At 38.2% G+C, this 115,343-nt stretch carries 96 protein-coding genes and 1 other RNA gene (1 of these 97 cut by a window edge); 45 read left to right on the top strand and 52 right to left on the bottom strand.

The genetic code is table 11. The features are described from left to right. Positions 1-127, top strand: the 3' portion of a protein-coding gene (locus AC0QT1_RS02575) for a DUF167 domain-containing protein (RefSeq protein ID WP_473201586.1). Its footprint begins 194 nt before the window's first position; the window shows 127 of its 321 coding nt (coding positions 195-321); the start codon falls outside the window, past its left edge; its stop codon occupies positions 125-127. 50 nt (positions 128-177) lie between these two features. Here the strand turns inward: AC0QT1_RS02575 and ppa are convergent, their stop codons facing one another. The 3 genes from ppa to mgtE all read right to left on the bottom strand — a co-directional run bounded on the left by ppa (position 178) and on the right by mgtE (position 4,488). Further along, positions 178-705 (bottom strand): inorganic diphosphatase, encoded by a 528-nt coding sequence (gene ppa / locus AC0QT1_RS02570; protein ID WP_473200050.1) that lies wholly within the window; start codon positions 703-705, stop codon positions 178-180. 65 nt (positions 706-770) lie between these two features. Continuing rightward, positions 771-2,597, bottom strand: coding sequence for a translational GTPase TypA (gene typA, locus AC0QT1_RS02565; RefSeq protein WP_473201576.1), 1,827 nt, complete (start codon positions 2,595-2,597; stop codon positions 771-773). Between the two features lie 514 nt (positions 2,598-3,111). Next, positions 3,112-4,488: a magnesium transporter gene (gene mgtE / locus AC0QT1_RS02560; RefSeq protein WP_473200052.1), complete on the bottom strand. Its 1,377-nt coding sequence runs from the start codon at positions 4,486-4,488 to the stop codon at positions 3,112-3,114. A gap of 349 nt (positions 4,489-4,837) precedes the next feature. Between mgtE and AC0QT1_RS02555 the strand changes: the two genes are divergently transcribed. Continuing rightward, positions 4,838-6,862 (top strand): M3 family metallopeptidase, encoded by a 2,025-nt coding sequence (locus AC0QT1_RS02555; RefSeq protein ID WP_473200053.1) that lies wholly within the window; start codon positions 4,838-4,840, stop codon positions 6,860-6,862. 144 nt (positions 6,863-7,006) lie between these two features. Here AC0QT1_RS02555 and AC0QT1_RS02550 read toward each other — a convergent pair whose 3' ends face one another. Both AC0QT1_RS02550 and AC0QT1_RS02545 read right to left on the bottom strand, forming a co-directional pair. Beyond that, on the bottom strand, positions 7,007-8,074 hold the full coding sequence (locus AC0QT1_RS02550; RefSeq protein ID WP_473201575.1) for an SGNH/GDSL hydrolase family protein: 1,068 nt from the start codon (positions 8,072-8,074) through the stop codon (positions 7,007-7,009). Positions 8,075-8,089: 15 nt separating this feature from the next. Further along, positions 8,090-9,346 (bottom strand): lytic murein transglycosylase, encoded by a 1,257-nt coding sequence (locus AC0QT1_RS02545; protein ID WP_473200055.1) that lies wholly within the window; start codon positions 9,344-9,346, stop codon positions 8,090-8,092. 273 nt (positions 9,347-9,619) lie between these two features. Here AC0QT1_RS02545 and galU point away from each other — a divergent pair, with 273 nt between their 5' ends. Together galU and AC0QT1_RS02535 are read left to right on the top strand one after the other, a co-directional pair. Next, positions 9,620-10,510: a UTP--glucose-1-phosphate uridylyltransferase GalU gene (gene galU / locus AC0QT1_RS02540; protein ID WP_473200056.1), complete on the top strand. Its 891-nt coding sequence runs from the start codon at positions 9,620-9,622 to the stop codon at positions 10,508-10,510. 40 nt (positions 10,511-10,550) lie between these two features. Next, entirely contained in the window at positions 10,551-11,543 is a 993-nt protein-coding gene (locus AC0QT1_RS02535) for a KpsF/GutQ family sugar-phosphate isomerase (RefSeq protein ID WP_473200057.1), read from the top strand. 265 nt (positions 11,544-11,808) lie between these two features. Here the strand turns inward: AC0QT1_RS02535 and omp10 are convergent, their stop codons facing one another. After that, entirely contained in the window at positions 11,809-12,168 is a 360-nt protein-coding gene (omp10, locus tag AC0QT1_RS02530) for an outer membrane lipoprotein Omp10 (protein WP_473200058.1), read from the bottom strand. Positions 12,169-12,421: 253 nt separating this feature from the next. Between omp10 and AC0QT1_RS02525 the strand changes: the two genes are divergently transcribed. The 3 genes from AC0QT1_RS02525 (at position 12,422) to guaB (ending at position 17,452) form a co-directional block, all read left to right on the top strand. After that, complete coding sequence (locus AC0QT1_RS02525; RefSeq protein WP_473200059.1) at positions 12,422-13,819, top strand: sigma-54-dependent transcriptional regulator; 1,398 nt, start codon at positions 12,422-12,424, stop codon at positions 13,817-13,819. A gap of 414 nt (positions 13,820-14,233) precedes the next feature. Continuing rightward, positions 14,234-15,805 (top strand): phospholipase D-like domain-containing protein, encoded by a 1,572-nt coding sequence (locus AC0QT1_RS02520; RefSeq protein ID WP_473201574.1) that lies wholly within the window; start codon positions 14,234-14,236, stop codon positions 15,803-15,805. Positions 15,806-15,952: 147 nt separating this feature from the next. Further along, positions 15,953-17,452: an IMP dehydrogenase gene (guaB, locus tag AC0QT1_RS02515; RefSeq protein WP_473200061.1), complete on the top strand. Its 1,500-nt coding sequence runs from the start codon at positions 15,953-15,955 to the stop codon at positions 17,450-17,452. Positions 17,453-17,614: 162 nt separating this feature from the next. On the opposite strand, the gene AC0QT1_RS02510 is transcribed toward guaB, so the two are convergent. Beyond that, positions 17,615-17,764 carry a hypothetical protein gene (locus tag AC0QT1_RS02510; protein WP_473200062.1) on the bottom strand — a complete coding sequence of 50 codons (150 nt, stop codon included), beginning with the start codon at positions 17,762-17,764 and terminating at the stop codon, positions 17,615-17,617. Positions 17,765-18,272: 508 nt separating this feature from the next. On the opposite strand from AC0QT1_RS02510, the gene AC0QT1_RS02505 reads away from it, so the two are divergent. From AC0QT1_RS02505 to AC0QT1_RS02495, 3 genes are all read left to right on the top strand, one after another. After that, complete coding sequence (locus AC0QT1_RS02505) at positions 18,273-19,559, top strand: RsmB/NOP family class I SAM-dependent RNA methyltransferase (RefSeq protein WP_473200063.1); 1,287 nt, start codon at positions 18,273-18,275, stop codon at positions 19,557-19,559. A gap of 126 nt (positions 19,560-19,685) precedes the next feature. Continuing rightward, positions 19,686-21,242 carry a glutamine-hydrolyzing GMP synthase gene (gene guaA / locus AC0QT1_RS02500; RefSeq protein ID WP_473201573.1) on the top strand — a complete coding sequence of 519 codons (1,557 nt, stop codon included), beginning with the start codon at positions 19,686-19,688 and terminating at the stop codon, positions 21,240-21,242. A gap of 132 nt (positions 21,243-21,374) precedes the next feature. After that, a complete protein-coding gene (locus tag AC0QT1_RS02495; protein WP_473200065.1) occupies positions 21,375-22,097 on the top strand; it encodes a glycerophosphodiester phosphodiesterase in 723 nt (240 codons plus the stop codon). A 99-nt stretch (positions 22,098-22,196) separates the two neighbouring features. On the opposite strand, the gene AC0QT1_RS02490 is transcribed toward AC0QT1_RS02495, so the two are convergent. The 7 genes from AC0QT1_RS02490 to AC0QT1_RS02460 all read right to left on the bottom strand — a co-directional run bounded on the left by AC0QT1_RS02490 (position 22,197) and on the right by AC0QT1_RS02460 (position 29,702). Beyond that, a complete protein-coding gene (locus AC0QT1_RS02490; RefSeq protein ID WP_473200066.1) occupies positions 22,197-23,243 on the bottom strand; it encodes a sn-glycerol-3-phosphate import ATP-binding protein UgpC in 1,047 nt (348 codons plus the stop codon). A 2-nt stretch (positions 23,244-23,245) separates the two neighbouring features. Further along, positions 23,246-24,097, bottom strand: a complete 852-nt coding sequence (gene ugpE / locus AC0QT1_RS02485; protein WP_473200067.1) for a sn-glycerol-3-phosphate ABC transporter permease UgpE — start codon at positions 24,095-24,097, stop codon at positions 23,246-23,248. A gap of 10 nt (positions 24,098-24,107) precedes the next feature. Then, positions 24,108-24,992 carry a sn-glycerol-3-phosphate ABC transporter permease UgpA gene (gene ugpA / locus AC0QT1_RS02480; RefSeq protein WP_473200068.1) on the bottom strand — a complete coding sequence of 295 codons (885 nt, stop codon included), beginning with the start codon at positions 24,990-24,992 and terminating at the stop codon, positions 24,108-24,110. A 107-nt stretch (positions 24,993-25,099) separates the two neighbouring features. Further along, positions 25,100-26,425 (bottom strand): sn-glycerol-3-phosphate ABC transporter substrate-binding protein UgpB, encoded by a 1,326-nt coding sequence (gene ugpB, locus AC0QT1_RS02475; RefSeq protein WP_473200069.1) that lies wholly within the window; start codon positions 26,423-26,425, stop codon positions 25,100-25,102. A gap of 720 nt (positions 26,426-27,145) precedes the next feature. Further along, positions 27,146-28,063 (bottom strand): metal ABC transporter substrate-binding protein, encoded by a 918-nt coding sequence (locus AC0QT1_RS02470; protein ID WP_473201572.1) that lies wholly within the window; start codon positions 28,061-28,063, stop codon positions 27,146-27,148. 1 nt (position 28,064) lies between these two features. Then, positions 28,065-28,946 (bottom strand): metal ABC transporter permease, encoded by an 882-nt coding sequence (locus tag AC0QT1_RS02465; protein ID WP_473200071.1) that lies wholly within the window; start codon positions 28,944-28,946, stop codon positions 28,065-28,067. A gap of 3 nt (positions 28,947-28,949) precedes the next feature. Continuing rightward, on the bottom strand, positions 28,950-29,702 hold the full coding sequence (locus AC0QT1_RS02460; RefSeq protein ID WP_473200072.1) for an ABC transporter ATP-binding protein: 753 nt from the start codon (positions 29,700-29,702) through the stop codon (positions 28,950-28,952). A gap of 684 nt (positions 29,703-30,386) precedes the next feature. Between AC0QT1_RS02460 and nrdH the strand changes: the two genes are divergently transcribed. Genes nrdH through nrdF form a run of 4 tightly spaced genes read left to right on the top strand, consistent with a single transcriptional unit; the run spans position 30,387 to position 34,127 of the window. Then, the gene (gene nrdH / locus AC0QT1_RS02455; RefSeq protein WP_208441613.1) at positions 30,387-30,611 is read left to right on the top strand and encodes a glutaredoxin-like protein NrdH; all 225 of its coding nucleotides are present in this window, start codon (positions 30,387-30,389) and stop codon (positions 30,609-30,611) included. After that, the gene (gene nrdI / locus AC0QT1_RS02450) at positions 30,611-31,009 is read left to right on the top strand and encodes a class Ib ribonucleoside-diphosphate reductase assembly flavoprotein NrdI (protein ID WP_473200073.1); all 399 of its coding nucleotides are present in this window, start codon (positions 30,611-30,613) and stop codon (positions 31,007-31,009) included. The genes nrdH and nrdI overlap by 1 nt, the downstream gene beginning before the upstream one ends. After that, positions 30,991-33,141 carry a class 1b ribonucleoside-diphosphate reductase subunit alpha gene (gene nrdE, locus AC0QT1_RS02445; RefSeq protein ID WP_473201571.1) on the top strand — a complete coding sequence of 717 codons (2,151 nt, stop codon included), beginning with the start codon at positions 30,991-30,993 and terminating at the stop codon, positions 33,139-33,141. The genes nrdI and nrdE overlap by 19 nt, the downstream gene beginning before the upstream one ends. An 11-nt stretch (positions 33,142-33,152) precedes the next feature. Further along, on the top strand, positions 33,153-34,127 hold the full coding sequence (gene nrdF / locus AC0QT1_RS02440; protein WP_473200075.1) for a class 1b ribonucleoside-diphosphate reductase subunit beta: 975 nt from the start codon (positions 33,153-33,155) through the stop codon (positions 34,125-34,127). Here the strand turns inward: nrdF and prmC are convergent. The 4 genes from prmC to secA all read right to left on the bottom strand — a co-directional run bounded on the left by prmC (position 34,124) and on the right by secA (position 39,406). Continuing rightward, positions 34,124-34,990, bottom strand: a complete 867-nt coding sequence (gene prmC / locus AC0QT1_RS02435; RefSeq protein ID WP_473201570.1) for a peptide chain release factor N(5)-glutamine methyltransferase — start codon at positions 34,988-34,990, stop codon at positions 34,124-34,126. The two genes, nrdF and prmC, sit on opposite strands and share 4 nt — an antisense overlap. Beyond that, positions 34,987-36,066 carry a peptide chain release factor 1 gene (prfA, locus tag AC0QT1_RS02430; RefSeq protein ID WP_473200077.1) on the bottom strand — a complete coding sequence of 360 codons (1,080 nt, stop codon included), beginning with the start codon at positions 36,064-36,066 and terminating at the stop codon, positions 34,987-34,989. Before prfA ends, prmC begins: the two co-directional genes overlap by 4 nt. A 178-nt stretch (positions 36,067-36,244) precedes the next feature. Next, on the bottom strand, positions 36,245-36,661 hold the full coding sequence (locus AC0QT1_RS02425) for a Fur family transcriptional regulator (RefSeq protein WP_473200078.1): 417 nt from the start codon (positions 36,659-36,661) through the stop codon (positions 36,245-36,247). A gap of 27 nt (positions 36,662-36,688) precedes the next feature. Then, positions 36,689-39,406 carry a preprotein translocase subunit SecA gene (secA, locus tag AC0QT1_RS02420; RefSeq protein WP_473200228.1) on the bottom strand — a complete coding sequence of 906 codons (2,718 nt, stop codon included), beginning with the start codon at positions 39,404-39,406 and terminating at the stop codon, positions 36,689-36,691. 418 nt (positions 39,407-39,824) lie between these two features. Here secA and AC0QT1_RS02415 point away from each other — a divergent pair, with 418 nt between their 5' ends. From AC0QT1_RS02415 to AC0QT1_RS02405, 3 genes are all read left to right on the top strand, one after another. After that, the gene (locus tag AC0QT1_RS02415) at positions 39,825-40,778 is read left to right on the top strand and encodes a peptidylprolyl isomerase (protein WP_473200079.1); all 954 of its coding nucleotides are present in this window, start codon (positions 39,825-39,827) and stop codon (positions 40,776-40,778) included. Positions 40,779-40,909: 131 nt separating this feature from the next. Continuing rightward, positions 40,910-42,142, top strand: a complete 1,233-nt coding sequence (gene argJ / locus AC0QT1_RS02410; RefSeq protein WP_473200080.1) for a bifunctional glutamate N-acetyltransferase/amino-acid acetyltransferase ArgJ — start codon at positions 40,910-40,912, stop codon at positions 42,140-42,142. Between the two features lie 130 nt (positions 42,143-42,272). Next, a complete protein-coding gene (locus AC0QT1_RS02405) occupies positions 42,273-42,686 on the top strand; it encodes a (deoxy)nucleoside triphosphate pyrophosphohydrolase (protein WP_473201569.1) in 414 nt (137 codons plus the stop codon). Between the two features lie 801 nt (positions 42,687-43,487). Here the strand turns inward: AC0QT1_RS02405 and AC0QT1_RS02400 are convergent. From AC0QT1_RS02400 to AC0QT1_RS02385, 4 genes are all read right to left on the bottom strand, one after another. Beyond that, entirely contained in the window at positions 43,488-44,369 is an 882-nt protein-coding gene (locus AC0QT1_RS02400; RefSeq protein ID WP_473201568.1) for a C40 family peptidase, read from the bottom strand. Positions 44,370-44,493: 124 nt separating this feature from the next. Beyond that, positions 44,494-45,867, bottom strand: coding sequence for a leucyl aminopeptidase family protein (locus tag AC0QT1_RS02395; protein ID WP_473200229.1), 1,374 nt, complete (start codon positions 45,865-45,867; stop codon positions 44,494-44,496). 13 nt (positions 45,868-45,880) lie between these two features. Further along, positions 45,881-46,879: a type I pantothenate kinase gene (gene coaA, locus AC0QT1_RS02390; protein WP_473200083.1), complete on the bottom strand. Its 999-nt coding sequence runs from the start codon at positions 46,877-46,879 to the stop codon at positions 45,881-45,883. Positions 46,880-46,997: 118 nt separating this feature from the next. Next, positions 46,998-47,987 carry an asparaginase gene (locus AC0QT1_RS02385; protein ID WP_473201567.1) on the bottom strand — a complete coding sequence of 330 codons (990 nt, stop codon included), beginning with the start codon at positions 47,985-47,987 and terminating at the stop codon, positions 46,998-47,000. Positions 47,988-48,207: 220 nt separating this feature from the next. On the opposite strand from AC0QT1_RS02385, the gene hslV reads away from it, so the two are divergent. Both hslV and hslU read left to right on the top strand, forming a co-directional pair. Beyond that, on the top strand, positions 48,208-48,789 hold the full coding sequence (gene hslV / locus AC0QT1_RS02380) for an ATP-dependent protease subunit HslV (RefSeq protein ID WP_473200085.1): 582 nt from the start codon (positions 48,208-48,210) through the stop codon (positions 48,787-48,789). Further along, positions 48,790-50,100, top strand: coding sequence for an ATP-dependent protease ATPase subunit HslU (gene hslU / locus AC0QT1_RS02375; RefSeq protein WP_473200086.1), 1,311 nt, complete (start codon positions 48,790-48,792; stop codon positions 50,098-50,100). 19 nt (positions 50,101-50,119) lie between these two features. Here the strand turns inward: hslU and AC0QT1_RS02370 are convergent, their stop codons facing one another. The 3 genes from AC0QT1_RS02370 to rpsO form a co-directional block, all read right to left on the bottom strand. Further along, positions 50,120-51,118 carry a class I SAM-dependent methyltransferase gene (locus AC0QT1_RS02370; protein WP_473200087.1) on the bottom strand — a complete coding sequence of 333 codons (999 nt, stop codon included), beginning with the start codon at positions 51,116-51,118 and terminating at the stop codon, positions 50,120-50,122. Between the two features lie 73 nt (positions 51,119-51,191). Beyond that, entirely contained in the window at positions 51,192-53,327 is a 2,136-nt protein-coding gene (pnp, locus tag AC0QT1_RS02365) for a polyribonucleotide nucleotidyltransferase (RefSeq protein ID WP_473200088.1), read from the bottom strand. 241 nt (positions 53,328-53,568) lie between these two features. Further along, entirely contained in the window at positions 53,569-53,838 is a 270-nt protein-coding gene (gene rpsO / locus AC0QT1_RS02360) for a 30S ribosomal protein S15 (RefSeq protein ID WP_473200089.1), read from the bottom strand. Positions 53,839-54,154: 316 nt separating this feature from the next. On the opposite strand from rpsO, the gene AC0QT1_RS02355 reads away from it, so the two are divergent. Further along, entirely contained in the window at positions 54,155-55,783 is a 1,629-nt protein-coding gene (locus tag AC0QT1_RS02355; RefSeq protein ID WP_473201566.1) for an MFS transporter, read from the top strand. Positions 55,784-56,236: 453 nt separating this feature from the next. On the opposite strand, the gene truB is transcribed toward AC0QT1_RS02355, so the two are convergent. From truB to AC0QT1_RS02235, 24 genes are all read right to left on the bottom strand, one after another. Further along, a complete protein-coding gene (gene truB, locus AC0QT1_RS02350; RefSeq protein ID WP_473201565.1) occupies positions 56,237-57,196 on the bottom strand; it encodes a tRNA pseudouridine(55) synthase TruB in 960 nt (319 codons plus the stop codon). 4 nt (positions 57,197-57,200) lie between these two features. Then, entirely contained in the window at positions 57,201-57,608 is a 408-nt protein-coding gene (rbfA, locus tag AC0QT1_RS02345) for a 30S ribosome-binding factor RbfA (protein ID WP_473200092.1), read from the bottom strand. Between the two features lie 125 nt (positions 57,609-57,733). Beyond that, entirely contained in the window at positions 57,734-60,256 is a 2,523-nt protein-coding gene (gene infB, locus AC0QT1_RS02340; protein WP_473201564.1) for a translation initiation factor IF-2, read from the bottom strand. Next, positions 60,253-60,888, bottom strand: coding sequence for an RNA-binding protein (locus tag AC0QT1_RS02335; RefSeq protein ID WP_473200094.1), 636 nt, complete (start codon positions 60,886-60,888; stop codon positions 60,253-60,255). Before AC0QT1_RS02335 ends, infB begins: the two co-directional genes overlap by 4 nt. A gap of 21 nt (positions 60,889-60,909) precedes the next feature. Next, positions 60,910-62,517, bottom strand: coding sequence for a transcription termination factor NusA (gene nusA, locus AC0QT1_RS02330; RefSeq protein WP_473200095.1), 1,608 nt, complete (start codon positions 62,515-62,517; stop codon positions 60,910-60,912). 47 nt (positions 62,518-62,564) lie between these two features. Continuing rightward, entirely contained in the window at positions 62,565-63,191 is a 627-nt protein-coding gene (rimP, locus tag AC0QT1_RS02325; protein ID WP_473200096.1) for a ribosome maturation factor RimP, read from the bottom strand. Between the two features lie 151 nt (positions 63,192-63,342). Continuing rightward, entirely contained in the window at positions 63,343-64,044 is a 702-nt protein-coding gene (locus AC0QT1_RS02320; protein ID WP_473200097.1) for a tRNA (guanine(46)-N(7))-methyltransferase TrmB, read from the bottom strand. Then, the gene (gene metK / locus AC0QT1_RS02315) at positions 64,041-65,306 is read right to left on the bottom strand and encodes a methionine adenosyltransferase (RefSeq protein ID WP_473200098.1); all 1,266 of its coding nucleotides are present in this window, start codon (positions 65,304-65,306) and stop codon (positions 64,041-64,043) included. The genes AC0QT1_RS02320 and metK overlap by 4 nt, the downstream gene beginning before the upstream one ends. 117 nt (positions 65,307-65,423) lie before the next feature. Continuing rightward, entirely contained in the window at positions 65,424-65,837 is a 414-nt protein-coding gene (locus AC0QT1_RS02310; RefSeq protein ID WP_473200099.1) for a helix-turn-helix domain-containing protein, read from the bottom strand. Between the two features lie 146 nt (positions 65,838-65,983). Continuing rightward, positions 65,984-67,600: an apolipoprotein N-acyltransferase gene (gene lnt / locus AC0QT1_RS02305; protein ID WP_473200100.1), complete on the bottom strand. Its 1,617-nt coding sequence runs from the start codon at positions 67,598-67,600 to the stop codon at positions 65,984-65,986. Then, the gene (locus tag AC0QT1_RS02300) at positions 67,581-68,600 is read right to left on the bottom strand and encodes a hemolysin family protein (protein WP_473200101.1); all 1,020 of its coding nucleotides are present in this window, start codon (positions 68,598-68,600) and stop codon (positions 67,581-67,583) included. The genes lnt and AC0QT1_RS02300 overlap by 20 nt, the downstream gene beginning before the upstream one ends. A 91-nt stretch (positions 68,601-68,691) precedes the next feature. Next, on the bottom strand, positions 68,692-69,168 hold the full coding sequence (gene ybeY / locus AC0QT1_RS02295; protein ID WP_473200102.1) for an rRNA maturation RNase YbeY: 477 nt from the start codon (positions 69,166-69,168) through the stop codon (positions 68,692-68,694). A gap of 18 nt (positions 69,169-69,186) precedes the next feature. Continuing rightward, the gene (locus AC0QT1_RS02290; RefSeq protein ID WP_473200103.1) at positions 69,187-70,290 is read right to left on the bottom strand and encodes a PhoH family protein; all 1,104 of its coding nucleotides are present in this window, start codon (positions 70,288-70,290) and stop codon (positions 69,187-69,189) included. A gap of 163 nt (positions 70,291-70,453) precedes the next feature. After that, complete coding sequence (gene miaB / locus AC0QT1_RS02285) at positions 70,454-71,830, bottom strand: tRNA (N6-isopentenyl adenosine(37)-C2)-methylthiotransferase MiaB (RefSeq protein WP_473200104.1); 1,377 nt, start codon at positions 71,828-71,830, stop codon at positions 70,454-70,456. Positions 71,831-71,861: 31 nt separating this feature from the next. Next, entirely contained in the window at positions 71,862-72,353 is a 492-nt protein-coding gene (gene rimI, locus AC0QT1_RS02280; RefSeq protein ID WP_473200105.1) for a ribosomal protein S18-alanine N-acetyltransferase, read from the bottom strand. Beyond that, positions 72,353-73,036: a tRNA (adenosine(37)-N6)-threonylcarbamoyltransferase complex dimerization subunit type 1 TsaB gene (gene tsaB / locus AC0QT1_RS02275; protein WP_473200106.1), complete on the bottom strand. Its 684-nt coding sequence runs from the start codon at positions 73,034-73,036 to the stop codon at positions 72,353-72,355. The genes rimI and tsaB overlap by 1 nt, the downstream gene beginning before the upstream one ends. Positions 73,037-73,146: 110 nt before the next feature. Beyond that, positions 73,147-74,175 (bottom strand): YeiH family protein, encoded by a 1,029-nt coding sequence (locus tag AC0QT1_RS02270; protein WP_473200107.1) that lies wholly within the window; start codon positions 74,173-74,175, stop codon positions 73,147-73,149. 57 nt (positions 74,176-74,232) lie between these two features. Next, positions 74,233-74,838, bottom strand: coding sequence for a recombination mediator RecR (gene recR / locus AC0QT1_RS02265; RefSeq protein WP_473200108.1), 606 nt, complete (start codon positions 74,836-74,838; stop codon positions 74,233-74,235). 36 nt (positions 74,839-74,874) lie between these two features. After that, positions 74,875-75,198, bottom strand: coding sequence for a YbaB/EbfC family nucleoid-associated protein (locus AC0QT1_RS02260; RefSeq protein ID WP_473200109.1), 324 nt, complete (start codon positions 75,196-75,198; stop codon positions 74,875-74,877). Between the two features lie 14 nt (positions 75,199-75,212). After that, entirely contained in the window at positions 75,213-77,135 is a 1,923-nt protein-coding gene (locus tag AC0QT1_RS02255) for a DNA polymerase III subunit gamma/tau (protein WP_473200230.1), read from the bottom strand. Between the two features lie 228 nt (positions 77,136-77,363). Further along, positions 77,364-77,461, bottom strand: an RNA gene (ffs, locus tag AC0QT1_RS02250) — signal recognition particle sRNA small type. Between the two features lie 667 nt (positions 77,462-78,128). Continuing rightward, on the bottom strand, positions 78,129-78,536 hold the full coding sequence (locus tag AC0QT1_RS02245; RefSeq protein ID WP_473200110.1) for a hypothetical protein: 408 nt from the start codon (positions 78,534-78,536) through the stop codon (positions 78,129-78,131). A gap of 405 nt (positions 78,537-78,941) precedes the next feature. Next, the gene (locus tag AC0QT1_RS02240; RefSeq protein WP_473200111.1) at positions 78,942-79,805 is read right to left on the bottom strand and encodes a prephenate dehydratase; all 864 of its coding nucleotides are present in this window, start codon (positions 79,803-79,805) and stop codon (positions 78,942-78,944) included. Beyond that, complete coding sequence (locus tag AC0QT1_RS02235) at positions 79,802-80,533, bottom strand: 3-deoxy-manno-octulosonate cytidylyltransferase (protein ID WP_473200112.1); 732 nt, start codon at positions 80,531-80,533, stop codon at positions 79,802-79,804. The genes AC0QT1_RS02240 and AC0QT1_RS02235 overlap by 4 nt, the downstream gene beginning before the upstream one ends. 105 nt (positions 80,534-80,638) lie before the next feature. Between AC0QT1_RS02235 and AC0QT1_RS02230 the strand changes: the two genes are divergently transcribed. The 3 genes from AC0QT1_RS02230 (at position 80,639) to AC0QT1_RS02220 (ending at position 84,200) form a co-directional block, all read left to right on the top strand. Beyond that, positions 80,639-81,226 carry a c-type cytochrome gene (locus tag AC0QT1_RS02230; RefSeq protein WP_473201563.1) on the top strand — a complete coding sequence of 196 codons (588 nt, stop codon included), beginning with the start codon at positions 80,639-80,641 and terminating at the stop codon, positions 81,224-81,226. Between the two features lie 677 nt (positions 81,227-81,903). Further along, positions 81,904-82,965: a ThiF family adenylyltransferase gene (locus AC0QT1_RS02225; RefSeq protein WP_473201585.1), complete on the top strand. Its 1,062-nt coding sequence runs from the start codon at positions 81,904-81,906 to the stop codon at positions 82,963-82,965. Beyond that, positions 82,965-84,200 (top strand): MFS transporter, encoded by a 1,236-nt coding sequence (locus tag AC0QT1_RS02220; protein WP_473201562.1) that lies wholly within the window; start codon positions 82,965-82,967, stop codon positions 84,198-84,200. The genes AC0QT1_RS02225 and AC0QT1_RS02220 overlap by 1 nt, the downstream gene beginning before the upstream one ends. A gap of 627 nt (positions 84,201-84,827) precedes the next feature. Here AC0QT1_RS02220 and AC0QT1_RS02215 read toward each other — a convergent pair. Further along, positions 84,828-85,616: a molybdopterin-synthase adenylyltransferase MoeB gene (locus AC0QT1_RS02215; protein WP_473201561.1), complete on the bottom strand. Its 789-nt coding sequence runs from the start codon at positions 85,614-85,616 to the stop codon at positions 84,828-84,830. A gap of 87 nt (positions 85,617-85,703) precedes the next feature. Between AC0QT1_RS02215 and gshB the strand changes: the two genes are divergently transcribed. The 18 genes from gshB (at position 85,704) to AC0QT1_RS02125 (ending at position 108,560) form a co-directional block, all read left to right on the top strand. Then, positions 85,704-86,642: a glutathione synthase gene (gene gshB / locus AC0QT1_RS02210; protein WP_473200115.1), complete on the top strand. Its 939-nt coding sequence runs from the start codon at positions 85,704-85,706 to the stop codon at positions 86,640-86,642. A 95-nt stretch (positions 86,643-86,737) separates the two neighbouring features. Further along, on the top strand, positions 86,738-87,784 hold the full coding sequence (locus AC0QT1_RS02205) for a substrate-binding domain-containing protein (protein ID WP_473201560.1): 1,047 nt from the start codon (positions 86,738-86,740) through the stop codon (positions 87,782-87,784). A 62-nt stretch (positions 87,785-87,846) separates the two neighbouring features. Then, the gene (pstC, locus tag AC0QT1_RS02200) at positions 87,847-89,307 is read left to right on the top strand and encodes a phosphate ABC transporter permease subunit PstC (protein ID WP_473201559.1); all 1,461 of its coding nucleotides are present in this window, start codon (positions 87,847-87,849) and stop codon (positions 89,305-89,307) included. Further along, positions 89,304-90,596, top strand: a complete 1,293-nt coding sequence (gene pstA / locus AC0QT1_RS02195) for a phosphate ABC transporter permease PstA (protein ID WP_473201558.1) — start codon at positions 89,304-89,306, stop codon at positions 90,594-90,596. The genes pstC and pstA overlap by 4 nt, the downstream gene beginning before the upstream one ends. A 59-nt stretch (positions 90,597-90,655) precedes the next feature. After that, positions 90,656-91,414, top strand: a complete 759-nt coding sequence (pstB, locus tag AC0QT1_RS02190; RefSeq protein ID WP_473200119.1) for a phosphate ABC transporter ATP-binding protein PstB — start codon at positions 90,656-90,658, stop codon at positions 91,412-91,414. A gap of 21 nt (positions 91,415-91,435) precedes the next feature. After that, positions 91,436-92,158 (top strand): phosphate signaling complex protein PhoU, encoded by a 723-nt coding sequence (phoU, locus tag AC0QT1_RS02185; protein WP_473201557.1) that lies wholly within the window; start codon positions 91,436-91,438, stop codon positions 92,156-92,158. A gap of 581 nt (positions 92,159-92,739) precedes the next feature. Then, positions 92,740-93,591: a cell wall hydrolase gene (locus tag AC0QT1_RS02180; RefSeq protein WP_473201556.1), complete on the top strand. Its 852-nt coding sequence runs from the start codon at positions 92,740-92,742 to the stop codon at positions 93,589-93,591. Between the two features lie 31 nt (positions 93,592-93,622). Continuing rightward, a complete protein-coding gene (locus AC0QT1_RS02175; protein WP_473201555.1) occupies positions 93,623-94,870 on the top strand; it encodes an aminopeptidase in 1,248 nt (415 codons plus the stop codon). A gap of 57 nt (positions 94,871-94,927) precedes the next feature. After that, entirely contained in the window at positions 94,928-95,803 is an 876-nt protein-coding gene (mutM, locus tag AC0QT1_RS02170) for a bifunctional DNA-formamidopyrimidine glycosylase/DNA-(apurinic or apyrimidinic site) lyase (protein WP_473200123.1), read from the top strand. A gap of 75 nt (positions 95,804-95,878) precedes the next feature. Then, positions 95,879-97,273 (top strand): dipeptidase, encoded by a 1,395-nt coding sequence (locus AC0QT1_RS02165; protein WP_473200124.1) that lies wholly within the window; start codon positions 95,879-95,881, stop codon positions 97,271-97,273. Beyond that, a complete protein-coding gene (locus tag AC0QT1_RS02160) occupies positions 97,266-97,892 on the top strand; it encodes a ribonuclease D (protein WP_473200125.1) in 627 nt (208 codons plus the stop codon). Before AC0QT1_RS02165 ends, AC0QT1_RS02160 begins: the two co-directional genes overlap by 8 nt. 560 nt (positions 97,893-98,452) lie before the next feature. Then, positions 98,453-98,758: a hypothetical protein gene (locus tag AC0QT1_RS02155; protein WP_473201554.1), complete on the top strand. Its 306-nt coding sequence runs from the start codon at positions 98,453-98,455 to the stop codon at positions 98,756-98,758. Positions 98,759-99,641: 883 nt separating this feature from the next. Further along, positions 99,642-100,475, top strand: a complete 834-nt coding sequence (locus AC0QT1_RS02150) for an outer membrane protein (RefSeq protein ID WP_473200127.1) — start codon at positions 99,642-99,644, stop codon at positions 100,473-100,475. Between the two features lie 320 nt (positions 100,476-100,795). Next, on the top strand, positions 100,796-101,647 hold the full coding sequence (locus AC0QT1_RS02145) for an outer membrane protein (RefSeq protein WP_473201553.1): 852 nt from the start codon (positions 100,796-100,798) through the stop codon (positions 101,645-101,647). A gap of 335 nt (positions 101,648-101,982) precedes the next feature. Beyond that, positions 101,983-102,873, top strand: a complete 891-nt coding sequence (locus AC0QT1_RS02140; protein WP_473201552.1) for an outer membrane protein — start codon at positions 101,983-101,985, stop codon at positions 102,871-102,873. Positions 102,874-103,029: 156 nt separating this feature from the next. Then, the gene (locus tag AC0QT1_RS02135; RefSeq protein WP_473201551.1) at positions 103,030-104,658 is read left to right on the top strand and encodes an outer membrane protein; all 1,629 of its coding nucleotides are present in this window, start codon (positions 103,030-103,032) and stop codon (positions 104,656-104,658) included. A 252-nt stretch (positions 104,659-104,910) separates the two neighbouring features. Beyond that, positions 104,911-107,826, top strand: coding sequence for an isoleucine--tRNA ligase (ileS, locus tag AC0QT1_RS02130; RefSeq protein WP_473201550.1), 2,916 nt, complete (start codon positions 104,911-104,913; stop codon positions 107,824-107,826). 200 nt (positions 107,827-108,026) lie between these two features. After that, positions 108,027-108,560 (top strand): hypothetical protein, encoded by a 534-nt coding sequence (locus AC0QT1_RS02125; protein ID WP_473201549.1) that lies wholly within the window; start codon positions 108,027-108,029, stop codon positions 108,558-108,560. Positions 108,561-108,674: 114 nt separating this feature from the next. On the opposite strand, the gene AC0QT1_RS02120 is transcribed toward AC0QT1_RS02125, so the two are convergent. Beyond that, positions 108,675-109,121 carry a nucleoside deaminase gene (locus tag AC0QT1_RS02120; RefSeq protein WP_473201548.1) on the bottom strand — a complete coding sequence of 149 codons (447 nt, stop codon included), beginning with the start codon at positions 109,119-109,121 and terminating at the stop codon, positions 108,675-108,677. 245 nt (positions 109,122-109,366) lie between these two features. Here AC0QT1_RS02120 and AC0QT1_RS02115 point away from each other — a divergent pair, with 245 nt between their 5' ends. From AC0QT1_RS02115 to AC0QT1_RS02100, 4 genes are all read left to right on the top strand, one after another. Continuing rightward, a complete protein-coding gene (locus AC0QT1_RS02115) occupies positions 109,367-110,767 on the top strand; it encodes a pseudouridine synthase (protein WP_473201547.1) in 1,401 nt (466 codons plus the stop codon). Then, a complete protein-coding gene (rsmD, locus tag AC0QT1_RS02110) occupies positions 110,748-111,305 on the top strand; it encodes a 16S rRNA (guanine(966)-N(2))-methyltransferase RsmD (RefSeq protein ID WP_473201546.1) in 558 nt (185 codons plus the stop codon). The genes AC0QT1_RS02115 and rsmD overlap by 20 nt, the downstream gene beginning before the upstream one ends. Positions 111,306-111,876: 571 nt before the next feature. Next, the gene (locus AC0QT1_RS02105) at positions 111,877-112,725 is read left to right on the top strand and encodes a transketolase (RefSeq protein WP_473201545.1); all 849 of its coding nucleotides are present in this window, start codon (positions 111,877-111,879) and stop codon (positions 112,723-112,725) included. Next, positions 112,722-113,687: a transketolase family protein gene (locus tag AC0QT1_RS02100; RefSeq protein WP_473200137.1), complete on the top strand. Its 966-nt coding sequence runs from the start codon at positions 112,722-112,724 to the stop codon at positions 113,685-113,687. The genes AC0QT1_RS02105 and AC0QT1_RS02100 overlap by 4 nt, the downstream gene beginning before the upstream one ends. A gap of 159 nt (positions 113,688-113,846) precedes the next feature. Here AC0QT1_RS02100 and lldD read toward each other — a convergent pair whose 3' ends face one another. Then, positions 113,847-114,998 carry an FMN-dependent L-lactate dehydrogenase LldD gene (gene lldD / locus AC0QT1_RS02095; protein ID WP_473201544.1) on the bottom strand — a complete coding sequence of 384 codons (1,152 nt, stop codon included), beginning with the start codon at positions 114,996-114,998 and terminating at the stop codon, positions 113,847-113,849. Between the last annotated feature and the right edge of the window lie 345 nt (positions 114,999-115,343).

Genomic DNA, 115,343 nt, shown 5'->3' with positions numbered 1-115,343 from the left:
AGTACCATCTTCCTGTATTTCTTTGAAAAGTGGTGCAGCATCTCGCTACAAGCAGCTTTACTTTTCAACACATTTAGAAAAGCTAAAGCAGATATGGCAATCTTTAGAAGATGATATCTCAAAGTAATAAAGCCTATTCAAAAAACAGGCTTTATTTTTTGCGATGATTATATTTTTTTATTGCTTATTGCGCTCAATGGCTTGTTTAATCAGTTCATGTGCAAAATTTTTATCCCGCCAACCTTCAATTTTAGCCCATTTCCCAGGCTCAAGATCTTTGTAATGCTCAAAGAAGTGTTCAATTTGTTTTAGGGTAATTTCAGGAAGATCTGTATAATTATGAATATTGATATAACGTTTTGTTAATTCTGGAGTAGGAATAGCAATAATTTTTTCATCTTTACCACCATCATCTTCCATCATGAGAGCACCGATAGGGCGAACATTAATAACACAACCAGGAATTAGTGGACGGGTATTACAGATAAGAACATCAATAGGATCACCATCATCTGAAAGTGTATGTGGGACAAAGCCGTAATTTCCTGGATAAACCATTGATGTATGGAGAAAACGATCAACAAATAAGGCTTCCGATTTTTTGTCCATCTCATATTTTATTGGTTGACCACCAAGAGAGACTTCTACAATAACATTGATATCTTCAGGTGGATTTTTACCCACGGGGATTTCTTTAATATTCATGGAAACATCCTTTCTGGAATGATGAAGCTAAATACAATAAATATTTGATTGAAAAAGCCATAAAGTTAGCTTGAAATTGATGCGCGTGTTTTTTCAAAACGTTTGCGTTCATTGGGATCTAAATAGAGTTTGCGTAGACGAATATTTTTAGGAGTTACTTCTACCAATTCATCATCTTGTATCCAAGCTAGAGCACGTTCTAATGTCATTTTAATTGGAGGGGTTAATTTTACGGCTTCATCTTTTCCAGAAGCACGCATATTGGTTAACTTTTTTCCTTTTAAAACATTCACTTCTAAATCGTTATCACGTGAGTGTATACCAATAATCATACCTTGATAGACTTTAACACCGGCATCGATCACCATAGGTCCACGATCTTCAAGATTAAAAAGAGCATAAGCGACAGATTCACCGTTATCATTTGAAATCATAACACCATTAACGCGACCACCAATGTCTCCTTTATAAGGCTCATAGGTATGGAAAAGGCGATTCATAATGGCTGTACCACGTGTATCAGTTAAAAGCTCTGATTGGTAACCAATGAGGCCTCGCGTTGGTGCATAAAAGACAAGACGGACACGATTTCCTCCAGAAGGGCGCAATTCAACCATTTCACCTTTACGTTCGGACATTTTTTGAACAACAGTTCCGGAATATTCTTCATCAACATCGATAACAACTTCTTCGATTGGCTCAAGAGTTGCTCCGTTTTCATCTTTTTGCATAACAACGCGTGGTCGTGAAACACTAAGCTCAAACCCTTCACGGCGCATATTTTCAATGAGAACTGCAAGTTGCAATTCCCCTCGTCCTGAGACATAGAAAGAATCTTTATCAGCTGATTCTTCAATTTTCAGGGCTACATTCCCTTCTGCTTCTTTTAACAAACGATCACGGATGACACGGCTTGTTACTTTATCGCCTTCAGTTCCCGCTAGGGGACTATCATTGACGAGAAAGCTCATCGTAACAGTAGGAGGATCAATGGGTTGGGCGGTGAGAGGTTCATTGATCGTGGGATCACAGAAAGTATCGGCAACAGTCCCTTTTTGTAGACCAGCAATTGCTACAATATCACCAGCAACACTTTCTTCAATAGGTTGTCGTTCTAGTCCACGAAATGCCAAAATTTTTGAAATACGTCCAGTTTCTAAAAGTTTTCCATCTTGCCCAAGAACTTTGACACTTTGATTGGGTTTTATCGAGCCCGAATGAATGCGTCCTGTAATAATTCGCCCAAGAAATGGATCTGCTTCAAGAATAGTTCCGATCATACGGAATGGTCCCTCCGCTACATTAGGAGAAGGAACATGGCGAGTTACAAGATCAAATAAAGGGCTCAATCCTTGATCTTTCGGTCCTTCAGGAGATTCAGCCATCCATCCATCACGACCTGATCCATAAAGAATAGGGAAATCAAGTTGTTCATCGGTTGCATCAAGAGCAGCAAAAAGATCAAAAACCTCATTGATAACTTCATCGGCTCGTGCATCAGCTCGATCAATTTTATTGATAGCAACAATTGGACGTAAACCTACTTTTAATGCTTTTCCAACGACAAATTTTGTTTGTGGCATTGGGCCTTCAGCAGCATCAACAAGCACGATTGCTCCGTCGACCATGTTCAAAATACGTTCAACTTCTCCACCAAAGTCAGCGTGACCTGGTGTATCAACAATGTTAATTCTGGTATCTTTCCAAACGACGGACGTTACTTTTGCTAGAATTGTAATTCCACGTTCTTTTTCAATATCGTTTGAATCCATCATACGTTCGCTGGTACGCTGGTTATCACGAAAGTTTCCTGATTGTTTGAGAAGCTCGTCTACAAGTGTTGTTTTGCCATGGTCAACATGGGCAATGATGGCGATATTACGCAATTGCATAAATTTTCTTCTTTTCGTTTAATGAGATTTCATTTGAAGCAACGCCTTTGCGCTCCTTACCTTACTATTACAGAGCCTTTTACATGTTTTTTTATAATTTTGGAAGAGGGATAAGAAAAACAATTCAATCACTTACTGTTTCTTAGCAGCAAGAAATTTATTTGTTATTGATTTTATTATATTTTTTGCAGTAACATTCCTGCTTTTGGAACCTTTTTAATCGATTCAAGTGTAGGTTTTTACGATTTTCACTTTTGTATAAAAGGTTTTTTACGTCCTTTTATTAAAACATTACGTTAATATATATTCGATTTTTTCTAAAATTTCTCTCTTGAAGGGTCGTTGAATATTTTGTGTTTATTCATAATAAAAGCATTTTGAACAGTGAATTATGGCAATCTTAAAAGAGCTTATTTAAAATATATAGTGCTATTTTATATTTAAAAAAAATCAACATTTTGCTTACAAAACAAAGATTTTAAGTTGTATGAGGGGAGCATTTTTGCTTTTCCTCTTAGAGGAGAGTTCCAGACAAGATAAAGGAGGCAACAGAAAAATAGATCACGATTCCCATAACATCCACTAAAGTTGCAACAAGAGGAGCGGAAGCGCTTGCTGGATCAAATCCAAAACGTTTAAGGATAAAGGGAAGCATGGAGCCGGATAAAGAACCAAAGGTGACAATTCCAACTAAAGCAGCACCTACCGTTATGGCAATAAAAATCCAATGTTCACCATAGTTGTAAATACCAAGCTCTTGCCAAAGAGCAATACGCATCATTCCAATAACGCCAAGTAAAAGACCAAGGGATATTCCTGCTGGAATTTCACGGAGTATGATTTTCCACCAATCTTTAAGTGTCAATTCACGTAGAGCTAAAGCGCGAATAATAAGGGATGTTGCTTGAGAACCAGAGTTTCCTCCCGAACTCATGATGAGGGGGATAAAGAGTGTGAGAGTGATGGCTTTTTCAAGTTCTGTTTCGAAATATTGCATAGCACTGGCTGTTAGCATTTCGCCAAGAAAAAGTAATGCAAGCCAACCACCACGTTTTTTCATCATCCCTAGAAAGTTGATTTGCATATAGGGCTTATCAAGAGCTTCCATACCTCCAAATTTATAGGCATCTTCACTCATTTCATCAACCATTGTATCAAGGACGTCATCGACGGTTACAATACCAATGACATGATTACTCTCATCAATAACTGGTACAGAGAGAAGGTCATGACGCTGAAAAAGACGGGCAATATCTTCGTGATGTGTGAAGGGAGAGATTGCAATAGGTGTGTCATGGTTAGAAACATTGAGAATTTGATCATCAGGTGAGGCAAGGATAAGGTTACGCAGCGAAACAGCCTTGAGAAGAGTGCCTGTTTTGGGATCGATGACATAGCTTGTATAAACTGTTTCACGTGTTCGTTCAACATCACGAATATGATCCAACGTTTTTTTTACGGTCCAGTTTGCGGGGACAGCTATGAACTCAGTTGTCATAAGTGCACCCGCTGTATGATCAGGATAGCTTGTAAGTTTTTTGAGTTCAGCACGCGTTAAGGGTTTAAGCAATACATAAAGCTTTTTGCGGGTTTCCTTATCCATTTCCTGAAAGACATCGGCAGCAGCGTCAGCCGACATGCCATCAAGAATTTCAACTGAACGATTAACAGGAAGAAGTTCAAGAATCGCTGCTGATTGTTCAAGTTCTGGTTTGTCAAAAAGCTCAATTGTATAATCAAGGGGTAAAAGGCTAAGAATAGCTACGCGTTCCATGATATCGAGATCATTGATGATATCAATCGAATCAGCAAAATGATAATTTTTTAATTCCTCGGCGAGGACTTCAGGTGAAGAATTTTTAAAGTCGAAGGTCGTTTTAATTTCAGTCATAATAAAGTACCTTCCGAAGGATGGGAGAATATAATTATTCTAGGATAGGATAAAAAAAGTTATGGAAGTTTTAAAAAAGCCCTCCCCAATTATATTCCTCCAATTGTTAATATTTAAAATAAAGTCAAGGATAGATTACAGGTTATAAACAATTTCATGAATTCAGACATAGAGAAATTTTCATTTTTGTTTACCTCTTAAATAAGAGTGATATTCCTGATTTCTGCCTTTAAGAGAGAAAGATCTGAAAGGCATTTTTGAAGTTCACACAATAGTTTTAGTATATTATCAATTTGTGTCGTAAAGGTAATCGTTATACATTAAATTCATAATGGAGAGAGAGAATATTATGACAAAAGCAGCAGTGCTGGACTGGAAGGGATTTTCAGGGCTTCCTGATTTTTCTTTAATAAGTGACGAAGATTTTAAACCCGCTTTTGAACAGGCTCTTCAAGAAGCAGAACAAGAACTAGAGACTATTGCTACGGTGCAAGAACCAACGACTCTTGAGAATTTTTTGCAACCTTTTGAGCTTTCTGGCAAAGCACTTGATCGTGTTTGTTCAATATTTTTCTTGCGTTCAAGTGCACATAGTAATGCGTTGATTCAGAAATTAGAACAAGAGTTTGTTGTAAAACTTTCTCGTTATTCTTCCAAAATTATGATGGATGCACGAATATTTGCGAAAATAGATGTGCTTTATAAGCAGTCACAGCAAGGCATGTATGATAGTGAAACAAAACGTGTACTTGAATTATGGTGGAAAAAGTTTGTTTGCAATGGTGCAAAACTTGATGAAGAGGATAAAAAACGGCTTGCAGAAATTAATGAGAAACTTGCTTTTTTAAATGCTACTTTTGGCCAGAATGTTTTAAAAGATGAAGCTGAATGGGTTTTATTTTTAGAACAAACAGATTTATGTGGTTTGCCTGATGATCTTATTGCTTCAATGAAGGAAATTGCGCGCGAAAGGGGGCATGAGGGGAGACATGCATTAACATTAGCACGCTCAATTATTGATCCTTTTTTGAAATTTTCTCAGCGCCGTGATTTGCGTGAAGTCGCATTTCAAGCTTGGGCCAAACGTGGTGAAAATGATAACGAGAACGATAATCGGTCAATTATTTTAGAAATTATTGCGCTTCGTGATGAGAAGGCTAAATTGTTAGGATATAAGTCCTTTGCAGATTTAAAACTTGATAATACAATGGCTAAAAGTGTTGATGCGGTTATGGATTTGCTTACATCTGTATGGGAACGGGCAAGAGCGAAAGCTTCTAGCGAACAAATTGAATTGCAAAATTTTGCACACAATCAAGGAAGCAACGAGACTTTAGAAGCTTGGGATTGGCGTTATTATGCTGAAAAACTGCGCGCTGAAAAATTTTCTTTCGATGGATCTGAAATTAAATATTATTTTCAACTTGATCGCATGATTAAAGCAGCTTTTGGGGTAGCAGAAAAACTCTTTGGCATTACATTTGAAGAAAAAAGCGCTCTTACACTTTGGCATCCTGATGCGCGTTTGTGGGAAGTGAAAAAATCTGATGGAAGCCTGCTTGGGCATTTCATTGGGGATTATTTTGCGCGTCCTTCAAAACGTTCTGGTGCGTGGATGAGTAGTTTACAATCGCAACATAAATTGAATGGCGGACAAAAGCCTATTATCTACAATGTTTGTAATTTTGCTAAGCCACCTAAAGAAGATATTGCACTTTTATCACTTGATGATGCACGTACGCTTTTCCATGAATTTGGCCATGCATTACATGGTTTGCTTTCTGATGTAACATGGCCATCTGTAGCAGGAACATCCGTTTCGCGTGATTTTGTTGAACTTCCTTCTCAGCTTTACGAACATTGGTTAACTGTACCAGAGACTTTAAAATCTTATGCTACGCATGTAAAAACAGGGCTTCCTATGCCACAAACATTAATGGATAAAGTTCTATCCGCACAGAGATTTAATGCTGGTTTTGCTGCGGTTGAATTTACCGCATCCGCTCTCGTGGATATGGCTTTTCATAAAGGAAAAACAATAACTGATTCAACACTATTTGAGCGCCAAGAATTAGAAAAGTTGCAAATGCTCAATACCATTATCATGCGTCATCGTCCTCCGCATTTTACCCATATATTTTCAGGAGATGGTTATGCTGCTGGGTACTATTCTTATATGTGGTCGGAAGTACTCGATGCCGATGCGTTTCAAGCTTTTGAAGAAACCGGTGATGTTTTTGATTCAGAACTTGCTGATCGCTTAAAGCGTTTTATCTATTCTGCTGGGGGAAGCCATGATCCAGAGGAACTCTATAAAGCTTTTCGGGGACGATTGCCATCACCAGAAGCTATGATAAAAAAACGAGGGCTGTAAAAGATAATGGTATGGTGCAAGAGCCATACCGTTGTTATATTCTTTTCTGCAATTGAGATTGATGCAAATTATTACTTCATTATGATTATATGAACAGAATCTTGTCATGTGCTCTGCAAATGACAAGATTCTGTTTTAAAAGTATCAAGGGAAAGAAAAATTATCAGCGCGGTCTTTCTGATGACCATTTGCTGGAAGCCATGATCTTTTTATAAAGCTTTGATCTATTTTATTGAGCAATCCAGTATTTTGTTGTGCAATATCATGGAGGGTTATTGGAGATTGACGCTCAATATTCTGTGTTTCTTGCATAATTTTGGGCGTGTTAACATTGATAAAAAGTGAATTTTCATGGGAAAGTGTATGAAAATTTAAAATATTTTCCAATTTTTTTTCTAAATAAGAAATAAGTTTCCTCTTTCCTTCAGAAGTAAAATGAATACCATCACGAGAGCGTAATCTAACAACTTTTCCATTTATATCATAGCCTGAAAAAGAAAATTGCCCTTGTTCATCAATGAAACCATCCCAAACATCGACAAAATATCCTTCTGCTTCTTCTGTTTCTTGCTTGTAGAGCTCATTGAAGATTTTCATTTTTTGTGTCAAATCATCATTTCCAAAAGTAGGTTGTCCCATCCATATCCACGGTTTTCCTGAAGTGTGAAGGTCTTCAGCAATTTCGGAAATTCTTTGTTTGTAGATATTGAGCCATTCTGGCTGAATTGGACTGAATATGCCATAAGATGTTGTTATTGTTTGATTATCATTGGCACCAATCACTATAACAGTCGCATCGGGTTTATTTTTCTCAATAAGTTTAGAAATATTATTTTTCCAAGAAGTTTGATCAGTACGGATTAAACCAGAATTTGGTATTGTATGATTTATGACGATGATATCACTCTTATCGATAAACAGCTTCTTAAGAGCGTCGGCAACAGCAGAAGCTACAAAGTCCCCTATGACAAGAATACGTTTTGCATTTTCTTCTTTTAGCTTTTTTACAGATTTTTGTATTATAGTTTTTTTGGGTGGTTTGTATCTCTTCTGTTCTATAATTTTTGGGTATTGTTGTAGTTGCTCTTGTTTGTTATGTTCTAACAACCACTTAAAAAAATTTGTCGCTTTACTTGGAGACGGTTGCATAACACTCACAGTGAAGAGAGAGAAAAGCAAGAAGATTAAGTATATTGATCGGAAATAAGACAAACACTTTACTCCAAATTATTGTTTTCGAAGAAGAAAGAGAACTTCAGGGGTTGGATATCCATTTGTCGTTAAGCCGTGGCGCAGTTGAAAATCTTTAAGTGCTTTTCGAGAGACGGTGCCAATTTTGCCATCAATTTCTCCTTTATAATAGCCAAGCGCCATTAAACGTGATTGCAATTCTTTGCGTTCATGGAAAGTAAGAGGTTTGAATGGTCGTTGCCAATCCTGAATCAGTCCAGGGTGTCCAGCAATACGGTTAGCAAGAAGGGCGACCGCTAAAGCATAGCGATCTGCATTATTATAATGTTTAAGCACAAAGTAATTTTTTGTTACTAAGAACACAGGTCCTTTTAGCCCATCTGGATACTTCAATATTGCTTGTTCAGATAATGAAGGTAAGGGCTCTCCATTTGCGTGTTTTACGCCTAATTTTGCCCACTGTTCAAAGGAATGCCAATCCCCAGGAAGATTTTTTCCTTGCGGCAATTTAACTTCTACTCCCCAAAGGAAGTTAGGTTGCCAACCATTCATGTGGAGCAGGTTAGCAGCGGTTGCAAGGGCATCTGGAACAGAATTCCAGATATCTCGTCGTCCATCCCCATCCATATCAATGGCATAAGCGAGATAACTGCTTGGAATAAATTGCGTATGCCCCATTGCGCCGGCCCAAGATCCAGTAAGTTGTGCACGTGTAATTTCACCACGTTGGAGAATTTTCATGGCAGCTATGAGTTGTGTGTGTGCGTATTTTGCACGTTTTTTGTCAGCATAGGCTAGGGTTGCAAGTGAACGAATGGTATCACGCATGACACTTTTATTTGCTAAAATTTTTCCATAATTACTTTCCATTGACCAAATGGCTAGGAGAATATTACGGTCAACACCAAAACGTTTCTCAATTTGAGGAAGCCAGTTTTTCCATTTTTGAGCTTGGCGTTGCCCTTCTGAAATAGCAAAATCATGAACACGATTATCAAAATAATTCCATGGATGATCAACAAATTCTGGCTGGTATGCAGCTCGTTCTAAAACTTCTGGATCAATTGCGTTAACATTTTTAAAAGCCATGTCAAATGTAGAAGATGAGATATTATTGGCGAGAGCTATTTTTTTAAACTCTTTAATCCAGTGTTTAAAACCATTACCGGCATATAAAAATGATGTAACAAACATTAAAAAAGCAGAAAGAAAAACAGCCAAACCTATAATAAGAGTTTTCCACCTTATCGATTTCTCTAAAGAAGAGAAAGTTTTAGATTCTGTTTTTTTCATTTTTTAATTCCCCTCAATATTTCAGTATTTTTATGTGCAAGAATTCATTTGTATATGTGGTTTTATTAATGATAGATTCAAATGAATAAGAAAGGTTGAAATAGGTTATTTGTTTTGAAGGAATATCTTTAATACATTATCACATCCTTGCATCTTTTTCCTGTCCATTATAATGGTAAAATAACAATAAGATATCTCTTTTACCATTTAGTAAAAATATATATTAAATGAAATCAATGAGTTATGTGATCAATGAGGAGCAGGAAGGTGAGAGTGCATAAAATCCGGAAAGCAGTATTCCCTGTGGCTGGTCTTGGCACACGTTTTCTCCCTGCAACAAAAACAATTCCTAAAGAAATGCTAACAGTTGTTGATAAGCCAGTTATTCAATATGTTGTAGATGAGGCGCGTGAGGCTGGTATTGAGCATTTTATTTTTGTTACTGGACGCAATAAAGCAGTTATTGAAGATTATTTTGATGCCCAAGTTGAGTTATATACAACTCTTGCTGAACGTGGTAAAAAAGAAGAACTTGAGCGTTTACACGGTTTACAGCCTCCACCAGGGACAACTTCTTTTACGCGGCAACAGCAGCCTTTGGGGCTAGGACATGCTCTTTGGTGCGCGCGTGAATTAGTTGGGAATGAGCCTTTTGCTTTATTGTTACCAGATATGCTTATACAAGCTAAAAAGGGCTGCCTTTCTGAGATGATCAATCTTTATGAGAAAACCGGAGGGGGAAATATTATTGCCGTTCAAGAGTGCGATCCTAGTGAAGCACATAAATATGGTATTGTTGGACAAGGTAAACAGATTGCAAACGGTTTTGAAATCACAAAAATGATAGAAAAACCAACAAAAGGGAGTGCACCATCCAATTTATATATTAATGGACGTTATATCTTGCAACCAGAAATTTTTGATATTCTCTCCAATCAAGAACGAGGGGCAGGAAATGAAATTCAATTAACAGATGCGATGGTAAGGCTTTCAAATGAGCAGGACTTTTTTGGTTTCCAGTTAGAAGGACTCACCTTTGATTGCGGTTCTAAAGCTGGTTTTATTGAAGCTAATGTTGCATTTTCTTTAGCATGTGCTGACATGCGTAGCCAAGTTTCTGCTTCGTTAAAAAAATTACTAGAAATCATTAAGGTTGAAAAATGATTGTAGATCTCTCTTTTAATTTCATTTATCAAATTTAATTATGACAATACCAGTTCCTCATATAGCTTTGCAGGGTGCTATTACATCAGCACTAAAAACGCTTGCGAGTGAAAAGCGAGGGCTTGAAGCTCTTGAAACCGCTCTTTTGGGAAGTCTTTCTTCTTCCTTTAAAACTGCTGTTCAAACTATTAGAAATGCTAATGGTCATGTGGTGATTACTGGTCTTGGAAAGAGTGGTCATATAGGAACAAAAATTGCTGCAACCTTAGCTTCAACAGGGACACCTGCCTTTTTTGTTCATGCCGCAGAAGCTAATCACGGTGATCTTGGTATGATTGGACCCGATGATGTTATTCTTGCCTTGTCGTGGTCTGGTGAAACTTTGGAATTAAGTGGCATTATTAATCATGCTGCACGCTTTCGCACACCACTTATTGCGATGACATCGGGTGAGCACTCTGTGTTAGGGCGACAAGCTGATATCGTACTCTTATTGCCAAAGATAGAGGAAGCTTGTCCTCACGGACTTGCTCCTACAACTTCAACAATTATGCAATTAGCAATGGGTGATGCATTAGCTGTTGCTCTTCTAGAAATGCGTGGTTTTACGGCAACGGATTTCAAAATTTATCATCCTGGTGGTTCTCTTGGTGCAAGCTTAAAATATGTGCGTGATATTATGCATGAAGGTGATCGCATCCCTTTGGTTGTGCAGGGAGCAACTATGATTGAAGCGATGAATATTTTGGTTGAAAAGCATTTTGGTTGTGTTGGTGTTGTGAATCAAAAAGGTGAATTAATTGGGATTGTGACCGATGGTGATCTTGCACGCAACATTCACTTCAACTTATCAAAATTTAATGTTGATGAGATAATGACAAAAAATCCTAAAATTGTAGAGCCCAATACACTGGTCGGTGCGGCAACAGCTTTTATTAATGATCATCACATCGGTGCTTTTTTTGTGGTTGAGAACAAAAAACCAGTAGGAATTGTTCATTTCCATGATCTTTTACGTATTGGTGCGGCATAAGTTGGTGTACACACATCAGATAAAGTTTTATTTTGGAATAAAACAGATTCAAAAACAAAAAGATAAAATTTTATTGTATGGCAACGATGGGTGTTTCTCGAAAAAACAGGTGCTTTTGTATTCCATAATATTTGCAGATTTTATTGTCAGAATGCGGTATCAGTAGGTTGCGTATCTTAACGAAGACTTGTGTCAAAAGGAAAAAGGGCCCTCTCTTGATACATACGTCACTCTATTGAATAGCATTTTTAGCTTTATATTTTATCTAAAATTTTCTCTTGAGAGAAAATTGTGATCCTATATGTGATGTGCAGAAAAGATGTGTTGCATCGCGTGAGATCATACAATTGGCTTTCGATATTGTTCCACGGAGAATGGAGCGTATTTCAATTTCTATATGTTGAGGACTAACATAATTATATGTCCCTTCTGATAGTTTTTCTTCTGTATCTGCTGCACGTGTTTCAAAAACACCATTGCGAAAAGAAGAAATAATACCATTTTCATCAATCCATTTACCGTCAATTCCATCTGGTACATTTTGCCTGTAATATTGTGAAGAACCACAGGCACCTAATGTTAAAGCGATGATTGTAAGACATAAAATACGGCAGGTCTGTTTCATTTATTATCTCTATTTATGTTACTTTGCTTTTTAGCTTCTATAACATTGTTAAATTATTCCATGAGTCAATATAAAAAATTTTATGAAAATCAATGAAACAGCAAAACAATGGAAAAAAATGCCTTAATGTTGTATTTAATTAACAGCTTGATGAAATACCGTAGATAAAACACAAGAGGTGAAATATTTCTTATGGTTTACAACAATTTTTACATTAAGCCGTTTAGTAGTCTCAAAGGAGATTATTAAAATTATGGTTGGTCCTATTCTTGTTGCGAGTGAAGATTATGGAAAACGTATAGAGCTTTCTGCAATGCTCCGAGGTTTTGGCCACCGTGTCATTGAAGCAGAAAATGGTTTACGTACGATTGATCTTTTACACAGACGTAGAAATATTATGCTTGCACTTCTTGATGTCGCCATGAGTGATTTGAGTGTGGGTGATTTGATTAAAATGATTAGAGTTGCTGGTGTTTCTGTTCCTATTGTTGTGATAGCACAACAAGAGAATCAAAGCTTACTCCAGAAAGCTTTAACAGCTGGAGCTGTTGATTATTGGATTTATCCAGTTACGTCATTACGGTTGAGAGTCACTTTGGATATTCTTGCTCTTATTTCTGCATTAGAGCGTGAAGTTTGTTATATTCGGCGAAAAAATGAGAATCATTTGCGGTTTTCTGATCTCTGTGTAAAAAGCAGGCCAATGCAGAGAGTTTTGGAACAATCGAGGAAGGCAGCAGATTCCTTACAAAATCTTTTGATAGAAGGTGAAAATGGAACTGATCGCGAAACATTAGCGCGCATTATTCACCATGAAGGTTTGTCATCGGAGGGCGCTTTTATTCGCTTTCAATGTTCAGCTATTGTTGATCCAGAAGAAGAAAATCGCCAGTGGTTTAAAGAGTTTTTACCATTGGTCTCTTCTCTTGAGAAAGGAACACTTTGCCTTTGCGATGTTGATCGACTTGAGCCCATACAGCAAAAGCGCTTGGCGAATTATCTTCAAGAGAGGGAAAAAGCAACCAAGGATAATCCTCCTCCTTTTCGTCTTATAACGATTTCAACATCGCGGCTTTCAGATTTGGTGAAAGAGGGTTATTTTTCGCGCAGTTTATGTGAACAATTTTCTCAGTTATCGATCAGCGTTCCTGCTTTACGGGAATTAAGAGATGATTTTCCAGAACTTACGCAAAATTTGATTGATCGCATTATTATGGAAACAGGGCGATCACATGTCCATGGTTTAGCTGGATCAGCTCTTTCATTGCTTATGCAGTATGATTGGCCTGGTAATCGGGATGAGCTTGAGAAATTTTTGTTTCGCGCGGTTTTACTCAGTGAGGGGCCATTGTTAACAGTTAGGGACTTTCCTCAATTAATGGGGAGTCCGCTAATGAGTGTTCCAAATATCATTGAGAACGATGTTCAAAGAGGACATAAACAAGAATCAATACAACTTTTAAATTCTGATGGGCATGTTCGCACTTTTGCAGAGATGGAACATGATATTATTGAGAAGGCGGTTAAACATTATAAGGGACATATGAGCGAGATTGCTCGGCGTCTTCATATCGGTCGCTCTACACTTTATCGAAAAATGGAGGAATTGAAAGCAATAAAAAACCGAGAACAGAAAGAGAATCCACAATGAATTTTTATTGATGAAAAGTGTGCTTTTTAGAAAAAATGCAGTATTTTTTGGTAAAAGCAGTGGCGGGGAGGGGGATCTTTTGAAGAGATGTTTTTTATTATAGAGAATTAAAACATTGGCGATAATTTTAAAAAGTCAATAAATATTGATTTTATTTGTGCTGTTCTTTTCAAGTCTTTTTTCTTGTTTCAATTTTTACCATTTTAGCTCATTTTACATTTAATGAGAAGAGATAACTTTCACACTTTTTTAGTCCTGAAACTAAAATTCTATAATCATTGATATTGAGTTTATATTCTCTTAAGCAAGAGATGGCATTCTATTGGATCTAATTAAGATAGGATTATTGATTTTAATGCTGTGGCTGGTATCGATGATGGTGCAATGGCTTTAAAAATAGAAAGTTGATTTTCTTTGACACTGTTACAGATTGTTATCGGTTTTATCGCATTTTTTTTTGTTGCGTCTATGTTGGCGATTTACACATATGGGCGTTTTGTTAAAAGTGCGAGGGGGGTGTGTTCTTATGCCTTATCTGTTAAGAAAGATGAAACCAAGTTTGATCGGATAGTAAGTAAATTAGCAAAAGAAAAAGATGGATTAGGAGTTGATAAAGATGCCCTTTCACTCATCACCAGCAATTTGGATGCCTTTTGTATTCGTGCGATAGGAGCTGCACAGGCGGGGCGTAGCCTTGATCTGATGTATTATATTTGGGACGATGATTTAACAGGGCGCTTATTATTAAGTGAAATAGTAGAAGCAGCTGATCGTGGTGTTCGGGTACGCCTTCTTTTAGATGATATTAATGCTCAGGCTCGTGATCCAGCTTATATTGCCCTAGATAAACATCCTCAGATTGAGGTGAGAATGTTTAATCCAGGGCGATCACGTAAAGGTGGTTTACGTCGTGGTTTAGAGATTATATTGCGAGCAATTACTGTCACACGCAGAATGCATAATAAAGCTTTTATTGTCGATGGTCGAGTGGCTTTTGTAGGAGGACGCAACCTTGCAGATTCTTATTTTGACGCTGGTGAAGAATCGCATTTTCGAGATTTGGATTTGATGTTAATCGGTCCCTCAGTTAAAAAGGTGGAAAATATCTTTGATGATTTTTGGAATAGTGCTGTTGTTTTACCAATTCATACTCTGGTTGTTCCTAAAAGTACCAGTGACTTTAGCTATTGGAAGAATAAATTACAAGAATTTCGCGATTCCAAGGTTGCAAAAGTTTATTTAGATTATATCAAGGAGCATATTAATTTTGACTGTTTTATTCAAACAGGAAAGCGGTTATTTTTAGCAGATAAAGTTGTAGTTCTTTCTGATCCTCCGGAAAAAGCATTGCGCAAAAAGGCAGGAAATTGGCTCATGAAGGCGCTTTCACAAGTTATAGGGGAGGCTAAAAGAACAGTTCAGATTACGTCACCTTATTTTATACCAGGTAAGGTAGGGACGCAGAATTTTAGCAAATTGGTTTCAAAGGGTGTTGATGTCAAAATTCTTACAAATTCCTTAGCTGCAACGGATGTAGCATTGGTACATGGTGGTTATGTGCCGTATCGTAAAGCGTTATTGAGAAATGGTGTTAAGCTTTATGAATTAAAACCGGATGGAAATACTCGAGGATTGCGACTCTTTCGATCAAGTAAGGCAAGTTTACACACCAAAGCTTTTTTAGTTGATCGTAAAACTGCTTTTATTGGATCTTTAAATTTTGATCCTAGATCAGCGGCACTGAATACGGAAATGGGCATTCTTTTTGAATGTGCACCGATTACAGCGAGGTTAGATTTGCTTTTTTCTGAAGAAACAACAGGCGAAATGAGTTATCATCTGCGTCTTGGTGATAATAATCGTATTTATTGGGATTTTATTGAAAATGAAAAACAGTATAGTGTTGATTGTGAGCCAGAAAGCAATTTTTGGCGCCGTGCGTTTGCTAAAATAATAAGTTGGTTACCGATTGAATCACAATTGTAGATTTTATAAACTATAATGAGAGAATTATTTTAATTTTTCTTTTCATTTTTTTTGTAACATGGCATAATTGTTTGCCAATCCGCAACGTATGAAAACCGCAGTTGTTTAAAACACCTTGCGGTGTTTTGTTATAAAAGGAATTTGGCTATGGCAAAAATTGTTGAAACAGGAACGGGTGCATTGGCACTGACTTTTGATGATGTGCTTTTACAGCCGGGTCATTCTCTTGTTATGCCTAGCCAAGTAGATCTTAGAACACGTATTGCAGCTGATATTACGCTAAATTTGCCTTTGCTTTCTGCTGCAATGGATACTGTAACAGAATCGCGTTTGGCAATTGCTATGGCTCAAGCTGGGGGTCTTGGTGTTATTCATCGTAATATGTCTGCTGCAGAGCAAGCTGAAGAAGTGCGTCAGGTAAAAAAGTTTGAATCGGGTATGGTTGTTAATCCAGTAACAATTGGTCCAGATGCAACCCTTGAAAAAGCGAAAGCTTTGATGCGCTCTCATGGTATTTCAGGTATTCCAGTTGTTAAAAATGACGTTAAAGGTGAGACTGCTGGACAGCTTGTTGGCATTTTGACGAACAGAGACGTGCGTTTTGCATCGGATCCAAAACAGAAAATCTATGAATTGATGACGCATGAGAATTTGATTACGGTCCGTGAAAATGTTCGACTCAGTGAAGCGAAGTATCTTTTACATCACCACCGTATTGAAAAATTATTGGTTGTAGATGAACAAAATCGTTGTGTTGGTTTGATAACCGTTAAGGATATTGAAAAAGCACAATTAAATCCAAATGCAGCGAAAGATTCTCAAGGCCGTTTGCGTGTTGGAGCTGCCAGTAGTGTGGGGAATGATGGGATTGAGCGTGCTGAACGGCTCATTGACGCAGGTGTAGATGTGCTGGTGATTGATACAGCGCACGGCCATTCTCAACGTGTGCTAGACACGGTTGAGCGCATTAAAAAGATGGCGTGTTCTACAGCTATTATTGCTGGGAATGTAGCAACTTCTCAAGCAACACAGGCATTAATTGATAGTGGTGCAGATGCGGTAAAGGTTGGTATTGGTCCTGGCTCTATTTGCACAACACGAATTGTTGCAGGTGTTGGTGTGCCTCAACTTGCAGCTATTATTAATGCTGTAGAAGTTGCTGAAAAAGCTGGTATTCCTATTATTGCTGATGGTGGGATTAAAGCTTCAGGTGATTTTGCTAAAGCTTTAGCAGGTGGAGCTTGTGCTGCTATGATTGGTTCCCTTTTAGCAGGTACAGATGAAAGCCCTGGTGAAGTTTATCTTTATAAAGGGCGGTCTTTTAAAGCCTATCGGGGTATGGGATCAGTAGGTGCTATGGCGAGAGGATCGGCAGATCGCTATTTTCAGGATGAAGTGCGCGATGAGCTTAAATTGGTTCCTGAAGGTGTAGAGGGGCAAGTGGCTTATAAAGGTCCTATAGCATCGGTTTTACATCAGCTTGCTGGTGGATTACGTGCTTCAATGGGGTATGTTGGTGCAAAGGATTTAACAGAGTTTCATGAAAAAGCAACGTTTGTTCGTATCACCAATGCTGGGCTCCACGAAAGCCATACACATGATGTTGCTATCACACGGGAGAGTCCAAATTATCGGGGTCCTGTTTGATGTGTAAGAGTTTATAGTTCTGTTGTATGGTGTAAATCTTTTGAGAAAATACACAAAGGCTGCTATTTTTCTCTTTGTGATTTGGTGCAAGAATCCTAAAGAGGGAAAGAATTGGAGATTTATATCCCAATTCTTTCTAAAGGTTATATGAAATTAAGGGAATTAGCTTTTTGTAGTCTTCCGCCCTGTCTTTGACGCACGTTGGCGAGTGTTAGTCTGATCACTTTGGATGGATTTCTTTCCATTGTTTGAGGGTGTTGTATTGTTACGACTTTTAGATGAAGTTGTTTTCCCATTATTGTAAGTATTCATTATTTTCTCCTTTTAAATTATCTGGCTTAAGGCCATTACAATAAAAACGGTCATGCTAAGTAGTGGTTCCAGGTGTTTTCTAAAAAGTTAATATTTTTTCAGGAGAGAAATGGATGTATGAGTCTTGATAGAAGTGTTTTTCCATTTTTTACGAAAGAAAGCATTTTAAAATGATAGCTATTTGATTTTATGTGCTGTTTATAGAGCACTATGAAAAATTAATTTCTTAAATCATAAAGATTTTATGACTTTTGTACACGCACATTGGAAAAAGGATTTTAAAGTTCTAAGCTACTTTTTTGTATCAAAGGAATGCACATACATTTTAAATGATAAAAATACGAATGATTAGTATATGAAATAAAGAATTTGAAATTCTATAAAAAACGATGATTAGAATCATTGATCGTACAATGTGAACTTTACATGGTAAAAAAATCATTGAAGTTAAGAAAAATAATTTTTTACATTCTTTAAAGACTTATAAAAATTCAAATCGGAGAAATAAATGCGCTTAGGTGGGCGTTTGCGCGCGGCAATAGATATTCTACGCGAGATAGAAACACGGCATTGTTCTGCAAGTGAAGTTTTAAAATCTTGGGGGCTTTCACATCGTTTTGCTGGAGTAAGTGATCGTGCAGCTATTGGTACAATTGTTTATGATGTTTTAAGACGGCGTTATTCTTTACAATGGCGTCTGGCCAGTGATGATGTGAGGGATATGGTTTTCGGGACCTTATTAGATACGGGAGAAATGACAATTGAACAAATTGATAGTGAATTAGAAGGAGATCGATTTGCCCCGCGGCTCTTAGGAGTTAGGCAACGTCAATCATGGAAAAAACAGCGGTTAGTTGATGCACCAGATTATATTCGTGGTGATATTCCTCAGTGGTGTCAAGCACATCTTCTTCCTGTATGTGCAGATAATTGGGTCATTGAAGCTGCTGCGTTAGCAACACGTCCTCCTGTAGATTTACGTGTGAATAGCTTGAAGGCAACGCCGGAGAAGGTGCTGAAAGATCTTATGAAAACCAAAGCTCAGTCGTTGTCGTGGTTTCCGCAAGCTTTAAGAATTGCACCGATTGAAAAATTTGAGCGTCATCCCAATGTTCAAAAGGAATTTGCCTTTCAACAAGGGCACTTTGAAATACAGGATCTTGGATCTCAGATTGTTGCTTATCTTGTCGAAGCAAAAGCAAATATGCGGATCTTAGATTATTGTGCTGGGGCTGGTGGAAAAACGTTGGCTTTAGCAGCCTGTATGAAAAATCACGGGCAAATTTATGCTTATGATTCAGACAAAGCTCGCTTAGCTCCTATTTTTGATCGTCTACGACGTGCTGGTGTTTGTAATGTACAACCACGAAGTCATGCAGCAGAATTAAAGCCGTTAAGAGGGCAGATGGATATAGTTTTACTAGATGCACCGTGCAGTGGTACAGGAACATGGCGGCGGCGACCAGATACAAAGTGGCGTTTGACATTAGAACAGGTAAGGCAACGCCAAACGCAACAGAAGACTATCTTGAATGAGGCTATAGATTATCTTAAACCAAATGGGCGTTTAGTCTATATTACGTGCTCTCTTTTTGTGGATGAAAATGAGGAACAAATTTCACATTTTCTTCAACAGCACTCCAATTTTTATCCCATAAATATGCATGCACTTTGGCAGCAACATTTTAGTTCTTCATCGATACAGCCAATCTTTTCAAATTACGGACTTAACTTATCGCCAGCAACAACAAAAACAGATGGTTTCTTTTTGTCTGTGTTACAAAAAAAACATTGATATCTGTTTTTTGCATTTTTTATCTTAACTTTTTACGAGAAAAGTATTTTTCTCAAGTAAAGAGGCTTGTGAAAAGGGAAAGATTGAATAATAAATTGCATTGGTACAATTATTGATTGGTTTTCTATGAGCATCTCACATTCAGACACTGTTCTTATTATTGATTTTGGTTCACAAGTGACACAACTTATCGCGCGGCGGGTACGAGCAATGGGTATCTATTGTGAAATTGTTCCTTTTCAATTGGCTTTAAAAGGTATTAAGCGGATAAGACCTAAAGCGGTTATTTTATCAGGGAGTCCTTATTCCGTTCTCGATGAGGGATCGCCACGTGCTCCAATGGAAGTTTTTGAACTTGGAGTTCCTATTCTTGGGGTTTGTTATGGTGAACAAGTCATGTGTGTTCAACTTGGAGGAAAAGTTGAAGCTGGGGCTGAGCGTGAATTTGGACGCGCTTTTTTGGAAGTACAAGAAGAGAGTGCACTTTTTGACGGTATATGGAAAAAAGGCTCTTGTTATCAAGTATGGATGAGTCATGGTGACCGTGTCACGACACTACCAGAAGGTTTTCGTGTCATAGGAACCTCAAAAGGTGCTCCCTATGCTGCTATTGCCGATGAAAAAAGACACCTTTACGCAGTGCAGTTTCATCCTGAAGTTGTTCATACACCGGATGGTACAAAGCTTTTGCAAAATTTTGTTTATAAAATCTCTGGTCTTAAAGGTAATTGGTCAATGGCCTCTTATCGTGAGCAAGCAATTGCAAAAATACGGAAAAAAGTTGGGAAAAATCGCGTGATCTGTGGTCTTTCAGGTGGAGTGGATTCATCCGTTGTGGCGGTACTTCTTCATGAAGCAATAGAAGATCAACTGACGTGTATTTTTGTGGACCATGGGTTGATGCGCAAGAATGAGGCTGAAGAAGTTCTTACATTATTTCGAGATCATTATAATATAGAGCTTATTCACGTTAATGCCGCTAATATGTTTATCAATGCTCTGGAGGGTGAGACAGATCCAGAGAAAAAGCGCAAAACGATTGGCCGCCTTTTTATTGAAGTTTTTGAAGAGGAGACTAAAAAAATCGGCGGCGCAGAATTTTTAGCGCAAGGCACGCTTTATCCAGATGTCATTGAAAGTGTTTCAGCAATTGGTCAGTCAGTAACAATTAAAAGTCACCATAATGTAGGGGGATTGCCGGAACGGATGAAGATGAAACTTGTAGAGCCGTTGCGTGAGCTCTTTAAGGATGAGGTTCGTTCGCTAGGGCGAGAATTAGGATTACCTGAGCAATTTATTGGTCGCCATCCTTTTCCAGGTCCCGGTCTTGCAATTCGGTGTCCAGGGGCAGTGACACGGGAAAAATTAGAAATTTTACGTGAGGCGGATGCAATTTACCTTGATGAAATTCGTAAAGCAGGTCTTTATAATGAAATTTGGCAGGCTTTTGCTGTTCTTCTTCCTGTTCAGACTGTTGGTGTGATGGGTGATGGACGCACATATGAATTTGTTTGTGCTCTTCGTGCTGTAACATCTGTGGACGGAATGACGGCAGACTTTTATCCCTATAATATGGAGTTTTTAAGCAAAACAGCGGCACGTATTATTAACGAAGTTAGAGGTATTAATCGTGTCGTGTATGATGTAACTTCAAAGCCTCCTGGTACTATTGAATGGGAGTAATTGGAATAAAGTTTAAATCTTTTAAAAAAGAGCTTTTTTAAATTGTTATTTATCTTGTATAGGTTTTAAAAAACGGTTATCTGCTTGTGCCTCAGCAAATATCATTTAAACTTGAAAAGTATGAAGTTTTGCATGTCTAAGAAAAAAATTGTTGCACACCGTGGTGGAGCGCATCTTTATGCCGAAAATACTCTTTCAGCATTTCGTCATGCAATTGCATTGGGAGTGGATGAGGTTGAATGCGACGTTCATCTGCTTAAAAGTGGTGAAGTGGTTGTATTTCACGATTTTCGTTTAGAACAATTGGTTGGCAAAGCCGGATATATTCACGATATTGATAATGAAACACGCAAACAACTTTGTATAAAAGGGAGTAGTGAATCTCCTCCTTTATTAGAGGAACTTCTTGATCTTTTAGCACCAACCAATGTTGCACTGCATCTTGAAATTAAAACATGTGGTGAAGTTGAGCGTGAAATGATTTTATCGCAAAAAGCGCTTGCGTTGATAAGAAACCGAAATTTAGAAGATCGGGTTTCTGCAATTAGTTTTGATCCTGTAAGCCTTCGTCCCTTCATTGAAGCAGGTATAACATCTGGTCCCTGCATTGATAGCTTTGAAGGTGATATGTATCATCATTTTTCTGAGTGGAAAAAATTGGGGTATTCTGATCTAAGTTTAGATGGCTCCATAGTCTCACGACACTTTATTGAATCTGCGCTTGATGCTGGTTTTACTGTAGGGGTATGGACCATTAATGGAAGAGCTCGATTATCGCATTGGCTTGATATGCCTGTACATTATATCACAACAGATCAACCTGATTTAGCTTTACAGTTGCGTACAAAGAAATAACACACATCTATAATACAAAAGATGTCTTGCTTTAAAAATGATCTTGAACGTAAGAAGCGTTTACTGAGATTGCTTATAAGAGCAAAGCCTTTACTCTATTTATTTAATATTTGTGCGTTTTTCAGTGGTTTTATTGAAAGTATGAAAATTTTGATGAGCAACAGTAAAACTTAATTTTTCGCCATAGTCGCTTGTAATCCGCTCTTTTATTTCAATAGTGAAAATATTGCCATTCCAACGTGTTAAAACATGGCATCCTGTTCCGACAGGTTTGATAAGTTCAATTTGTGTGTGAAAGACAGGTCCTTGATCTGGGTATTCTCCCAACAAGATTACTTCTGGTCTAAAGGCTAAAAGATCAGTTTCTTCACTATAAGACAATGAATGATTTAAGTGTTTTTCTAGGATTTGGCGATCAAGAAAGTTCATAGGAGGAGAACCAATAAAATCAGCCACAAATGTTGTTGCTGGATAATCATAAATTTCCATTGGCGTTCCGATTTGCTCTATAGCGCCATTGTTCATGACAACGATTCTATCGGCTAATGTCATAGCCTCCAGTTGATCATGGGTAACATACAGGCTCGTTGTACCCAATGAGCGCTGCAGAGTTTTAATCTCAATACACATTTGCGCCCGCAATTTTGCATCGAGGTTTGAAAGCGGTTCATCAAAGAGAAAGACCCGTGGTTGGCGAACAATCACACGCCCCATTGCAACGCGTTGTCGTTGTCCTCCTGATAATTGTCGTGGTTTACGATCAAGGAATGGCTCTATTTGTAAAAGTTTTGCCGCGTATGTGATACGTCTATTTATTTCATCTTTAGGTGTTTTACGATTCTTAAGACCATATTCTAGATTTCCACGAACTGTCATATGGGGATAAAGGGCATAATTTTGAAAAACCATAGCAATATCACGATCAGCTGGTTCACGGTCATTGATACGCTCGTTATCAATATAAAGCTCACCTGAAGTGACTTGTTCAAGCCCTGCAATAATGCGTAACAAAGTTGATTTACCACATCCTGAAGGACCGACAAGAACAAGAAGCTCTTTATCAGCAACAGTTAAGTTTAAATCATCTATGACCAGAATGCCGTTTTCATACTGTTTTTTTATATTTGATAACTGGATTATGGCCACAGTTATTTCTCCGTTTCAATAAGGCCTTTGATAAAAAGCCGTTGCATGCAGATGACAACAAGAACAGGTGGTACCATAGCAACAACCGATACTGCCATGAGTATATTCCATTGAGGATCATGTTGAAGTGACTCTACGACAAGCTGTTTTAAAATAATAAGAATAGTCTGATGATTTTGATCAGTTGTCACGATAAGAGGCCACAGATACTGTATCCACCCATAAATGAACATAATAATAAATAAAGCGGCGATATTGCTTTTACTAAGAGGAAGGAGAATATCTTTAAAAAATCTAAACGGTCCTGCACCATCAACACGAGCCGCTTCTAAGAGTTCATCAGGAACAGTTAAAAAAAACTGGCGAAATAAAAATGTAGCAGTTGCAGAGGCAATGAGTGGAATAATCATACCACCATAGGTATTGATCATCCCTAATTGTGCAACAACTGCGTATGTTGGAATAATACGAACTTCAACCGGGAGCATCAAAGTGATAAAGATGAGGACAAAAGCAGTTTTTCGGAAAGGGAAGCGCATATAAACAATTGCATAAGCAGAAAAGAGCGAAATAATAATTTTTCCGATGCTAATACCAAGCGCCATGATGAGTGAGTTCATTAAAAGTGGCCACAGCTTTGGCAGACCAAGTTGCGCAAGGCCATCACCAAAGATTGTTTTATAGTTCTCCAGAGTGTAATTTCCTGGTAAAAGAGGAAGTGTTCCTGAGCTAAATGCTGCTGAACTATGGGTTGATGCGATAACGGCAACATAAACTGGAAAGCAAATAATAAGAATACCAATAATGAGAATGAGATGAGTTAGAAATTTCAAAATAGGGCGATTTTCAACCATAATTCGCTTCCTAATATTGCACACGACGTTCAATCCAGCGAAACTGAATAAACGTTAAAACAATAACCATCAACATTAATATTGTTGATTGTGCTGCTGATGCTCCTATTATTTGATTTCTAAAACCATCATCATAGACTTTGTAGACGAGGGTACTTGTGGCACGTGCAGGACCTCCAGAGGTTATGTTATCAATAATACCAAATGTATCAAACATAACATAATGAATATTAACGATAAGAAGGAAAAAAGTTGTCGGTGAAATTTGAGGAAAAACCACAGTCCAAAAGCGTTTAAAAGGGCTAGCACCATCAATTGCTGCTGCCTCTATTTGGGAACGTGGAACAGACTGGAGTCCCGCAAGAAAAAAAAGAAAATTGTAGGAAATTTGTTTCCAACTAGCTGCAATCACAATAAGGATCATGGCTTGCATACCATTGATACGATAATTCCATATGATTCCTATTTTCGCCAAAAGAAACGGGATAACTCCAATCGTTGGATGAAAGATAAACAACCATAAAATACCTGCCAATACTGGAGCAACAGCATAAGGCCAAAGTAAAAGTGTGGTGTAAGCTTTTTTTGCGCGGATAACGCGATCAACACAGACGGCTAAAAGAAGTGATAGCGACATGGAAACAACAGTAACAGAAATAGAAAAGACCGCCGTTGTAAGAAGTGATTTTATATAAGCAGAATCAGAGAGGATTGTCACATAATTTTCAAAACCAATAAAGGTTGTCGTAAATCCAAAAGGGTCCTCACGCTCGAAAGATGATTTTATTGCTTGAGCAGCAGGCCAAAAGAAAAACAAAAAAGTCACAATGAGCTGAGGTAAGAGCAGCCAATAGGGAAGCAGACTATTTTTGAAATATACTTGTTTTTCTTGCATTCTTATGGGTTCTTTAAATACAGAGACTTTAGAAGGGCGAACAAAAAACAACTAAAAAGGCTTAACTGTTTGGCTGATCTTTTGATATTTACGATAATAATTAAACCTTAATGATTAGCTTTTTCAAATTCACGTAAGAGTTTATTCCCACGTTCAACGGCTTCATCTAATCCATTTTTTGGTGTCTTAGAACCACTAAGGACGGCTTCTAATTCTTGATCAAGAATAGAACGAATTTGTGGTAAATTACCAAATCTTATGCCCTTTGAGTTAACAGTTGGTGGGTTGAGAGTGATCTGTTTAATGGCAATATCTGCACCGGCATTATTATCGTAGTAATGCTGTTTTTGGCTCAATTCGTAAGCAGCCTTTGTTGTTGGAAGGTAACCTGTTGTCTGGTGCCACTTAGCTTGATTATCTGCTCTTGAGAGATACTTAAGAAAAGCAGCGGCACCTGCGTATTCTTCGAAGGTATGTCCTTTTAAAACCCAAATAGAGGCCCCTCCAATAATTGAATTTTGAGGTGCACCTTTTATATCATCATAGTAAGGCAGTTGACCAAATCCAACATTGAACTGCGCTTCTGAAAGAATTCCTGTACGAGACCCTGAAGATTGCATAAAGATTGCGCAATTTTGCGTCATAAACATTGGTGTTGAATCTAGGGCTCCAGCTGGACCGCCATAACGAAAGAGACCTTGATCAGACCATTTTTTAAGGTCAGTCCACATGCGCACTTGTAAAGGACCATTTAAAGTAAGCTCTGAATCAAGACCACCAAAACCATTTTCTTTTGTTCCAAAAGGGACATTATGCAATGCTGAAAAATTTTCTATACCAATCCACTGAGCTGCATAAGACATTGTAAAACCACAGCTTGCCGCTTTAGTTTCAAGAATTTTTTTGGAGAAATTTTCTACATCTTGCCATGTTTTAGGCGGTTGTTCTGGATCAAGTCCTGCTTTTTTGAAGATATCTTTATTATAGTAAAGGATTGGTGTTGAAGCATTGAATGGCATAGAAAGCATTCGTCCCTGAACATCAGAATAGTACCCACTGATAGCAGGCAAATAATTAGTAGGATCAAACTCTTGTTTTGTATCTGCCATAAGTTGATAAATAGGATAAATAGCACCTTTTGCAGCCATCATTGTTCCGGTACCAACTTCATAAATTTGAGCAAGAACTGGTTGTTGCTTTCCGCGAAATGCTGCTATGAGTGCAACCATGCCTTCTTCATATTCACCACGAAATGAAGGAATAACTTTGTAATCCGATTGACTGGCATTAAAATCGTTAATGAGACGTTCAGTTTGTTCTCCTAATTCACCACTCATTGAATGCCAAAAGCTAATTTTTGTTTGCGCAAAGCTTGCTGTTGCCATGCTGATAGCAACTGTAAATGCTGCTATAGAAAGATAAAAACGATTCATAGCTCCCCCTTTTTGAAGTGGTGAAATGCAAGTTTCCCTTAAATTCATAGTATTACACATGAACACGCCATGCCAATTTTATTCCAGAAATATGTTAGCTCATTTAAACAGGAACCATCAAAAGGTCAAACGAATTTGTTTAAACTTATCAGTTTTTCTTTTATGAGTGCTAACGTAGAGTGATGGAGTCACTATGAACATTTGATAGAATATGTCAAAAAAAAGAAATTTAAGCATTATGGTGCTTTAATTTGCGAGGGATTTATTGGTAATCTTGAAAAGAGTATTTTTTAAAAATGATGAAAAAATGTTTTGTAACTTAATCATGAGTGTTCTTGATTTTTTCTCATAATTTCTATGAGACTTTTAAAAAGCCTTATAAGAGTTTTTAAGCTTTCCTCAGTATATTTTTATTTACAGCGCTATTGTATTTATTTAGGATAACTAAGGAAGAACTTTTCTCATAAACATGATTCGAGAGTCGCATAAAAGGGATAGAACAAAATATTTTTATTGAGTAAGCATACTGTAGAGAGCTCCAAAGAGCTCTCTTTATTTTAAGTTCAAGGTTTTATTAGTGCCTTTGTTAAATACGCTCACATAATCATGCTTTTTATAAGCATAAGAGAGATTTTGAGTGTGGACATCTTTTCAAATATCTTGAATACTGGTAATTTAGTTGTTTTTAATGCTGATTATCTTTTCTCTGTACACAAACTTTTAGTGTTTCATTATTGCATCGATAAGAGTGTTAATATTATGTTCCATCATATCGAGATATGTTGCAGCAGGACCATTTTCGTCCGACAATGCATCAGAATAGAGTGTTCCACCAATTTTTAAATCTGTTTCTTTTGAAATCTGTTTTATGAGGCGGGGATTAGAGATGTTTTCAACGAAGAGGGCGGTTGCTTTATTGGTTTTAATTTGCTTGATAAGTTCGGCTACATCGGCTGCAGTCGCTTCAGCTTCCGTTGATACACCTTGGGGTGCAAGTATGGTAAAACCATATTCTTGAGCAAAATAGCCAAAGGCATCATGGGATGTAATAATAATACGCTTATCTTTTGGGATAGAGGCAATCTTTGTTTTAAGTTTTTCTTGTGCTTCTTTAAGTTTTTGGATGTAGAGTTGAGAGTTTTTTCTGTAGCTTGCACAGGATTTTTTATCAATTTTGCACAAAGCAATAGCGATATTTTTGATATAAATTTCAACATTAGGGATAGCTTGCCAAGCATGGGGATCCATATCACTGTGGTGGTGGGCGCTATGTCCTTGATTTTTAATTTCAAGGAAAGGAATATTGGCACTTACTTCGACAAGCAGTGCTTTTGTACCACTTGCCGTGATAAGACGGTCCATAAAACCTTCTAAATGTAGTCCATTGATGAAAATAATATGAGCATTTCTAAGAGCTTTGGCATCACGGGGTGTTGGTTCATAAGTATGGGTATTCGCATTGGGACCGACCAGAGTAATCATAGAAATGTGGTTGCCTCCCACATTTTTTACTAAATCTGCAAGAATAGAAAAGCTTGCGACAACTTTAATCTTGTTTTGCGCAAAAGTAGAAAATGGAAAAAGGACAAACAATAAAAGAGTTCCAAGCAGAACAAATTGTTGGATAAATTTAGGCATATTATTTCCTTAAAGTGGGGGAGGATGTATAAAAGAGGTGAGGAAACCGTGCTACAATAATGCCGCGTGGACTTATGAAGCAGGAAAGAAGATAAAGAACCCCTGCGGCAAGGATGATAGCTGGACCGGAGGGAAGTGAAAGATGAAAAGAAAGCAGTAGTCCACAAAAGCTTGCAATGATTCCTAAGAGAATAGAGAGTGCACAAATAGGGCCAAGACGCGAAAGCCAAAAACGGGCTGTAATGGCTGGAACCATCATAATGCCGACAGAAAGGAGTGTTCCTAGTGATTGGAAACCGCCAACTAAATTCAGAACGACAAGTATGAGCAGTGATATATGAACATATTTACTCAAAGGAGAGAGCGATTTAAAAAAGAGGGGATCAAAACTTTCGAGTACGAGTGCACGCCAGAAAACACAAAGACTACACACTGTGATAAGCATTATAGTGGTGATCATAAAAAGGGCTTGTGTATCAAGAGCAAGTACTGAGCCAAATAAAAGGTGGAGCAGATCAATGGTAGAGTTTTTAAGTGAAACAATAATGACGCCTGCTGCGAGTGCAATCAGATAAAAAACAGTCATTGATGCATCTTCTTTCTGAAAGCTATTTCGTGAAATTAAGGCGGTTGCTAAAGCAACAATGATACCGGCTAAAATGCCGCCAAGCGTCATAGATAAAAGTGAGAATCCACAAAGGAGAAAAGCAGCCGCAACACCAGGAAGAATGGCGTGGGATATTGCATCTCCTGTTAAACTCATTCCGCGTAACATCAAAAATACACCAACAGGACAGGCGCTGATGGACAGCAGAATTGAACCAATAAGGGCGCTTTGCATAAAATGGAAATCAATAAAAGGAGCAAGAAAAAATGCGTACACGTCTTATAACCTAATAGGGCGAGAATCATTGAGGGGAAAATGTTGTTTTAGTGCACTGATACGGAAAGAATGGGATGTAAGAGGTGGCATAACATGATCAAGGGTGTCATGGAAAAACTGTTCTGTTTCCCCATAAAAAGCGCTTTTTTCATTAATTTGAATCATATGAGGGAAATGATTTTGCACAATGAGGGGATCATGAAGTGCTGTAAGAACTGTTCGTCCTTGTTTTTGCCAGTTTGATATCAACGCAAGGAGGTCTTTTTGAGTCCTACGATCGACACCATTGAAAGGTTCATCAAGCAAGATGATATCGGCATTTTGTACAATAATACGTGCAAAAAGGGCGCGTTGTAATTGTCCACTTGAAAGCGTATCAAGGGAATGTGTAGCGAGGGCTGTAAGGCCAACCATTTCAAGTGCATTTTGGATTTTAGGATAATAAGGGCGATGATTTTTCCATAATCCACAAAAAGACCACAACCCTGTTTTTATAAGCGCTTCTACATTAATGGGAAATGTTTGATCTATATCACATTGCTGTGCAAGATAAGCCACCCGACTTTTTTTCGGTTTTATAATCTTACCTTTGAGAGGCTTAATCAATCCGGCAGCAGCTTTTAGCAGTGTAGATTTTCCAGCGCCATTATTTCCTATTATTGCTACCAACGAGCCGGCTTTTAATTTTGCTGAGAAACTCTTTATAGCTATTCTATTCACATAACCTAATGTTGCACTGTCGAAATGCAGACTCATACTTTCACCTTAATTATTTATCTTAAAAAGTTATGTTATAATATAACATTTGTCAACAAAATGTTATATTATTACGTATGTTTTATGAATTGAAAATGTCAGTACGAAAGATCGTGGAAAATTCAAAATAATGATTGAATTTGCCTTGACGAAAGAGAGAGCGTGTATACTATATATAGTATCAAAATGATTATTGATTCTAAATAAGCACAAGTGAGGGTATAGAGTGTTTCGTTTGGCGTCTAAGTTATTTCCATAATATGATCGTAAAGAGTTTGTTGACCAACAGGAGAGTAATATTTCTTTTGAAATGTCTTTTTCGAAGGAATCTCTGTTCGTTTTTGTAGTTGGTTTTTGCATGAAAGAGTAAAGCTAAGCCACGTGACGTAGGTGGCTTGAGGAGCATCAGATTTTTAGACAGCAGGAGGGAATTGTAATGCAAGCAAAAGATTGTTTTATAGCTGGGGTGCTTTGCCATTTAAGTTGTAGAATGATCATTTATTCTCATCATACTTTTAAAACTATTTGATGGGGATTTTTGTTGTGTTCGAGAAGCTATGTGTTGTTTGAACAAGGATGTGTTTGTGTACAATTGCTGTTTTTTATTATTCTTGAGTATCTATAAAATTATCAGAATTAATACCCTTTGAGGGTTAGTTTTTTAAATTATGAAAGTTGAAAAAAATGTCGATCACTATTTATAGTAAGCCATCTTGCGTTCAATGTGACGCTACGCGTCGTGCCTTTGATGCTAAAGGTATCCATTATCGTGTTGTGGACATTTCCCGTGATGAACAGGCATATAGTTTTGTTCAATCTTTGGGGTATCGTCAGGTTCCTGTGGTTGTTTGTGGTGAAAATCATTGGTCTGGTTTTAGACCAGATATGATTAGTGGTCTTTGTGTTTAATGGGACTTATTGTTTATTATTCGAGTGCAACGGGGAATACTGAACATTTTGTCTCTCAGCTTAGTCAAAGGCTCCTTAAGATTGATAAAAAAAAGCCGTCTATGTTCGTTGATGAGCCTTATGTGTTAGTTGTTCCCACCTATGCAGATGGTGAAGGAAGAGGGGCTGTACCGAAAGCGGTTATTCATTTTCTCAATGAAATTGAGAATCGCAAATTCATTCGTGGTGTTATTGGAGGCGGGAATCGCAATTTTGGTCGCTATTATAATTTAGCAAGCAAGATTATTGCTAAAAAATGTTTTGTGCCTTGCCTTTATCGTTTTGAGTTGCGTGGAACTGATGAAGACGTCATTTGTGTAAAGAAGGGATTGGAAGAGTTTTGGAAACAGTCAGTATAGAACAATTACAGAAATCAGGTCAGATCACGGATTATCATGCACTGAATGCAATGCTTAATCTTTATGATGAGAATGGTCATATTCAATTTGAGATGGATCGGCTTGCTGCTCGACAATATTTTCTCCAGCATGTTAATCAAAATACGGTTTTTTTTCATAACTTGAAAGAAAAAATAGATTACTTGATAGAGGAAGGTTATTATGAAAAAGCTTTGTTTGAGCTTTATGATTTTTCTTTTATCAAAAAGCTTTTTAAATGTGCTTATGCTTTTAAGTTTCGTTTTCCTACTTTTTTGGGTGCATTTAAGTATTACACCAGCTATACTCTAAAGACTTTTGATGGAAAGCGCTATCTTGAACGTTATGAAGATCGTGTCTGCCTTGTGGCTTTATATTTAGCACAAGGGAATAAAGCTCTTGCTGAGATTCTGGTAGATGAGATTATTACAGGTCGATTTCAACCTGCGACACCGACATTTTTGAACGCGGGAAAGAGACAACGTGGTGAATTAGTATCGTGTTTTTTGTTGCGTGTTGAAGACAACATGGAATCAATTGGCCGTTCGATCAATTCAGCTTTACAACTTTCAAAACGCGGCGGAGGGGTAGCACTTTGTTTGACAAATTTACGGGAAGCAGGAGCTCCAATCAAACAAATAGAAAACCAATCTTCAGGTGTATTACCTGTAATGAAGCTTTTGGAAGATTCCTTTTCTTATGCCAATCAACTTGGTGCGCGACAAGGAGCCGGTGCTGTTTATTTACACGCACATCATTTAGATATTATGAAGTTTTTGGACACAAAGCGTGAAAATGCTGATGAGAAAGTCAGAATTAAAACACTTTCGCTTGGTGTAGTAATTCCTGATATTACTTTTGAGCTTGCACGTAATAATGAGGATATGTACTTATTCTCATCCTATGATATTGAGCGTGTTACCGGAAAACCCTTTAGTGATATTTCTTTGACGGAGCATTATCGATCTTTTGTTGATAATGCTAAGATTCGTAAAAAGAAAATCAGTGCACGCGTTTTTTTTCAGACATTAGCAGAGATTCAATTTGAATCAGGTTATCCTTATATTTTATTTGAGGATACTGCCAATCGAGCTAATCCAATAGCTGGGCGGATAAGTATGAGCAATTTATGTTCAGAAATTTTGCAGGTAAGTGAAGCGAGTGAACTAGAGACGGATTTAACTTATCGCACTATTGGAAGTGATATATCTTGTAATCTTGGTTCAATGAATATTGCAAAAGCAATGGAAAGTCGTGATTTTGGGCAGACGGTAGAAGCTGCTGTTCGTGCTCTTACTGCTGTTTCTGATATGAGCAATATTGCTTGTGTCCCTTCGATTGCTAAGGGCAATGCTGAGAGTCATGCGATTGGTTTGGGACAAATGAATTTGCATGGTTTTTTAGCGCGTGAACAGATTTATTATGGATCTCCAGAAGCAATAGATTTCACAAATATCTATTTTTATACTGTGACATACCACGCAATACGTGCTTCCAATTTGATTGCACGTGAACGTCAAAAAGTATTTGCAGGATTTGAAAAATCTACCTACGCAGATGGAAGTTTTTTTGCTAAATATATTGAGAAGGAGTGGAAATCGCAATTTGCGCTTGTACAAGAACTTTTTGCACGGAATAACATCGTGATACCGGACCAAAAGGATTGGCAAGAACTCAAGAAATTAGTTATTGAGTATGGGCTTTATAATCGCAATCTTCAAGCAGTGCCACCCACAGGGTCTATTTCCTATATTAATAATGCAACATCTTCTATTCATCCCATAGCTTCAAAGATTGAGATTCGCAAAGAAGGGAAGATTGGGCGTGTTTATTACCCCGCTCCTTATATGGATAATACGAATTTGAACTTCTATCAGGATGCTTATGAAATTGGTCCTGAAAAAATTATTGATACCTATGCTGCCGCTACACAGCATGTTGATCAAGGTCTTTCATTAACATTGTTTTTTCCTGATACGGCCACCACGCGTGATATTAACCGCGCGCAAATTTATGCTTGGAAAAAGGGTATAAAGAGTATTTATTATGTACGGTTGCGGCAAGTTGCATTGAGTGGAACAGAGGTAGATGGCTGTGTTTCATGTAGTCTATAGGAGATAATCATATGACAAAGATTACAACCAAGAATCCTGTTGTTTCCGCTGTCAATTGGAATAGATTGCATGATGAGAAAGATCTTGAAGTATGGAACCGCTTAACTGGAAATTTTTGGTTGCCAGAAAAGGTTCCGCTTTCTAATGATATTCCGTCATGGTCAAGCTTAACTGAGGAAGAACGTCAGTTAACAATTCGTGTTTTTACAGGGTTAACTCTCCTAGATACGATTCAAAATACCGTAGGAGCCATTTCACTGCTTTCTGATGCGATAACAGAGCATGAGGAGGCAGTTCTGACGAATATTGCGTTCATGGAAGCAGTTCATGCACGTTCTTATTCCTCTATTTTTTCAACCTTATGTTCAACAGTAGAAGTTGATGATGCTTTTAGGTGGTCAGAAGAAAATGTTCATTTGCAGAAAAAGGCAAGATTAGTTCTTGAGCGTTATGAAGCAAATGATCCGTTAAAGAAGAAAATTGCTTCGACTTTACTGGAGAGTTTTTTATTTTATTCTGGTTTTTATTTACCCATGTATTGGGCAAGTCGCGCTAAATTAACAAATACAGCAGATCTCATTCGACTTATCATTCGTGATGAAGCTGTACATGGTTATTATATAGGCTATAAATTTCAATTAGGGTTTGCAAAACTTGATGAAGCCAAAAAACAAGAGATTAAAGATTTTGCTTTTAATTTGCTCTTCGATCTTTACAATATTGAATGCAAATATACTGAAGATCTCTATGATGCACTTGGATTGACGGAAGATGTTAAAGTTTTTCTTCATTATAATGCAAACAAAGCCTTAATGAATTTAGGTTTTGAAGCTCTTTTTCCTCCTGAAGTTTGTCGTGTTAATCCTGCTATCTTAGCATCTTTGTCACCAAGTTCTGATGAAAATCATGACTTTTTTTCAGGTGCTGGTTCTTCTTATGTTATTGGTAAGGCAGTTGCTACCACGGATGATGATTGGGAATTTTAATGATTACAGGTAAAGAGAAGTGCGCGAGGTATACCGTTAAGGTCTTTGCGCATTTCTAAACACTGAAAGCCATGTTTTTTAAATAAATTACAGACTAATTTTTCTTGAGAGTAGCCTATCTCGACAGCGACAAAACCTTTTGCTTTTAAGTAGTCTTTTGCTTCATGAGCGAGTTTTCGGTAAAAATCAAGACCATCTTGTCCTCCACTCAGAGCGCGTAATGGGTCATAAAGACGTACTTCTCTTCCAAGGTCTTTAATATCTTCTTCAGGAATATAGGGTGGATTAGAAATAATAAAATCGAATTGATCTGTGACAGAATTAAACCAATCACTGAGTAGGGGAGTAAAGCGGTTTATAACTTTCGCATTTTTCGCATTTTTTGTGGCTGTTTTGAGAGCATCTTCAGAAATATCGACAGCGACTGCGTAAGATTGAGGAATTTGTTTAAGAATCGCAACGGCAATGGCGCCACTTCCTGTTCCCATATCAAGAAATGTTGTTTGTTCTGATTTCTCAGCATGTTTTTTGAAGTATGGTAAAACAAGATCTATGAGCGTCTCTGTGTCAGGACGTGGTTCTAAGGTATCTTGAGAGAGTGCGAAAGATAGACCATAAAATTCTCGTTTTCCAATAATACGATAGACTGGTTCTCCAGAAATACGTCGTTGTACAGCATGTTCTAATTGTGCAATTTGCTCAAAAGAGAGGCATAAATCTGGTTTGGAAATTCTATCAAATGCAGTTGTCCCTGTTATCCATTCAACCAGTATTTTTGCATCAAGATTAGCTTCAGAAATTCCTTGACTATGCAATTTTTCTTTCGTTTTCCGAATAGTGTCATTAAGAGTATGCGCGTTCATCCATTATTATCCATTTCCATAAGGAGAGCTGTCTGATGATCGGATATAAGTGCATGAATAAGTTCATCAAGTTCTCCTTCTAGGACGCGGTCAAGCTTATATAGAGTGAGATTAATACGATGATCCGTGATCCGCCCTTGGGGAAAATTATAGGTACGAATACGCTCCGAGCGATCACCAGAGCCGACTTGGTTTTTACGGGAAGCTGAACGTTCACTTTCCGCTTTTTGTCGTTCGATATCAAATAAGCGCGCGCGTAAAATTTGGAGTGCACGTGCACGGTTTTGGTGTTGTGATTTTTCTGCTTGCACAACCATAATTCCTGTTGGAATATGCGTGATACGAACCGCTGAGTCAGTCGTGTTGACATGTTGCCCTCCTGCTCCAGATGCACGCATTGTATCAATGCGAATGTCTTCTGGACGAATTTCGATGTCAATTTCTTCAGCTTCTGGAAGCACCGCAACAGTAGCAGCAGAGGTATGAATACGTCCACTTGTTTCTGTTTCAGGGATGCGTTGCACACGATGAACGCCTGATTCAAATTTCAGTTTAGAAAAAACACCTTTACCTGAAATGGTAGCAATGATTTCTTTATATCCACCAACTTCTCCTTCATTGAGGGAAACAATTTCAACTTTCCAGTTATGTGTATTGGCATAACGTTCATACATGCGGAAAAGATCACCAGCAAAAAGCGCTGCTTCTGATCCACCTGTTCCTGCTCGAATTTCAATAATAGCACTTTTTTCATCAGCAACATCTTTTGGTAAAAGAAGAATCTGGAGTTCTTTTTCAAGTTGTTCGATCTTTTGATATAATAATGGTAACTCTTCTTGAGCGAGGTTACGCATCTCTCTCTCTGTTAGTTTATCACTGATGATAGTTTCTAGTTCTGTGGTTTCTCGGTAAAGAGCATTCAACGTTTTTATAGAGGTAACGATTGGTTGCAATTCTGCATATTCAGATGCTAGTTTTACATATGTCTCAGCATTGGGATTTTCAGCCATTTGACTTTCAATTATTTCAAAGCGTTTTTCAAGCTGTTTCATACGATCTTGAGGCAAAGAAACCATGATAATATTCGCCTAATTTGTTAATAATACTAACGATTAAATGCTTTATAGCATTCTATAAAAAGGGGTAATAGAGTAGAAAATTCTCTACCAATGAAAACTATAAGTTATGAAGGGAACTTGTATAAAGTCTTATTTTCATGACGAGCCTTTTGGCTATCTATATGGAATCATTAATTTAAGAATTACGTTTTTTTCCATAAAGTTCAAGACGATGGTAAATAATATTATAACCAAGGGATTTTGCGATTTTCTCTTGCAGCTTTTCAATGATATCAGACTGAAATTCGATAACTTGTCCTGTTTCCACATCGATAAGATGATCATGGTGTTGCCCATCTGCTTGCTCAAAACGAGATGGTCCACCACTAAAGGTATGACGATGAATTTTTCCATTTCCTTCTAATATTTTCATGGTTCGGTAAACAGTTGATAGCGAAATACTAGAATCTATTTTGTGGGCACGCTGAAAAATTTCAAACGCGTTCGGGTGATCATCTGTATCCATCAAAATATCGAGAATAATACGTCTTTGACGTGTTACTCTTAAACCTGCAGTGCGTAACTCCTGCTCATAATCTCGTTTTTTATTCATCTTTTTAACTGTTTAACTCTTTATTTTTTAAACGAAGGCTCCATGACAGTGTTTATACTTTTTCTCTGAACCACAAGGGCAACGCTCATTACGTCCAACTTTTCCCCATGTGGTTATATCATTTGGATCACGGGCTTTCGGGTTAACAATTTTATTTTCTTGTGTTTGTGCCCACAAGGTAGGAATATTCTCTTCTCCTTTATCATTTGAAACAAAGTTATCAGCATCTGTTTGCTCAGGTGTGAGGGATTCTGTAGATTGCTGAATAATTTCAAAACGCATGAGTTTAGAAATGACGATACTGCGCAAATTTTTAAGCATGCTCTGAAAGAGTTCAAATGATTCTGTTTTATACTCGTTGAGTGGATCTCGTTGAGCATAACCCCGAAAACCAACAACAGAACGTAAATGGTCTAAACTTACCAAATGTTCACGCCATAAAGTATCAATTGTTTCAAGTAATATGGCTTTGTGGAAATAAGCCATAACTTCTGGAGAGTAGCGTTCAGTCCGTTCATTTTCAAGTTTGGTAACAGCATCTGATATGCGTTCTAAAATTTGTTCTTCGGCAATTCCATCTTCTTTTGCCCATTCTTCTACTGGAAGCTCAAGATTAAAGAGTTGGCGAATTTTCTCTTGTAGAGTTTTCACATCCCATTTTTCAGAATATGTTCCAAATGGGATATAAGCCTCTACCAGATCTTCGACTACTTCATTGCGCATTTCAAGAATCGTCTCTGTTAAATCCTCTGCATTCATGACTTCCATACGCTGTTCAAAAATAACCTTTCGTTGATCATTCATGACATCGTCATATTTTAATAAATTTTTACGAATTTCGAAGTTTCGTGCTTCGACTTTTTTTTGTGCTTTTTCAAGGGCTTTATTAATCCATGGATGGGTAATGGCTTCATTTTCTTTCAGCCCAAGTTTTTGCAGCATGCCATCCATACGGTTAGAACCGAAGATACGCATGAGATCATCTTGAAGAGAGAGAAAGAATTTTGAGCGACCAGGATCTCCTTGGCGACCAGAGCGACCACGGAGTTGGTTATCAATACGACGGCTCTCATGGCGTTCCGTGGCAATGACATAAAGACCACCAACAGCTAAAGCCTTTTCTTTGAGACGTTGAACATCTTTTTTAATTTCTTCAATTTTAGCTGTCCGCTCTGCTCCCTCAGGCATATCTTGTAATTCTCGTCGAATACGCATTTCGACATTACCACCAAGCTGTATATCAGTACCACGACCGGCCATATTGGTTGCGATGGTTAAGGCTCCAGGAACACCAGCTTGTGCAATGATGTATGCTTCTTGCTCATGATAGCGGGCATTTAAGACTCTAAAGTCGGTAATACCTTCTTTTCGCAAACGTTCTGCCAATTGTTCTGATTTTTCAATAGATGTTGTTCCCACGAGAATAGGTTGCCCTTTTTCGTGTGCCTGACGGATATCACGCACAATAGCACGGTATTTTTCTTCTGCTGTTCGGTAAATTTCATCATCTTCATCAAGACGCTGTATTGGTAAGTTTGTGGGGACTTCTATAACCTCGAGACCATAAATATTGCTAAATTCTTCTGCTTCTGTTGTAGCCGTCCCAGTCATTCCAGACAGTTTTCTATACATACGGAAGTAATTTTGGAAAGTAATGGAGGCGAGAGTCTGATTTTCTGGTTGGATCGCAACATGCTCTTTCGCTTCAAGAGCTTGATGGAGTCCTTCAGAATAACGCCGTCCTGGCATCATCCGCCCCGTAAATTCGTCAATAATAACAATTTCATTATTGCGAACAATATAGTCTTTATCGCGGACAAATAGCTTATGGGCTTTGAGAGCATTATTGACATGGTGGACGATAGCAACATTTTCTATATCATACAGGCTTTCACCTTTAAGATATCCTGCTTTTTCAAGCATGTTTTCAATTTTTTCAGTACCAATTTCGGTAAAGGTTGTTGTCTTTTGTTTTTCGTCTATTTCGTAGTCTTCTGGAATTAAGGCAGGAATAAATGTATCGATGAGATTGTAGAAGTCTGTACGATCTTCTAAAGGACCAGAAATGATAAGGGGGGTACGCGCTTCATCAATGAGGATCGAATCAACTTCATCAACAATTGCGTAATGGTGCCCACGCTGAACCATTTGACTGCGATCAAAGGCCATATTATCGCGCAGATAATCAAACCCCAATTCATTATTTGTTGCATAGGTAATATCGCATGCATAGGCTGCTCGACGGGCATCATTATCAAGATCATGGAGAATCACACCTGTCGTGAGTCCTAGAAAACCGAAGATTTTTCCCATTGTTTCAGCATCACGACTAGCAAGATAATCGTTTACTGTAACGACATGAACGCCTTTGCCTTCCAATGCATTGAGATAAATTGGCAGAGTTGCCATTAATGTTTTACCTTCACCTGTACGCATTTCAGCAATGCCACAGTCATGGAGTACCATTCCACCAATGAGCTGTACATCAAAAGGACGCATATCATAAACACGTTTTGCTGCTTCACGGACAGTCGCAAAAGCTTCTGGTAGGAGCGAGTCAACAGTTTCACCTTCCATGAGGCGTTTACGAAACTCGTCAGTTTTTTGACACAGTTGCGCATCACTTAATTTTACAAATTGTTCTTCTAAAGCATTAATTTGTATAACTTTTTGGCGAAGAGCTTTGAGACGTCTCTCATGAGCGGAACCAAAAAATTTACGTGCAAAGACACCTAAACTGACCATCTCTGGCCCTTTCTTTTGATTGTTGTCACTATTATTGGATAATTCATATGCTATCCCCATACTCCGCACTTTCCAAGACATTTAATATAACGAGATGCAAATGGCGCTGTTATATTTGTCGGTGTGCAATTTTTCACTTTAGTTATAAAGTAGAGATAAGAGGCTAAGTGCACCGTGTCAACTTTAGTAATGCTATTTAATTGATACAATACAAAGTAATTTGGGATGCAATGTGTCATTTTTTTATATTATCATGTTTTCTGACTGCATTAGATGGAGTGCAACAAATTGAGATAAAAAGACGAGTTTATGCTTTTTAAAGTAAAATTACTGATTTATTTATCTCTATTTAGAGATTAAAATGTTACGATAAAAAATAAGAGTCTTGGACCAGCTTTCACTTTTAAGGAGTATATTTATGAAATTCAACTTTATCATGCTTTTTTTAACATCAGCCTTATTAGCAAACACAAGTTTAAAGGTGATGGCTCAAGAGAGTTTGAATTCACCGTCGAATGATTTAAAGACTTTAGAGAAAGCTTCTGAAAAAACAGTTGCTTCCTCTCATGTTATGGCAATTATTGATGGAAAGAATATTACAGCAGGGCAGTTGGATGATTTAGCGCTTGAGATAAATCCTAATTTAGCGCGTTTTCCTGAGGAACAACGCCGTATAATGGTTTTAAAAGCTTATTTGGATATGCAGGCACTTGCTAAAGCAGCAATTAGTAAGGGCATCGATAAGACTGAAACTTATGATAAACGTATGGCTGTTATGCGTGACAATGTTCTTCAGCAGCTTTATTTTAAACAGACAATTGTTGATCAGATTTCCGATACTGATTTGGAAGCTCTTTATAATAAAGAAGTTGCTGCTTTACCCAAAGAAGATGAGGTTAAAGCGCGTCATATTTTGGTCAAAACGAAAAAAGAAGCGGAAGCTATCATTAAGCGTTTAAGTAAAGGGGAAAGTTTTGAAGAGATCGCAAAAAAGAGTTCAACAGATGGTTCTGCTGCTGTTGGGGGCGATCTTGGTTACTTTAGCCATGGTCAAATGGTTAAGCCTTTCGAGGATGCTGCATTTGGTCTGAAAGTTGGCGAATACACAAAAAAACCTGTTGAAAGTCCTTTTGGTTGGCATGTTATTAAGGTAGAGGATCGTCGTTTGAAACAACCTCCTGTATTTGATGATGTTAAGGAGATGTTGCGTACACAATTGATAAAAGAGCGTTACCAAAAACTGATTGTTGATTTACGCAGCAAGTTAGATGTGAAATATCCCGATCCTAATGTTACAAAATTGATGCAATCACTGAGTCAGAGTGGAACGCCGCTTCCGGATGAAGCAACCGATGAAGAAGATACAGAATAGTAAGGAAAAAGACGTGGAGAATATCTGTACAGGCGGGGTGGAAAGATTGCTTTTGTTCAAAAAGTCTAGCATTTTTTTGTGACAGGCTATCTATTTGCAATCATTTCATCTGTTTTTATGGAGAGTAGACTATGATTTTAAAGAGATCTCCTTTATCTCCTCAAAACATACAAGAGCTTCCGCCATTATCTAGTGTGCGGATAGCAACAGCTGAGGCTGGGATTAAGTATAAAGGTCGTACAGATGTTCTTTTCATTATATTTGATAAGCCAACAAGTGTGGCAGGTGTTTTTACGCGTTCAAAATGTCCATCTGCTCCTGTGGAACATTGTCGCGCTTCGCTTCCCCATGGGGTTGCTAAGGGTATTGTTGTTAATTCTGGGAATGCAAATGCTTTTACAGGACGCAGAGGAAGGCATACAACAAATGAAATCATGAGTGCAGCCGCGAGCGCTTTGGGAGCTAAAGAAAATGAAATTTTTATAGCCTCTACAGGCGTTATTGGTGAGCCAATGGATGCATCGGGTATTGTAAGTCTCTTACCAACTATGGTGGAGACAGCAGGAGAAGGGAACTGGTTAGAAGCTGCAAAAGCTATTATGACGACTGATACATTTCCCAAACTTGCGACACGCAGATTTGAATGTGGAGGAGAGATTGTTACCATTAATGGGATTGCAAAAGGCGCTGGTATGATTGCACCAGATATGGCAACAATGCTCTCTTTTGTTGTAAGTGATGCAGCTATTTCTTCGGATATCCTTCAATCCATGTTATCAGAGGCCGTTCAAGGATCTTTCAATTCAATTACTGTTGATAGTGATACCTCAACATCAGATACACTCATGATGTTTGCAACAGGAACAAAAAGTTTTCCTTGCCTTACCTGTAAAACTGATCCGCGTTATGAGGTGTTCTCAAGACACTTAAGTGCACTTTTACATGAACTTGCACTACAAGTTGTTTGTGATGGAGAAGGTGCACGCCATTTAATTGAGGTGAATGTGATTGGTGCTACAACAAATAAAGCTGCTAAAACTATAGCCTTATCAATTGCAAATTCACCGCTTGTAAAAACCGCTATTGCTGGTGAAGATGCTAATTGGGGGCGGGTGGTTATGGCCGTTGGGAAGGCAGGTGTTGAAGTAGATCGTGATCTTTTAGCAATTTGGTTTGGTGAACATCGTTTGGCAGTTAATGGTGAACGAGATCCTGAATATTGCGAAGAGACAATAGGTGCTTATATGCGAGGGCAACACATCTCAATTCGTGTTGATATCGGTTTAGGCGTTGGTAAAGCGACTGTTTGGTCTTGTGATTTGACGAAAGAGTACGTCATGCTTAATGGCGATTATAGAAGTTAACCAATATACCATAAATTTGATATCGTTATCTGTATATTTTTTAAAAAGGATGTTTTTTACTTCTTTCCTCTTAAAGCAGAGAGCATTATAGAAGATATATGTATCTTTACTATTTCTGTTGGAGAGTAGTATGCGTGTAAAAGGTTCACTTCTTCTTGTCGTTGCATGCGCATTGTTAGATCAAGATAAGCGTGTTTTGCTTACACAACGCCCACAAGGAAAATCATTAGCCGGTTTATGGGAGTTTCCTGGTGGAAAGGTTGAGCAAGGTGAATCTCCAGAAGCATCATTGATTCGTGAGTTAGAGGAAGAGCTTGGTGTTCATGTTCATCCGAACAATTTATTACCCTTAACATTTGCAAGCCATGCTTATGAAACATTTCATCTCTTAATGCCGTTATATCTTTGTGACCATTATGAGGGAGTTGCGCAAGGACGGGAAGGGCAAAATTTAAAATGGATTTTTATTGATGATCTTGATAAATATCCTATGCCTGATGCTGATAAGCCATTGGTTCAGGTGTTAAAAAAAGTTCTTCTTTAACGAATTTGTGAAAGAAAAACATTGCGTACAGATAAGAGGCATCTTTTTCATAAGATATTGATGATAGAAGATTTGTAATTTTTATATGATCAACAGCTTAATCATCATTGGGATTGCCTCTGTGATAAACGTTGGTTTCATCAATATAAATTACCCTTACAATGGTCGATTGTTTTCTTTAATGTTGTGTTCTTTTTTATTTTAAATGCTCTTCCTTTTATCTATCAGCATTACCTATGAATGCGTAATGCAAAATCAGAAGCATACCACTTCTTTATCGTTTATGACGTCATAAGTTAGCTTTATCATTTTTGACCTTTCTCCAATGTTGCATTTGTCCTTACATTGAAATATTCATTTAATTATATGGCTTCCATTCTAAAACTGCTTTTCACATTACATGGTAATCTCTTAGTGTGATGGAACAGTTCTTTATTCAAAATAAGAGGATTTAAAATAATATAACATTAAAAGATATCATTCGGTATGCATAAACTTATTATTTGGAATCAAAGAATTATCTGTAAACAGTCATTTTATGAATAATATTCAGTAAGCTGGTTGATAGGCTTATAGAATATTCCCACAATGTACAAATATTGATAAAAGTTTTTAAATGAATTCTAAAGATCTGCTGTAAGCAAAAACCAATAATTAACCTCATTCAATCGAGACAAGTTTGTGAAACCAGTTTGAGTCTCTCTAAGATGAACAACCTGTTCTGATTTATCTTATTACTTTTAAAGTTTTAAAATGACCTTATGGAAGAATGTAACAACAGAACTTTTTGTTTCGTTGAAATCACATAGGAGTATGTATTTCGTTGCCAAGTATTGGACGGCGTTTTTCTATAGGATATTGTTTTTTTTGAGCGATACGCTTAATTGCTTCCTCTAGTGGCTCGATCATAACGTCCATAGAGAAGCCATTTGCATGGATGATATTTTCATGATCAATCATAATGGCAACATGGCCTTTCCAAAAAATCAAATCACCTCGTTGAAGTTTATCACTGTCTGTAAGTTGCTTGCCTATAGTTTTTTGCTGCATGTCAGTATCGCGTAAAACCATTTGATCGGTCATGATCATAGAGAGTTGGACCAGTCCTGAGCAATCAATTCCAAAACCACTAACCCCACCCCAAAGGTAAGGTGTGCGTATAAACATTTCAGCAACGGTAACATAATCTTCATAGACACGTCCAATAGGACTGAGATGATGGGTAATAATTGCTTTTCCATTCTCAAGTATAGAGTACATGGTGCCACGGACTTCAGTTTCATCAACAACACTTACTTTGCTTCCCATGGATAAGGCATACTCTATTGGTCCACGTAAGTCATCTTGTAAATATTGAAAAGTACGTGGCACTGAAACGACATGTGTTTGTTTTACTGTTGATGTACAAAGAGCTGCTGTATCAATATAACCGACATAACCATCTTTAAGGGATTGCCCCCACGACATGGTTTTGCTTTGTTCAAAGATGAGCAACTCTTCTCCAAATAAGCACTCTGTTTGTCTTTCACTTTTTTTATTGTTTTCTTTAAAAAGTCCAGCAACAGCACTATTAACACGCTTTTTTTCACCTTGAACAAAGCGTTGAGCCATAACGACTGTTTCAAGACGTTGATCTGCTAGATCATCTCTAAATGCATATAATCTTGGATCTTTAAAGATCATCTGTTTACCTTTCATTTTTTACTTTTAAACAGAATAATGATAACTGAAGAAATGCAGACACAATTTAAAACGATAAACAATTAATTTTAAAACTTAAGAATTATGCACTTTATGGATATTTTCATTAGGTTTCAGTTTTAAAGAGGTTATAAAGCGCACGAATAACTTGTACAGAACCACCAACAGGGGCGCCTGGCTTTTCTTTTGGAACCCACCCATAAAGATCAAAATGCGCAAAATATTTGGTTTTTTCAACAAAAGAGTTCAGAAACAAAGCAGCGACGACAGAACCAGCAAAGTTATTTCCACTTATATTGTTAAGATCAGCAATTGGTGATGATAACATTTCTTTATAGGGTTTCCAGAGTGGCATTTGCCAAAGAGGATCGCAGACAGAGTGAGCAGATTGAGAAATTTGTTGTGCCCATAGTGAATCGTTACAATAAAATGCAGGAAGATCTGGTCCTAATGCTATCCGGGCTGCTCCTGTTAAAGTAGCCATACAAAGCATGAATTGTGGACTCTCTTCATCGCCATAGGCCAATGCATCAGCAAGAACAAGCCGCCCTTCAGCGTCTGTATTGCCAACTTCAACACTCAAACCTTTACGACTTTGCAGAATATCGCCTGGTCTGTAAGCATTAGCAGAAATTGCATTTTCAACAGCTGGAATCAAAACACGCAACCGAAAAGGTAATTTCGCATCCATGATCAGTTTAGCTAACCCTAAAACATGTGCTCCACCCCCCATATCTTTTTTCATGTTTGACATGTTATTGGCTGATTTAATATTGAGCCCTCCCGTGTCAAAAGTTACACCCTTACCAACCAACGTTATTTTAGGATGATTTTCTTGTCCCCATTGCAGATCGATGAGCCGTGGCGCGGTACTACTGGCTCGTCCGACAGCATGGATCATTGGAAAATTATGTGTTAAAAGTTCATCTCCACAAATGCTTTGGACATGAGCACCATAGGTTTTTCCTAGTTTGTGTGCTTCTTTCTCGAGAGTTTCAGGATTCATATCATTGGCAGGAGTATTGATGAGATCACGAACGAGAAAGACAGTTTCATAAATTCGTTGAAGTTCATTGAGATCAACCGTTTCGTTGACAGAGATCGATAATGATTTGGAGGAAGAATTTTGACGATAACGGTTGAATTGATAACTTCCAAAAGCCAATCCAAGATAACTATTTATTTCATGGGAGGCTGTGCCTTCTAAATGCCAATGTCCAGAAGGAATCTTTTGAGCGAGAAGCCCTGTGATAAAAGGTTCATCACCATTACCAAGTCCAAATAAAACTTTTTTTAAATGCCCCGTTTCGTGAGGAATAAAGAGTATTTGTCCTGCTTTTCCAGTAAAATTATTCACTTTCATCCATGCTGTTGTTGAAGCATCAAGCGATAAATCACTCAGATTTGTTTGGTTAATCAAAAGTATGGGACAGCTACTATCGACACGTGTTGAGTTGAAAGAAATGTGATGTAAATGCATATTCATGAAATCCTTAAAGTCGTCGAAGTGCAACATATTCAACCAAATGATTTTTTCCCTTCCGTAGAATGAGATTAGATCGTGGTCGTGTTGGCAATATATTTTCTTGTAAATTTTTCAAATTAATCGTCTGCCAAAGGTCTTCAGCAATTTTTGAAGCTTCTTTGTCATTGAGGTGTGCATAACGGTGAAAATAGGATTCAGGATTTTGAAAAGCTGTTTTACGCAGACGTTTGAATCGTTCCAAATACCAGCGACGAATAACTTCTGTTTCAGCATCTACATAGATTGAAAAATCAAAAAAATCTGAAACAAAAGGAATGATTTTTCCATCTTTAGGAAGATCACTGACTTGTAATACATTAATCCCTTCAACAATTAAAATATCTGGACGATCAATGGTAATAGTTTGATTTTTCAGAACATCATAGGTCATATGCGAATAAAGTGGAGCACGAACATTCCCAATACCGGCTTTTATAGCAGAAAGAAAACAGAGTAACTTTTTAATATCATAAGAATCAGGAAATCCTTTACGATGCATACGATTTTTTTGCTGTAAAATAGCATTAGGATAGAGAAAACCATCCGTTGTAATCAAATCGACTTTAAGACTGGATGACCAACGTTTTAAAAGTTCTTGAAGAATGCGAGCAGTGGTTGATTTTCCTACAGCAACAGAGCCGGCAATCCCAATGATAAAAGGGGTTTTTTTACTTCCTTCTTGATGTAAAAATTGTTGACGCTTATGAAAAAGTTCCTGTACGGCTTCAACATGGCATGATAACAAACGTGATAAGGAAAGATAAATGCGTTGCACTTCTTTAAGATCAATAGGATCATCAATTGAACGTAAACGTTTGATTTCATCAAAAGTCAAGGTCAGTGGTGTATCCGCACGAAATTGCGACCACTCTTGTGCAGTAAAGACACGATAAGGTGAAAAACGATCAGAAATAGATTGGACCAAATCACCTTCTTGATCAATTTTTGGGAGAAGCGTATCAATCATTTGTCTTGGTCAAAATTTTTTTCTGCAATCATTAATTAAGGATAGCTAGATAAGCAGTTTTATATTCGAATGAATTTTATTTTGCATATTTTCTTCTTTAAAATAATAGAGTCTTTCATTAGCTTATGGTCCAGTCATTCCATTGGGCATTGATTTGCGCCAATGAGTATCCTTGTGCCAGAAAGGCCCATAAAAGTAAACGTGCTTTTACCGCTGATAGATAACCAGACATGAGGGTACCAGCAGCAATCATATCGACTTCTGAACCTTTATAGCCATAAGTTGTGCGTGTTGTTGAGCCAGAGTAGGTACGGCTAGCGATGATGATTGGTATTTTTCGTGTATATTGTCGTACGATGTCTGCTTCTTCAAAACTACAGTGCCCTGATCCAAAACCAGCAATAACAAGTCCAGCATAATGTTCACTTTCGAGACAGAATTTCATTAACTGTGTATCAGAGGATAAAGAGGAGTACAGGAGAGCAACTTGATGATTATAATTTTGAGGAAGATTAAATGTTTTCGGAAAAAAGTTTCGATCATTAAAATAAACCACTTTTCCTTCCAAAAGAGTGCCTAAAATACCGACCAGACCTGATTGAAATGTTTCAATTTTAACTGTATGGCTTTTTTGGACCCAATAAGGTGAGTGAATGGTATCGTTGATGACAACTAAAACGCCTCTGTTCCGACTTTGTGGATCAGCAGCAACCCGAGTTGCTGCTAAAATATTAGCCGGTCCATCAGCACCTGCTTCACAAGGTATACGCATAGCACCAGTTATAATAAGCGGTTCTGCTTTATCCCAATAAAGAGAAAGAAAAAAAGCAGTTTCTTCGATTGTATCAGTCCCTTGGGTTAAAATAACACCGTCTGCGCCAGCTTTTATTTGTTGTGTTGCCCACTCGATGATTTCAAAAAGAGTCTTAAAGGATAAAGATCCACTTGGTAATTGTGTTAATGTTTGCGCATGAATATTAGCAACTTTATTTAGATCAGGAACACTTTTTACAAGGATATCTGAGGTTAATGTTGGTTGCATTTGGCCAAAATTGTCAGCGGCCATTGCAATTGTTCCTCCCAATGTTCCTAAGGCTATTTTTTTCATAATTTTTCCTTTAAAAAACGCAAATCGTTTACAAAAACTATTTAGCAACAATTTGCATTGATAACAATGATATCATTTTTTTGTTTCAATAAATTGAATTGTGTTAACTCATTGTGTTTTGCAGTGTATGTTCTTAAATAAAGGTAAGAGTAATTGGATTTTATATTTGATGAGAAGCAATCAATATTAAAAATAGAGGTTAATATTAATGAATTTCCTTATGGCAGAACATAAGCCAAATGTAATGTATGGTACAACGATTATTACTGTACGAAAAGGTGATAAAGTTGTGATGGCTGGTGATGGTCAGGTTTCACTTGGGCAGACAATTATGAAAGGCAATGCACGCAAGGTTCGTCGCCTTGGAAAGGGCGGAACCGTTATTGCTGGTTTTGCAGGTGCTACAGCAGATGCTTTCACTTTGTTGGAAAGATTAGAAACAAAGCTTGAGCAATATCCTGATCAGCTTATGCGTGCTTGTGTAGAACTTGCAAAAGACTGGCGAACAGACCGTTATTTGCGACGTCTCGAAGCAATGATGCTTGTGGCTGATAAAAAAGTAACTTTAGCTTTAACAGGACTTGGTGATGTTTTAGAACCAGAAGATGGAGTTATGGCTATTGGTTCTGGAGGCAATTTTGCTTTTTCAGCTGCTCGGGCACTCATGGATATGGATTTAGATGCTGAAACCATTGCCCGTAAAGCTATGGATATCGCCGCTAAAATTTGTATTTACACCAATGATCATTTTACGATTGAAACATTGGATGCAGAATTATCTTCTTTAGAGAAAGCTATTTGAATGTGTGTTGTATTTTCCCCTCGTGAAACTGTTTCTGAACTTGATCGTTTTATTATTGGCCAAAATGATGCCAAACGTTCTGTTGCTATTGCACTGCGCAATCGGTGGCGTCGACAACAGCTTGACGGACCAATGCGCGAAGAAGTTATGCCGAAAAATATTTTGATGATAGGGCCAACAGGTGTTGGTAAAACAGGTATAGCGCGTCGATTAGCAAAACTTGCTGGAGCTCCTTTTGTTAAAGTAGAAGCAACTAAATTCACTGAAGTTGGTTATGTAGGACGTGATGTTGAACAAATTATTCGTGACCTTGTTGAGATTGCTATTTCTCTTGTGCGTGAAAAAAAACGAGATGAAGTCAAAGTAAAGGCTCACATGAATGCAGAAGAGCGCGTTTTAGATGTCCTTGTTGGTAAGACAGCAAGTCCTATGACTCGTGATAGTTTTCGCAAAAAACTGCGCGAAGGTGAATTGGATGAAAAAGAGATTGAAATTGAAGTAGCGGATAATAACAGCAATAGTGCTTCGACTTTTGATATTCCTGGTATGCCCGGTGCACAAATGGGAATCATGAATTTATCAGAAATTTTTGGCAAAATGGGCAGTCGTACAAAGGTTCGTAAAACAACAGTAAAAGATGCTTTTAAGCCTCTCATTGATGATGAATCTGAAAAACTCCTTGATCAAGATCAAATTATCCAAGAAGCACTTCGTGTTACTGAAAATGACGGGATTGTTTTTATCGATGAGATTGATAAAATTGCAACGAGAGATGGTGGTGCAGGGGCTGCCGTTTCACGTGAAGGCGTTCAACGAGATCTTTTGCCTTTGGTTGAGGGAACAACAATTGCTACAAAATATGGTCAAGTCAAAACAGATCATATTCTTTTTATTGCATCAGGCGCGTTTCATGTTTCCAAGCCATCTGATTTATTACCAGAATTGCAAGGGCGTTTGCCCATTCGCGTAGAGTTAAATCCTCTCACAAGGGAAGATTTACGACGTATCCTAACCGAACCTGAAGCCAGTTTAATTAAGCAATATATTGCTTTAATGGCAACGGAAGAGGTTCATTTAGAAATTACCGATGATGCGATTGATGCTTTAGCAGATATTGCTGTGGACTTAAACGCAAGAATCGAAAATATAGGGGCCCGCCGTTTGCAAACGGTAATGGAGCGTGTTTTAGATGAGATTTCTTTTACAGCACCCGATAAAGCTGGAACATCGTTTAAGGTTGACGCTGCTTATGTCAAACAATCTATAGGTGAACTTGCTGCTGATATAGATCTTTCACGTTTCATTCTTTAGCGTTATCATTTGTTTTCGTTTAGCGGCGTGCTTCGATAACTTTGAAACCGCCACTTTTCTCATGTATCAAGACTGTGCGAAAAGTGTCTTTTAACAATTTTTCATAAGGCAGGTGGCGGTTTGCAACAAGCAGCAAATTGCCGCCAGGCTTTAAGTATTTTGCAGCATTTATAATAAAATGCTGTCCTAATGCAATATCTGTCTTTTGTTGCGTGTGAAACGGTGGATTTGAAATGATTGTATCATATAAATTTGCAATCGGTTCATGTACAAGATCATGCCAATAAAAATGAATCGGACAAGAAGGAATTCTGTGTTTAAGGTGCTGTTTGGCTGCTCTCAAAGCATTATAATCAGCTTCATAGAGGTCGAGAGTCGTTATTTTTTCACTTTTTTCAAGGGCAGCATAAGAAAGAAATCCCCATCCAGCACCAAAGTCAGCAGTCTTTCCAGAAATGATTTTATTCATATGGAAAACAAGAGCAGCAGATCCAGGATCAATACGGCCGTGTGAGAACATTCCAGGACAGGTTTGAAATTTATTTGCAAAAGTGAGCGGCGGTGAACGCAATTGCGCAATCTTCTGTTTCTCTATTTGTTGTGGAACTTGAAGCCAGAATACCAGTCCATGGTTTTTAGTTAATTTATCAGTAATGGGAACAAGTGTTTTGACCCATTTCATCATTGAAGCTGCACCGGCAGTTTTATTCCCACCGATAACAATCCACCCATCAGGTTTAACACATTCTAATAAATCAAGAAAACAATTTTGATTGAAACCACGATATTTACTTAAGTGCAAAAATGCACCATCATAGTTAAGAGTTTTATCTATTTGAGGAGAACAATGAAACTGAGCATTGGCAAATTTTAAAAAGTCTGGTCGCCAAGGTGTTACAACTTTTAAATTTTGTGTCCATTCTAGAGTTGGAATTTCTGTTAAACCAATGCTCAGCCAAGATTGGCTTGGGTTGGGAAGAGGAAGGTTTTGGTTTTCAAAAGGTAAAAACAATAACACATATATCTCTTTTAAAGGAAAAATGCCATTCTGATATGAGGATGGCATTTTATTTTGTGAGAAAAGGGAATAATCACCCTTCTTTTATTGACCTATCACTTGTTATTTCTTCACCGGTCTGTTGATTGATGGTTTTCATTGATAAGCGAACTTTACCACGCTCATCAAAACCCATTAATTTAACCCAAACTTTATCGCCTTCTTTAACAACATCTGTTGTTTTTGTAACACGTTCTGATGCGAGTTGAGAGATATGAACGAGTCCATCTCGTGAGCCAAAGAAGTTTACGAACGCACCGAATTCTGCGGTTTTTACAACTGTTCCTTGGTAGATAGCACCAACTTCAGGTTCATCAACAATGGAATGAATCCAACGTTTTGCTGCTTCAATAGTTTTAGCATCGGGAGAAGCAATTTTAATTGTTCCATCATCTTCAATATTGATTTTTGCTCCAGTTTGTTCAACGATTTCTCGAATAACTTTACCACCAGAACCAATAACATCACGAATTTTATCAACAGGAATATTCATAACTTCGATACGTGGAGAAAATTCACTGAGTTCAGCACGGGCACTGGTTAAAGCTTTAGCCATTTCATTAAGGATATGGATTCGCCCACCTTTAGCTTGCTCGAGTGCAATTTTCATAATTTCTTCGGTAATACCATCAATTTTGATGTCCATTTGTAAGGCGGTAATACCATTTTCTGTTCCTGCTACTTTAAAATCCATATCCCCAAGATGATCTTCATCTCCTAAAATATCAGACAACACAGCAAAGCGTTCCCCTTCTTTAATCAATCCCATGGCAATACCTGCAACGGGACGCGCCAAAGGAACACCAGCATCCATGAGAGCAAGCGAAGTGCCGCAAACAGTTGCCATGGAAGAGGATCCATTGGATTCGGTAATTTCTGAGACAGCACGAATAGTATAGGGAAAAGATTCTTTTGTTGGCAACATGGGATGAATTGCACGCCACGCCAGCTTACCATGTCCAATTTCGCGGCGACCAGGAGAGCCAAGGCGTCCTGTTTCACCTACTGAAAATGGTGGAAAATTATAATGAAGGAGAAATGTTTCTTTATACATACCTGTTAAGGAGTCAACATATTGTTCATCTTCACCAGTTCCTAATGTTGCAACGACGATAGCTTGTGTTTCTCCACGAGTAAAAAGAGCTGATCCATGTGTGCGGGGTAAAATACTAACTTCTGATTGGATAGGACGGACTGTTGAAAGATCGCGTCCATCAATACGTTTTTCTGTATCAAGAATGTTCCAACGAACAATTTTTGCTTGTAACTGTTTGAAGACGGTTGCAATTTGATCTGCATTAAATTTACAATCTCCTTCTGTTTCGGGCATAAATTTATTGATAACTTCTGTTTTCAGTGTATCAATTGCGGCATAACGCTCTTGTTTATCTGTAATCGTATAAGCCTTTCGTATGTCCTGTTCGACCATTTCTAGCATAGATTTTTCGAGATCAGAAAGATCTTCAGGAGTAAAATCGCGTGGATCTTTTGCGGCAACTTCTGCAAGTTTGATGATGGCATCAATTACAGGTTGCAAGCCTTTGTGCCCAAACATAACGGCTCCCAACATGATGTCTTCCGGCAATTCTTGTGCTTCTGATTCAACCATCAACACAGCACTTTCTGTCCCAGCAACAACAAGATCAAGTTTTGACTCAGGCATTTCATCGATATGAGGATTGAGAACATATTGTCCGTTACAGTAGCCGACACGAGCACCAGCAATGGGGCCCATGAAAGGAACACCTGACAAAGTTAATGCGGCAGAAGATGCAATCATTGCAAGGATATCAGGATTGTTCTCGAGGTCATGCTGTATAACGGAAACAATAACTTGCGTATCATTTTTATAACCATCAGCAAAGAGAGGACGAATGGGACGATCAATCAAACGTGAAATCAAAGTCTCATTTTCGGTAGGTCTATTTTCACGTTTTAAATAACCGCCGGGGATTCTACCGACAGAATAGGATTTTTCTTGATAATTAACGGTAAGTGGAAAAAAGTCTTGGTCTGGTTTTGGGCTTTTTGCTGATACAACGGTTGCTAAGACAACAGTTTCTCCGTAGGTAGCAATCACTGCACCATCCGCTTGACGGGCGATTTTTCCTGTTTCGATCGTAAGTGGTCGCCCAGCCCATTCAATTTCTATCTTGTGCGTTTTGAACATTTTTTATCCTTAATGACCAGTGTTCATATTTTTAAGTGCTCACATTCTGGTTTTGCGTAGCATATTTCAAAGCTATGGGCAGGATAACAAGACACTTCTGTTTTTTGCAAGAAGAGCAGAGTAAATCGCAATTTAAACGCGAAGCAACTAGCAATCCTGCCCCATGATAATTATTCGTTAATTTTTAACTAAAAGCAGCAAGCTAAAAATCGACAGGTTTAAAAAACACCTCCCCATTTTTTTAGCGCCGCAAACCTAACTTTTTGATAAGGATCTGATAACGATTTTGGTCAATTTCTTTCAGGTAATCAAGAAGGCGACGACGTTGAGAAACCATTTTCAAAAGACCGCGACGAGAATGGTTATCCTTTTTATGAGATTTAAAATGGTTCGTTAAATTAGAAATACGTTCAGAAAGCACAGCGACCTGTACTTCTGGTGATCCTGTATCACCAACTTTATTTGCATATTCTGCGACAAGAGCTTGTTTACGTTCAGCTGTAATCGACATCGTATTATCCTTTCAAAAAACGAAGAAAAAAAGTCACCCACAGCCGAGATGTCGTTCAGCAAGGGTCTGTGAACAAACAAGGAGAGTTGAAAACCCTCACTTGCTTCAGCATTTATATAGGAAAGGAGATTAAAATACTAGTCCTTAAAAGTATCTTGAAAACCTTCTTTAAAGAAAGGGTTTTATTTTGAAACATTGATTTTGACAGGGTTTTATGAGAATTTTTAAAGAATTATGCATCCTTTTGAGACAAAGATTGCTGCTTTAGAGAGTGTGTATGGTAAAAAAGCAATAAATATTGATTGGAAGACAAAAGATGCAAAACATTTCAACACTGGAACTTTTCCGTAATTCGGTATTTCGAAATTTGTGGTCGTCCACTCTCATTTCTAATTTAGGCGGGCTTATACAGGCTGTAGGAGCAGGGTGGTTAATGGCGTTGATTAGCTCTTCACATTCCATGGTAGGTCTTGTTCAAAGTGCTACCACATTACCACTTGTTATGTTTTCTCTTATGGCAGGAGCGTTAGCTGACAATTTTAATCGTCGCCAAATTATGTTGTGCGCGCAGATTATGATGATGGTTATATCAATGATCTTGGCTATTTTATCCTATATGGGCTTTCTTACACCTGGACTTTTATTATGCTTTACGTTTTTGCTTGGATGTGGAACGGCTTTTTATAATCCTTCTTGGCAGGCAACAATAGGAGACATTGTGAGCCGGAAAAATATTCCTGCTGCTGTTAGTTTGAATAGTGTTGGCTTTAATTTGATGCGGAGTGTGGGCCCAGCTATTGGTGGTGCTGTTATTGCTACATTGGGTGCAGCCACAGCTTTTTTATTTAATGCGATAAGTTACATTCCTTTAATTGGTGCTTTATTTTTCTGGAAACCGAGCTATGAGAACAACAAATTACCACGGGAAAGGCTTTTAGGAGCTGTCTCAGATGGTTTGCGCTATGTTGCAATGTCGCCTAATCTTCTCAGTATTATGGTAAGAGCGTTCCTTTTTGGCATCGGGGCGATTTCAATTTTGGCACTTTTGCCAATTGTTGTGCATAAAATTCTTGGAGGCAACGCTCTTCTTTATGGGACATTACTTGGTTGTTTTGGTCTTGGAGCCATGACAGCTGGTATGATTAATTCATCTGTACGGCATTATTTTCGTTTAGAGACGATTATTGCAAGTGCATTTATCGGTTTTGCCGTTTCTTGCTTTTTTTTAGCAATAAGCCGTTCATTGATTGTAAGCCATATTGCTTTATTTCCTGCAGGCTTATGTTGGGTTTTGGCGTTATCACTGTTTAATACATCTGTACAGCTTTCTACACCGCGCTGGGTTGTTGCCCGTGCTTTAGCACTTTATCAAACAGCATCTTACGGAGGTATGGCGGTTGGAAGTGTAATTTGGGGCGTTTTGGCTGATGGTTATTCTCCAACAGTTGCTTTGAGTGTTTGTTCTCTCTTCTTGATTTTTGGAGCTCTTATGGGAGTAAAGTTTAGAATTCAGGAAATCCCTCAGATAGATTTAGATCCCCTTGACCATTTCAGAGAACCAGAGCTTTTACTTGATCTAAAAGCACAAAGTGGTCCGATTATGATTATGATCGATTATCAAATTCGTGAAAATGATCTCGAAGAATTTCTCAAAGTGATGACACGTCGTCGTCATATTCGTTTACGAGATGGCGCTCGCCAATGGGTTCTTTTGCGCGACCTTGAAAGGCCTGAATATTGGACGGAAGCTTATCATATGCCAACATGGGTAGATTATTTACGTCATAATCACCGCCGTATAAAAGCAGATGCAGAGGTCAATAAGCTTTTGCGTCACTTAAATCGTGCGCCTAACGGTATAAGGGTGCATCGGATGATTGAGCGGCAAACGATACCAAATGCCGGTGAGATGCTTTTAAAGTCCCCTGCTGATCAATTACCTTAATGATACGAGAGTTAAAAACAGTTTTTTGTAAACTATTAGATGTGTGTAATTATTTTTATGGAATAAATTAGTTAACAAGAAGAGAACAGCAGAAAAATTAGATATTACAATGAACACTTTATGCTGTTGGTGAAATGGGAATAAATTTCTGCTGAACAATCAGTTTGAGGTTATAAATATGAATATTACGATTTTTTTAAGCTAAAGCCTGCATTTTCTATTCTATAAAATCTTCTTAATATTATAGCTTTGCGTGTGTATTCAGCAATGACCAAAAAGACGATTAAAATAATAAAAACAACTCCTTGTATTTTGTTGTGCAAGCTAGGATTGGACTTATGAACGTGTTACTGATTTAGATTATGATACGAATTATTGTCAAAAGGTGAGTGTAGGGCAATATTGATATGAAAAACTCTCTTTTTCAAAGAGATAGTTGTGAGAAAGAGAACGTCAAACTGTAAAAATCCGCTTTGGCTTGAACAAGCTTTTATCGAGGGAGCCTATAGCAAGAAGTTGATCTTTGTAGAGAACGCAAACTTCCTCTTCATCAAGAGCTGCATTGTGATTACAAAGGAGCACTGGATTGCCCATCATGACTCGTTGAGCTTGCGTTTTGTTAAGGGTATAATGAGTGAGGCAATCTAGAGCTGCACCTGTTTCAATTAAAAGCGTATCAAGCTCTAAAAAGTTTTTTTTGGGGGGAGCATCATTTTCACTTGTTGTATTTTTATCCAATGCTACCGCTTTTAATTCATCCCACGTAATGAGATCATCTTCACAAAAAGGTGCTACTGCGATACGTCTTAAATCAGCAATATGTCCATAACAACCAAGATCACGCCCTATATCACGAGCTAAGGAGCGCACATAGGTTCCTTTTCCGCAGGTTATTTCAAAGAGTGAACAGTCTTTAGTAGGAGTCTCTATTAATTTAAAAGTTTCTATTTCTACTTGGCGTGGTGGAATTTCAACAATCTCACCTTCACGTGCTAAATCATAGGCGCGATTACCGGCAATTTTAATTGCGGAAAATTGTGGGGGTGTTTGCAAAATAACACCTGTATATTGGGGAAGAAGAGCAAGTATTTCTTCTTGTGTTGGACGTTTGAGGGATGTCTTCGTTATTTCACCCTCTAGATCGTCTGTTGAACGCTCTTCTCCCCAAGCGATGTGAAAACGGTAGGTTTTTGTACCTTGCATTACGTAAGGTACGGTTTTTGTTGCTTCGCCCAATGCAATTGGCAGGAGACCAGAAGCGAGCGGATCCAGTGTTCCCGCATGTCCTGCTTTTTGCGCATGAAAGAGCCATTTGATTTGAGAAACAGCTTCTGTTGATCTCATACCTTTTGGTTTATCAAATATAATCCAGCCAGAAACAGGACGCCCCTTTTTTTTGCGTTGCTGTGACATATTTTTAATCCTCAAGTTCGTCATTATGGTGAAGGTCACGTGCTACTTCAGGTGAACGAAGCAAGGCATCAATTTTTGAAAAATTATCAAAACTACTATCGAGCCGAAAACGCAATTCAGGCATATATTTCATTTGCCGTAAGGTATGACTGATTTCTCCACGGATAAAACGGCTATGTTTATTAAGGAGTTCAACGACATCAATATGAGATGCATTTTGAACAGTACTAAGAGGAGAAACAAAGCAGGTTGCAATTTTTAAATCTGGTGACATGCGCACTTCAGAGACGGAAAGCACGATGTTTTTCAAAGTATCATCGAGTAAAATACCGCGCTGTAGAACATGAGCGACTGCGTGGCGCACTTGTTCTCCTACTCTTAGTTGCCGTTGTGAAGGCCCTACATTTTTCATCGAAATTTTACCCTTGTTACAATTATTCTTCTTTTAATCATCTGAAAAGATTAAGAAAGAACAGAAGCATTGCACATAGCGCCACGTGTTTCTCATTTTATAGAGAGTAAAGCCATTGGACTCTTTTATAATGTGCGATTGATATGTTCGATGCGGAAGGTTTCAATAACATCTCCTGCACGTATGTCTTCATAGTTTTCAAATGCCATCCCACATTCTTGACCACTTTGTACTTCATTAACTTCATCTTTAAAGCGCTTGAGTGTTTTAAGTTTACCTTCGTGAATGACAATATTATCGCGGATCAGGCGAACACCCGCTCCTCGTTCTATTTTACCTTCTGTAACACGACAACCCGCAACCTTTCCGATTTTTGTAATGTTAAAGACTTCTAGAATCTCGGCATTACCAAGGAAAGTTTCGCGCTGTTCTGGTGAGAGTAATCCTGACATAGCAGCTTTTATATCGTCAACGAGATCATAGATGATGTTGTAATAGCGAATTTCAATGCCTTGAATTTTAGCAAAATCACGTGCTTGTTTATTGGCTCGAACGTTAAAACCAATGACAGCAGAGTTAGAAGCTTCAGCAAGAGAAATATCACTTTCAGTGATACCTCCAGCACCAGAATGCACAATACGGGCACGGACTTCTTCATTCCCTAGCTTTTCTAATGCTGAAGCGATTGCTTCAATGGAACCTTGCACATCTCCTTTAATAATAAGAGGAAATTCTTTAACACCTGTAGTTTGTAATCTGGTCATCATTTGCTCGAGAGAACCACGAGAACCAGTTTGTCGGGCTACAGCTTTATCACGTGCTAACCGTTGACGATATTCAGAAATTTCGCGTGCTTTTGCTTCATGCGTGACAACAGCAAAACGGTCACCAGCTTGTGGTGTCCCTTGCATACCTAAAATTTCAATGGGTGTAGAAGGAACGGCTTCTTTAATATGACGACCATGGTCATCAATCAAAGCACGCACGCGTCCCCATTCATTGCCGGCAACAATAATATCAGAAGGATGCAATGTCCCTTTCTGAACCAAAACTGTTGCAACAGACCCACGTCCTCGATCGAGTTTTGCTTCAATGACAACGCCTTCTGCTGTTCTTTGTGGATCTGCTTTCAAATCAAGAATTTCAGCTTGAAGGAGAATAGCTTCGAGGAGTTTATCAAGATTTTGACCGGTTTTAGCAGAAACTTCGACTTCTAAAGTTTCCCCTCCCATGGTTTCAACAAATACTTCATGTTGGAGGAGTTCTGTACGCACTTTTTGTGCATCAGCAGCTGGTTTATCAATTTTGTTGATAGCAACAATAATAGGCACGCCTGCCGCTTTAGCATGATTAATTGACTCAATTGTTTGCGGCATAACACTATCATCAGCAGCGACAACGAGAACCGCAATATCTGTAACACGAGCCCCACGAGCACGCATAGCTGTGAAGGCGGCATGTCCTGGTGTATCAATAAAGGTAATCTTTTGACCATTTTGCTCCACTTGATAAGCACCAATATGCTGTGTGATTCCTCCTGCTTCACCAGAAACAACATTCGCTTTTCGAATAGCATCAAGCAGAGAAGTTTTTCCATGGTCAACATGTCCCATAATTGTTACAACGGGTGGGCGTGACCGCATTTTTTGAGGGTTATCAGCTATATTAAAGATGCCTTCTTCTACGTCAGATTCTAAAACACGCTTAACAGTGTGACCGAATTCGGCGGCGATGAGTTCCGCAACATCTGCGTCAATAACATCGCCAGGTTTCATCATTTGCCCCTGTTTCATGAGAAATTTAATGACATCAACGGAGCGTTCAGTCATACGTTGAGCAAGTTCTTGAATGGTAATGGTTTCAGGAAGAACAACTTCGCGAGAAATTTTTTCTCTTGGCTCTTGATTTTGTGCACGCTTAAATTTCTCCTGCCTCCGGCGCATAGCAGCCATTGAACGTCCACGTGCGCTCCCTTCTTCATCTAAAGCGCTATTAAGGGTGAGTTTGCCACGGCGCCGCTCATCAGCTCCTTTTATAACTTTTGGTGCACGCACTTCTGATTTTGCAGGGTTAGCCCGCCGGTTATGTCGATCATCTTCTTTGTTTTCATCTGCTTTGCGCTTTTCAATAACAGGTGTACTTTTAGGAGGGATAGGAATATCTATCGGTTCTATGATGGAATGAGTAGAGGGAAGAGACGGAATCTGTGCCGATGTTTTTTCTTCTTCTTGATGTATTTCTGTCTCTTGAATTGTCTGCTGTAAAATTTCTTCACGTTCTTTTGAACGCTTTGCTTCTTCTTCGGCTCGTTCACGCATTATTTTCTCTTGAATATGCGCTTCTTCCAATGCACGAAGCCTTGCTTCCATTTCAGCAGATGAGAGATTGCTTTTAGCGACACGTTCACGAGGGGCTGCTTCTTCGAATCGTGGTTTAGACCGTTGGGAAGCCACATGTGGTTTCGTAATTGGCTGTTGTACCTCAGCCTTTTCATCAGGGCGTGTAACTTTGCGCCGTTTGGTTTCGACAACCACAGCCTTTGTACGGCCATGGCTAAAATTTTGTTTGACCGTGCTCGTTTCTAGGACTGACCGCTTTAAGGTTAAAGTCCTCTTGGCTGTTATTTTGTCGTTATTATTTTCACTCATTGTACTTCCTTCACGGCTTGTGCCGTCATCTCACCAAGCTTGCTGTGCTTGTCATCACGATAGGCGAGCAGTTTATATATTGTTTTTAGAAATCCCTCAGCAGCTTTGGTGTCTAATAAGGCTGCATGCATTACGGGATTAGCGCCAAAAGCCACTCGCATTTCATCACTTGTAAATAAAGATATGGTCTTTATATCCCGATTTGTTTGTTGTTGCATTGTGTGGATAGCTTGTGCAATTTTTCGTTTTCCATCTTCTTTAGTTTCCTTAGCATGAAGTACGAGCAGAACTTGACCAGAGCGGATAGCTGCATCAACTTTTGTTGCCCCCATAACAACGGCACCAGCTTTTCGTGCCATGGAAAGACTTGAAAGAGCAGCTTTTAGTAAAAGTGTATCAACAATATGCACAAGATTTGGTGCAACCTCAACATCTGTTTTAAAATTTCTCTTAAAGGCTTTTTGTTTTATTGCTGCTTCGATGGCAGAATGGTGAGCAGAAACCCAAACGCCGCGCCCAGGTAAATTGGATTTAAGATCAGGAACAATTTGATTGTTGGGACCAATAACAAAACGGATCAGCGTTTTGGCTGAAGCGTTTTTTCTTGTCACAATACAGGTCCGTTCATTCATTTAAAGTGTATCCACGTCAAATTATTTTTTTTCATCTTTTGCAGAGTTTTCATTTTCTGCGGGAGTTTCTGCTACAAGATCAGCTTGGTCTATCCAGCCTGCTTGCACACGTGCTGCTAAAACCATAGCTTCTGCATCATCACGTGTAATATCAAACGGGGTCAGGATACCAGAAAAGCTCTGTGTTTGACCTTCTTTACGTTCTCTCCAGCCAACCAAATCATCGACTGCATAACCTGCAAAATCTTCCATTGTTTTCACACCATCTTCGCCAAGAGCAACCAGCATAGCACTTGTTACTCCAGGCAATGTACGTAATTCGTCAGAAACACCGAGTTTTTTACGTTTTTCATCGAGTTCTTTTTCTTTACGTTCAAGATATTCGCGTGCACGACTTTGGATTTCAGCAGCAGTTTCATGATCAAAACCATCAATAGAAGCGATTTCTTCGAGATCAATATAGGCGATTTCCTCAATGGAAGAAAATCCTTCTGATGCCATCACTTGCCCAATCATTTCGTCAACATCTAAGGATTCCATGAACAGTTTACTGCGTTCGGTAAATTCCTTTTGACGATTTTCAGATTCCTCCTGTTCCGTTAAAATATCAATATTCCATCCTGTTAATTGTGAAGCTAAACGAACATTTTGTCCACGCCGACCAATAGCAAGACTGAGTTGGTCATCAGGCACAATAACTTCAATACGTTCTGCATCTTCATCGAGGACGACTTTAGAAACTTCAGCGGGTTGTAGTGCATTGACAATAAATGTTGCAGCATCGGGGGACCAAGGAATAATATCAATTTTTTCACCTTGTAATTCTGCAACAACAGCCTGTACACGACTTCCTCGCATTCCAACACATGCTCCAACAGGATCAATGGAACCATCGCGTGAGACAACAGCAATTTTCGCACGTGAACCAGGATCGCGGGCAACGGATTTAATTTCTATAATACCATCATAAATTTCTGGCACTTCCATGGTAAAAAGTTTTACCATAAATTGTGGATGTGTACGTGAAAGAAAAATTTGTGGACCACGCGATTCACGATGCACATCACTGACAAAAGCACGAATACGGTCTCCATAGCGGAAAGATTCACGTGGAATTAATTCGTCACGGCGCACAACGGCCTCACCACGCCCGAGATCAACAATAACATTGCCATATTCTACACGTTTTACTGTACCAGAAATAATTTCACCAATTTTATTTTTAAATTCTTCATATTGTTGATCACGCTCTGCGTCGCGTACTCTTTGTACAATAACCTGTTTAGCAGATTGCGCCGCGATACGCCCAAAGTCCATAGGAGGTAAAAGATCAGCAAAAAAATCACCAATTTTTGCGTCTGCTTGACGTTTGAGTGCGTCAGATAAAGTAATTTCAGTTGTATAATCTTCAATGACATCAACAATTTTAAGCAGGCGTTGCAATTTAATTTCACCTGTTTTGGAATTGATTTCAGCACGAATATTGGTTTCTTGACCATAACGAGAGCGTGCCGCTTTCTGAATAGCATCGGCCATTGCAGAAATGACAATTTCACGGTCAATTGATTTTTCACGTGCAACAGCATCTGCAATTTGCAGAATTTCAAGCCTGTTAACGCTTGTAGCCATCAATTTTCTCCTTCTTTGTGCTACACAATGAGCATTTCCCTGAGATCTTAGCTCTTGTAATTTGACGTTTTCTCCGAAACGTTACAATTATCTTCGGGAATGATTTTTTGACTTAAATCTTTATTTTTTTTTAACGCGTCGCGAATGAGTTCATCTGTCAGTACCAAGTGCGCATTTATGATATCACAAAAGGAAATAGAGATATACAGAGCTTCTCCATAAGCCGCTTTATCAGTGTTTAAGATAAATCCATCTTGGGTGATGTTTGTAAGCATTCCACGAAACTTTTGGCGTCCATCAATTTTAATCTTTGTTTCAATTTTTGCGAGATGCCCTTGCCAATCAAAAAAATCAGATTTTCTTACCAGTGGACGATCAATTCCAGGAGATGAGATTTCTAAATGATATTTGCGATCAATTATATTTTGTACATCAAGAAGGGGAGAAACAGTTCGACTAACCATTTCACAATCTTCTACAGTCATAGAGCCATCTGCGCGTTCAACCATAATCTGCAATGTTAAACCATTTAAACCAAGAAGTTTTATGCGAACTAAACGAAAACCTAAAGGCTTAAGTACAGGTATGACAAGAGCAGCGATACGCGCTTCAATACCATTTTCTTCAAACAAACGTGGTTCGTCAAGAACACTTATTTTTTCAGTCTCGTTCATATATTTTATCCAAGTCGGTTTCATCAGTTTTATGACACTAAAAAAGAGCGGGTCCAACGGCCCACTCCTCATCATAAGACCAAGAATTTAGCTACTGATACTCCTAAATTCAATTTTTTTCAAGTTGTTTATAAGAAAAGCATCTCATCATTTATTTCTTGATAAAGGTAAGATAAGTAGGTGTTCTTCCTTCGCGCAGAGCTTTTGTTTCATAGCGAGTGCTTAGCCATAGCGGATAAGGAGTTTTCCAATCCTTAGGATTTTCAGCTTTCCATTCAAAACTGTGATGTTGTGTACAATGATAGAGGGTCCAGTTTACATAACTATCTATATCGCTAGCAAAGCGAAATTTTTTACCTGTTTTAAGAACACGAGCAAAACGATTAAGGTTTTTCATGTTAATAAAACGTCGTTTCCAATGCTTTTTTTTAGTCCACGGATCTGGATAGAAGAGATCTATTCCGTCAAGTGATGCATTTGGGAGCCAATCAAGGAGGAGTGTGGCGTCATCATCATAAAGACGAATGTGATTTTGATGCTCTTTATGTTGTTCAAGAGACATCAACATTTTTGCCATGCCATTGATAAAGGGTTCTATGCCGATAAAACCAGTTTGTCGAAAATGCTCCATTTGATAAAGCAAATGTTCACCTCCACCAAAGCCAATTTCAAGATGAACTTCTGTTACTTTATCGAGAAACAAAGACGTTAAGTCTAAAGGTGGAGCGGTATTCAAATCAATATTAAGAGTTGGAAGAAGTGTTTTTATACGTGCAAACTGACTGTCTCGTAGTCGTTTCCCTTTGCGTCGACCAAAAAATGCTTCACAGATACGTGTATTATGATCAATCATAATCTTGTCATTGTTTGAAGTGTTTTAATGAGGTCAGTTTTCTCCCATGAAAATGAACCATCATTTCCTGGTTTGCGTCCAAAATGACCATAAGCAGCTGTTTTTGTATAAATAGGTTTATTGAGGTCAAGATGTTTTCGGATTCCTGTTGGTGAAAGGTCCATTATTTTGCGAATAGTGGCTTCAAGAATTTTTTCATCGACTTTTCCTGTTCCATGGAGATTAAGATAAATGGATAAGGGTTGCGCAATGCCAATTGCGTAGGAGAGTTGAATAGTACAGCGTTCCGCTAGATCAGCTGCAACAATATTCTTAGCAAGATAACGCGCAGCATAAGCTGCAGAACGGTCAACTTTTGTTGTATCTTTTCCTGAAAAAGCACCTCCACCATGAGGAGCTGCACCTCCATAAGTGTCAACAATAATTTTTCGCCCAGTTAATCCGGCATCACTTTGAGGACCTCCAATAACGAATTTCCCTGTTGGGTTAATGTACCAACTACATTGATCAGAAATGGGAATATCATGCAAAGCTTGACGAATATAGGGCTCAACCACTGTCCGGACTTTATTGGAATCCCAACTTTCATCCAAATGTTGTGTTGAAAGAACAATGGATGTTACCTCTATAGGTTTTCCATTTTTATATCGTATTGTTATTTGGCTTTTGGCATCTGGTCCTAATTTTCCGGTTTCTCCTTCATTTTTATGGCGGGCTGCAGCAAGAAGTTTAAGAATTTTATGCGCATAATAAATTGGCGCAGGCATGAGAGCAGGTGTTTCACGGCAAGCATATCCGAACATGATCCCTTGATCACCTGCTCCTTCTTCACCATGTCGATCTGTAGCATTATCAACACCGCGTGCAATATCAGTTGATTGTGGGCGTAAGAGAACATCAATTTTAACAGTTTTCCAATGAAATCCTGCTTGCTCATAACCAATTGCGCGAATAGCACGGCGTGCTATTGCCCGAAAACGGGTAGGGTTGATGAGTGGCAACCCCATTTCATCGTAGATAAATTTCTTATTTTTATCTCTTTTTAAGAGTGTATCAGGAACACGCACTTCACCCGCAATAACAACACGGTTTACACTAACAAGAGTCTCACAAGCGATTCGCACAAGCCATGGATCCGTACCGGTTTTCTGAGCTTCTTTATAAATCATATCAACGATTTCATCTGAAATACGATCACAAATTTTGTCAGGATGCCCCTCCGATACCGATTCACTCGTAAAAAAATAATCTTGGTGCGGCATAGGAACTCCTTCAAAAAAGAAAAGCAATGTCTATTAAAATTGCCTCTATTTGCCAATGCCACGGCAAATGGTCAATGCTGATTATAAGATAGGAAAAGAAAAGACGTAATTTTTATTTTATAGTTTGTTTGTCAAATCTTCTTCCGAAAGTGCTTTTGCTAAATCAATAATTTTTCGACGCACTTTAGCATCAGATATATTAGTAAAAGCACGCATGAGCTGAATTCCTTCATTACTGGAGCAAAAATCCATAAAATCATTTTCACTTTCAGCAAAGCCTTCTACTTGCTGCGTATTAAGGCTTTTATCGAAAAAATAAGAAACAGGAACATCCATAATTTCTGCAATTGCTTGAAGGCGACTTGCACCAATACGATTTGTGCCTTTTTCATATTTTTGAACTTGCTGGAAAGTGATGCCTAGCTTTTCACCTAGTTTCTCTTGGGTAAGTCCTAAAATATTACGACGTAAACGAATACGAGTTCCAACATAAACATCTATAGGATCAGGCTTTTTTCTAGTTTCAGTCATAATGCAACTCTTTATTTCCAGCACTCTACTGCTCAATCAACATCAAATTTATTTGAGGTTGATTTAGCATATAATTAAAATAATATGTAACAATTTTTCCCAATATTACTGGTACGCACAACACTATACCGTATATGGGCATTTGATCATTTAAACTGTTTTGTAGAACCAAAACCGATACGGCACAATAGCATAAGAATGAATAAGATGAAAGTAGAGAATATCCTTTCTTTATTACTTCCTATAGGGATAATGGGTGAGGGAATTGGTGAATCAATAATACCAACAACATTTTGTTGGAGTGCTACAACGATTCGTCCATAAGAATCAATAACAGCCGATATTCCATTATTGGCTGCTCGTATGAGGGGAATTCCCAGTTCAATAGCACGAAGCTGTGCTTGTTGAAGATGTTGATATGGGCCAGGCGTTACACCAAACCATGCATCATTCGTAACATTAATAATTGCTTGAGGAGAGGGACCTTTAAAATTCATTTCATTGGGAAAGATTGCTTCATAACAAATCAGTGGAAGATAAGAAAACCCGTTTGGCATCGTGACAGTTTCGCGCACACTTGCAGCACTATATCCACCAATATTATCCGCAAGGATATGCAATCCGATTTTTTTTAATAAATTCTCATAGGGAAGATATTCACCAAAAGGAACCAAGTGAAGCTTATCAGAAGTATTTAAAATGTTACCTTTAGCGTTAATAACTGCAATCGTATTAAAATATTTTGTTTGTGCATAAGACGGATCATCAATGGCGCGTATAGCACCAATAATGGCTGATTGTTTGGATTTTAGAAGAGAGGCAATGCGCATTGTAGTCGGAGAGTTGTCATAAAGAAGGTAAGGAATAGATGCTTCAGGCCATACGATAAAGTCGGGTTCTGGATTGTGATCGGCTGTTGGTGTTGCACTCAAACGCATATGAGCCGCAAATATGTTTTCTCGTGTTGTATTGCTTAATTTTATGTTTTGCGGAATGGAAGGCTGAACAATGCGTACCCAGTAATTATTTTTTTTGGTATCTTCTGTGTTAGCTACAGTATTGAGACGATAAAATCCAAAACCACTGTGAAGTAATATAAGTGATATGCAAAGAAAAAGTGCGGCTTTCTTTTTTTCATCAGTTAATAAAACAGTGGGGAGACTGTAAACTAAAACGGCAAGAATATTCATTCCGTAAAGTCCAATGATTGCATCAGATTGCATGAGCATTGGGGTTGGCATAGCTGTATAGCCAAGAGAATTCCATGGGAAACCTGTGAATAAGAATGCGCGTAACCACTCTGCTAATCCTAGTGCAAAGGCTAAGACAAAGAAGCGTGCTATCCCTTTTGTCCATAATAAACCGACAATAAAACCAGAAAAAAACCAATAAAAAGAAAGGTAAATGGGAGGAATTAAAATGGCAAACGGCACTGCCCAACCAAAAGAAACTGGGTCGGTTAATAAAGCATTGCACAACCACCAAAGGCTACAAATAAAATAACTAAAGCCAAAAGTTCCACAGCTTAAAGCGTAGGTAAGAAAACGCCTTTTATTATTTTGGATTGTACGTATTGTGTCAAGAAGAATAATAAAGACGGGAAAAGTTAAAAAACAAAGAGGTGTCAAAGAGAAAGGAGGAAGGGCAAAAGAAGTAGTCGCCCCACAGAGAAACACCCACATTTGTCGCTTCCAGCTGGTAATAGAAAACAGGAAAAGGATGAAATTGTTTAAAAAAGTTTGATTATTCTTTAGAGTTGGCATTGTTTTTTAAATTTTCATTTTCTGGAATGCGAAAAATGCGCAATCGTTTAATCCGGCGTTTATCAGCTTCTAGAATACGAAATCGATAGCCAGGTATAGCTTCAACGACTTCACCTTTTGCAGGAATACGATCAAGAATAGAGACAATCAAACCACCAATAGTATCGACTTCATCTCCATATTCTCCGATGATAAAATCAGGACCAAGCGCTTTTTCTACATCTTCTAGTTCGGTTCTTGCATCAACAAGCCATTTATTATTTGGTTCACACACGATAGCATTGTCTACATTGTCATGTTCATCTTCGATATCACCAACAACCAATTCAACAATATCTTCCATCGAGACTAAACCATCTGTACCTCCATGTTCATCAATAACTAAAGCCATCTGTGTTCGTGTCGTTTGCATACGTGTTAATAATTTGCTTGCCAGCATGGAACTAGGCACAAAGAGAACTGTTCGAATCAAATCTAACTCACCGATTGGAGTGTGTAGGTCCTTGTGATTTAACTGAAGCGAATCGGATTTCTGCTCGGTTTGAGTTGAGTTGATAATAAAGCGATTCATATAATTAAGAATATCGTGGATATGAATCATTCCTCGTGGATCATCTAAAGTTTCAGCATAAACAGGTATACGAGAATGGCCAATTCTTGCAAAATATTTAAGGGCTTCCCCAAGAGGGGTATTAATTTCCAATGCTTTGATTTCAGAACGTGGAATCATAACATCAGCAATGCGCGCTTCACGCAAATGTAAGATATTATGCAGCATAGTCCGTTCTTCAGGTGAGAAGGGGGTTGTATCTTTTTCATTGTTAGTATTGAGTGCAACAGACAGATCATCGCGTAATGACGTATAATTACGGCCACGTAAAAACGAAAACAAATGATTCAGCAAGGAGTTTTTTTCTGTATGATTAGTCTGCTGAGAGTTATGCTCTTCAATATGAGACGATGCTTGACTGTTATGTGGTGTATTTATTTTGTCTGCCATGATTTAAAATCTTAAAACTTTCTTTTATAGTAGAGACATCAGAGGCTTTAAATTGTATGATGGTGATTTAAGAAGGTTAATTTTTATCATTTTAAGACATTTCCGTATAGGGATCATTTATGGAAAGCTTTTGAAGAATTTCTCTCTCAAGCTTTTCCATTTGGTAAGCCTCGTCATTTGTTTCATGATTATAGCCAAGCAGATGGAGAACGCCATGAACAATCATATGCGTTAAATGATCTTGAAATGATTTTCTTTCTTTTTTTGCTTCAAGCGCAACAGTTTCTTGTGCAATAACGATATCACCCAGTATGGGTCTAGGAGGATCTCCAACTTTAAGTGGAAAAGCGGGAAAGGACAATACATTGGTAGGTTTATTTTTATTGCGCCATTGTGCATTTATTTGTGCCATATGTTTGTCATCGGTAAAAAGTAGGCTGACTTCGCTTATAACATTTCCCAATGAAAGATGATGCATTGTTGTTGTTAATACTTTTTCAGTGATATTATAAAGTACTTGTTTATCATTCCAGCCTGAGCTCTCGACCATTATATCAATAGTAATCATGATAAATCAAACTCACTTTTAAAATGAAGCGCTTGAGGATGACATTTTTTGAGCTTGTATACCAGAATCATAATCATAAGCTCGGACGATAGCGGTAACAAGGGGATGACGCACAACATCTTTTTCATTAAAACGAATGATCACAATATTTTCCACCTGTGAGAGAATGCGTATTGCTTCGATTAAACCTGATTTTTGTCCGTTAGGCAAATCAATTTGGCTTATATCACCGGTGACGATCATGCGTGTTCCTTCTCCAAGACGTGTGAGGAACATTTTCATTTGCATGGGTGTGGTATTTTGTGCCTCATCAAGAATAACAGCGGCATGGGCTAGTGTACGCCCACGCATGAAAGCAAGAGGGGCAATTTCTATGACGCCGGAAGCCAAAATGCGCTCTACTTTCTCGACAGGCATCATGTCATAAAGAGCATCATAAAGTGGACGTAAATATGGGTCGACTTTTTCTTTGAGATCACCAGGTAGAAAGCCAAGATGTTCTCCAGCCTCAACAGCAGGACGTGAGAGAATAATTCGTTCAATGATACCGCGCTCTAAAAGCATTGCAGCGTGAGCAACGGCAAGGTATGTTTTGCCTGTTCCTGCTGGTCCTACACCAAAAACAAGTTCACTACGTTCCATTGCACGTATATAAGCATCTTGAGTGGAGGTTCTAGCATGGATCGTTTTTTTATGAGTACTCAAGTGTGCGGGGATAAGTTTTTTTATAGGTTTGATTGTTGTTGAGGCTTCTTGCTGTTCCTGTAGCAAATTTGCCATGGCAATCACTCCTTCTGTATCTGATAACGTAAGCTCTTGATGTGTTTTGGCGCGTTCATAAAGCTGTTGTAATACATACTGTGCGCGTTTTATAGCAATAACATTTCCTTGAATGAGAACTTCATTACCGCGCGGATGAATGTTAAGTCCCAGTTTTTGTTCGATATAAGTAAGATTTTCATCGAGTTTACCAAAAACCGTTTTGGCATATCTATTATTTTCAAAAATTAAAACGACATGATTAATATCTGGCAGACTTGCTTTTTCCAAGACACCAACATTTCTATGGCAAACTTTCACCTTTTCTTTAATGTATTTTACTTTTTCGGTTGAAGTTTTCAACCTATTCTCCCTTATTTACATAAATGTTGCACACTTTCTTGAAGAAACTTTATAAAAGCAAATTACCTTTCATAGAGTACACAAACTCTAGATGTAATAATTTTATTCCAAAATAAAAGAGCTTTTTAAAATCTATTTCGCAATCAAGGCATTTGAGGCATGTTTATATATGTGCCATTTCACCAATAAAACTGTTTGAGCTTGTATTTTTAATATGGATTGCCACCACGGTCCCTGTAGAAGCTTCTGTATCTACAACTACAGGTAAAAGCCAAGGTGAACGACCTATCATTTGTCCCGAATGACGTCCAGCTTTTTCGATAAGCACATCGGTTGTTTGACCAACTTTAGAACGCAAAAATGCATTTTGCTGTTCAAGAAGCAGCACCTGTAAATGCTGGAGCCGAGCGTCCTTCACAGTTTCGTCAACATGATTTTTCATTGTTGCACCAACTGTTCCAGGTCGCGGTGAATACTTGAAAGAATAGGCCGAACTATATTGTACTTGTTTAATAAGTTTAAGTGTGTCTTCAAAGTCTTCATCTGTTTCTCCTGGAAATCCTACAATAAAATCGCCTGAAAAAGCAATATCAGGTCGCGCATTGCGAATTTTTTCAATAAGCTGAAGGTAATGAATGCTTTTGTGTTGGCGATTCATTGCTTTTAAGATGCGGTCTGAACCAGATTGTACAGGAAGATGCAAGTAAGGCATTAAGATGTCAAGATCTCGGTGTGCGGCAATAAGACTATCATCCATATCTCTTGGGTGACTTGTTGTGTAACGGAGACGCTTTAAACCATCTAGTTTGGCAAGATGATGGAGGAGGTCGCCGAGGCGCCAAGTCTTGCCATTTGCACTTTGTCCGTGCCAACCATTTACATTTTGACCAAGCAGTGTAATTTCTTTGACACCTGCTTCGATGAGTTGACGTGCTTCTTCGGTAATTTGCTCGACAGATCGCGATATTTCGGCACCGCGTGTGTAAGGAACAACACAAAAAGTGCAAAATTTATCGCAGCCTTCCTGTACTGTTAAAAATGCACTAACGCCCCGCTTTCTTACAGCGCGTTTATTATGAGCTGGTAAATAAGCAAATTTATCTTCAACAGCATAGTCTGTTTCAATAACCTTTTTTCCCCGTTTAGCTTTTTCTAACAAGTCTGGTAAGCGATGATACATTTGCGGACCAATGACCAGATCAACTGTTGGAGCACGGCGCAAAATTTCACTTCCCTCTGCTTGTGCAACACAACCCGTTACACCAACCATCAGAGGTTTGTCAGGGGTACGTTCTTGACGCATTACGCGCAAACGTCCAAGGTCAGAATAGAGTTTTTCTGCTGCTTTTTCACGAATATGACAGGTATTAACGAGAATAAGGTCAGCGTCATTTGGTGTTTGTGTTGTAACATAACCTTGTAAACTGAGACTGTCAGTCATTCGTTGACTGTCATAAACATTCATTTGACATCCGTAGGTTTTGATAAAAACCTTTTTAGGAGGAACAGGAGGCATATTCTTAGGATCTACTTTATTCATAACGCATGTCTAAATGTTTTTAACAGAAATCTCAATCTATTTGCTTAAAAGTTTTTTGCATAAGGATCGCATCTGTCCGCCTGTTGTGTGATTGGTAGTAGGCAGGACGTTTAGCAATTTTTTCAAATTTAAAACGTTGGTAAAGATTCAAAGCAGAAAGATTCGTTTCTTCTACTTCCAAGAAGAGTTTTATGGCTCCTTCGTGGTGAAGATGACAAAATATGCTATCGATAAGCAAGGAGCCAATTCCTTGTCGACGGAAATGTGGATGAACAGCAATTGTGATGATTTCTGCTTCATCAAGAATGAAGCGGTAGAGGCAAAATCCTAAAATTTTCTCTGGTTCATTAATGGGGGTGGCTTTATATCCAAAGATAGAGTGATCTGTTAAAAAATGATCAAAAGCTTGTTTTTCCCAAGCAGGGGTGAAACAATTCTGATAAATCTGATGAAGAGAAGCACTATCATCAACGTGGAGTGGAGCAGCTCTAAAATGCTTGTTTGTCGATGAAAATTTAAACATTATTTTTTTCGTGGTAAAGCAAAACCGGTTTGTTGTTTTGCGTCAGCATTGCGTAAATAGAGTGGGCGAGGTGGATCTTGTGGTTTCTTATTTGCTGCAAGGTGAGCATAGCTTACAACATCAGCTGTTTCGCAGAGGGTTTGATCTCGCACAATATTTTTTTTAAGCTTATTGTTTTCAATATAAAGTTCAAGGGTGCCAGCTGCTGAACCGGTTAATATTGTTGTCTGCGGTAAATCTTTGATAATATTTTCAATTGTTTTTAATCTTGGTTCTCCCAAAGGTGTGAGATCTTCCTTGAAATTTTGATGGTAGAACATCTCTCTTCCTGCTTCAATAACAACAGTGATTGCTGACGTGGTATTTTTATTTCTTATTTGTGCTGCTAATGCTTCGAGTGCACTTACTCCAATAGCTGGTATTTCAAGCGCTAATGCCAAAGCTTTTGCTGTTGCAACACCTACGCGCACACCGGTAAATGATCCAGGACCAATATTGACAGCAATGCGATCAATTTGATTAAGAGTAACGTTAGCTTGATCAGTTATTTGTGCAATATGTCCAATGATTTTTTCGGCATGTCCTTTATTTATGCGCTCGCTGATACGGGCAATAACAGATTTACGACGGGTAAGCGCAACAGCGCAATGGACTGAAGCTGTATCTATAGCAAGAATAAGCATAAAAATATTCTCATTGAATAATATGACACACAAAAGACTGCTGTATTTTTAAATTTCGTTTGTTTTTTACTATATTTTGATTTTGCAATCTTTTTTAAGAAGATGCATATTTAAAATATTATATGGTTCAAATCAATTAATTTTATCATAATAAGGCTACAAGCAGCAAGGATTAGTATGGAGCAGGTTGAAGCTAAGATAACCCGCCATCCTGCTTTTTTTAATGAACGAATATCAACGCCTAATCCCAATGCTGCCATTGAGATAACAGTAAACAACTGAGCAATAATTTTGAGAGGGTTAAGAGCTGTTGTAGAAATAAGACCACTTGAGCGGACAAGCATCATAAGAATAAAACCGATGATAAACCATGGGACGAGTGTATGTAAACGTAAGCGTGTTTTTGCGGAGCGGCGATAAATAATTGATAGAGTAATAATAACAGGGCCTAACATTAAAACCCGTACTAGTTTGACAATTGTTGCAATTTGAACACTTAGAAAAGAGACAGATGCTGTTGCCGCTAAAACTTGTGGCACAGCATAAACGACCATGCCGGCAAGCACGCCATATTGATTAAATGATAAATCGAGAAGTGGCTGTAAAAAGGGTAAAAGTAAAATGATAATAACGCCTAAGAGTGCGGTAAAGGCAATTGACGCGGCTACATCTTCATGCTTTGCATTAATGACAGGTGCAGTTGCAACAATGGCGGAATTACCACAAATGGCATTACCACATGCAACCAGCATTGCTAAATGTGGAGAAAGCCCAAAAAGCCGTCCAATAACAAAACTGATAAGAATAGTGATAAAGAGAATAAATACGATGCCAACAAGCAAACTCCAGCTAGTTGAAAGAACAGCATGGATGCTAATACTTGTACCTAGAAGAACGATAGCGATTTCGAGAAGTGTTTTTGCGCAAAAATTTATACCTTTTTGAAAATATTTTGGAAAAGTAAAACAACTACGAGCAATAGAACCTAGTAATATTGCTAAGACAAGGCTTTCAAGCCACGTTTCTGCAAAAAGCTGTTTTTCTATAATTTCTAAGCCATAGGCTAAAGCGGATATAAGGAGACACGTTAGAACACCAGGTCCAAGATCTTTCAGAAGAGAGGGGCTTTTTGGGGGCATTTTCCTATACAGTAAAAAAGGATAGACAAGGAAGGTAATAGGCAAGTAAGGGTAGTTTCAAAGATTGGTTCTCGCTTGTAATGCAGCAGCTAATGTCCCATCATCAAGATAATCCAATTCACCTCCTACGGGTACTCCATGAGCAAGACGAGTAATTTTAATAGAGAAATTGGAAAGCTGATCGGTAATATAGTGAGCTGTTGTTTGTCCTTCAACAGTAGCATTCACGGCTAAAATAATCTCCGTAATTGAGCTCGTTACAACACGCTGTATTAAAGGCGCAATGTTGAGTTCATCTGGACCAATCCCATCTAAGGGTGAAAGCCGGCCGCCTAAAACATGATAACGGGCTGCTAAAATTTTTGCACGCTCAAGAGCCCATAAATCAGCAATATCCTCAACAACAATAATTGTCGTATCATCGCGTCGGGGATCTGTACAAATTGAACAGGGGTTAGTTGTATCTACATTGCCACAAACAGAACAAAGACCAACTTTGTCTATAGTTGCTTGTATTGCTACTCCTAAAGGTTCCAATAAGGATTCCTTTTTTTTAATAAGATGAAGCGCAGCACGACGCGCTGAACGTGGACCAAGACCTGGTATCCGTGCTAACAGCTGAATGAGACGCTCAATCTCAGGTCCTGCAATGTATTTAGACATATTTTTATCTCACAGGATTAAATAAATCCGGTTATATTAGAGTGGAAGTTTTAAACCTGTTGGAAGTGGTAGCCCTGCTGTCATAGCTTTTGTTTTTTCTTCTATAGCAATTTCAATTTTTGTTTTAGCTTCATGATGTGCTGCTATAATGAGATCTTCAAGAATTTCAACCTCCTCAGGTTTGAGTAATGAAGGATCAATTTGAAGCGCTATTATGCTATTGTTACCATTTATAGTGATATTTACAAGACCACCGCCTGCAGAGCCAATGGCTTGCATATTCGCCATTTCTTCTCGCATTTTTTGCATTTTTTCTTGCACTTCTTTAGCTTTTTTCATCATATTCATCATTTCACGCATAGAAAGAGGTATCCTTATTCATCGTTTATATCATTTTCATTTTTAAAGGTATTAGAGAGTAAATCAAGATCGTTTTCTTGTTTATTCAAACGAATATCGACAATTTTTGCTTCTGGGAAATAGTCAAGTATTTTCGCAATATCAGGATCTGTTTGCGCATTGGAAAAAAGAGTTTTTTGGATAGCCAAACTCTCTTCTTGTAGGGTTGGTCCTCCTCCTTCATTAACAAAAGTTACAGTCCAGTGTTTCTTGGTCCATTGAAAAAGTGTTTTTTCTAGATCACGAGCAAGTGAAAGTGGAGCATTTTCGGAAAGTCTTAAGGTAATATGCCCTGGTTGAAAAGATACAGGATGAACAAATTCTTTAACAAAAATTTTGAAAGAATCATCATTATACTGTTCAGCTAATTTAACCATATCGCGCAAGGAATCGATAACGATGGGTTGCGATTCAGTCATCTCTTTTACTGTTTGTGTGGTGGAATGCGATAAATTTACAATATCTTGAGATGGATCAACAGATGGAGAAGTTTCAAAAGTTTTTGTTATTTCAGGAATATGAATGCTTTCAGGATTTTGAATTTTGGCTGAATCTTTTTGTTGTAAAGAATGGTCTAATTGGTTTTCCAATGATGTTTTTATATCTGATTGATTTTGTGATGTTTTTGAAACGTCTGGAGCAGAAGAGGTATACTCAGTTGTTTCTTTTGTCGTATTATTTACATTTGTGAACTCTTGGTGGGAAGCATTTGGAACAATTGTGAGAGGTGTTTTTTCTTGTGAAATTTTTTTCAAAGCTTCATCAAGGGTTGGCAGATCAGCAGTATGTGCAAGACGAATAAGTAACATTTCGGCGGCTTGAAGCGGATGCGCAGTTTGACTAACTTCCTGTAAGCCTTTGAGCAACATTTGCCAGTTTCGAGATAAAATAGGGATGGAAAGTTTTTGTGAAAAATTGAGGCTTCTTAAACGTTCATTTTCAGTAAGCGAGGAATCTTCTGCTATGTTTGGAGTAAAACGGAGACGTGTTACAAGATGATTAAAATCGGCCAATTCTGTCAATATAGTGAGAGGATCAGCGCCTGCATCATATTGGTTGCGTAATTCATGCAATGCATCGACAACATTGCCTTTCATGATGAATTCAAAAAGATCAATAATACGTGCTTGATCAGCTAATCCTAACATTGTGCGCACAGCAACAGCACTAACATTGCCCTGGCTATGAGCAATTGCTTGATCAAAAATGGACAGTGCATCACGTACAGAGCCTTCTGCAGCGCGAGCAATCATAGAGAGTGCCTGCTCTTCCACCTCTACGTTTTCATATTTTGCAATTTGGCGCAAATGTGAAACTAAGATAGCAGATTCAATACGCCGTAAGTCAAAACGCTGGCAACGTGAAAGGATTGTGATGGGAACTTTGCGAATTTCTGTTGTTGCAAAAATAAATTTTACATGCGCTGGTGGTTCTTCAAGCGTTTTCAATAAGCCATTAAATGCTTGTGTTGAAAGCATATGCACTTCATCAATAATATAAACCTTATAGCGTGCAGAAACCGGACGGTAACGTATTTGTTCAATAATTTCACGAATATCATCAATACCTGTATGCGAAGCTGCATCCATTTCTATAACATCGATATGACGTCCTTCAATGATTTGCGTGCAATGTTCACCAAGTGTATCCAATACGGTTGTTGGTTGGTTAATCTCTTGTGTTTTATAATTGAGGGCACGTGCTAAAATACGTGCTGTTGTGGTTTTACCCACTCCGCGAATTCCTGTTAGCATCCACGCTTGTGCAATGCGACCTGTGTCAAAGGCATTTGTGAGGGTACGCACCATGGCTTCTTGACCAATGAGGTCAGAAAAATTCTGAGGTCGATATTTGCGAGCAAGAACACGATAGGTTGTTTCTACCGGCGTATTTTCCATCAACGATTCCAATTTTGAAACTCTTTATGCGTATATTTTTATAACACAAAAGCACAAGTTGCTACTGTACTCTAATATAAAAGGATTTTTTCTCAATCAAATTATTTTTTGAAGAAATAGAACAATTTTCTTAAAGACAGCTCAAAGTCTTTATTTTTCACACCACCATATCATTTTAAAACAGTGGAGACGTTTTATTGAATGATAAAAATATAATTTATCCGATAAAAAGGAGGCTGGTACGATGACCCGTACCAAAACTCGTTGGGGCTGCTTCTTTCCAGACCTGACCCAGTTGGCGAGTAGTTCGTCCACTACCAACCTCCCAAGCCCATATTGTCGATTTAAAATGAAAAATCAAGCTAAGAAACAAAAAATATGATAAGAACGACAAAGAAGTGTTCTTTTGAGTTCAATCTTGCACTATGAATGACCAATGGATACGAATTCATTCACTTTCATTCCAAGAACTCATCATAGAGTGATGGATCTGAACAAAAGTGTTGATTTTGTGCGATATTGAGGAGACGCTAATTAACTAAGTCTGTTTTAGAATTTTAGGCAAGAATATGTATTTTTTGAAGTTTTTTAAAAATTATGAGAACTTTGCGGTGACAAAAAAGAAAGGCTCAACAGATGAGGGTACTTAATAAGCTGAAATTGGAATATTGGGGGGAAAATATTATTACAAAATAGCACAACGCAATCTATATTATACTGCTTTAAATGACGGATGAATTCTTGATGGAGATAATGTCCTTGTTAAAAAAATCTATACTAATGAAAATATAAAATAATTTAATTGGTTATAAAATTTACTCAATATCTAACGTATTGAGTGTTTCGCAATTTAGTTTGAACAGTTTGATTTTGTTAAATAAATACAAACCCTCATAAAAAAACAGGTATCGATAATTCACGACACCTGATTTTAAAAACTTACTTCAATAATTGCGGAAATCTACATGAACTTAAAGGCTCTTGGAAATCTTATCAATCGTAGTCTCCTGTATCACAATTTTTCCCAACAACCCTTTTCTTAGTAATATTTTTAAAAACATAATTTCCTGATGGAGGGAAGCTTATTTGGAGAGATGTTATACTTTGAAGCCTAAAGATTCGCTGTTTTTTATTATGCTTTATCTTTTTTTCATCGTCAGCAACAATTTTCAATTTGTTTAAATCAGAAGGGGAAGAGTAAGATAAAGTAAAAGATGCTTTCTTGGGCTTAAACACCTTACAAGAGTATTCAACGCCGTGATGCATTTTATCGGATGTACCAATCTCAACACTTTCACCTGGCGCAAAATCCCATTCTTTCTCACCAAAGCCAGCAAAAGCAACACTGGAGCACATAAGGATATTGGCAATCAATAATCCTTGACTGAAGATTTTTTTCATTTTTTTCCTTTTATCCCAGAATATGAATTGTAAATTATTCTAGAATGTGGATTATAAATTAGTTTTCGTAAAGAGAAAAGATAAAATTTAAAACGAAAAGTGGAGCTAAAGTGCATTTTCTAATTTTGTAAATTTTATAAAAATCATTTTTAGCTTTTAAGTCCAAGACAGTTGAAGGCAAATTAATGTGCTCTGGTAGCAATTGAAGTTATTTTTTGACCTTATTTGGAAGGTTTACAGGTTTCACTTTGAAATAAATTGCAATAGAAAATGATATATTTTTTAAAAGAATTCTTTCCTATATGAGGAAAATGGGGTGACGAAAGAAAAGTATGGGTTGTTACTTGTATTGTGTTTCAAGTGTGTCCTTTCTTACGCACAAAAATTATCCAATTTAAGTGTCTTTCATACATAGAGTGCTCGATCGTTTTTAGCCGGATAAATACCGATAATACGAAATTCAGCGGAAAAGAAAGATAGTTCTTCTAAGGCGAGTTGCATCATAGGTTCTTCAGGATGTCCTTCAATATCAACAAAGAATTGTGTTGCATTGAAATTTCCACCAATTTGGTAGCTTTCTAATTTTGTCATATTGATACCGTTTGTAGCAAATCCTCCCAGAGTTTTATAAAGGGCAGCTGGCACATTGCGCACTCGAAAAAGAAGACTGGTAATGATTTTTTCGCCATTTTGGGGTTTTGGTACATGTTTTTGAGAACGCGAAAGGATGACAAAACGAGTAATGTTATGGGGACTATCTTCAACATTTTTTTCAATAATATCAAGACCATAGAGTTCAGCTGCGATCAGAGGAGCTAAGGCTGCTTGTGAACGTTTTGCATCTTTTTTAATAAATTTTGCGGCTCCAGCTGTATCAGCAGAGGTTACAGGGATCCAACCATTGTTGCGTATAATTTTACGGCATTGTGCAAGGGCGTGTGTATGGCTATGGACGGTTTTAATTTCTTCAAGCGTAACACCCGGTAAAACCATGAGTTGAAAATGTATAGGCAAAAAATATTCGCCAATAATATAAAGGGATGACTGCGGTAAGAGGTGATGAATATCTGCAACGCGTCCAGCAAGAGTATTTTCAATAGGAATCATAGCAAGATCAGCTTGCCCGCTTTCTACCAAGTTGAGGGCATCTTCAAAAGTAGTAGAGGGCACAGCATCCATATTGGGAAACATATTGGAGCAAGCAATATGAGAATTTGCACCATATTCTCCTTGGAAAGAGATCTTATTAGTTTTTTTAAGTATTTTCATGCTAGAATCTTACGGACTCGTTCAAGATCACGTTGTGTATCGACGCTTAAGGGAATAGTCTCAATTATTTCTACATCAATACGCATATTATGTTCTAATGCGCGTAATTGTTCAAGCTTTTCACGTTGCTCAAGTGGAGAGGGTTTAAGCCCTACAAATTTTTCAAGTGCTTCGCGTCGATAGGCATAGATTCCAATATGGTGGAAAAGGGAGCCATCTCCGTAAGGCGCTGTTGCACGGGTAAAATAAAGAGAACGAAGGCGATTTTGGGAAAGCGGTGTACCAATAACTTTGACAACATTAGGATCTATCCTCTCATCTTCCTCAATGATTTTGGCACACAAAGTTGCAATATCAGTAAGATTATTTTCTAGAGGGCGTAAAGTACTGGTGATCTCATGAGGTGTTATTGTTGGGAGATCACCTTGTAAATTCAAAATGGTATTGTAGCGTTGTTCAGGATCAATACGCGTTAAGGCTTCATAAATGCGATCAGATCCAGATTTATGATCACAAGAGGTCATGATACATTCATGCCCATAAGTCGTAACAACTTTGGCGATATCATTATGATCTGTTGCAACGAGAGTACGTCCTATTGCAGCTCTTTTTGCTTGTTCAACAACATGAACAATCATTGGTTTTCCAGCAATCTCGGCGAGAGCTTTTTGGGGTAGGCGGGTTGAGCCTATGCGAGCAGGGATAAGAATAATAGGTTCAAGTGCCATTGTAATGTTCCAAATACCGTGTGTCATGCATTTATAATATTGTATCTTATAAGGAAAAAGCTTAAACTACAAAGTAGTAATGAAAAGATGAACATTTAAGTTTTTATGAATCGCTCGACTATCGTCTATTTTGTTTTTGCTTGCCTTTTTGTGCTGATTATGGTGGTAGGGATTTCTACACTCAGCAATATAATCTACGATAATTCTCCATCAGTTCAACATCCTCATCCAGTTGCAAAGAATGAAGCATTTAAAGAGAAACAGCATACATCTGAGAGTTCTTTGTCTCTAACAGATCGTCTTCAACAAGCTAATCTTGAAAATGGGCGTAAAATTTTTCACCAATGTGCTATATGCCATACCTCTGGACGCAATGAATCTGGTCGTGTTGGTCCAGTGCTTTGGGACATAGTCAACCGTCCTTTGGCAGCGGCACCAAGCTTTGCGTATTCACGAGTGTTGCGTGCAAATTCTAATCAAAAATGGGATTTTGTAACTTTAGATCGTTATATACAATCACCACGTAAAGCGTTCCCAGGAACCATTATGTCTTTCCGTGGGATCAAAAATGACCAAGATCGTGCTGATCTTTTGCTTTATTTGCGTAGTTTATCTGATCATCCTGTTCCTTTACCAATGGATAATAAGGAAGAAAAACCAAGTCAGACCAAAGATAAACTATTTGATAAATAAATCATTGTTTTATAATCATATTTTGATTATCAAGAATAAAGACAGATTACCAAAATTCATTTGCTAAAAAGGTAGAGGTTGGTGGATGTATTGAATTTGAGTGCTGTTTAAAATTGTGCGTTAGTGACAAAGTTTCCTTCTGTATTTTCTCTCTATTGTTGGAATGTAACAAAATACACCTATGATTGATTGAATCAAAATAATCCAATTAAAGTTGGAAAGTACAAGCATCAGGCAAAATCTCATTGAGAGTTTCGTTGAAAATAAAATTGCTTTCATCTCCATCAAAGAAAGTGAATAAATCTGTAGGGTACGCCATTTGCGTTTTGTTGAAGTTAGCTAACTAAGTGCCATAGAAAATAAAACCTGATAACATCAAGCTTCGCGTATTGTTGCCTGAGGCAAAAGAGAGTTCTTATGCATGAGGTTTTTTCTATTTTCTAAGGAACTCGATGCGTATTTTGTAAGAACATTCATGCTAGGTCACATAAAACATATTGATAATAATGATGTTTTGATTCAAGCTCATTTTTATCACAGGAGTGATGAATAACGGAAACAATATTTAAGAAGAGGGGGGGTATTATGGATCATATAGGTTTTAATTGATAAGGAAGATTCTTTTCCCTAAAATAATTTTTCAGGGGAAAGTTTATTTAATGAATAAATGGGGGGCAATGGAACGTCAATATATTTTAGGAAAATACATCCGTGTTCTTGTCCGTAAAGAGAATGCAATTTTCGGTGCCGGTTCAAAGCAGTTTGTTATCAATAAGAAAAAAGGCTGGGAAAATTTTGTACTTCTCGCGGCACAATGGATCGAGAAAAAGACGATAGAGGAAGCTTATAATTCGCTATCATCAATCATGTTGAGAGAAGACTTTAACCGCGCGTTTGACTTTCTTTTTTCCAATCATTTCGTTGTGTTAGCAGAGACATCGGATAATATTTTCAATAATCGATATTCGAGAAATCATCTCTATTATCAAAGTTACGGTATGAATCCAGAGTCTATTCAACGTATCTTTTCACAAAAAGTGGTAGTCATTTTAGGGGATGGGGGAGTTAGTAATCATGTATCAGCGATACTTGCATCCTCTGGCGTGGGAAAGTTAATTCTTGTCGACAATGATGTAATCGAGATAACCAGTCTTACCAGACAAATTCTTTTTACTGAACAAGATATTAGTCTTCCTAAGACGACTGTTCTTCAGCGTGAGTTTATACAAAGGAATAGTCAAATAGAGATTAGCGAATTACAAATGTCGATCACTATAAAAGAAGATATTAGCAAATTGCCTAAAGCCGATTTGTGGATCATTTCTGCTGATGAACCTGACCATTTAGTCCCATGGATAAACGAATGGTGTATAAAAAATAAACAAGCTTATATAAATTCCGGCTATGTCAATGATATTGCTGTATTTGGACCTTTTTATATACCTGGAAAAACCGGTTGCTATGTATGCGGTTCATCGATAGGAAATCTTCCCGAAAAAAGCGATGGTTTAATCTATGAGGTTTGCGCTGCTATTAATAATAATTTTAAAGTTGCGACGTTTCCTCCTGTGAATGCTCTTTCAGCGGCTATGTGTGCTAATGATGCTCTTAAATTTTTGGGTGGTTATGGTGAGCTCCTGTCCATTGATCGCCGTATAGGGATATGGAGCAGCAAACTTTTCACAGAAGAGCGTTGCTTAGAAAAGAATCCTCATTGCAAAGTTTGTGGGACAAGTTGATGAACAGACCTCGAATACTTGCTGTAACCTATGGATCTTACCATGCAATACGAATGCTCATTGGTGTTTATCACGCCATTTTTCTAATGTCTATGGGGGTTACTCTATCCCAATTGGCTTTGCTGCAAATTGCCTTTTCAATAACTGTTTTGCTTCTTGATTTTCCTTGTGCTGTTTTAGCTGACAAATATCGACATAAATACTCAGTCACGGTTGGAGTTTTTCTGACAGGAGTGTTTTATTTTCTTTGTCTTCAAGCTCCCAATATGACAGCGCTTATGATTGCACAAATTCTCTATGCAGCGGGAATTTGCCTCATTACCAGTGCCATTGACGGCTGGATTTACCATTCTTTAGGCAGTAAAAAAGACCGCTTTTCTCATTATGCACATCTCGCTCACCAGATAAACTCTCTTGGTAGCATTGTCAGCGGTATCATAGGAATTGCAACGATATATTATTTTGGGCAATATTTCATAGGATATATTATCTCAAGCCTGATGATGGGAATAATTTTCTTTATATTCCTTATCATTCCTGAAGAAAAAATATTCATGAGTGAAGGAACAAAAACCAAAACTATCCTACAAAATGCTAAGGAAACACTCTGGATATTTCAAAACACTGTGGGAGGAGCATGGTTTATTTTGCTGATGTGCCTGTTCAGCGCGGGCATTCAGGTTATTTATCACTTTTGGCAACCGATAATACTCTCAGGTGGCAAAATTGACCACCTTAATAATTCACAGATGCTGGTACTCATGTTCTGCCATGCTGGCGCTTTCTCAGCTCAGTATTTTTCTAATTCTCTGATGTCTAAATATCACGTACTCGATAAAAAATATAAAAACTCTATAAAGTGTTTTTCATTCTTTTCTACCCTGATGTGTATGGCTCTTTATTTTTTTGTCCATAGCAGTCAAATTGCTGCATCAATTATCGCATTTTCATTGATTCATGGATTTATTTGCACTGTACCGATAGGTGCAAAGAGTTTGTTTTTTTCAGAGCTTAACCAAAAACAAACTCAACATATTTCCGGCATTGTCGGTGCTGCATCTTTTAGCGGAAGAATATTCTCAATAGCGGCATTAAGTACCATTTCTTTTCTCCCTGCAACAATTCCACCGTCTTATTACCTTGTCTTACCGACTTTAACTTTTTTTATGTGTGGCGTGGTAATCATCAAGTGGATGTCGTTGCCTACTAAATCTGTTTTGAAAAAAACTATATGAAAATACAGTTAAAAAAGCGATTGTTTCCGAAGTTTTATAGATCAGAAAAACGATTAGGATGCATTATACTCATGAAAGAGGGTAATCTATCACAAGAATTTTTTCTATTTTGTAAATTATTGATGAAGTGCATTGAAATCGTACAGAATTTTGTCCTGCTAAAACTAGTTTATTTCATTGAATATAGTTTTTGAGATTTTTTGAAAAACTGCAATTTTGCTTTTACTCAAGAGTGTAGAGAAAAGAACTTGCTCAGAATTAATGAGGATAATGAAAAAGGGGTATTGGTCTATTGAAGTTTTGCACGAAATTGATGGCTTTTCCCCCGCTCTGTTATCCATATGTGTTTTCACGTAAAAAGAGGCAGTGAATTACTCTTGCTCATGCAATACTTCTCAAACCACACTTTATCACGCTTGATGAACCAACGTCTTCTCTTGATGTGAGCATGTCGGGACTGATTATTAGTCTTTTTCGTCAACCACAATAAATAACTCTTGTATTATCTGTTGATGATCCATGATTTAAAAGTTGTCAAAGTGCTTGCACATGAAATGAGTATTATGTGCAATGGAAAAATGATTGAACATGGCTTTGCCGATCGTATTTTTCTTTTTCTCAAAATCCTTATATGCACGCCTTGATGTTTGTTTTATTTGCGCTGGAATTTGATCGTTCATAGGTAATGATATTAAATTGTGCGGACAATCCATTATAGAGGAGAATTTTTCCTACTAATGGTTCACCAATGTTTGTGATAAGTTTAATGGCTTCCATGGCTTGGAGTGTTCCAATGACTCCGGGTAAAGCACCGATGATTCCGTTTTCAGCACATGTTGGGAGAGTGTCTGGAGCAGGTGGATTGGGGAATAGGTCTCGATAGTGAGGATTATTGTCTTTATAAGGCATGAGCACTGTCAATGAGCCATTAAAACGTTCTACAGCACCACTGATTAAGGGTTTTGCGCATTGGGCAGCATGATCGGCAAGTAAGTAGCGTGTGGCAAAATTATCACTACCATCAACAATAATATCATAGGCATTTAATAATTTATCCACATTACTTTTATCTAAGCGTGTGTTATGTTTTTCAACAATAATATGAGGGTTTATCGCTTGTATAGCGGCTTTAGCGCTCTCAGTCTTTAATTGATTAATTGTGTTCGTTTTATGAATAACTTGGCGTTGTAAATTGGAAAGCGAAACGATATCATCATCAACAATTCCAAGTGTACCAACGCCTGCAGCGGCTAAATAGCTTAGGACAGGAGCACCAAGTCCTCCCGCTCCAACAACAAGGATGCGTGCAGTTTTGAGCTTTTGTTGACCAGCTCCTCCGATTTCAGGCAAAAGGATATGGCGTGCATAGCGTTTTATTTCCTCATGGCTTAATTTTGTATCCGCTTCTTGTATCATGAGCTTTCTCTTGTCATAGTTCTTTCATTGTTTACTAATTTTATAGCGCGTAGACTAGTCCGCTTTTAGTATAGGGAGGTTTTATTCATGAAAATTGCCATTCAGATGGATCACATTTCAACGATTCGGATTCAAGGAGATACAACATTTGCACTGGCTTTAGCAGCGCAAGAACGCGGACACTCACTTTTTCATTATACACCAGATCATTTATCGATGCGCGATGGTTGTGTGATGACACGATTAGAGCCGTTGATTGTACGCGATGAAGAGGGGAACCATTATGACTTAGGAGAGCCTGTACGCACGGAGTTAACGGATATGGATGTGGTCCTTTTACGCCAAGATCCGCCCTTTGATCTCAATTATATCACCACGACGCATTTGTTAGAATGCATTCATCCTAAGACACTTGTGGTGAATGATCCAAAGTGGGTCCGCAATAGCCCAGAAAAAATTTTTGTTACTGAATTTTCTGATTTGATGCCAGAAACATTAATTACAAAAGATATTGAAGAAATAACGAATTTTAGAGCTACGTTTGGCGATATCATTCTTAAACCACTCTATGGCAATGGAGGGGCGGGTGTTTTTCATTTGAAACAGGATGATCGCAATTTATCATCACTCTTAGAAATGTTTGCAAAAAGTTATCGCGAACCTTTTATTGTGCAACGTTATATAGATGCTGTGCGAAAAGGGGATAAACGAATTATTTTGCTTGATGGTACTCCTGTTGGAGCGATTAATCGTGTTCCGGTGGAAACAGATGCACGCTCTAATATGCATGTTGGAGGGCGTGCGGAAAATGTTGATTTAACAAAACGTGATAATGAGATTTGCGAACGGATTGGCCCAGCTTTAAAGGAACGTGGACTTCTTCTTGTAGGAATTGATGTGATTGGAGATTATATAACGGAAATTAATGTGACATCTCCTACCGGTATTCGTGAAATTAAACGCTTTGGTGGTGCAGATGTTGCCCATCTTTTCTGGGATGTCGTTGAGTTAAAATGTGCTCATTAAATTTATTATTTGTTATACCGTAAATGTGAATTACAATCTGGATGATTGTATGATAAGAGTGGAAAATATTGGCTCAAGTTCTAAGGAGTTTATGGATGAGCAGAGTATTGTCAGTTGGAGTGGGACTGTTTTTTGCAATGCTGTTGTCCATTAATGTCGGCAATGCACGTGATCAAATACAGATTGCGGGTTCATCTACAGTTTTACCTTATCAAAAGATTGTTGCTGAAGTATTTGGAGAAACTTATCCAAACTTTAAGGTTCCAGTTATCGAATCGGGTGGAACAGGAGCTGGTATTAAAGAGTTTTGTTATGGTATTGGGGAGCATACAATTGATATCGTTAACGCTTCACGGGCGATGAAGCCTAGTGAATTGCAGTCTTGTTTTGATGCTGGTGTAAAAGATGTTGAAGAAATACGCATCGGGTATGATGGTATTGTTTTTGCAACAGATATAAATGGTCCTGATTGGAAGCTACAACCAGTAGATGTTTATAGAGCACTTGCTGCTCGGGTTATTATAGACGGAAAATTGCAATCCAATAACGTCTCAAAATGGAATGCAGTTAATAAAGCTCTTCCTGATTGGACGATAGCAGCTTATATCCCTGGAGAGAAGCATGGAACGCGTGAAGTTTTTGAAGAGAAATTGCTAGCCGAAGGCTGTAAAGCGAGTGGAGCAGTTGAGCTAATGAAGACTTTAGGAATGGATGATAAAGCGATTCATACTGCTTGTGTTGCTGTACGGAGAGATGGAAAAGCTATTGATATTGATGGGGATTATTCTGAAACCTTTGCGCGTTTAATTTCTAATAAAACAGGGGTTGGCGTTTTTGGTTTATCTTTTTATGAAAATAATGCTGATAAGTTAAAGGTTGCGGAGATTAATGGGTTTGCACCAACCGTTGAAACAATTACACGCGGCGAATATCCGGTTTCTCGTCCACTTTTTTTCTATATTAAGAAAGCACATGTTAGTATTATTCCAGGTTTATGGGAATATGTTAACTTTTTCCTTTCTGATCAAATGATTGGACCAGATGGTCCATTGGCTGAATATGGTTTGGTTGTTGCTTCTGAAAAAGAAAGACAAGCACAACGTTCTGCTTTTTCTTCTGGTAGAGTGATGAGTCTGAAATAATTCTCTGAATTTGCGGTATAGAAGTTTTCTATGGTATTTTTTTGTAAAAATTGAAAGACAATATGCGCATTTCTGTTATTATTTTTCTTCTATTTTTTCTCGGTTTTCTGGGGTTTTATATTTCTTATATGCGAGCTCGCTCTCTTGAATACGCACAATACAAGATGCATTCTCGTGCCTATTATTACGGGTGGTGGACATTTTTGATAACTGTTATTCCAGCACTTATTTTTTTAATTTTTTGGAAGAGTGGGAGTGCAATTTATTTAGAGTATAGTGCTTCTCGAGAGGTTGAAGCGTATAGTGTACGTGCAACCGAGCTTGTGAATCATGATCTTATTTTGGGAACTATTCGAAATCTGGTCAAAATGGTTCATCGCTTTGAGGGCGATTTTGTTACTGCTTCGTATGAAGAAGTGCAGGCACAATTATTGGCAAAAGGATCTATTTTACCCCATGGGGTATCAGAGGATGTATTAAGAATAGCACAGTCATGGGTCTCTTCTTCTAAAAAATTACAGTTAATTGGTCATAGCTTTCTTTTTGTCATTGCATTCTTTGGTTTTATCTTTGGAATTATCCAAATTGCTCCACGTCAGCGTGCGCGCAATAAGGTTGAATGTTTGATTGTCGTTGGGTTGATTTGCGCATCTATAGTTGCGATTTTAACAACAGCAGCCATAGCACTTTCCATGTTTTTTCAAACGATGAGTTTTTTTCAGTCTGTACCCTTATCAAATTTCTTTTTTGGAACGGTTTGGGATCCACGTTTTTCAGTGAGTGGTTCGGGCAATGAAGTGGGACAATTTGGTCTTATTCCGCTTCTTGCGGGCACGCTTTATATTGCGCTTGTGGCAATGCTTTTTGCTGTTCCTATTGGGTTGTTTTCAGCTCTTTATATGGCCGAATATGCTTCTACTCGATTACGATCAATTGTGAAGCCATTGTTAGAAGTGCTCGCTGGTATTCCAACCATTGTTTATGGTTTTTTTGCTCTGAAGGTTGTAGGGCCATTTTTACGTGATCTCTCTGTCTCTCTTTCTGGTGGTGCTGGTTTTATTATGGCCCAAAGTGTTTTAACGGCTGGAGTCGTGATGGGAATTATGTTGATTCCTTTTGTTTCCTCTTTGTCGGATGATGTTATAACAGCTGTTCCACGCATTTTGCGTGAAGGATCTTATGGTTTAGGAGCAACGCAATCTGAGACGATTAAGAAAGTTGTTATACCGGCAGCGCTTCCAGGAATTATGGGGGCAATTTTATTGACAGCATCACGTGCAATTGGAGAAACAATGATTGTGGTTCTGGCGGCAGGTGTTGCTGCGAACCTAACACTTAATCCATTCGAAGCAATGACTACGATGACAGTTAAGATAGTTAACCAATTAACAGGTGATTTTGAGTTTAATTCTCCACAAACTCTTGTAGCTTTTGCTTTAGGGATGACGCTCTTCATCATGACTCTTTTAATGAATATTCTTGCTCTTTATATTGTGCGTAAATATCGGGAACAATACGAATGAATGAAAAAGTTCTTGTCTCTCGTCGTAATATTGGCCTCAAGCGTCGATATTGGGCTGAACGTCGTTTCCGAGCGTATGGTTTGATTGCTATTTTTATTAGTTTATTTTTTTTATTTTCGCTTTTGTGGTCTATCATCAGTCAGGGTTATACAGCTTTTTTTCAAAGTGAAATGACGTTATCGATTTATTTGGATGAGAAAATCATTGATTCAAAGGGGCAACGTGAAACGAATCCGCAGATACTCATAACGGCCAATTATCCTCTTCTCGTACGGAATGCTTTGGCAAAAAAACTTGATATAGATCAAAATGATCGAGCACTATTACGAGATATTAATCGTATGTTTTCAAATGGTGTACGTGTTCAACTTCGTGAAATGGTAACAAAAAATCCAAAACTGATTGGAACAACGCAAAAAATCAAAGTTTTAGCTGCAGCAGATATTGATTCTGCTTATAAAGGACAGATTGATTTACATGTAGCGGAAAAAAACCGCAAAGTTTCTAATCGCCAAGTAGAATGGATAAAACGTTTAGCACATGATGGTACGCTTTATAAAACATTTAATTTTGGTTTTTTTACATTTGGCGCTTCAAGCCGTGCTGAAACTTCGGGATTAGGGGTTGCGATCATTGGCTCTCTTTATATGATAGTCATAGTTTTATTGATTTCGCTTCCAATAGGGATAGCAACAGCTCTTTATTTGGAAGAATATGCACGCAAAAATAAATTTACAGATTTTATCGAGGTTAACATCAATAATCTTGCTGCTGTTCCTTCGATTGTTTTTGGTCTTTTAGGACTTGCTGTTTTTGTTAATTTTTTTGGGTTACCACGTTCAGCCTCTTTTGTTGGTGGGCTTGTCTTGGCTCTTATGACACTCCCTACAATTATTATAGCGACACGATCTGCTTTGCGGGCTGTTCCTCTCTCTATTCGCGCAGCTGCTTTAGGATTAGGGGCATCGAAAACACAAATGGTTTTTCATCACATTGTTCCTTTAGCGGTTCCTGGTATTTTGACGGGTACGATCATTGGTGTAGCTCAGGCTCTGGGTGAAACAGCCCCGTTGCTTTTGATTGGAATGGTTGCTTTTGTTGTCAATATTCCTTCTACCCCCATGGATCCAGCAACAGCTTTGCCTGTTCAAATTTTCATGTGGGCAGGGGAAGCAGAGCGTGCTTTTGTTGAAAAGACATCAGGTGCTATTATCGTGTTAATGATTTTTCTTGCGATCATGAATATTTCTGCTGTTTTTTTACGTCGACGATTTGAACGGCGCCAGTGATTTCGATAAAGCAGTAACTTTGATAAGGTTTATGTTTTAAGGTAAGGTGAGTTTTTGTAATGAAAATAAAAATGCGCGGTCAAGATGTAAAGGTTTTTTATGGGGAAAAAGAAGCACTTCATGGTATTACTCTTGATATCCCTGAACATCAGGTTACAGCTTTGATAGGTCCTTCAGGTTGTGGAAAATCGACTTTTTTGCGTTGTTTTAATCGTATGAATGATACGATTGAAGGCGCTAAAATAACAGGTCTTATTACCTTAGATGGAGAGAATATTTATGACCAGAAGATTGATGTTGTGGAATTGCGTGCTCGTGTCGGGATGGTTTTTCAAAAGCCTAGTCCTTTTCCAAAATCTATCTTTGAGAATGTTGCCTATGGGCTACGCATTCATGGTTTAGTTAAATCGCGTGCCGAATTGCATGATAGGGTTGAAAAGAGTTTAAGACAGGCAGGTTTATTTGAAGAAGTAAAAGATCGTCTTCATGAGGCAAGTACAAGTTTATCAGGAGGACAGCAACAGCGTTTATGTATTGCGCGTGCCATTGCAATTAGTCCTGAAGTTATTTTGATGGATGAGCCCTGTTCAGCTCTTGATCCAATTGCGACAGCGCGTATTGAAGAGCTTATTGATGCGTTACGACAAGACTATACAATTGTTATTGTGACACACTCCATGCAACAGGCAGCACGTGTTTCTCAATATACTGCCATGTTTCATTTGGGACATTTGGTAGAAGTTGGTGCAACTGAAATGATTTTTACCTCACCAAAAGAACAACGTACGCAAGATTACATTACAGGGCGCTTTGGATAGGTAAATTGAGGAGTATAAGCTATGTCTAGGAACCATACTGTCCGTTCTTATGATGCAGAACTAAAATATTTGAAAGCACGGATTACAGCAATGGGTAGTCATGCAGAAAGAATGATTGAACGTTCTGTTGCATCAATTGTGTGTAGTGATCTTCAACTTGCGACGGCAGTTATTGCCGATGATTTGTTTTTAGATGAAGCAGAACGTGACATTGATGAAAAAGCAATTACCATTATTTGCAAACGCCAACCGATGGCTGTTGATCTGCGTGAAATTATTGGTGCCATTCGTATTTCTTCTGATCTTGAACGGGTTGGGGATATGGCCAAAAACATTGCTAAGCGAACGGTAGCGCTTTCAGAAACACGTCAATCTGCTGCTTTTTATCATGGGCTTGAAACGATTGCAGCTTTAGCACTCAATCAGTTAAAGGAAGTATTGGATGCTTACACGAGCCGTTTATTGGAACGTGTTGACGCGGTACGTGAGCGCGATGGTAAAATTGATGCTTTATATACGTCTCTTTTTCGTGAGCTTCTAACTTATATGATGGAAGATGTACGCAATATTACAGTTTGTACGCATTTACTTTTTTGTTTAAAAAACATTGAACGAATTGGTGATCATGTTACCAATATTGCGGAAATGCTTCATTATATAATAACGGGTTACCATATGTCTTCTGATCGTCCTCGCGATGATCTTACCTATAAAGTTGGGGTAGGGGAGAAGAAAATAGATTAGATTTTCTTTCAGCTTTTAGAATGAATTTCTATAAAGATGAAAACCACTTAGGCACTTTTTTTACAGTATGGCTTTAGATGGAATAGGAAAGATAACTTATGGATAAACACAAGAGACAATGTGGAAATTGGGGTAATATTACGGATTTTTATTCTCTTTAGATATATCTGAGTTCAGAGAAATTATAACCTGCTTAGTTTGGGGTGGAGTAAAAACTTCTTTCTAATCATTTTCTCAAATTTGTATTAAAGAAGATATCCGTATTTATTTTTGATACAGACTCCTTTAGTATGACAATCTTTTTGTATGCGAAATCGTTCAAACGCTTTCTGAAGCAGAATATTTTATCCACTCTTAAAAGATGAGGGGTGAGATTGTGTAGCTGTTTCCATCGTTAATAATGACAATATTGATCGGTTAACAATTTTTTATTTTTTACTTCGCATAAATACCTTTTAATTACTTCTTGTATTAAAATTTTACTAAGTTGTAACAATTAACTGTATACTTTCTTTGAACATACATTTAAAACATGTTCAAATTGTGAATGCTTCAAAGACGTGAGAATTGTGTTGTATAAGATGAAAAGAAATTGTTGGACTGTTTTTATAACCTGTTTTCTAGCACCATTTGTTATCGTGGGATGTGCTGCAAATCATTTTGGTGTTGATAAAGTGAATGAAAATAAGAAGACGAAAACAGCAGTGTATCCATTGACTGAACGCCAATGCCTTATGCGTGCAATGTATTTTGAATCAAATCGTACGAGCTTTGAAGGAATGATTGCTGTTGGAACGGTTGTTATGAACCGTGTTAATTCAAGTGCGTATCCAAAAACGATTTGTGGTGTTGTTGGTCAATATAAACAATTTGCTCCTGGTGTTTTAACGCGTCCTATGACGGAGCCAGCATCTGTTGCCCGTGTTAAAGAGGCTGCTGATGCTGTTTTACGTGGCAGAAGGGATGAAAAACTTAAAAACGCCAAGTTTTTTCATACAGCAGGTTTATCTTTTCCTTATAAAAATATGCATTATGTTCGTGTTGCGGGGGGAAATGCTTTTTATGAAAAGCGCTCCCGTGATGGATCGCTTCAAGTTCCTACCAACGACCGTCCTTATGATGTTGCTTATGCTTTTGCGCAAGAACGTTCTGGTAATATACTAAGTATCATGGATACAAGCTTATCAATTAAAGAAATAAAAGCAGAAGAAAAACAAAATACATCTTCTTCTATAGAAGTAGCGCAGGTGAATAAAGCGCGTATTACACCTTTTGTTACAGTACAACTTAATAAAGTTCCTATTCCTACAGATCCACCGCATCGTATAGATCAGGGCGGGGAAAGCAAAGCGACAGTAGCTTATGCAATGCCCTCATCAGATCAGTTGAATTTAATTATTACAATGTTAGAAAAACGGTACAGAAGCCGATAATTTTTTCACAACCAAAGTAAGGATATTGGTAATGTACTTTGATATTCATGAGGCGGTTTCGCCTGAAAAGCTTAATCGTCTTGCAGAAATTACGGTAAAAGTTGGGTTAAATTTACAAGAAGGGCAGGATCTTATTTTGACTGCTCCAGTTTCAGCATTACCTTTTGTTCGGCGTATTGCCTATCATGCTTATAAGGTTGGTGCCGGTGTAATTACACCACTTTTTAGTGATGATATGTTATCGCTTACACGTTTTGAAAATGCACATACTGCTAGTTTTGATTGCGCACCTTCTTGGCTGTATGAGGGAATGGCAAAGGCTTTTGGAAATGGAGCTGCGCGTTTGGCTATTGTTGGTGATAATCCTTTACTCCTTTCCAATCAAGACTTTGATAAAGTTTCGCGTTTAAATAAGTCTACGTCAATGGCTTATCAGCCTGCTCTCAAAAAAATATCAAATTTTGCCATGAACTGGTCGATTGTAGCTTATCCAACGGCAGGATGGGCTGAGGCTGTGTTTCCTTCTTTACCGCTTAATGAGGCGATTAAGAAGTTAGCGGATGCAATTTTTGCAGCTTCACGTGTTACGGAAGAAGATCCAGTGCATGCATGGACTGTGCATAATGCAACTTTAAAACAACGGTCATCTTGGCTCAATGGGCAGCGTTTTTCTGCTTTGCATTTTACAGGGCCAGGGACTGATTTAATGGTTGGTTTGGCAGATGATCACGAATGGCATGGTGGTGCATCAACGGCTAAAAATGATGTAGTTTGCAATCCTAATATTCCGACAGAAGAAGTTTTTACCACTCCTCATGCTCATAGGGTTGAAGGCTTTGTTCGTTCAACAAAACCACTTTCATATCAAGGAGCACTCATAGATAATATTGAGGTGCGGTTTGAAGCGGGACGTATTGTTGACGCACGTGCTTCAACAGGCCAAGAAGTTTTGCAACAGGTTTTACAGAGTGATGAGGGTGCGAGTCGATTAGGTGAAGTTGCTCTTGTCCCACATTCTTCACCAATTTCTAAGAGTGGACTTCTTTTTTATAATACATTATTTGATGAAAATGCCGCATGTCATATCGCTTTAGGGCAGTGTTATTCCAAGTGCTTTTTAGATGGAGCATCATTGACCTCAGAGGAAATTGCAGCGCGTGGTGGGAATAAAAGTGTGATTCATATTGACTGGATGATTGGATCTGGTGAAATCGATATAGATGGCATTACGCAGGATGGCACGAAAATTCCTGTATTTCGTAAAGGTGAGTGGGCTTAGTATTATTGTTTTTTCAGTGATATTTTGTTAGAAAGCGCATAATTTTTTAAAAAAGTGATGCCTGAGCTTCCTGAAGTAGAAACCGTTCGTCGTGGTTTAGAGCCATTTGTAACTGGTGCAAAAATTGTATCTGTCAAGCTTCATCGAAAGGATTTGCGATTTCCTTTTCCTGAGGCGTTTCCTGAACGACTTATGGGAAGGACAATTATAGAACTTGGTCGGCGCGCAAAATATTTATTATTTCATCTTTCGCAGAATGAAACAATTTTAAGCCATTTAGGAATGTCAGGATCATGGCGTATAGAAGATGATTTTTTAACCCAAACATCTTCTGTTACAGGGAAATTTGTTAAGCATGATCATTTTGCCATGGATATTCAGGTAAAGGATGGCAAGGTTTATCATCTTACCTATAATGATCCTCGTCGTTTTGGATTTATGCTTCTAATAGAAACAAATAGGCTTTATGAGCATCCACTTTTAAAGAAACTGGGGCTCGAGCCTATGAGTAATATGTTTTCGGGTCGTTATTTACAAAAGGCTTTTGTTAATAAAAAAATATCTCTTAAGGGAGTTTTACTTGATCAGTCTATTGTCGCGGGTCTTGGAAATATTTATGTTTGCGAAGCACTATGGCGTAGTCGTTTGTCACCACAGCGTGGTGCATTTACATTAGCATTAAAAACTGCACATGCACGTGAATTTGCAGATTCTCTAGCTCAGAATATACGCAATGTGATTTCTGAAGCAATTTTGTCTGGTGGATCTTCATTACGTGATTACGTACAGGTAGATGGTTCTCTTGGTTATTTTCAACATGCTTTTTCAGTGTATGGGCGCGAAGGAGAAGAATGTTTACACTGTGGAATGCCTATTATACGCATTTTTCAGTCGGGGCGTTCAAGTTTTTACTGTTCACAGTGTCAAAAATGAAAGAGGTCTCTTGCAAAATTCTACGAGAGGCTTAAAGTCATATCGATAGTTAATTAAGGCTTGAGAGGTTTTTTTATGCTTAATAAAGTACTCACACATCTTGATGATAATATAGAAAAGAGCCTTGAACGCCTTTTTTCTTTTTTACGTTTTCAATCGATTTCTACGGACTCAGCTTATAAGGACGAATGTCGTCAAGCAGCAGATTGGTTAGTAGAGGATTTAAAAAGCATTGGTTTTGAGGCTTCACGTCGTGATACTCCGGGGCATCCAGTGGTCGTTGGGCATCATCCAGGCCCTTCAGATGATTGTTTGCATGTTTTATTCTACGGACATTACGATGTGCAACCTGTTGATCCCCTGAGCTTATGGGAAGATGATCCATTTACACCTTCTATAAAAGAGAGAGATGGCGAGAAAGTTATTTGTGCTCGTGGAGCTTCAGATGACAAAGGCCAATTTATGACATTTGTTGAAGCGTGTCGTGCATATAAGAAAGAAACAGGACAGCTTCCTGTTAAAGTTACTATTTTATGTGAAGGTGAAGAAGAAAGTGCTTCTCCCTCTCTTGTTCCTTTTTTAAAAGCAAATAAAGATGAACTTAAAGCTGATTACGCGTTGGTTTGTGACACGTCGATGTGGGATGCAAATACCCCCTCTATTGCTCTTTCTCTTCGGGGAATTATGGCAGAAGAGATTATTATCACAGCAGCTGATCGTGATTTGCATTCTGGTTATTTTGGCGGAGTAGCAGCTAATCCTATTCGTATTTTAACTAGAGTTTTAGCAGGACTTTATGACGAAAATAATAAAGTAACAATTCCTGGTTTTTATGACGGTGTAGAAGAAACACCTTCCCATATTTTGCAATTATGGAATGAGCTTAATTGCACTGCTGAAAAATTTCTTGGTCCTATCGGTCTTTCCGTTCCTTTTGGGGAAAAAGGGCGAAGTATTTTAGAACAAATATGGGCACGTCCTACAGCAGAAATTAATGGTATTAGTGGAGGCTATGAAGGGGAAGGGATTAAAACGGTTATTGCTTCTCAGGCAAGCGCAAAAATATCGTGTCGTTTAGTCCATAAACAAGATCCAGAGAAAATACGTCAAGCCTTTCGTGATTATGTCCGTAACTCGATTCCTGCTGACTGTACAGTGACATTTAAGAACCATGGTTCTTCTCCGGCATTGCAGCTTCCCTATGATTCCTCTTTTATCAAGGCGGCAAAGGATGCTTTATCCCAAGAGTGGGAAGTTCCTACTGTATTGATAGCTATGGGTGGTTCAATTCCAGTTGTAGCAGATTTTCAGTCAATTCTTGATATGGAAAGTCTTTTGGTTGGTTTTGGACTGGCTGATGACCGTATTCATTCACCAAATGAAAAATATAACTTAAAGTCGTTTCATAAAGGGCAACGGTCTTGGGCACGTATTCTGGCAGCGTTAGCAAATAGGAGGGTAAATGACTGAGATCCGCGTTCATCAAGGTGATTTACCAAACTTAGATAATTATCAAATTGATGCTGTTGCGATTGATACCGAAACTTTGGGATTACAACCATACCGTGATCGTTTATGTGTTGTTCAGCTTTCTTCTGGGGATGGTACTGCTGACGTTATACAGATTGCTAAAGGGCAAAAGAGTGCTCCCAATTTGGTTAAATTACTTGAAGATAAGGCTATCACCAAAATATTTCATTTTGGGCGTTTTGATCTTGCTATTTTAGCGCATACGTTTGGCGTTATGCCTGATGTGGTTTTTTGTACAAAAATTGCCTCGAAACTCACGCGTACCTACACGGATCGTCATGGATTGAAGGAAATTTGTAGTGAATTGCTCAATGTGAATATTTCTAAACAGCAGCAATCTTCAGATTGGGCAGCAGAAATTTTATCACGCGCACAAATTGAATATGCCGCATCAGATGTTTTATATTTACATCGTTTAAAGAATATATTTGAAGAACGTTTAAGACGTGAAGAGCGGGAAGATGTTGCAAAGGCATGTTTTCAATTTTTACCAGTGAGAGCAAAACTTGATCTTTTGGGATGGTCAGAGGTTGATATTTTCGCGCATAGCTCAGTTTAAAAATTAGCTTTTTAATAAAAATAAAAAAGTCATTAATGTTACAGAACCACACATCCGTAGTATATATGGGCGTGTGGTTTTCTTGTGTTTTTTATGAGAGTATTTTATGGCCTAATTTTTAGAATAAAGAGTGTTGTTGAAACTTGTACAATAAAGGTACATTATTTTTCTTTTATTTTAAGGTTTACAAAAACAGACAATTTCATAAGGGAATAAAAAAGCAAAAAATATACGTAATAATCTCATAGAGAAAGCTTTCTATATGAATATGATTTAATTCGTATTGTATATACGCAATAGAGTCTCTTTCCGAGAGAAATACATTGATCAATATTCGTTTCATTTATTGTCTATTTGAGAAGGCATATTTTCATTGGTTATAAAACCAATGATTTTTGTATTGGCAAAGCTTAAAAATATTTTTTTAAATAAAACTGCTCCAAAATTGTGCTTTTTAGGATTTGAGCTTTTTATCTACTCAACATACCATTTTTTTATGGAAACTTGAAATGTTAGCACTATGTAAAATCCATTATGGATACTTACAAGGAGTTAGATCAATGAATCTGAAATATTTTATTACAGCGTTTACTACTTTTTCTTCAATTTCTATAGCCCAAGGAGCTGGCTTTATAGCTGCTCAAAAGTTATTGCAGGCAATGCCTTTGGCGTTTTCTCCTAATGAACGAGAGAGCGATAGCTTGTCTAAAGTTTTTCAAACAAAGTTTTCTTGTTTTGATAATGACGAGCCCAAGCTAGCTGTTAAGTTAGTACCCATATCCTCATCAGCGAAAAGAAGAGGTCTGGGATCTAGAAACAAAAAAGGTCGACCAAAGTTGTTTACCAAAAGTCCGATGAGTTTTTAATAAGCGAAGAAACAAAGTTAGGAGATGCTATTTTATTCTGGATAGGCGGCGAGGGGGGGATATTTTTGGTAGCTTAAAGAGAGGTAATTGTTTCTTTGTGGTTTAGTTGTTGTGCCATTATGATAGTTGGAGAATGTATCATTTATGAAAAATCTAAGTGTGCTGATTTCGATAAAAGAATGAAAGGTGTGGTTGCACAAGAGAGGGTTACAATGTCCTTGGGGTTAGAGGGGAAATATTTTTTGTCGTAGGAATTTTTGCTGTAAGGAGGAAAAGGAGGTGGTTTGATAAAAGGGCATAAAAGTGATGAAAAATTATTCTACAAGATTGTGTAAATATTCTGAAAAAAATTTTCAGAATATGAAGAGATGAGAGTGTATTTTGAAAAATAAAGAGGTGTAAAAGAATTTTATTTAAAGAAAAAGATATCTGTAGTTGTGAGGAGGAGTGCTGGGGTTATCTGCTCTCTATGTGGTTTTTGCAATGCTGTATGCGGAGGAGCGGATTTTCTTTAGCAGTGTGTGAAAGTGATCAACGTGTCAAGACATTGTATAGAGTCATATGAGTGTTAAAATAGAAGATATTGTTTGGGTACATTTTATAAGCGTATTTCATTTTGCAATAATCATCAGTCCCTGATGCTTACGGAGAATGTTGTTCAAGACTTTAGAAGCTCCATAAAGAAACAACATTAAATTTGATTGAGAAGATTCATTTCTACGTTTTCATAGCTTCCAAATTCATTCGTTATAGATCAGATGGATAAGAGAGAAGGGGGATGCTTTTTGTTTTTTTTATGAGTGTATCATTTTTACTACAGATATCTGAAAAGGGGGCTCTATATGGAATCGTGTGTTCAAATATTCAGCTATGGAGAAAAATTATGAATATGAAATGGTTAATAACAGCTTCTGCTTTTGCTTTTGTTTCAGCTTCAGCGGCACAAGCAGCAGATGTTATTGTTCCCCCTAGTCCTACACCCGTTGCACCGGTTATTGTTCCTTCCACTTTTTCTTGGACAGGCTTTTATCTTGGTGGTCAGATTGGTGGTTTTTCCAGTAAAACGAAGATGGATATCCTCAATAATGGAAAAACCATTCCGGTGCAAGACAACCTTTTGCCTAAATTGTCAGGTTTCATGGGCGGCCTTTATGCGGGTTCCAATATTGATCTTGGCAACGGTCTTATTTTAGGTGTTGATACAGATATCATGTGGTCTGATAAAAGCGACACTAAAACGGGAAAAGAGTTTCTGATTAATCCGGATCACGAAGCTTATGTCAAAAAGATCTTGAAAGAGTCTGGAATTAAGATTGGTGACAACGAATCCTTAGTTGGTGGTAAACGTTCTAGCAGTTTTACTTTTAAGGAAAAGTGGTCTGGTGCTACGCGGGTGCGAATTGGTTTTGCTGCTGAACGCATTATGCCTTATATCGCTGGTGGTATTGCCTATACACAGCTTCAAGATATTGCTTCGATATCAATAACAGGAAAGGATACAAATAAAGTAATAGCTTCTGGTAACCTTTCTGATGAAACAAAAACGTTTGTTGGCTATACTCTTGGTGCTGGTGTTGATCTGGCGATGACCAATAATATTATTGTTCGTGCGGAATATCGTTACTCAGATTTTGGTAAAAAGAAATATTCAAAAGATAGATATGAAGTTTCTTACAAAACCAATGATTTTCGCGTTGGTGTAGCTTACAAATTTTAATGTATTTGCAAGCTAAATCATGCAGGGGTTCTATCTTTGATAGAACTTCTGTTATGTTCTATGACTATAGTGTTATATCTTTCATAGCACATGCAAAGTATTGTTCTTCATTGTTTTGGATAAACCTTTTAAAGCACAAAAATGAAATCTCTTACAATACCAGTAAGGTCCGTATATGCAATTGACAAATTGTAATGCGTGACGAATCCATTAAGCCGCTCTCTCTTTGGATAGAGGCTTTATTTTTTATGACTATACCCTTTTAATTATAGATTTTTTTGCATGGTTGCACAGTATTGCATTATTTAGGAGAAAAATTTATGAATATAAAATATTTAACGATAACCTCTGTTATCGCTTTAATTTCAACTTCTACGGCACAGGCTGCTGATGTTGTCATCCCACATGAGGTTTCCTCTCATCGGGGAACTTCCATTATCTCTGCTCCTGCATTTTCTTGGACCGGCTTTTATGTTGGTGCTCAAGTTGGGAATTTTTCAAGTAAGGTTGAGATAACTGATTCTGGTAAGAAAAATGAGTTTTTTAGTAAAGATAACACACCGAAACCTTCAGGTTTCATGGGTGGGATTTATGCAGGATCCAATATAGATCTTGGAAATAGTCTCATACTAGGGATTGAAACAGATGCAGTTTGGGCTGATAGAGGAGATACAAAAACACTCTCTACAAAAGAGCTTGAAGCTACTGATCTTGAAGATTTTAATGCGGCATTTGCAGAGGCTGGTATTAAGTTAAGTGACGTCGAAAAATTTGCAGAAGGCGATACTGGATCATATATCTTTACTTATAAAGAAAAATGGACTGGTGCGACACGGGCGCGTATTGGGTTTGCGGCTGCTGACCGCATTATGCCTTATTTTGCTGGTGGCATTGCATATGCGCAAATGCAAGGTATTGCTATGATTTCAGGAACAAAGAAATCGGTAGATAATAAACCAAGTAAAACAGTTTCTGGTACTGTAGGCGATAAAACAAAAACGATGGTTGGTTTTACCCTTGGTGGTGGTATCGATTTCGCAATGACTGATAATGTTTTGTTGCGTGCGGAATATCGTTACTCAGATTTTGGTAAAAAGAAATTCAAAGATGATGACGCTGAATTTAACTATAAGACGAATGATTTCCGTGTTGGAGTAGCTTACAAATTTTAATGTATGATAAACAAATTATGAAGAGGCTCTCTTTTTTGCGGAGTCTCTCTTATCTTCTGTGACTATATTACCACACAATACATATTATTGCATCTGTGGAAAGTTGCTAAGTGTTAATTCTAGTAAAAAGGAATGTGTAGATAATAAGTTACAATTTATCTATAATATCAGTACGTTATAAGTTTTTATAACTTAAAATCTTTCCTATAAACGCATATGCTAAGAGGTTCCGTTTCTGAACGGGGCCTTTATTTCTATAATAGTGTCCTTTTTGCTACAGATTTTCTTTCAGTAGTATTGTAAGATTACTTATAAATAAATTAGGAGCAAAATTTATGAATATAAAATCTTTAATAACGACTTCTGTTGTCGCTTTGGCTTCAGCTTCTGCGGTGCAGGCTGCTGATGTTGTCATTCCTCATGAAGCCGCACCAGCAGTTATTGCTGCCCCTGCGTTTTCTTGGACAGGTTTTTATCTTGGTGCGCAGATCGGTGGTTTTTCAAGTAAGGTTCAAATAACTGATCCAACTACAAAAGATAAACTTTTCGATAAAAAAGAGACACCTCAGCCTTCCGGTTTTATGGGTGGGATCTATGCTGGTTCCAACTTTGATCTTGGAAATGGCGTCATTCTAGGTGTTGAAACCGATGCAGTTTGGGCTGACCAAGGAGAAGCAAAATCAATTGTTGTTTTTGGCGGTAATGCAAATGTTACAGATCCTAGCGAAGATAAACCTGTTGTTACAGACCCTAGCAAAGATGAACCTGTTGTTACAGATCCTAGCAAAGATAAACCTCTAGTTGCGAAGGCTTTCAAAGTTGGCGCAAGAGTAGATTCAGCAGGCGACGCCAACGCGGACAAGGACAAGTTTACTTTTAAAGAAAAGTGGTCTGGTGCTACGCGGGTACGTATTGGTTTTGCAGCTGCTGACCGCATTATGCCTTATGTTGCTGGTGGTATTGCTTATGCACAGATGCAAGGTATTCAGTCGTCTTCATCAAAAGATGCATCTGGTAAGAAAACTTCCACTAAAGACTTTGATAAAACTATGACAATGGTTGGTTATACTCTTGGTGGGGGTATTGATTTCGCAATGACAGACAATGTTCTGTTGCGTGCAGAATATCGTTACTCAGATTTTGGTAAAAAGCAATTTGAAAAAGATAGTAAGGATTTCCACTACAAGACCAATGATTTCCGTGTTGGTGTCGCTTACAAATTTTAATTGAGCACAAAACTCAGTTATTAGTACAAAATTAATTACCTAGAGGCCTCGTTAAAGACGAGGTCTCTATTTTTTTGTGAATGTGACATTTTTGCTACAGATATTTTAGAATACATACACTATATATAACCCGTTTTGGATATTTGGAGATATTTTATGAATACAAAATGTTTAATAACGGCATCTGTTTTTGCTTTAATTTCAGCTTCTACAGCGCAGGCGGCTGATGTAATGATCCCTCATCAGTCAACGCCAGTTTCTTCGCCAGCTTTTGTCGCTCCTACTTTTACATGGACGGGTCTTTACTTGGGTGGTCAAGTTGGTGGTTTTTCAAGTAAAACTGATATGAGTATTGTTGGTAAGCACAAAACTACACCGCTAAGTAAAGATTTATCCCCTAAGATTTCAGGTTTTGAAGGTGGTCTTTACGTAGGTGCTAATATTGATCTTGGCGATAACTTCGTTTTTGGTGTCGATACGGATTTAATCTGGTCTGGACAAAAACACACAAAGTCTATCACTCTAGGTTCATCTGATAATGCTGAAGTGGACAATTTAGTAACAAGATCTCGCAGGTCAGTAAGAGAAACACCCACAGCATCAACATCAGTGTCTGCGGCATCGGTGTCCACAAAGACAGCTCAAGTACAACAAACACAAGGCACAGCACGAACAGTCACAAAGCCAGCATCCACACCAGCAGAAAGAGTACCTGCACCAGTACCAGCAAAAGCAGCACCAGAAGCCGCGGCAGAAACACCAGCAAAACCAGCGGCACCAGCAAAACCAGCGGCACCAGCAAAACCAGCGGCACCAGCAAAACCAGCGGCACCAGCAAAACCAGCGGCACCAGCAGAAGCAGCAGCACCAGCAAAAGCAGCAGTATCTGTAGGGTCGGTAGCAACACCGGTTTCGCCACAGCCGACATCATCCTCAGCATCAACAGGAACACCGGTTGCACGATCGCTACCAGCATCAAGGAGTGGTGCGCAGCCAGTGTCGGCTAAATCAGAGGATTCCACACCAGCGAGAACTCCACTATTATTGGCGAGATCAGCATCAGGAGGATCAGCACAATCGGAATCTTCTACAAATCAAGTTTCAAAAGTAGTTTCTAATGGTGAGGCAGGCAAGGGTAGTTCCGGTCACGCTCATGGTATGCAGAGTATTGGTGGACATGGTCCTCACGGTGGGAGCAATGGCTCACACGTGCACGGTGGTGCACCCCACGGTGTTGGTGCTAATCCACATAGTTCTTCCAATCCCCATGTTTCTAATCCTCATGGTGTACAGAGGGGGGGTGGGCATGGTGCGCAAGTTGCAAAAGATGCGGATGAAAACGCTAGCAGTGTATATGGTATAGAGCAAGTGAAGAAAGAAGTTTCTGAGCTTGGTCTGGCACAAGAAGGTGGAGCAGTAACTTTAAGTCATACTTTGAAACAAAATTGGTCTGGTGCTACACGGGTACGTATCGGTTTTACTGCTGATCGCTTTATGCCTTATGTTGCAGGTGGTATTGCTTATACGCAGCTTCACGATACTGTATCGATATCGTTTAAGAAAGAGGATGGAAAAGTCATTTCTTCTAAGAATTTAACCGATGAAACAAAGACGATGATTGGTTACACCCTTGGTGGGGGTGTTGATTTTGCAATTCTGGACAATGTTATTGTGCGGGCGGAATATCGTTACTCAGATTTTGGTAAAAAGAAATTTGCGAAGGAAAAACTTGAAATAAATTATAAAACCAATGATTTCCGTGTTGGTGTAGCTTATAAGTTCTAATTTTTTGTAAGAATAAACTTTCAAGAGGCTCTGCTGATAGTGGAGCCCTTGTTTTTTAAAGAAGATTATTTTTGGGTTTTCTTTCTTGATAGTTTCATGATAAAGGCCATAAAATGTAATGATGTATCTTCTTGATCACTGTTTAATACGAAAGATGAGCTCGGCTTTCCCTATAATTAAAAAATCAGAGTTGCAGGGATCAGGGAAGTTATGCGAAAATGAAATCGTAAAAGTGGACAGGAATATTTCACAATGACTGTGAAAAATGAAACAATAGATTATTCGAAAACTCTTTATTTACCACAAACAAATTTTCCTATGCGTGCAGGGTTGCCGCAAAAAGAGCTTGAATTGATAGAGCGATGGGAGAATATGAGGCTTTATACGCAATTGCGTCAACAAGCGAAAGACCGCCCACTTTACATCCTTCATGATGGTCCGCCTTACGCAAATGGCCATATTCATATTGGTCACGCTTTGAATAAAGTTCTAAAAGATGTGATCGTTCGTTCATTCCAAATGCGCGGTTTTAATGCAAATTATGTTCCTGGTTGGGATTGCCATGGACTTCCGATTGAATGGAAGATTGAAGAAAAATATCGTGCACAAGGGAAAAATAAAGATGATGTGCCCCTTAATGAATTTCGTCAAGAATGCCGCGAATTTGCACAACATTGGATAACTGTTCAAAGTGAGGAATTTAAACGCCTTGGCGTTACCGGAGATTTTAAGACGCCCTATACCACAATGGCTTTTCATGCAGAAGCACGTATTGCCAGTGAATTGATGAAATTTGCTCTGTCAGATCAGATTTATCGTGGTTCAAAGCCTGTGATGTGGTCTGTTGTAGAGCGTACGGCTTTGGCAGAGGCAGAGATTGAATATCACGATCATGAATCAGAGGTTATTTGGGTTAAGTTTCCTGTTTTTAAAACAGATTCTAGCGATTTGTACGGTTCTTATGTCGTAATTTGGACAACGACTCCGTGGACAATTCCTGGTAACCGTGCGGTGAGTTATTCGTCGCAGATTTCCTACGGTGTTTATGAAGTTGAAAGCGCGGAAAATGATTTTGGTCCTCAAGCTGGAGAAAAACTTCTTTTTGCTGATGCGTTGGCTATGAGCTGTGCAGAAAAAGCAAAACTTGTTTTGAAGCGTTTACGCGTTGTTTCTGCTGACGAGTTTAAAATGCTTATTCTTTCTCATCCACTCAAAGGTTTGGCTGGGGGATATCATTATCAGATTCCACTGCTTGATGGTTCGCACGTAACAGAGAGTGCTGGTACAGGTTTTGTTCATACAGCGCCAAGCCATGGGCGTGAAGATTTTGAAATTTGGAATGCTTATAAGCCTTTATTGAAGCAAGAGGGGATTGATACGTCTATACCGTTCCCTGTTGATGATGCTGGTTTTTATACGAAGGATGTTCCTGGTTTTGGTCCGGATCGTAAAGAGGGACCCGCACGCGTTATTGATGATAATGGAAAAATGGGGGATGCCAATAAAGAGGTTATCAACGCTTTAATTAAAGCAGATCGGTTATTTGCACGGGGTCGTTTAAAACATTCTTACCCTCATAGTTGGCGTTCAAAAAAACCGGTTATTTTCCGTAATACGCCACAATGGTTTATTTCAATGGATAAAGATCTTGGAGATGGATCGACTTTACGCAGTCGTGCTTTGGAATCTGTTTCTATGACGCGTTTTGTTCCTTCTTCTGGTCAAAATCGTTTAGCTTCTATGATAGCAGATCGTCCAGATTGGGTTCTTTCTCGCCAGCGCTCTTGGGGCGTTCCTATTTGTATTTTTGCCAATGAGGATGGCGTTATTTTGAAAGATGAGAGTGTGAATCAGCGTATTTTGCAGGCTTTTGAAACAGAAGGGGCGGATGCATGGTTTGCTGAGGGAGCGCGTGAGCGTTTTTTAGGTGATCGTGCCCATGAGTCATGGGTACAGGTTCACGATATTCTTGATGTTTGGTTTGATTCTGGAGCAAGTCATAGTTTTGTCTTAGAAGATCGGGCTGATTTGCAATGGCCTGCTGATGTTTATTTTGAAGGATCTGATCAACATCGTGGATGGTTTCAATCTTCTCTTTTGGAAAGTTGTGGTACGCGCGCTTGTTCTCCTTATAAGACGGTCATTACACACGGTTTTACTTTGGATGAGAATGGCAAAAAAATGTCTAAATCCCTAGGAAATACAGTCGTTCCGCAAGAGATCATTAAAACATCTGGTGCTGATATTTTTCGTCTTTGGGTCATGACAACGGATTATTGGGAAGATCAACGTTTAGGCAAAAAAATTCTTCAAACGAATGTGGATTCATATCGTAAACTACGCAATGCAATTCGTTGGATGCTTGGAACGTTGGCACATGATGAAGGAGAAGAAATCTCATATTGCGCATTACCAGATCTTGAGAAATTTATATTGCATCGACTTTTTGAACTCGATCAATTGATTAATCGCGCTTATAATGAATTTGATTTCAAAAAGATTATGCGTGCATTGCTGGATTTTTCAATCATTGAATTATCAGCATTTTATTTTGATATCCGTAAAGATTCTCTTTATTGTGATGCACCGTCATCACCAAAACGTAAAGCTTCTTTGCAAGTTGTGCGCGAAATTTTTAAGCGCATGGTAACATGGCTTGCTCCTATGTTGCCTTTTACAATGGAAGAGGCTTGGCTGGAGTATTATCCAGAAAGTCAATCAGTACATTTGGAACAGTTTTTTTCTGTGCAAGAGGAATGGCAGAACGAATCCTTGGCTGAACGTTGGAAAAAAATTCGACAGGTTCGTAAAGTTGTGACGGGTGCTTTAGAACTTGAACGAGCTAACAAGCGTATTGGCTCATCGTTAGAAGCAGCACCTATTGTTTTCGTTTCTAATCCAGCTTTACTAGAGGCGTTAGAAAATTTGGATATGGCAGAAATTTGCATCACCAGTGCTTTAACAATTAGACAGGATGTACCACCTGAGGATGCTTTTACTCTAAGTGATGTTGAAGGTGTTGGTGTGTATCCGGAGAGGGCATTGGGCAAAAAATGTGCTAGGTCATGGCGTTATACACAAGACGTTGGGAGTGATCCAACATATCCTGATGTTTCTGCTCGCGATGCGGTTGCTTTGCGAGAATTACAAATGCTTGGCAAGATTTAAGATTCTGAGATCAAGCGGTAGAAATGCAAAGTTGTAAAGATGCATCATTATGGCTTGAATTCTGTCGTTGATGCAGAGAGTCTTTTATGGTAATAATGAAATTCATTGTTTTTCCGTGGGGGGATGGTGTGTGTAGAGCAGATCTCCAGTAAATCGCGGGAAGATCAATAAGCTATATACTTAGGAAAATAGGATAAGCAGTGAAAAAGCGTGAAGTGAAAATATTGCCAACAAGCATTTTAGGCATATGTTTTATTTTAACAGGATGCGGTCTATCTGCTCCTACATATGGTACAGATAAGGCGGTTTCATTACAGTTTTTTGAAGATGTTGCTAACCTTGCTTCACTAACACCGACAAATGACAATAGTCAGCTTGTAATGAAGCCTCATCCGGAACTTGTGATTCCAGATCCCAGTTCTCGTAAGTTTTTGCCATTGCCACAGCATGATAGCTCTTTTGATGGAGCAGCAACAGCAAAGCAGCAATTGGGTGAAAGGAGGGGGCCTGTTCTTCTTAAGAAAGATTCATCAGCTGACGAGCATGCTAGCACTATTGGTTCAGAAAGTATTTCACGGATGAATGCCAAACAACGGCATGAATATTTACGTCGTCAAAGAGCACGAGTCGGAAGTGCAAAATATCGTCGGTATCTCACTGAGCCGCCTTTAAGTTACCGTCAACCAGCAAAAATTGCTCCTGCTGGTCAATCAGAGATAAGGCCGAAGCGTTAAAAAAAGCGTAAGAAAAGAGGTGCTTCAAAGAGGAATTCTGATGAGAAGAAGAATTGGGGCTAGAGCATTCTAATGTTTTTAGAGAGAAGCTGGTGTTAAGAAGATGCGTTATGTTTAACACCGCTTTTGTGCAAAGAAGTCTTTAAGCAGTTGAGCAGCTTCTTTTTCCTTGAAACCAGAATAGATCTCAGGTTTGTGGTGACAAGTTGGTTGCTGATAAAAGCGAGGACCATGTTCAATAGCACCTCCTTTGGGATCACTTGTTGCGTAATAGAGACGTCGTATGCGCGCAAATGAAATGGCTGCGGCACACATAGCACAAGGTTCGAGTGTTACATACAAGTCGCAATCAGAAAGTCTTTCGCTTTGAAGTTTTTCACAAGCCATACGGATTACACGCATTTCCGCGTGTCCTGTAGGATCATATGGGGCTTTTATGGAATTACCGGCACGTGCAATGATTGTCTTCCCGCATGTGATAATGGCACCTACAGGGACTTCATCTTTTTTTTTCGCCTCTTGCGCTTCTAAGAGAGCTATTTCCATTGGTGTCAAAGTCATACTATTCTTTCTACTGAACGATAGAGAGGACTCTTATAAAACGAAAGAGTTATAATCCTTTTTAATGATAGAGATATTATTTTCTTTAAATATTTAAAATAAACTTACAAGTAAACAGGTATATTATTACTGCTAAAGGATAGAAAATGATAAATGATTATGTTACTCCCCCTTTTCAGGGTAAACGGTATGGTGCAGAAAAATGATTTGCTGAACGTACTGAAAGATATTGGTGTGAAGAGCAAATGAATGAAAATGAAAGTGAACGGATTGCTAAAAGGCTAGCGCGTGCAGGTGTTGCTTCACGTCGTGACGCAGAAATGATGATTTCTGCAGGCCGTATTGTTGTTAATGGTAAAGTGATAACAACGCCTGCTTTTAATGTTACGCGCTCTGATGTTATTAAAGTTGACGGAAAACCTTTATCTCCTATAGAAAGAACGCGATTATGGCTTTACCATAAGCCAGCAGGTCTTGTCACCACGCATCGTGATCCTGAAGGGAGACCAACAGTCTTTAGCAATTTGCCGAAAGGGATGCCTCGTGTTCTTTCTGTGGGGCGCCTTGATATTAATACAGAAGGACTTTTATTATTAACCAATGACGGTGGTTTAGCACGTATATTAGAGCTTCCTATAACGGGATGGGTGCGCAAATATAGGGTGCGTGCTCATGGAAGAGTTAAACAGAGTGCACTTGATAACCTTAAAAATGGCATTGCGATTGATGGTATTTTCTATGGTTCGATTGAGGCATCGATTGAACGTGAACAAGGGACAAATCTATGGATTTCTGTAGCTTTGCGTGAAGGAAAAAATCGTGAAATAAAAAATGTTTTGGGTGCATTGGGATTATCGGTTAATCGTTTAATTCGTATCTCTTATGGTCCATTTCAGCTCTCTGACTTAGAAGAGGGAGCCGTTCGTGAAATAAAAGGGCGTATGTTACGTGAGCAATTGGGTGAACGTTTAATTATGCAAGCCAATGCAGATTTTGATTCTCCTATTCTTAAGCCATTTTCAAATTCTGCAATTGTTGCAGAAAAACAAAGTGATAAAAATCCATCTAACGCCAATGATAGCTGGATTTTTTCGAGTGGAAAAGATGTGCAACGCAGACAGCGAGGTGGTTCTGCTGAGTCTGGTCAATCACGATTTGGCACGAAAACTGATGAGAAATTTATCCGTAAGGATAAGAGTGAGCAAGAAAAGACAGAACGTATTTACCCTCGTTCGCGCCGTTCTAATGTTTGGATGGCTCCTGGTGCGCGGCCACAAAGTGCGCGTAAGAAGTCTCCATATAGTGAGAAGAGCTCTCATGATCATAAAAGCAAATTAGTTGGTCAAAGATCTTTCCATAGAGGTAAGGAAGAGGCATCAGAAGTTTCGCTGCGGGAAGAAAGAGGCACTCGTTTTGATCAAAAACGGGGTAAAAAATCTTTTGGTGAGACACGTTTTATTGGCAAGAAGGAGCGTTTTTTAAAGAAAGAAGAAAAGGTTATGAAAGGCAATAATGATGAGCGTTCGTTTGAGAGTAAACGAAGGGTCAAATCATTTGATAGTGCCGTGAAAAAATCTAAAGAATATAGCAGTGATACAAAAACAGCAAAAAAATTTGGAGGACCACGTGCGGGTCGTCGGCGGTAAGTTTGCTGGGCGTGTTTTGTTCGCTCCTGTAGGGCAGTCGATTCGCCCAACCAGTGATCGTACGCGCGAAAGCCTTTTCAATATTCTTGCTAGCCGAGAGGAGCAATTTTGGACCAATAAACGCGTTCTTGATCTTTTTGCAGGAACTGGTGCTTTAGGGATAGAGGCTCTATCACGTGGTGCAAAAGCTGCAGTTTTTGTTGAAAACTCAGTTGAAGGGCGTGGACTGCTTCAAAAGAATATTGAAGCGCTTGAATTGCAGTCTATTGGGTGTATTTTGCGTCGTGATGCAACAAAATTGGGCAATATTGGGACAATGCTTCCATTTGATGTTATTTATGCAGATCCTCCCTATGGCCATTGTTTAGGTGAGCGTGCTTTTGTGGAGGCTTTGAGGGGAGGGTGGGCAAAGGCTGATACACTCTTTGTGCTTGAAGAAAAGAAAGATGTAATTATTCATTTACCTGATATATTTTATCTCGATGATGAGCGTTTTTATGGGGAGACAGCAATACGTTTTTATAAACTACGCGCATAATTTCAGGCTTGAGAACATTCTTGTTTTTCTTCGATAGAATGAGAGAGATTAATTTTATATATCCTTTTTCATGCCACTTTTTTATGAAGAAATTACTTTATTAATTAAGCGTCGTTTTTAAAATCACTCAAAAATAAAGAAAAATTTATACGCCTATTTTTCATCACTAACGTACAATTGTTGATTTTTAATACGATACATTTAAGGATATAAGCAGTTTGAGAGATCTTCTCATGATCATAACAATATGCTAATTTCAGGCAAGCAATCGAGGCAGTATAAAAAGTGTTATTGCCCTTGCAACATTGTTGCACATGTATAAAACACTCGATAACATTATAAAAAGATACCTTCTTTAAAAGTGTTATTTCAATAGCTTTTTATACTTTTGTAAAAAAATATTTTTAAAATAAATCTGCTGTTTTTTACAGCCTTGATCTAATCTCTTGGCAAGTTTTACCAGACATAGTATTTTTTCTTATGATAATTATCTCATCTGTTTAAATTAAAAGATAAGAAACGTATAAAATTACGATTTTAAATTATTAAATCTTCTAAGGGGGAAGAAGGTATGACTTACGCAATCAACAAAACAGATATCTGCGATGCAATTCATGCTCTTCGCTTACGTCTTAAAATCCTTGACCTGATTAGCAAAGCAAAATCCGGACATATAGCTAGTAGCCTTTCCTGTATTGATTTCATTTATATTTTATACAAATACATTTTGCAAATAAATCCAAAACGTATCCATGATCCCAATCGCGATCGATATGTTCAAAGTAAGGGACATGCGGTTGAGGCATTGTATATTGTCTTATCAGAAATGGGGTATTTTAATCCTCAATTTCTGGAGACTTATCTAAAATTTGGTTCTCATTTTATAGGCCATGTAAGCAAAAAAGTTCCAGGTATTGAGCAAAGTACAGGTTCTCTTGGTCATGGCTTGTCTCTTGGGGCAGGTATGGCTCTTGCTGGGCAGCTTAATTCTCAATCCTACCGTGTTTTTGTACTTCTTGGTGATGGCGAAATGACAGAGGGATCTGTCTGGGAGGCTATACTCTTTGCAGCGCATTATAAACTCAGCAATCTTATCGCGGTTATTGATAGAAATCGGTTACAAATTACTGATACGACTGATATTTTAATGAAGACAGAGCCCTTAGCAGATAAATTTACCAGTTTTGGGTGGCATGTTATGGAAATTGATGGGCACGATATAACACAACTGAAAAAGTCCTTAAGCTCTCTTCCATCTCATAAGGATCAACCAACAGCAATACTGATGAACACCATAAAGGGGAGTGGAATTTCCATTATGGAAAACGACTTATGCTGGCACCATAAAATTCCAACAGATGAGGAATACAATATTGCTGTCAATGAAATTCAGACCAAAATTCAATTAATGGGAGGATGAGCGTGAATACTCCTCATCAAGAAACGCAGACTGCTGTGAAGTTTTCAAATCTCGAGATTGTAAATAAAACACTTATCAATATAGCACGATTTGATAAGGATGTTGTTGTTTTAACTGCTGATTCACGAATATCTGGAAAGATTGATCAATTCGCAAAGCTCTATCCGGAACGTATTATAGAAGTTGGCATTGCTGAACAAAATTTGGTAGGCGTTGCTGCGGGACTTGCCTCGTGTGGAAAAAAGCCCTTTGTTGTTTCACAAGCTTGTTTTTTGACGACGCGTGCACTTGAACAAATAAAGGTAGATGTCGCTTATTGCGAAAATTCTGTTCGATTGATTGGAATTAGTGCTGGGATTAGCTATGGACCACTTGGAGCAACACATCATGCCATTTCCGATTTTGCTTCGCTTCGCGCTATTCCTAATATACGCATTATTGCTCCTGCTGATAATAAAGAAACAGAAGCTGCAATTCTTTCTACTCTAAACGATCCTATGCCTGTTTATATCCGTTTAGGAAAGCATGCTGTTAAAAATATTCATCGTGATGCTTCAAAAATTGATATTCGTAAAGCTTCTGTTATAAGAAAAGGAAAAGATATTCTTTTTCTTGCCACTGGAGAGACCGTTCAGATTTGTCTCGATGCAGCTGAAGAGCTCCAAAAGTATAAAATTATCCCAACAGTTGTCAGTATACCAACGATTCGACCTTTGGATAAGGCATCTGTACGAGAACTATGCAAACTTCACAGATCTGTTCTTGTCTGTGAAGAACATAGTATCAATGGAGGACTTGGAGATGCAATTGCCAGATTACTTATGGAACAGAGTATTTCATGCAAATTTATATCATTGGGAATACCGGATGAATCAATCTTTAATGGAAGCCAATTAGATATTTTAGCAAATTATGGAATTAGTAAAGATAATATAACGAAAACAATATTAGCAATGAAATAAGATACAAAAAGGTTAAATCACATCTCACTATACTCGCTAGTTAAAAAACAATCACTGAGAATACGAAAAAATAAGACAAATAGGTGTTCGAAACCGCACTTTTTCTGCTTTTAATGCAAAAAAACTCTCTTTATCTAAAGAGAGTCTAATACACATTCTTCATTGTTTAAAAGTATCTATATTCACTAAACTCTCACCTGTAATGTCTTTAATCGTTTGTGCACCGGTCAATGTCATAGCAACCCGCATTTCATTTGCAAAAAGATCAAGCAAATGAGCAACACCTTTCTCACCAGCTGCTGCAAGCGCGTAAACAAAAGCACGGCCAATCATAACGGCATCCGCACCTTGAGCTATCATACGGACAACATCAAGGCCAGAACGAACACCAGAATCCACTAAAATAGTCAAATCACCTTTTACCACCTCTGCAATTTTCGGCAATGCGCGCGCTGTTGATAAAACACCATCAAGTTGGCGCCCTCCATGATTGGAAACAACAATACCATCAGCACCAAATTGTACTGCTTCTCGTGCATCTTCTGGATCAAGAATACCTTTTAAAATCATTTTTCCCTTCCAAAAATCTCGAATCCATTGCAGATCACGCCAACCAATTGATGGGTCAAAATTTGCACCAAGCCAACCAACATAATCGTCTAATGCAATCTTCTTTTGCAGATAGGTAGAAACATTTCCAAGATCATGTGGACGCCCCATAACACCAACGTTCCAAGCCCAATGAGGATGGGTAAAAGCTTGTAAAATACGGCGCAACCCAGCATAAGGCCCAGACATTCCCGAATGCGCATCACGATAACGTGCACCAGGAACCGGCATATCGACTGTAAACACTAAGGTTTGCACACCAGATTCCCAAGCACGCTCTAATACATCACGCATAAATCCACGATCTTTGAGCACATAAAGTTGAAACCAAAATGCACTTCCAACTGCCTTCTGAACTTCTGCAATGGGGCAAACTGAAACTGAGGATAGGGTAAAAGGAATACCTTTTGTAACGGCTGCACGGGCAGCTTGTATCTCACCACGGCGTGCATACATGCCCGTTAATCCAACGGGTGCAAGTATAAGCGGTAAATTAAGTGTTTGATCAAGAATCTTAGTTGAAAGATCAACTTTACCAATCTGCTTCAAAATCCTTTGACGCAGTGCAAGTGCTTGAAGATCGGTACAGTTCCGTCGTAGCGTTTCTTCAGCATAAGCACCGCCATCAATATAGTGAAAAAGGAAAGGAGGAAGCCGACGTTTTGCTGCTTTGCGGTAATCAAATGTTGAAGAAATAATCATGATGGTACCATTGTTTCTGAATGAAAAGTGAAAACACTCTAAAACCAATAAAGATTAATCCACGCGCCTCTTCATTAGAGTGCCTCTCAAATCATCGCATTCAGTAGATGCAGGTTATAAAGATTGCAACTCAAAAAAGACATTGATAAAAATAAGATCTCTCTTATCCAAATTTATAAAAACTTCATAGTGTTTATCCTCGATCAATAATTTGAGCGTTCATATGTTATGAAGAGAGCTTTTTAAAATTAAGATGCTTTTCCTTATGAACCAACTCTTTCTTTAAGAGATATTTTTCCGGTCATTTCTTGTAATTTATGAAACATGCCTCAAAAAGATTCTTTA

This window comes from Bartonella sp. P12B (genome assembly GCF_055796185.1).
This window is presented reverse-complemented; position numbering and strand designations above follow the sequence as displayed.

Excerpts from the sequence above, each read along its gene's own strand:
- ppa (WP_473200050.1), bottom strand. The coding sequence starts at position 705 with ATGAATATTAAAGAAATCCCCGTGGGTAAAAATCCACCTGAAGATATC.
- typA (WP_473201576.1), bottom strand. The coding sequence starts at position 2,597 with ATGCAATTGCGTAATATCGCCATCATTGCCCATGTTGACCATGGCAAA.
- mgtE (WP_473200052.1), bottom strand. The coding sequence starts at position 4,488 with ATGACTGAAATTAAAACGACCTTCGACTTTAAAAATTCTTCACCTGAA.
- AC0QT1_RS02555 (WP_473200053.1), top strand. The coding sequence starts at position 4,838 with ATGACAAAAGCAGCAGTGCTGGACTGGAAGGGATTTTCAGGGCTTCCT.
- AC0QT1_RS02545 (WP_473200055.1), bottom strand. The coding sequence starts at position 9,346 with ATGAAAAAAACAGAATCTAAAACTTTCTCTTCTTTAGAGAAATCGATA.
- AC0QT1_RS02535 (WP_473200057.1), top strand. The coding sequence starts at position 10,551 with ATGACAATACCAGTTCCTCATATAGCTTTGCAGGGTGCTATTACATCA.
- omp10 (WP_473200058.1), bottom strand. The coding sequence starts at position 12,168 with ATGAAACAGACCTGCCGTATTTTATGTCTTACAATCATCGCTTTAACA.
- AC0QT1_RS02525 (WP_473200059.1), top strand. The coding sequence starts at position 12,422 with ATGGTTGGTCCTATTCTTGTTGCGAGTGAAGATTATGGAAAACGTATA.
- guaB (WP_473200061.1), top strand. The coding sequence starts at position 15,953 with ATGGCAAAAATTGTTGAAACAGGAACGGGTGCATTGGCACTGACTTTT.
- AC0QT1_RS02510 (WP_473200062.1), bottom strand. The coding sequence starts at position 17,764 with ATGAATACTTACAATAATGGGAAAACAACTTCATCTAAAAGTCGTAAC.
- AC0QT1_RS02505 (WP_473200063.1), top strand. The coding sequence starts at position 18,273 with ATGCGCTTAGGTGGGCGTTTGCGCGCGGCAATAGATATTCTACGCGAG.
- guaA (WP_473201573.1), top strand. The coding sequence starts at position 19,686 with ATGAGCATCTCACATTCAGACACTGTTCTTATTATTGATTTTGGTTCA.
- AC0QT1_RS02495 (WP_473200065.1), top strand. The coding sequence starts at position 21,375 with ATGTCTAAGAAAAAAATTGTTGCACACCGTGGTGGAGCGCATCTTTAT.
- ugpE (WP_473200067.1), bottom strand. The coding sequence starts at position 24,097 with ATGGTTGAAAATCGCCCTATTTTGAAATTTCTAACTCATCTCATTCTC.
- ugpA (WP_473200068.1), bottom strand. The coding sequence starts at position 24,992 with ATGCAAGAAAAACAAGTATATTTCAAAAATAGTCTGCTTCCCTATTGG.
- ugpB (WP_473200069.1), bottom strand. The coding sequence starts at position 26,425 with ATGAATCGTTTTTATCTTTCTATAGCAGCATTTACAGTTGCTATCAGC.
- AC0QT1_RS02470 (WP_473201572.1), bottom strand. The coding sequence starts at position 28,063 with ATGCCTAAATTTATCCAACAATTTGTTCTGCTTGGAACTCTTTTATTG.
- AC0QT1_RS02460 (WP_473200072.1), bottom strand. The coding sequence starts at position 29,702 with ATGAGTCTGCATTTCGACAGTGCAACATTAGGTTATGTGAATAGAATA.
- nrdH (WP_208441613.1), top strand. The coding sequence starts at position 30,387 with ATGTCGATCACTATTTATAGTAAGCCATCTTGCGTTCAATGTGACGCT.
- nrdI (WP_473200073.1), top strand. The coding sequence starts at position 30,611 with ATGGGACTTATTGTTTATTATTCGAGTGCAACGGGGAATACTGAACAT.
- nrdF (WP_473200075.1), top strand. The coding sequence starts at position 33,153 with ATGACAAAGATTACAACCAAGAATCCTGTTGTTTCCGCTGTCAATTGG.
- prmC (WP_473201570.1), bottom strand. The coding sequence starts at position 34,990 with ATGAACGCGCATACTCTTAATGACACTATTCGGAAAACGAAAGAAAAA.
- prfA (WP_473200077.1), bottom strand. The coding sequence starts at position 36,066 with ATGGTTTCTTTGCCTCAAGATCGTATGAAACAGCTTGAAAAACGCTTT.
- AC0QT1_RS02425 (WP_473200078.1), bottom strand. The coding sequence starts at position 36,661 with ATGAATAAAAAACGAGATTATGAGCAGGAGTTACGCACTGCAGGTTTA.
- secA (WP_473200228.1), bottom strand. The coding sequence starts at position 39,406 with ATGGTCAGTTTAGGTGTCTTTGCACGTAAATTTTTTGGTTCCGCTCAT.
- AC0QT1_RS02415 (WP_473200079.1), top strand. The coding sequence starts at position 39,825 with ATGAAATTCAACTTTATCATGCTTTTTTTAACATCAGCCTTATTAGCA.
- argJ (WP_473200080.1), top strand. The coding sequence starts at position 40,910 with ATGATTTTAAAGAGATCTCCTTTATCTCCTCAAAACATACAAGAGCTT.
- AC0QT1_RS02405 (WP_473201569.1), top strand. The coding sequence starts at position 42,273 with ATGCGTGTAAAAGGTTCACTTCTTCTTGTCGTTGCATGCGCATTGTTA.
- AC0QT1_RS02400 (WP_473201568.1), bottom strand. The coding sequence starts at position 44,369 with ATGATCTTTAAAGATCCAAGATTATATGCATTTAGAGATGATCTAGCA.
- AC0QT1_RS02395 (WP_473200229.1), bottom strand. The coding sequence starts at position 45,867 with ATGCATTTACATCACATTTCTTTCAACTCAACACGTGTCGATAGTAGC.
- coaA (WP_473200083.1), bottom strand. The coding sequence starts at position 46,879 with ATGATTGATACGCTTCTCCCAAAAATTGATCAAGAAGGTGATTTGGTC.
- AC0QT1_RS02385 (WP_473201567.1), bottom strand. The coding sequence starts at position 47,987 with ATGAAAAAAATAGCCTTAGGAACATTGGGAGGAACAATTGCAATGGCC.
- hslV (WP_473200085.1), top strand. The coding sequence starts at position 48,208 with ATGGCAGAACATAAGCCAAATGTAATGTATGGTACAACGATTATTACT.
- hslU (WP_473200086.1), top strand. The coding sequence starts at position 48,790 with ATGTGTGTTGTATTTTCCCCTCGTGAAACTGTTTCTGAACTTGATCGT.
- pnp (WP_473200088.1), bottom strand. The coding sequence starts at position 53,327 with ATGTTCAAAACGCACAAGATAGAAATTGAATGGGCTGGGCGACCACTT.
- rpsO (WP_473200089.1), bottom strand. The coding sequence starts at position 53,838 with ATGTCGATTACAGCTGAACGTAAACAAGCTCTTGTCGCAGAATATGCA.
- AC0QT1_RS02355 (WP_473201566.1), top strand. The coding sequence starts at position 54,155 with ATGCAAAACATTTCAACACTGGAACTTTTCCGTAATTCGGTATTTCGA.
- truB (WP_473201565.1), bottom strand. The coding sequence starts at position 57,196 with ATGTCACAGCAACGCAAAAAAAAGGGGCGTCCTGTTTCTGGCTGGATT.
- rbfA (WP_473200092.1), bottom strand. The coding sequence starts at position 57,608 with ATGAAAAATGTAGGGCCTTCACAACGGCAACTAAGAGTAGGAGAACAA.
- infB (WP_473201564.1), bottom strand. The coding sequence starts at position 60,256 with ATGAGTGAAAATAATAACGACAAAATAACAGCCAAGAGGACTTTAACC.
- AC0QT1_RS02335 (WP_473200094.1), bottom strand. The coding sequence starts at position 60,888 with ATGAATGAACGGACCTGTATTGTGACAAGAAAAAACGCTTCAGCCAAA.
- nusA (WP_473200095.1), bottom strand. The coding sequence starts at position 62,517 with ATGGCTACAAGCGTTAACAGGCTTGAAATTCTGCAAATTGCAGATGCT.
- rimP (WP_473200096.1), bottom strand. The coding sequence starts at position 63,191 with ATGAACGAGACTGAAAAAATAAGTGTTCTTGACGAACCACGTTTGTTT.
- AC0QT1_RS02320 (WP_473200097.1), bottom strand. The coding sequence starts at position 64,044 with ATGATTGATCATAATACACGTATCTGTGAAGCATTTTTTGGTCGACGC.
- metK (WP_473200098.1), bottom strand. The coding sequence starts at position 65,306 with ATGCCGCACCAAGATTATTTTTTTACGAGTGAATCGGTATCGGAGGGG.
- AC0QT1_RS02310 (WP_473200099.1), bottom strand. The coding sequence starts at position 65,837 with ATGACTGAAACTAGAAAAAAGCCTGATCCTATAGATGTTTATGTTGGA.
- lnt (WP_473200100.1), bottom strand. The coding sequence starts at position 67,600 with ATGCCAACTCTAAAGAATAATCAAACTTTTTTAAACAATTTCATCCTT.
- AC0QT1_RS02300 (WP_473200101.1), bottom strand. The coding sequence starts at position 68,600 with ATGGCAGACAAAATAAATACACCACATAACAGTCAAGCATCGTCTCAT.
- ybeY (WP_473200102.1), bottom strand. The coding sequence starts at position 69,168 with ATGATTACTATTGATATAATGGTCGAGAGCTCAGGCTGGAATGATAAA.
- miaB (WP_473200104.1), bottom strand. The coding sequence starts at position 71,830 with ATGAATAAAGTAGATCCTAAGAATATGCCTCCTGTTCCTCCTAAAAAG.
- rimI (WP_473200105.1), bottom strand. The coding sequence starts at position 72,353 with ATGTTTAAATTTTCATCGACAAACAAGCATTTTAGAGCTGCTCCACTC.
- tsaB (WP_473200106.1), bottom strand. The coding sequence starts at position 73,036 with ATGCTTATTCTTGCTATAGATACAGCTTCAGTCCATTGCGCTGTTGCG.
- AC0QT1_RS02270 (WP_473200107.1), bottom strand. The coding sequence starts at position 74,175 with ATGCCCCCAAAAAGCCCCTCTCTTCTGAAAGATCTTGGACCTGGTGTT.
- recR (WP_473200108.1), bottom strand. The coding sequence starts at position 74,838 with ATGTCTAAATACATTGCAGGACCTGAGATTGAGCGTCTCATTCAGCTG.
- AC0QT1_RS02260 (WP_473200109.1), bottom strand. The coding sequence starts at position 75,198 with ATGCGTGAAATGATGAATATGATGAAAAAAGCTAAAGAAGTGCAAGAA.
- AC0QT1_RS02255 (WP_473200230.1), bottom strand. The coding sequence starts at position 77,135 with ATGGAAAATACGCCGGTAGAAACAACCTATCGTGTTCTTGCTCGCAAA.
- AC0QT1_RS02245 (WP_473200110.1), bottom strand. The coding sequence starts at position 78,536 with ATGAAAAAAATCTTCAGTCAAGGATTATTGATTGCCAATATCCTTATG.
- AC0QT1_RS02240 (WP_473200111.1), bottom strand. The coding sequence starts at position 79,805 with ATGAAAATACTTAAAAAAACTAATAAGATCTCTTTCCAAGGAGAATAT.
- AC0QT1_RS02235 (WP_473200112.1), bottom strand. The coding sequence starts at position 80,533 with ATGGCACTTGAACCTATTATTCTTATCCCTGCTCGCATAGGCTCAACC.
- AC0QT1_RS02230 (WP_473201563.1), top strand. The coding sequence starts at position 80,639 with ATGAATCGCTCGACTATCGTCTATTTTGTTTTTGCTTGCCTTTTTGTG.
- AC0QT1_RS02225 (WP_473201585.1), top strand. The coding sequence starts at position 81,904 with ATGGAACGTCAATATATTTTAGGAAAATACATCCGTGTTCTTGTCCGT.
- AC0QT1_RS02220 (WP_473201562.1), top strand. The coding sequence starts at position 82,965 with ATGAACAGACCTCGAATACTTGCTGTAACCTATGGATCTTACCATGCA.
- AC0QT1_RS02215 (WP_473201561.1), bottom strand. The coding sequence starts at position 85,616 with ATGATACAAGAAGCGGATACAAAATTAAGCCATGAGGAAATAAAACGC.
- gshB (WP_473200115.1), top strand. The coding sequence starts at position 85,704 with ATGAAAATTGCCATTCAGATGGATCACATTTCAACGATTCGGATTCAA.
- AC0QT1_RS02205 (WP_473201560.1), top strand. The coding sequence starts at position 86,738 with ATGAGCAGAGTATTGTCAGTTGGAGTGGGACTGTTTTTTGCAATGCTG.
- pstC (WP_473201559.1), top strand. The coding sequence starts at position 87,847 with ATGCGCATTTCTGTTATTATTTTTCTTCTATTTTTTCTCGGTTTTCTG.
- pstA (WP_473201558.1), top strand. The coding sequence starts at position 89,304 with ATGAATGAAAAAGTTCTTGTCTCTCGTCGTAATATTGGCCTCAAGCGT.
- pstB (WP_473200119.1), top strand. The coding sequence starts at position 90,656 with ATGAAAATAAAAATGCGCGGTCAAGATGTAAAGGTTTTTTATGGGGAA.
- phoU (WP_473201557.1), top strand. The coding sequence starts at position 91,436 with ATGTCTAGGAACCATACTGTCCGTTCTTATGATGCAGAACTAAAATAT.
- AC0QT1_RS02180 (WP_473201556.1), top strand. The coding sequence starts at position 92,740 with ATGAAAAGAAATTGTTGGACTGTTTTTATAACCTGTTTTCTAGCACCA.
- AC0QT1_RS02175 (WP_473201555.1), top strand. The coding sequence starts at position 93,623 with ATGTACTTTGATATTCATGAGGCGGTTTCGCCTGAAAAGCTTAATCGT.
- mutM (WP_473200123.1), top strand. The coding sequence starts at position 94,928 with ATGCCTGAGCTTCCTGAAGTAGAAACCGTTCGTCGTGGTTTAGAGCCA.
- AC0QT1_RS02165 (WP_473200124.1), top strand. The coding sequence starts at position 95,879 with ATGCTTAATAAAGTACTCACACATCTTGATGATAATATAGAAAAGAGC.
- AC0QT1_RS02160 (WP_473200125.1), top strand. The coding sequence starts at position 97,266 with ATGACTGAGATCCGCGTTCATCAAGGTGATTTACCAAACTTAGATAAT.
- AC0QT1_RS02155 (WP_473201554.1), top strand. The coding sequence starts at position 98,453 with ATGAATCTGAAATATTTTATTACAGCGTTTACTACTTTTTCTTCAATT.
- AC0QT1_RS02150 (WP_473200127.1), top strand. The coding sequence starts at position 99,642 with ATGAATATGAAATGGTTAATAACAGCTTCTGCTTTTGCTTTTGTTTCA.
- AC0QT1_RS02145 (WP_473201553.1), top strand. The coding sequence starts at position 100,796 with ATGAATATAAAATATTTAACGATAACCTCTGTTATCGCTTTAATTTCA.
- AC0QT1_RS02140 (WP_473201552.1), top strand. The coding sequence starts at position 101,983 with ATGAATATAAAATCTTTAATAACGACTTCTGTTGTCGCTTTGGCTTCA.
- AC0QT1_RS02135 (WP_473201551.1), top strand. The coding sequence starts at position 103,030 with ATGAATACAAAATGTTTAATAACGGCATCTGTTTTTGCTTTAATTTCA.
- ileS (WP_473201550.1), top strand. The coding sequence starts at position 104,911 with ATGACTGTGAAAAATGAAACAATAGATTATTCGAAAACTCTTTATTTA.
- AC0QT1_RS02120 (WP_473201548.1), bottom strand. The coding sequence starts at position 109,121 with ATGACTTTGACACCAATGGAAATAGCTCTCTTAGAAGCGCAAGAGGCG.
- AC0QT1_RS02115 (WP_473201547.1), top strand. The coding sequence starts at position 109,367 with ATGAATGAAAATGAAAGTGAACGGATTGCTAAAAGGCTAGCGCGTGCA.
- AC0QT1_RS02105 (WP_473201545.1), top strand. The coding sequence starts at position 111,877 with ATGACTTACGCAATCAACAAAACAGATATCTGCGATGCAATTCATGCT.
- AC0QT1_RS02100 (WP_473200137.1), top strand. The coding sequence starts at position 112,722 with ATGAGCGTGAATACTCCTCATCAAGAAACGCAGACTGCTGTGAAGTTT.
- lldD (WP_473201544.1), bottom strand. The coding sequence starts at position 114,998 with ATGATTATTTCTTCAACATTTGATTACCGCAAAGCAGCAAAACGTCGG.